Origin of the sequence: Methylobacterium sp. Leaf112 (assembly GCF_001423295.1) — a bacterium.
GTDB lineage: Bacteria > Pseudomonadota > Alphaproteobacteria > Rhizobiales > Beijerinckiaceae > Methylobacterium.
In genome coordinates this window covers 57,672-173,014 of the sequence record NZ_LMNG01000033.1, presented here as the reverse complement: position 1 = coordinate 173,014, position 115,343 = coordinate 57,672, and the positions used below count along the sequence as shown (strand labels likewise).

Genomic DNA, 115,343 nt, shown 5'->3' with positions numbered 1-115,343 from the left:
CGGTCTCGATGGGCTCTCGGCGCGTGCCCTGCAGAAGTATTTCTACCATCGCTATGGCACCACCCTAAAAGCGCTGATGATTGAGGCGGCCATCGATCCGCACGATTTTCTCGATTTCGCTCACGACATCGACCATTCGAGCATCAGCCTCGACCCGGCCCTGGGGACCGCCATCGCCGAGTTGCCCGGCCGCAAGCTCATCCTCACCAATGGATCGCGTCGGCACGCCGAGAGCGTGGCGCGAAAACTCGGAATTCTCGACCATTTCGAAGACGTGTTCGATATCGCCGACGCGGATTTCGTGCCCAAACCCGAACGCTCAACCTATGAGCGTTTTCTCCTCCGCCACGGGGTCGATCCGCGCCGTTCGGTTCTGTTCGAGGACATCGCCCGCAATCTCGTAGTGCCGCATGAGATCGGCATGGCGACCGTGTTGGTCGTGCCCCGAACCCTCGATCCGTTCCGGGAGGCGTTCGAGCAGGAAGCGGTGCAGCAAGCGCATATCGACCACATCACGAGCGATCTCGCGGGCTTCCTCACGCACCGCGTCCTACCGGTGATCCGGTGAGCGGCCTGCAGGACGACCAGAGTCTGGAGGACACGCGGCAGGGTGACACACGGCAAGAGGATACACGGCAAGAGCCTTGGGCCGAACGTCATGCTCCGTCCCTGGACGACATCGAAGCGCTCGCTCATGCGGCGTTCGTAGATCTCCCGGCTGCGTTTCGTGCCCTTTGCCCGGGGATCGTCATCCATGTCGACGACTTTCCCGACGACGACACTCTGATCGAGATGGACTGCGCCAGCGAATTCGATCTGCTCGGCCTGTTCCGGGGCATCGGACTGGCGCAATCGGGCGACTTCACGACCGGCCAGATGCCAAACCAGATCTGGCTCTACCGTCGGCCCTTGCTCGATTATTGGGCCGAGCACGAGGAAACCCTCGGGCACCTCGTCACCCATGTCCTCGTCCACGAGATCGGGCACCATTTCGGCCTGTCGGACGTCGACATGGCCGGCATCGAGGCACGTTCCGACGGTTGAGCCCGGAGCGGTGGCCTACGAAACAGGCGTCGCGCCGGAGGCTCAGAGGGTCTCCGGGTGACCGATCTGGCTCGCCTTCGGGCGGCGGGTGCGGAACTGGCCGCGTGCCACGGCGACGAAGGCCAGGATCACGACCGTCAGGGTGGTGAGCCACCACATCACCGTCAGGCCGACACCGATACAGGTGATGGTGAATGCGGCGGCGAAGGCTGCCATGGCGCCGGGGACGAGGACGGGCGTCCCCCGTCCGCTGCGGCGGATCGCGGCCTGAAGCGCGAACGCCGCGGCGACTGCGCCGACGACGCCCAGTTCGTACCACAACTCGAACAGCAGCGTGGTGGGCGCATTGGCCGGGAGGAGATTAACGATCCTGCCCCGCAGCGCCGTCTCGAAACCGTGCCCCGTGACGAGGCGCAACGGCTCCGTGGTGACGATCTTCTGCCAGGTCTTGAGCGACAGGGCGCCGGGCGAAGCCGGGCCGAGCAGGGTCGAGGCGACGGGTCGAGCGAGGAACGGCAGCAGAGGCGCCCCCACCAAGAGGGCTGCCGCACCGAGGCTTGCGACGCGTACGCCGAGGAACGGCCGGAGACTGGTGAGGGCGAAGGCGGCGGCGCCCGCCGCCAAGGCTGTGAGTTGAAGCGCGTTCGGCGAAACCACCAGGGCCACGGCCACGAGGAGCGCGAGGCCTAGGGATTCGAGGTCGCGCCCGCGCGAGCGCAGCCACGCCACGGCCGGCCAGACCAGGAGCGCGAGAAGCGTCAATCCACGGTCCAGAGTTCCATCGATCTCCGTTGGCGTTCCTGGGAGACGATGCCCGAACAGGCCGAGCAGAATCGCCACGAGGGCGGCGGCCGCGGTGCCCACGGGCAGGAGGTAGAGGTTGGCCGAACGCATCCGCTCCGGCAGGGCGAGATAGCCCGCGAAGGTCAGAAGGATCGTCGCGATCAGGTTGAGCAACCGCTCGGCGGCAAGATCGAGGAACGGCGTCCACACCAGGGACAGAGCCGCCCACAGGATGACGAGGAGCCCGGCGAGGAAGGCCGGCATCCGCAGCAGGCGCCCAGCGGCTGGCCTCCACGGCCCGGATTTGCCGTCGATGGCGCTGGCCAGCACCAGCAGCACCACGGCGATGGGCGCCAGAATGACGGCCGCGCGGCGACCCATCTGCGTCGTCACCGGCACGAGGACGAACAGGCCGAAGAACCCGATGCGCCGCAGGAGCGCGGCGGCATCGAGGGCCGGATCGACAGAAGGGTGGGACGCACGCGCCATGATTGCGACTGTCGACTGTGAACCGGCGCCACGAGTTGACCCGCGCGCTACGGCGCCAGTCGTAGTGCACTCGTCCTGGTCGGGCTGTAGATGCCGTGCAACACCTGTGCCCTGGCGGACACGGTTCAGGCCGTGACCGAGACGGACGGTCGATAGATCAGACGCCGCCCGAAGTCGCACAGAACCCGCCATCCCGCCCACGCGGCGAGGAACCCGAGGAGCCCGGCCACCAAGCCATCGGCGGTCGTCGGGATCGCGGGGCGATAGTCCTCGTAGGTCGCCCGCGCGAGATGGAGGTCGGGGTCGCGGATCAGGGCCGCAAGTCGGCCGAGAGGACCACCGGCGGTGTCGAGGGCGGCGCGGCGTGCCGCTAGGGTGGCGAGCCGGTCGAGATCCGCGCGCGCGGCTGCCCCACGTCGAGAAACAAGAGCATCGGAATCGCCGCGCAGCCGCGCAATGGCACTGTCACGGGTATGTCCCGTCGCCTGTGCATCGGCTTCGAACCCGGCGACCACGCGGCGCAACTCCTCGACGGTCCCAGCCAACCGCTGGCCATACTGCTGAGCGAACTCAGGTCCCTGCGCCCCAACGATGCCCGCAAGCACGCCCAGTGCGAGGCCCAAGGTGCGGAGGACACGAAACACGGGCACCTCCCACACGGGTTCGACGCTCGGACAAGCCGCGGGGCGGCCCCGGTGTTCCCTGCCCTCGATCAAGGCTCGACGTCGGCTTCGTCCGGAGGAGGCCACGGAAGCGGTCACGTTTACGCCCGAACGATCTTGCGGGATGCCGCCGCAGGCTGCTTGACAGCCCGGGCGGCCGAACATACACCCCCGACACCGCAGCGGAGACGAGGCGGGACGCCATGCGGGCGTAGCTCAGTTGGTTAGAGTGCCGGCCTGTCACGCCGGAGGTCGCGGGTTCGAGTCCCGTCGCCCGCGCCATTTACAAGTCTACCATTCCGAAAGTTCGATCTCGCGCGACGCGAAACGTGTCTTGTGCGGATCGCTTTCCACGCCACGCGGGCGTAGCTCAGTTGGTTAGAGTGCCGGCCTGTCACGCCGGAGGTCGCGGGTTCGAGTCCCGTCGCCCGCGCCATTTTTATTCCCCGACAATCTGCATTGTGTTGCAAGGTGTTGCAGGGACTTCGGGTCCCCAAGGTCCCGCCTGCCCGCGGCGGCGACGTTGCGCCGGCTCGCTTTCGCTTGTGGGAATCCTAAGCTCATCGAACGCAACCGGCCGGACGATGCTCGTGTCGTCGGCCCAGGCTTGCGGAGGGTGAACGATGCCGGGGTTTTTCTTCCTCTACTTCACAGCCTGCATGACCAACGCGCCGGACACTTGCGAAGCGCGGCGGCTCGCCCTCGACGTCGCCGACGCGCGTGCCTGCCAGCACGTGGCACAGCCGCAGCTGGCGCGCTGGGTCGGGACGCATCCGGACTATCGCATCACCGGATGGCGCTGCGGTGCGCCGTTACGCGATCCGGGTACGCGGATCTGAGCCGGGGCGTGCCCAGCATGCCACGGTGACGAGCGAACGGATCGGCGTGGGACCGATGCCGCGTTTTCGCCGCATGGGGCCGCAAGGGGCATGGAACCGGGAAAAGCATGGAGCCGATCCCGCCCGAGCCCATGAGCCGATGCCCAAGTTATCCTCACGCGCCTTCGCTTACGTCGTGGCCGCATCCGTCGCGGTGACTTTGGCCGGTTGCAGCGCACCCACCCTCCTCGGTCCCGATACGCCGACCAGCGTCGTGATCCTCGATGAGCAGGCAGCGGCCGCCGCCATCTCACGCTACCGGGCACAGCACGGTCTCGGGCCGGTGGTGATCGACACCAGCCTGATCCGGGCCGCGTCGTATCAGGCGGCTTCCAATGCGAAGGCCGGCCGTCTCAGCCACGAGATCGGCGGCACCTTCGATGCACGCATGGCGGAGGCGGGCTTCGGCCGCGCCTACGCGGCGGAGAATCTCAGTGCAGGCTCGAACACCTTCGACGAGGTGCTGGCGCGCTGGAAGTCTTCGCCGGAGCACAACAAGAACATGCTGATGCCGCAACTGAAGCGCGTCGGCATCGCCCGCGTCGATGCGCCGGGCACTCGCTACAAGCGCTTCTGGGCCCTGGTCCTCGCCGGCGGCTGAGTGCCGTCAGCTCTCGCCGGTGTCGGCCTCGGCCAGGCCGTCCTGCAGGGTTCGAATGATGGTTCGCATCTCGGGGATCATCGCGATCGCCTTCGCGATCCGTTGCGCCTCGTCACGGGTCATCGCGCCGGTTGCCGTGCGCGAAGCCTCATCGTCCGAGAAATAGGTCCACGCGACGGCCACGCCGGCGGCATCCTCGACGCAGAAGCTTTCCGCTTTCTCGACGACGAGCCAAGGGGTGGGAAATCCGCGTGGCTCGGTCATGTCAGGCGATCCGATGTCGTCCCGCGAGACGGGACAGGGCCTGGTGGGCGGTGACGGGCTCGAACCGCCGACCCTCTCCGTGTAAAGGAGACGCTCTACCAACTGAGCTAACCGCCCAGGCGCGCCGTGTCGTACCGAAGCGGCCGTCGGCACGCAACCCGTAGCCTCACGAGGATGGGAAGCCGCACGAAGAAAGAGGCCCCAGAGTTTCCTCCGGGGCCTCTTCGCCTGTCAGCGGTTCAGTGCGCGATGACCGTGGCGGTCTCGTCCTCACCGATCACCGGGCGGACCGGCGGGGCCGGCTCCTCCCACTCGATGGGTTCGGGTACCCGCACCAGGGCATGCTTGAGAACCTGATCCATCCGCGAGACCGGGATGATCTCCATCCCGTTCTTAACGCTATCGGGCACCTCGGCGATGTCCTTGGCGTTCTCCTCGGGGATCAGCACCGTCTTGATGCCTCCACGAAGAGCCGCGAGCAGCTTCTCTTTCAGACCGCCGATGGGCAACACCCGGCCACGGAGTGTCACTTCTCCGGTCATCGCCACATCCTTCTTCACGGGGATGCCCGTGAGGGTGGAGATGATGGCGGTGGCCATGCCGATGCCGGCGGACGGGCCATCCTTCGGGGTCGCTCCCTCGGGAACGTGGACGTGGATGTCCCGACGCTCGAACAGCGGCGGCTCGATGCCGAAATCGACGGCCCGCGAGCGGACGTAACTCGCCGCAGCGGAAATCGACTCCTTCATCACGTCGCGCAGGTTGCCCGTCACGGTCATCTTGCCCTTGCCGGGCATCATGACGCCTTCGATGGTCAGCAACTCACCACCGACCTCGGTCCACGCGAGGCCCGTGACCACACCAACCTGATCCTCCTCATCGATCTCGCCGTAGCGGAACTTCGGAGCACCGAGGAACACCGGCAGGTTCTCCTCGGTAACGGCGACCGCCTTCACCTTCGTGATGAGAATCTCCTTCACCGCCTTGCGGATGAGGTTGGAGATCTCGCGCTCCAGGTTACGGACGCCCGCTTCCCGCGTGTAGCGGCGGATGAGCATCAGAAGCGCGGCATCGTCGATCTGCCATTCCTTGGAATCGAGGCCGTGCTTCTTGACCGCGCCCGGGATCAGGTGCTTCCGCGCGATCTCGAGCTTCTCCTCCTCTGTGTAGCCGGCGATGCGGATCACCTCCATGCGGTCCATGAGGGGCGCGGGAATGTTCAGCGTGTTGGCGGTTGTGACGAACATCACGTTCGACAGGTCGTAATCGACCTCGAGGTAGTGGTCGTTGAAGGTCGAGTTCTGTTCGGGGTCCAGGACCTCGAGCAGGGCGGCCGAGGGATCGCCCCGGAAATCCATGCCCATCTTGTCGATCTCATCGAGGAGGATGAGCGGGTTCGAGGTCTTGGCCTTGCGCATGGACTGCACGATCTTGCCGGGCATCGAACCGATATAGGTCCGGCGGTGACCGCGGATCTCGGCCTCGTCGCGCACGCCGCCGAGCGACATACGAACGAACTCACGGCCCGTCGCCTTGGCGATGGACTTGCCAAGCGAAGTCTTGCCGACGCCGGGGGGACCGACGAGGCACAGAATCGGTCCGGTGAGCTTGTTGGCCCGCTGCTGCACGGCCAGATACTCGACGATGCGCTCTTTGACCTTGTCGAGGCCAAAATGATCCTCGTCGAGCATCACCTGCGCGCCGAGCAGATCCTTCTTCATCTTCGAGCGCTTGCCCCACGGGATGCCGAGCATCCAGTCGAGGTAGTTGCGCACGACGGTGGCTTCCGCCGACATGGGCGACATCTGACGCAGCTTCTTCAGCTCCGCCACCGCCTTGTCGCGGGCCTCCTTGGTGAATTTGGTCTTCTCGATCTTGTCTTCGAGTTCGGCTAGCTCGTCCTTGCCGTCCTCGGAATCGCCCAACTCCTTCTGGATCGCTTTCATCTGCTCGTTGAGGTAGTACTCGCGCTGAGTCTTCTCCATCTGCCGCTTCACGCGGGTCCGGATGCGCTTCTCCACCTGCAACACGGAGATCTCGCTCTCCATCAGCGACAGCACCCGCTCCAGGCGCTGCGCGACCGTGGGAATCTCTAGGATCGCCTGCTTGTCGGCAATCTTCACCGCCAGGTGGGAGCCGACTGTGTCGGCGAGCTTCGAGGGCTCGTCGATCTGTGTGACGGCGGAGACGACCTCGGGCGAGATCTTCTTGTTGAGCTTCACGTAGTTCTCGAACTCGGCGATGACCGAGCGGGCGAGCGCCTCCGCCTCGACACTGTCACCGAGCTCATCGGTGAGAGTCTCGGCCTCGGCCTCATAATAAGAGTCCGACTTGTTGAAATGGGTGATCTTGGCGCGACCAGCCCCCTCGACCAGCACCTTCACGGTACCATCGGGCAGCTTCAAGAGTTGGAGCACGCTGGCGAGCGTTCCGATCTTGTAGATCGCGTCGGTCGCCGGATCGTCGTCGCTGGCGTTGATCTGGGTCGCGAGAAGAATGTGGCGATCCGTCCGCACGGCCTCCTCAAGGGCGCGGATCGACTTCTCGCGACCGACGAAGAGCGGGACGATCATATGCGGAAACACGACAATGTCGCGAAGCGGCAGGACGGCATAAGAGCCCGTCGAGCCCGGGACCACAGGCTGGCGCGATTTCGGTTGAGTCATGTCGGACTTCCTCATGAGGGACGCCGGGCAGTCGCTCCTCCGGGGAGCAAGCAACCTGCCAGGGGCCGACCGGGCCGCGAAGGGGTCGGAAGTGTTATCGGAGAAGCGGCTGGCGGCGGGACACCGCACCTCGAAAGGCGAGCGTGCGGCCATCGCGCGTCTGAATTCAGATGGAAGCGGGGGCGGATGTTTTCAAGCATCCGCCCCGAGGCCGGCCATCAGGACGCGAGCCGGACAGGGTCAGGCAGCGCTCAGGCGCTGACGCTGGCCGGGGCTTCCTTGTTGCGGTCCCCATGGATGTAGAGAGGACGCGACTTGCCCTCGACGACCTCGGGGCCGATCACCACCTGCTCGACGGATTCGAGACCCGGCAGATCGTACATGGTCTCGAGGAGAATGGTCTCGAGGATCGAGCGCAGGCCACGTGCACCGGTCTTCCGCTCGATGGCCTTGCGGGCAACCATGGACAGGGCCTCGTCCTGGAACGTCAGGTCGACGTTCTCCATCTCGAACAGGCGCTGGTACTGCTTGACCAGAGCGTTCTTAGGCTCCTGAAGAATCCGCTTGAGGGCGGTCTCGTCGAGATCTTCCAAGGTCGCCAGCACAGGCAGGCGGCCGACGAACTCGGGGATGAGGCCGAACTTCAGCAGATCCTCGGGCTCGACGTTGCGGAAGATCTCGCCCGTGCGACGATCGTCGGGAGCTTGAACCGTGGCGCCGAAGCCGATTGAGGTCCCCTTGCCGCGCGCCGAGATGATCCGCTCGAGGCCTGCGAAGGCGCCACCGCAGATGAACAGGATGTTCGTGGTGTCGACCTGCAGGAACTCCTGCTGCGGATGCTTGCGGCCGCCCTGCGGAGGCACGGAGGCGACGGTGCCTTCCATGATCTTCAGGAGCGCCTGCTGCACGCCCTCGCCGGAGACGTCGCGGGTGATCGACGGATTGTCGGACTTGCGCGAGATCTTATCGATCTCGTCGATGTAGACGATGCCGCGCTGCGCCCGCTCGACGTTGTAGTCGGAGGCCTGGAGCAATTTGAGAATGATGTTCTCGACGTCCTCGCCGACGTAGCCCGCCTCCGTCAGGGTGGTCGCGTCCGCCATGGTGAACGGCACGTCGAGAATGCGGGCGAGCGTCTGAGCGAGCAGCGTCTTGCCCGAGCCCGTCGGCCCGATCAGCATGATGTTGGATTTGGCCAGCTCGACGTCGTTGTGCTTCGACGCGTGGGCGAGGCGCTTGTAGTGGTTGTGGACCGCGACGGAGAGAACCTTCTTCGCAAAATCCTGACCGATGACATAGTCATCGAGGACGCGGCGGATTTCCTTCGGCGTGGGGACGCCGTCGCGCGATTTCACCAGGGAGGATTTGGATTCCTCACGGATGATGTCCATGCACAGTTCGACACACTCGTCGCAGATGAACACCGTCGGGCCCGCGATCAACTTGCGGACCTCGTGCTGGCTCTTGCCGCAAAACGAGCAGTACAGCGTGCTCTTCGAGTCGTTGCCGCCAGTCTTGCTCATATCGGTCTCCGTTCGCGGGCATGGCGCCGGTCCGGGGCGCACACGCATCCTTCGAATTTAATGGCATCGGCCTAAAGAAACAGTCACCTGCGCGCATCTGCCGGTTTCGGATCAGACTGACGATGCAAGCACGCGGCCGCGGCCGGATCAAGGCAGAGACGACGCTCCGCCTCGAAACGACGCGGCCGGACCCCGGAATGGGGTCCGGCACCTACGGGCGGGATCAGGCGGCAGCCGGTTCCGGACGCTTCTGGATCACCTCGTCGATGAGGCCGAACTCCTTGGCGGCGTCGGCCGTCATGAAATTGTCGCGCTCGAGCGCCTGGACGATGGTGTCGTAGTCCCGTCCCGTGTGCTTCACGTAGATCTCGTTGAGGCGCTTCTTCAGGGCCTCGATCTCGCGGGCATGGATCAGGATGTCGGTGGCCTGACCCTGGAAGCCGCCCGACGGCTGGTGCACCATGATGCGAGCGTTCGGCAGGGCAAAGCGATGCCCGGGCTCGCCGGCGGTGAGCAGAAGCGAACCCATCGACGCGGCCTGGCCGACGCAAAGGGTCGTCACCGGGCAACGGATGAACTGCATGGTGTCGTAGATCGACAGACCCGAGGTCACCACGCCGCCGGGCGAGTTGATGTAGAAGGAGATCTCCTTCTTCGGGTTCTCGGCTTCGAGGAAGAGCAACTGCGCCACGATGAGCGAGGCGCCGTAATCCTCCACCGGGCCGGTAAGGAAGATGATCCGCTCGCGCAACAGGCGCGAATAGATGTCGAAGGCACGCTCGCCGCGGCTCGACTGCTCGACCACCATGGGCACGAGCGCGGAGTTATAATAGTCGACCGGATCTCTCATCATCACGTGCCCCAGGCTTCGAGGGGTCCGGCCGCGCCGCGAATCGGGCGCGGGCCGGACATTTCAGCGAACTCCGACGACGGTGAACGTCGCCTCTACTCTCGGCCCGCCGCCCACGAAGGGAGCACCGGGCTCAGTCGGCCTTGGCGACGGCAGGCAGGGCCTCGTCGCCGGTCGAAACAGTCTCGTCCTTATCGGACGCGGTCTTGGAGGCCCCGTCGGACGCCTCGGATTCGTCCTCGTCGGCGAACAACGCCTCCTTGGAGACGGGCTCTTCGACGAGCTTCACCTGCGCGAGCACGTGGTCGACGACCTTCTCTTCGAAGATCGGCGCACGCAGTTCCGCGAGCGCCTGGGCATTCTTACGGTAGAAGTCCCAGACCTGCTGCTCCTGACCCGGGAACTGCCGGACCCGGGCGATCAGGGCCTGATTGACCTCGTCGTCACTGACCTTGATATCGGCGGTCTCACCGACCTGCGCAAGCACCAAGCCGAGACGCACGCGACGCTCAGCGATTTTGCGGTACTCGGCGGTGGCCTTCTCCTCCGTGGTCCCCTCGTCCTCGAAGGTCTTCTCGCGGGTCTTCAGGTCCTGCTCGACCTGGGCCCACACGGCGGCGAACTCCTGGTGGACGAGGCTGGGCGGCAGCTCGAACGCATACTTGGTGTCCAGGGCGTCGAGGAGTTCCTTCTTGAGCTTGCGCCGGGACTGCGCCTCGAAGTCGCCGCCGATGGCGGTGGACACGGCCTCCTTCAGCTTATCGAGGGACTCCATGCCGAAGCCCTTGGCGAGTTCGTCGTCGATCTTGGTCTCGCCCGGCGCCTGGACGGCGGTGACGGTGACGTCGAACTCGGCCTCCTTGCCGGCCAATGCCTCGGCACCGTAGCCCTCGGGGAAGGTCGACTTCACCACGCGGCTCTCACCGGCCTTGGCGCCGACGAGCTGCTCTTCGAAGCCGGGGATGAACTGGCCCGACCCGAGTTCGAGGTCGACGCCCTCACCCTTGCCGCCCTCGAACTCGACGCCGTCGATGCGGCCGACGAAATCGATGGTGACGCGGTCGCCGGTCTCGGCGGCGGCACCCTCGTCGCGCGCCGTGAAGCTGCGGTTGGACGACGCCATGCGGGTGATGGCTTCGTCGACCTCGGTGTCGGAGGGCTTGGCCACGAGCTTGGTCAGGCTGACGTCGGAGAGATCGGCGAGCTCGAAGGTCGGGAGCACTTCCAGGGCGACGTTGAACTGCAGGTCGGCCTTGGCGTCGAGGGCGCGCTCGACAACGGACTGCTCGCCGGGGAACTCAACCTTGGGCTCGAGGGCGAGCTTGAGGTTGTTGTCCTGGACGATCTTCTGGTTGGCCTCGTTGACGGCGTTCTGCAGCACGTCGGCCATCACCGATCGGCCGTAGAGTTTGCGCAGGTGGGCCACCGGCACCTTGCCGGGGCGGAAGCCCTTGATCTGGGCCTTGTCCTTGAGGGTCGACAGCTCGCTGTTCAGGCGCTCCTCGAGCTCATGCGCGGCAAGGGATACCTGAAACTCGCGCTTCAGCCCCTGGGAGAGTGTCTCGGTCACCTGCATGGTCGTCTTTCCGCTGTCGTGCGTATGTTGGCGCAAATTTCGTTCGCTCCCCGCCACCCGTCGGGGCCGGGGAAGGTCGGCGCCAGGATATCACGCGAAAACCAGAGGCCGAATCGCGACGAACGGCCCGGCCGGCCATTCGCGGTGAGCCAATCCGTTCCGACGGCGATGGACTGGTGCGGGCGGAGGGGCTCGAACCCCCACGTCTTGCGACACTGGTACCTAAAACCAGCGCGTCTACCAGTTCCGCCACGCCCGCAAGCGACGACCTCCGGCGCGTAATCCCACCGCCAGAGCGCGGTCCTATAGCACGGGCGCAACGGGCCGCAGCAAAAAAAGTCGGGGTGTGCGATTTCCGCGTGGAAGGCTCCGTCGGCGGCGATCGGCACACCGGTTGGCGGGTCTTGGCCCTGAGTCTACAAGCAGCGCGGATCCGTTCGACGGACCGCTTCCGTCCTCCGCCAGAGGTGTCATGCCGCATCGTCGCTCGTCGCGTATCGGGTTGGTCTCCGACCCGGCCGTCTCACGCCGGACCCTGCTCGGTGGCGTCGCGGCTTTCGCCCTCGGATCGACGGAAGCCGTCGCGCAGGCGCCGGCGCGCCCGGCTGTGCCGGCAAAATCCGCCCCCGAGGTCAAGCCCGATGCCAAACCGGAAACCCCAGTCCGCACTTTGAGCGCCGTGCCCGGTACGACGCGGCTGAAGCCCGAGCCGGCCGTCGCGACCCCGGTGTGGTCCTTCGACAGCGCGGCCGTTCCCCCGGTGGTTCGGGTGAAGCTCGGCGAGACCGTGCGCTTGCGGGTCGAGAACAAGACCGACAGGCCGCTCTCCCTGCATTGGCACGGTGTGCGCAACCAGAATCCCATGGACGGCGTCGGCGGCCTGACCCAGGCTCCGATCCCGCCGGGCGGCGATTTCACCTACACCTTCGTGCCTCCCGACGCCGGCAGTTTCCTGATTCGGCCCCTCGTGGTGGGCGGATCGAGCGAGCCATCGGGCCGAGGGCTCGCCGGCATGCTGGTGGTCGAGGAGGTCGTGCCGCCCCCCGTCGACCACGACTTCACGGTCCTGATGCAGGATTGGCGTCTTTCCGACAACGGAACGCTGTTGCCCTTCGGCCAGACCGCATTCGCGGCGAGTTCGGGACGGCTGGGCAATCTCGTCACGGTCAACGGGAAGCCGGTGCCCGACGCCATCACGGTCCGCCCGGGTAGCCGGGTCCGCCTGCGCCTCGCCAACGCGTGCAATGCGCGCGGCACCCGCATCCGCTTCGACAACCTCAAGGTCTACGTTGCGGCCGTGGACGGCCAACCGACCGACACCTTCGAGCCGCTGCGCGCCACCCTCCCGTTCCCGCCCGGCACGCGCTACGACCTCATGCTCGACATGCCGGCGGAGGCCGGCGCCTCGGGCAGCATCACCGCGCTGGTTGGGAACGGCCTGGCGCTCGCCACCCTCACGACGAGTGGCGAACCGGTCACGGGCAAGCGTGGGGCGATCGGGCCCATCGGCGAGAACAAGCTCCTGCCGGCGGAGGTAAGACTCCAGAACGCGTTACGCCGGGACGTGGTGCTGACGGGCGGCGCCCGCATCGACAAGGACAAGCCCGCGACCGAACCGGCCTACACGGGTGATGCGGGGAAGGTCTGGGCGGTCAACGGTGCGTGGGGCAATGCCGGCGTGGCGCCCCTGTTCACGGTGAAGCGCGGCCAGGTGGTGGTTCTGGCCCTGCGCAACGACACCGCCTTTCCCCAGGCGCTCCATCTGCACGGCCATTCCTTCCGCCTGCTCCACCCCCTCGACGATGGCTGGGAGCCCTATTGGCTCGACACCTTCCAGCTTTTGGAAGGCCGTACCGCCCGCATCGCATTCAAGGCCGACAATCCCGGCCGCTGGATGATCGGCGCGACGGTGCTGGAGCGGTTCGACACCGGGCTGTGGGGCTGGTTCGAGGTGACCTGAACCGTTCGGTCAGGCTTCGATCAGCCCCCGCAGCACTGCCGGGATCAACTCCGGCATATCCTCGGCGATGAGGCCGGGGCCGTGGCGGCGGCCGGCATCGCCGTGCATCCAGACGGCTGCGGCCGCCGCCTCGAACGGATCCATGCCCTGCGCCAGCAGTCCCGCGATGAGGCCGGACAGCACGTCGCCCGAACCGGCCGTACCGAGATAGGGCGTGCCGTGGTCGTTGATGGCCGCCCGGCCATCCGGCGCGGCGATCACCGTGTCCGCCCCCTTGAGAACCACGACCGCCCCGGCCACCGCCGCCGCCCGACGGGCGCGCTCCAGCTTCGACAGATCCTCGGCCACCGCGTCCGTCCCCTCGAACAGCCGGGCGAACTCGCCGTCATGCGGGGTCAGCACCGCCTGCGCGTCGCCGTCGGCGATGTGGGCGGCGAGGAGCCGGGCCTGCGCCTTGAAGCTCGTCAGCGCGTCGGCATCGAGCACGAGGCGACGCCCAGCGGCGGCGGCCACGGCGACGAGGTCGCGCGTGGCCTCGCCGATCCCGAGACCGGGCCCCGCCAGAACGACGTTCAGGCGCTCGTCCACGAGGAGGTCATCGAGATCGTCCGCGCTCTCGTACGGGCGCATCATGATGGCGGTGAGATGGGCGGCGTTCTCCGCGAGCGCGGCCGGTGGCGAAGCCAAGGTGACGAGGCCGGCGCCGATCCGCAGCGCCCCGCGCGCGGCGAGCCGCGCCGCGCCGGTGCGGTGCGCCGGACCGGACAGGACCAGGGCGTGCCCCCGCGTGTACTTGTGGCTCGACGCGTCCAGGCGGGGGAACGTCGATCCCCACAGAGCGGGGCCGTTCCGCCAGAGCGGAGCCTCGCTTGCGAATCCGGCCGCCAGATCGTCCGGGCCGGTACCGATCCCGGCGACGTGCAGGGCTCCGCAATGGGCGCGCCCCGGCTGAAGAAGATGCCCCGGCTTGAGCGCTACGAAGGTCACGGTCTCGACGGCGCGCACGGCGACGCCGCGCACCGCCCCGGTGTCGCCGTCGATGCCGCTCGGGACGTCGACGGCGATCACCGGTACGGCCGCTCGCGCCAGGCGCTGCACGAACGCGGCGGCCTCCCCACCGAGGTCGCGCGACAAGCCGGCGCCGAACAGGGCATCAACGACGAGGGCGTAGGCCGCGAAATCTTCGACACCGGCGAGCGTCATGACCGCCCCCGTCCATCCGGCCGCTGCGCCGGCGGCATCGCCCGCGAGGTCGGCCACGGGTACGAGTACGGCGAGTTCGACGCGGACTCCACCCTCCGCGAGATGCCGGGCCGCGACGAACCCATCACCGCCGTTGTTGCCCGGTCCGCACAGGACGAGCACGCGTCCGCCCTCCGGGAGATGGGCGCGCACCCGCGCCGCGACGGCGCCACCGGCTTGCTCCATCAAGGTGGAACCCGGCGTTCCGCCGAGAATCGCGGCGGCATCGACCCGGCGCATCGCCTCGACGGTGAGCAGGCGCGTCGTGTCCATCGGGAGTCCCCAAGAGTTCGCGAAAAGGAGGTGGAGGAAGACGAGTCGGTCGGCGAAGCTTCGGCTGGGAATCTGCCCGCATCCCGCCCAGCCGTGCCCTCGATCGTACCAAAGTGCGGCGAAGGCCCGAACGATATGCAGGACATGCACATTCGTTGTGCAAATTTCCGCATGCCATCGTCAAAACGGCGTGGCGGCGATCCGGTGGCGATGATACCAAAGTGGTTCAGAGCAGCATCGAGGTCAGGCCCGCCCGGCATGAAGAAGATCGAAGCGATCATCAAGCCTTTCAAACTCGACGAGGTGAAGGAAGCCCTTCAGGAGGTCGGCCTGCAGGGCATCACCGTGATCGAGGCGAAGGGTTTCGGCCGCCAGAAGGGCCATACCGAGCTCTATCGCGGTGCCGAGTACGTGGTCGATTTCCTGCCGAAGGTGAAACTCGAGATCGTTCTGTCGGATGCCCTGGTGGAAGGCGCCGTCGAGGCGATCCGCAAGTCGGCCCAGACCGGCCGCATCGGCGATGGCAAGATCTTCGTCTCGACCATCGAGGAAGCGATCCGCATCCGCACCGGCGAGACCGGCACCGACGCGATCTGAAGTCCGTCCCCTGACGTCCAGCGAAACCGTACGACAAGAAGGTGTCATCGCCTTCCGGTCCCGGCGCATCGATTGCGCGGACCCGGGCATGATGACGGAATCGTCGACCAGTTGCACGGCGATGGCGTTTTCTTCTCGCCGCCTGGGTCCACCCCGCGCGAAAACCCTATAAACCCGAGCCAACCGCGGGCCGCCCTTTGGCGGCCGGCGGCAAAACCACGGCTGAATGCCGCGACACGAAGGAGACCCCCGAGGATGGCCAAGACTGCAGCCGAAGTCCTGAAAGAGATCAAGGACAACGACGTCAAGTACGTGGACTTCCGGTTCACCGACCCGCGCGGCAAGTGGCAGCACGTGACGTTCGACGTCTCCCTCGTGGACGACGAGATTTTCACCGACGGGACCATGTTCGACGGCTCGTCCATCGCCGGCTGGAAGGCCATCAACGAGTCGGACATGTTGCTGATGCCCGACCCGGCGACCGCCTGCATGGACCCGTTCTTCTCGGCCTCCACCATGTCCATCGTCTGCGACGTGCTCGAGCCCTCGACCGGTGCGCCCTACAGCCGTGACCCGCGCAGCACGGCGAAGCTCGCCGAGGCCTACCTGAAGTCCACGGGCATCGGCGACACCATCTATGTCGGCCCCGAGGCCGAATTCTTCGTGTTCGATGACGTGAAGTTCGCCTCCGAGCCGTACCAGACCGGCTTCAAGCTCGATTCCACCGAGCTGCCGATCAACGGCTTCACCGACTACGAAGGCGGCAACCTCGGCCACCGCATTCCGATGAAGGGCGGCTACTTCCCGGTGCCGCCGCAGGATTCGGCGCAGGACATGCGCGGCGAGATGCTGGCCGCCATGCAGTCCATGGGCGTGAAGGTGGAAAAGCACCACCACGAGGTGGCGAGCGCCCAGCACGAGCTCGGCATGAAGTTCGACACGCTCACCCTGCTCGCCGACCACATGCAGATCTACAAGTACTGCATCCACAACGTCGCCCAAAGCTACGGCAAGACGGCGACCTTCATGCCGAAGCCCGTCTACGGCGACAACGGCTCGGGCATGCACGTGCACCAGTCGATCTGGAAGGACGGCAAGCCGCTCTTCGCCGGCGACAAGTACGCCGACCTCAGCCAGGAATGCCTGTGGTTCATCGGGGGCACGATCAAGCACGCCAAGGCCCTCAACGCCTTCACCAACCCGTCGACCAACTCCTACAAGCGCCTGGTGCCGGGCTACGAGGCTCCCGTGCTGCTGGCCTACTCGGCCCGCAACCGCTCGGCCTCCTGCCGCATCCCGTGGACGACGAACCCGAAGGCCAAGCGCGTCGAGGTCCGTTTCCCAGACCCGATGGCCAACCCCTACCTCGCCTTCTCGGCCCTGCTCATGGCCGGCCTCGACGGCATCCTCAACAAGATCGATCCGGGCCCGGCCATGGACAAGGATCTCTACGACCTGCCGCCGCGCGAGCTGAAGAAGATCCCCACCGTCTGCGGCAGCCTGCGTGAAGCCCTGCAGAACCTCGACCGCGACCGCGCCTTCCTCAAGATGGGCAACGTCTTCACGGACGATCAGATCGACTCGTTCATCGAGCTCAAGATGACGGAAGTGATGCGCTACGAGATGACCCCCCATCCCGTCGAGTTCACCATGTACTACTCGCTCTGAAACGAGCCGACCGAGCATAATGCCCGGCCTTCGGACGACCGTCACGCCGGAGCCTCGAAGGAGGTTCCGGCGTTTCGCGTCGGAGGCGCCACGGAGACCTGACCCGGACAGGCCGCGTTCGGTCCAATCTGACATGTCCGCCCGGTTGCGTAGACGATCCGTGGTCGAGTGCGGGCTCTCCGTCACCGCTCATCGTCTCGACGTGTCCGATCTGATAGGGCGGGTGCCCATGGTCCGCACGATCCTCTTTCGCCTTCACTGGGCTCTCGGCCTCACCGCCGGCCTCGTCCTCGTCGTCCTCGGTGTCACGGGGGCGTTGATGAGCTACGAGGAGGCGATCGGCGAATGGGCCGACCGCGACCGGGCCTCCATGCCGGTTCAGGATGCAGTCCGCCTCGGTCCGGAGGCCATGGTTGCACGGCTGCAGGCGCAGCGACCGGGCGCGAGGGTGAGTACCCTCACCCTTTCGGGCGACCCGGAACGCACACCACGGGCCCGATTCAGCACGGACGCCAAGACCGGCGCGCGGCCGCCCTCGGCCTACCTCGATCCCTACGACGGACGCGACCTCGGCCCGCCGCGCCTCGAATCCGCCTTCGCGACGATCCGCGACCTGCATCGCTGGCTCCTCGTGCCGGGCGACGGCAAAGGCTGGGGCCGCAGCGTCACGGGCGCCAGCACCATCGCCTTGCTGGTGTTTCTCGCAACGGGCCTCTACCTGCGCTGGCCGCAGATCCATTCCTGGCGGGTCTGGCTGAGGCCCCGCCTCGCACGTCCGGGCCGCGCGCGCTGGTGGTCGCTCCACACCATCGCGGGAACCTGGCTCCTGCCGGCCTATGCCCTGATCGCACTCTCGGGCCTGTGGTGGTCCTACGACGGGTACCGGACGGTCGCCACCTGGGCGCTGACCGGCGAGGCTCCGCGCACGCGGCCTAGCCGCATGCCCGGCCGCAGCGGACCGGCGGAACCGCTTGCCCTCGACCGGACCTGGGCGGCGTTCCAGGCCGGGGAAGGCGCCGGTGCCACCCTCGCCATCGTCACCCTTCCGGCCGCCGACGCCACCGCGATCCGCATCCGCTACCTCACCCGCGACGCCCCCGATTCGAGAGCGCGCAACGACATCACGTTCGATGCGGCCACCGGCGCGCAAGCCTCGGTGAGCCGCGACGCCGACAAGCCCCTCGGCCAGCGCATGGCCGACAACATGCTGGAGGTCCATCGCGGACGCTTCTTCGGCGGGATCGTCGCGTTCGTGTTCTTCGCGGCCTCGCTGCTGATGCCGGTCCTGGCGGTGAGTGGCCTCGTCCTCTACGCGCTGCGCCGACGCAGCGCTCGCCGGCGCGCGACATCCGCTAGTCCCGGTCTCGAAACCGCTCGACCTTTGAAGGTTTGACAGAAGGGGCTGGCGGCGCGCTCCCCCGCGCGTAGATTGAGCGGAACGGGCCGCAGATGCCCACCGCCTGGGAGACCGTCCGCCATGCCCGTCATCTTCTCCGCCCCGACCGTCACCGCCTACAGGTGCGGCCGTACGCTGCTCCTTGGCGCCGTTGCGAGCCTTGCTCTCACGAGCCTCGCGGCGACCGGCGTCCGGGCGGAGGGCGACGCCCGCATCATCGGCCTATGGAAGCTCGTCTCCTACGAGGTCGAGGTGCGCTCCAACGGCGAGAAGGACCCGGTGATGGGGGCGCACCCCACGGGCTACGCCTATTTCACGCCCAAGGGCCGGGTGTTCTTCAACCTCACGGGCGAGGATCGCAAGCCGGCCAAGGACCCCGAGGGCAAGGCGCGCCTCCTCGACACCATCGTGGCTTACACGGGCAAGTTCACCACCACCGGCGACCAGTGGACGACCCGCATCGACACAGCCTGGAATCCCGACTGGATCGGCACCGATCAGACCCGCACGTTCAAGCTCGACGGCAAGCGGCTCACAGTGCTCACCCCGTGGCGGATCATGCCGAACTGGGCCAAGCAGGGCGAGACCCGCAGCATCGTCACCTTCGAGCGCGCCACCGACGGCTGACCTGGACCAACCCAACACCGGAGCACGCCATGACCCTCGTGATACCCGTGATCCTCGGCTCCGTCCGCACCGAACGCCAGGGCCTGCGCGCCGCGCGGTTCCTGGTGGCGCAACTGGAGGCGCGCGGCGTCGAGGCGCCCCTGGTCGATCCGGCCGAGTTGCAACTGCCGCTCCTCGACAAGATGTACAAGGAATACCCCAAAGGTTCGGCGCCGCCGGCCCTGGAGGAACTGGCGACGCTCTATCGCCGCTCGGATGCCTTCGTGGTGGTCTCGGCCGAGTACAATCACTCGATCCCACCGGCTTTGTCGAACACCCTCGACCATTTCCTCGAGGAGTATTCCTGGCGGCCTTCGGCGATCTGCTGCTACTCGGCCGGGCAGTACGGCGGCGTGCGGGCGGCGATGCAGTTGCGGGCGATGATGGGTGAACTCGGTGCGTCGAGCATCCCGTCGCTCCTGCCGATCCCGCGCATCGGCAAGGCCCTCGACGCGGAGGGCAATCCGCAGGAGGCGTGGCTGACCCGGGCGGCTTCGCGCTTCCTCGACGAATTGGTCTGGTACGCCGAAGCGCTGCAGGCCAAGCGAGCGGGCGGTACGCCGTATTGAGATCGCGGTCTGGCGCGGGGCTTGCCCTCCTCCGGCACCCGCTTTCGCCAACGGACGAACCCCATGAACGATGTCAGACCGCTCCTTTCCAGCCTCGTGAAGGCGGCCCTGATGGGGGACGACCGCGCCAGTCTCCTGTGGCGCGAAGAGGCGCGCCAGAGCCACGCCCGTATCCTCGCCGACCCGTCCGCCGTCGCAAACCTCAAGATCGACGGAATGTGGACCCTGGCCGTGGGTGATGCGGAGGCGCCGGAGTTTCGGGAGGCGGAGGGTCAAGTCGAGTTCGGATTGCCGGCCCTATGCCCGTTCACCCTCAGGGAAATCGCCGCCCCCGATCTCGACATCGACGCGGCGGTGGAGCGCATCCGCGGATCGGCCGCCACGGGCTGATTCCCTGCGGCCGACGAAACCGTGTTGAGGGGCGCGACCGTGCCGTTGCCCGAATGCGGAGTCGGGCCCATGTTACGGGCACAGGCCGTGATCCCGCGCCGGGATCGGCCGAGACCTTATAGTGTCGGGCCCTTCGCCCGCGCCGCGAGCCCGAGCCTTTGGCCAAACGCATCAATCCGAATCCAGCACGTCCCGCCCTCCCCTCCCGCGAAGAGATTCTCGGCTTCATCGCCTCGGCGACGGAAAAGGTCGGCAAACGCGAGATCGCGGCGGCTTTCAACATCAAGGGCGCCGACCGCATCGGCCTCAAGCGCATCCTCAAGGAAATCGAGGAGGACGGGGCCATCGAGCGTGGCAAGGGCGGCCTGACGGAGGCCGGACGCCTGCCGGCGGTGGTGCTCGCCGACATCAAGTCCCGCGATCGCGACGGCGATTTCCTGGCGATTCCGGTCGAGTGGGATCAAGCCAAGGGCCCACCTCCGAAAATCACCGTGATCGCGCCACGCCCCGGCCGGAAGCCAGGGCTCGCAGCACCGGGCGTCAACGACCGGGTGCTCCTGCGCGTCGAGCCCACCGAGGGCGAGACCGGGCGCTATTCCGGCCGGGTCATCAAGGTCGTCGGTAAGAACAAGGCCGAGATCATAGGGGTCTACCGCGCTGGCAAGGATGGTGGCCGCATCATCCCGGTGGAGAAGCGGGCGCAGGGCCGCGAGATCGCGATCCCGGCGGGCGAAGAAGGCGAGGCCCGAGACGGCGACCTCGTCAGCGTCAGCCTGCAGCGCGAGACCCAGTTCGGCCTGCCCCAGGGCCGGGTGAAGGAGCGCCTCGGCTCGCTCGGCTCCGAGAAGGCCGTGAGCCTCATCGCGCTCCACCTACACCACATTCCCCACGTCTTCGCCGCAGCGACCCTCGCCGAAGCCGATGCGGTGGAAGCCGTAGGGCTCGACGGACGCGAGGATTGGCGCGCCGAGCCGTTGCTGACCATCGACCCGCCGGACGCCAAGGACCACGACGACGCCGTGATGGCGATCCCGGATCCCGATCCGGCCAACACAGGCGGTTTCGTGATCACCGTCGCCATCGCGGATGTGGCGACCTATGTGCGCCCCGGTTCGGCCCTCGATCGCGAGGCCCTGATGCGGGGCAACTCGGTCTACTTCCCCGACCGGGTGGTGCCGATGCTGCCCGAGCGCATTTCCAACGATCTGTGTTCCCTGCGGCAGAACGAGGACCGCCCGGCGCTCGCCGTCCGCATGGTCGTCACGGCCGATGGCACGAAGCGCCGCCACAGCTTCCATCGTGTGATGATGCGCTCGCGGGCGAAGCTCTCCTACGCCCAGGCGCAGGCGGCCATCGACGGGTTCACGGACGAGACCACTGCGCCGCTGGTCGAGCCTGTGCTGCGTCCGCTCTATGCGGCCTACGAAGCCCTGAAGGCGGCACGCGACGCGCGCGGGCCGCTGGCCCTCGACTTGCCCGAGCGCAAGGTGCTGCTCACGGCCGAGGGCGCCGTGGATCGCGTCGTGGTGCCGGCGCGTCTCGACGCGCACCGGCTCATCGAGGAGTTCATGATCCAGGCGAACGTCGCCGCCGCCGAGACCCTGGAGCAGGCCAAGCAACCCCTGATCTACCGGGTCCACGACGAGCCGGCCCTGGAGAAGATGCGCGCTTTGGGCGAAGTGCTCGCCTCCATCGGCATCAAGATCCCCCAGGAAGCCAAACTCCGCCCCGCCCTATTCAATCGCATCCTCAGCTCAGTGGCCGAGACCGAACATGCGATCTTCATCAACGAGGTGGTGCTTCGGTCCCAGGCCCAGGCGGTCTACGCCGCGCAGAACCTCGGGCATTTCGGCCTCAACCTGCGCCGCTACGCCCACTTCACCTCGCCGATCCGGCGCTACGCCGACCTCATCGTCCACCGCGCCCTGATCGCGGCCTGCCGCCTCGGGCGCGACGGGTTGTCTTCCGAGGTCACCGTGGGGATGCTCGATGGGATCGGCGAGCAGATTTCGGCCGCCGAGCGCCGTGCCATGGCGGCCGAGCGCGAGACCATCGACCGGCTCATCGCCCACCACCTCGCCGACCGCGTCGGCGCGACCTTCACCGGACAGATCTCGGGTGTCACGCGCTCGGGGCTGTTCATCAAGCTGGACGAGACCGGGGCCGACGGCTTCGTGCCGATCTCGACCATCGGCGCCGACTTCTATCGGCACGACGAGGCCCGGCACGCCCTCGTGGGTGAGCGCTCGGGTGAGACCCATCGTCTCGGCGACCGCGTCGAGGTGCGCCTTGTGGAGGCGGCCGCCGTGGCGGGTGCTCTGCGGTTCGAGTTGCTCTCGGAAGGCCAGGCCAGGCCGGAGCGGTCATCGCCCGGGGGCAAGCCTCGGACCGCCCGCAAGTCCGGGGCACCGGGGCGTCCCCCCGGCATCCGCAACACCGGGTCGCGTCACCGCGGGTCGCGCCGCTAGGTTGGTTGGGGTAAATTGGGGGGACCCGAGGCACAGGATGGAATCCGCATGACCGCGCGCGTCGAGACCCTCCCTGGCGAACGCAAGGGCCTCGTGAGATCGATGGGGCGCGGCTTTGTCGGCCGCTGCCCCCATTGTGGGGAGGGCCGAATCTTCGGGCGCTTCCTCAAGGTTCAGCCGGAATGCGACACGTGCGGCCTTGCTCTGCACAGCCATCGGGCCGACGACCTGCCGCCCTACGTCGTCATCTTCATCATCGGCCACATCGTCGGGTACTTCATCCTCGAACTCGAGACGAATTACGACGTGCCACTGTGGTTTCAGCTAACCTTCTGGCCGTTCATCACCTTGGCCTCGGCGCTGGCGTTGCTCCAGCCGGTGAAGGGAGCCGTCGTCGGCCTGCAATACGCCCTTGGCATGGGGGGGTTCGCCACGCTACCCGTGGGGCCGAGCGTGGCCGTTTCGGCGCCGAAGGAGCTTCAGCGTGGACCCAGCGACACTCGCGAGCACGGCCTCGGACGAACCTGACGCCCCGAGGTCGGGGATTGCGAAGAAAGCCGCCCTGCGGCCCCGCAACGCTGCCACCCTCATCATCCTCGATCGCTCGAAGAAGACGCCGAAGGTCCTGATGGGCCGGCGCCACGCGTCGTTGGCGTTCATGCCCGGAAAGTTCGTGTTCCCCGGGGGGCGCATCGAGCCGGGTGACCGGCACATGCCCGTCGCCGGGGCGCTCTCGGCCCGTGCCAGCGACGCTCTGGCTGCACAGGTGCCGCGTGCCTCGCATGGCCTCGGCCGCGCCTTGGCACTCGCGGCCATCCGGGAGACCTACGAAGAAACCGGCCTGATGCTCGGCACTCGCGAGTACGGGCCACCGGATTCGGCACCCGAAGGGGTTTGGCAGTTGTTCCGGGAGGCCGGGATCATGCCCGACCTCGAAGCCCTGCACCTCGTGGCCCGCGCCATCACCCCACCGAACCGGCCCCGCCGGTTCGACACCCGCTTCTTCGCCGTTGACCGCAGGGCTGTGGCGGGCGAGGCACCCGGCGTCGTGACGGCGGATTCAGAACTGGTGGAAATCGTATGGGTCACGTTCGCGGAAGCCCGTGCCCTCGATCTGCCGCGTATCACGAGCCTCGTGCTCGCCGATGTCGAAGCGCAGGTCGCAGGCAATCTCGCCCCGTACCTGCCGATACCCTTTTATTATGAGCGTCGGGGTAAGGGACAGCGAGAGGTGCTTTAACGCCACCCTTCCCCACCCCTCGACGCCGATTCCGGAACTGAGTCCCGATCCAGCCCGTTGAAAAGTGGATATCTTCTCGGGAGTCGCTTCATGCTAAAAGGTGGTTTGCTTTGGTTGATCGGCATTCCGTTGCCGATCATTCTGATCATCTACTTCTTCACCGGCTGGTTGCACTAAAGATTTCGCACCGGGAAAAAATAAGAAGGCCCCGCTTCACCGGCGGGGCCTTTTCTCATTCGGCCGCGTCGAGCCGTGGCCGCTCGATCTCGGCGCGCTCACGCTTCACCAACTCGGCGGTGAGGAACGCCACTTCCAGGGCCTGCTCCGCGTTGAGCCGCGGGTCGCAATAGGTGTGGTAGCGGTCTTGCAGGTCGTCGGCCGTCAGCGCCCGGGCGCCGCCCGTGCACTCCGTGACATCCTTGCCGGTCATCTCCAGGTGAATACCGCCCGCGATGGTCCCCTCGGCGCGATGGATGCCGAAGAAGCTCTCGATCTCCTGCATCACCCGCTCGAACGGACGGGTCTTGTACCCGCCGGCCGAGATGGTGTTTCCGTGCATGGGATCGCACACCCACACGACCTTTCGGCCCTCGCGCTCCACCGCCCGGATCAGCCCCGGCAGGTGATCGCCGACCTTGTCCGCGCCGAAGCGGCAGATCAGGGTCAGGCGACCGCCCTCGTTGCCCGGGTTCAATTGGTCGATGAGTCCGATCAGACCCTCGGCCGTCATCGACGGACCGCACTTCAGGCCGATGGGGTTCTTGATGCCGCGGGCGTACTCGATGTGCGCGTGGTCGGCCTGACGGGTCCGATCGCCGATCCACAGCATGTGGCCCGACGTGGCGTACCAGTCGCCGCTCGTGGAATCGACGCGGGTCAGCGCCTCCTCGTAGCCAAGCAGCAGGGCCTCGTGACTGGTGTAAAAGTCCGTGGTGCGAACCTCCTGGTGCGTCTCGGGATTGATTCCGATGGCGCGCATGAAGTCGAGGGTCTCGGTCATCCGCTCGGCGCAATCGGCGTAGCGCGCGGATTGCGGCGAATCCTTCACGAAGCCCAGCATCCAGCGGTGCGAGTTCTCCAAGTTGGCGTAGCCGCCAGTGGCGAAGGCGCGCAGCAGGTTGAGCGTCGCCGCCGACTGGCGGTACGCCTCCAACTGCCGGCGCGGATCGGGAATGCGCGCCTCCTCGGTGAAGGTGAGGCCGTTGACGATGTCGCCGCGGTAGCTCGGCAGGCTGACACCGCCCAGGGTCTCGGTCGGCGACGAGCGCGGCTTGGCGAACTGCCCGGCGATGCGCCCGACCTTCACCACGGGCGATCCGCCCGCGAAAGTCAGGACGAGGGCCATCTGCAGGAACACGCGGAAGAAGTCGCGGATATTGTCGGCTGAATGCTCGTCGAAGCTCTCGGCGCAATCGCCACCCTGGAGAAGGAAGGCCTCGCCCGTGGAGACGCGCGCCAGGGCCGACTTCAGCTTGCGCGCCTCACCGGCAAAAACGAGGGGCGGGAAGCTCGCGAGTTGGGTCTCGACCGTCTCGAGAGCCGCCGCGTCCGGATAGGCCGGTACCTGCTGGATCGGCAGGTTGCGCCAAGATTTCGGCGTCCAACCAGTCTTCGATGTCCAACGCTCACCCATGATCGTCTCCCGCCACCCCTTGGCCGGCTTTCACGCGCAACACGATGCTGCGTGGAAAGCGCGGCTTATAGAGAGGTTTTTCGCAGGAGGCGAGTTAGCCCGGGAACCGGTCTGCCCTGCTTGAGGATCAGGCGACGTCGCCGTCCTCGATAGCGATTCCGTGCTCCGAGAGGATCCAGAAGATCGCCTCGAGATCCTCTGACGTCACGTCGCGCGGTGGCAAAGCCTCCTCGAGATCCTCGTAGGTCAGGCGGCGCATGCGTTGCGCCTCCGCTTTGGCCAGAAGCGTATCCACCGCCTTGCGCATGTCCGGCGGCAGGGCATCGTGGCTCGGCAGGCGATAGTCGTCGACCGGATGCAATGCCTCCGCCAGCATCCGGTCGATGATCACCTGACGGCGATCGTGCGCGTCGTCGTGCTGTTCCATGGGGGTTGTTATGGGTAGGCCAAGCGGTGCGTCGAGGGGTAAGGGTTAGGCCGGATGCGTGAGCGCCTCAAGACGCGGCAGCGCGCGCGACCCGCACTGGGATCGCCTTGGCCGCCGGGGTCTTCGCCTGTTCGTCGTGGTGCCAGAGCGGAATCAGCGGGTTCAGCTCCGGGTAATAACCACCACAATTGCCCGGCGGAATATCGTACTGGATCACCCGCAGACCCTTCACCGATCGCTCGAAGCCGTCATCGGACGGCGTCGACAGATCGACGGTCTCGCCATCCTTCACACCGATCCGGGCCATGTCTCCGGCATTCATGAACAGGATCGCGCGCGTGCCCTTCACGCCGCGAAAGCGGTCGTCGTAGCCGTAGATCGTGGTGTTGAACTGGTCGTTCGAGCGAAGCGTCATCAGATCGAGGATGTCGGGGCCGCGGGCCGGCATGTCCGGGTTCTCGTCGAGGCCCTCCGGCACGATGAAGTTGGCCTTGCCCGTCTCCGTCTCCCACTTGCGCTCGCGGGCCGGGATCGGCTTGTGCAAGCCACCCGGATCGAACATCCGTCCGTTCAGGTCGTGGAACACCGTCGGATAGGTCGTCTCGATGGCATCGCGGATCTTGGCGTAGTCGCCGACCCAGGCATCCCAGGTCACCTTGGGATTGGAAGCCAGCGTCGCCTTGGCGAGTTCGGCGACGATCCACGGCTCGGAACGGACATGCGCGCTGACGGGCTTCGTCACGCCGCGCGAACCATGGAAACACGAGGTCGAATCCTCCATGGACACGGCCTGCGGGCCGGAGGCCTGCGCATCGATCTCGATGCGGCCGAGGCAGGGTAGGATGTAGGCGACCTTGCCGTTGACGAGGTGGGAGCGGTTGAGCTTCGTCGAGATCTGGACGGTCAGGCGCATGCGCCGCCACGCCTCCTCCATCCGGACCGTATCCGGGATGGCGCGGACGAAATTGCCACCGAGGCTCAGAAACGCCTTCACCGACCCGTCGACGATGCCTTCGCAGGCCTCGACGGTGTTGAGACCCTTCTCGCGCGGCGGCTCGAAACCGTATTGGGTGGCGAGGGCGTCGAGGGGGGCGAGTTCGGGCTTCTCGGTGATGCCCACCGTGCGCTGTCCCTGGACGTTGGAATGACCGCGTACCGGACAGAGGCCAGCGCCGGGGCGTCCGACATTGCCACGAAGCAGCATGAGGTTGACGAGCATCTGCACCGCCTCGGTGCCCTTGCGGTGCTGGGTGAGGCCCATGCCGTAGACGCCAAGGACGGCGCGCGCCCGGCCGTAGGCCGCGGCCGCCGCCTCGATGGCGTCTCGCGTCAGACCGGAATGCGCTTCCAGGGTCCCCCAATCCTTGCGCTCGCAATAGGCCTTGAACGCATCGTACCCATGGGTGTGCTCCTCGATGAACGCCACGTCGAGGATTCGCGGGCGACCCACGACCCTGGCTTCGTCGTCGGCGGCGAACAGGGCCTTGCACATGCCGGTGATGGCGGCGATGTCACCGCCGGCCTTGACCTGATGGTACTGCGTCGAGATCTGCGTCTCGCTGCGGGTCACCATCTCGACGGGCGATTGCGGGTTGGTGAACCGCTCCAGTCCGCGCTCGCGCAACGGGTTGAAGGTGACGATCGGCACCCGGCGCTTGCGCGCATCCTGCAGGGGGTGAAGCATCCGGGGCGCGTTTGAGCCGACGTTCTGACCGAAAAACAGGATCAGGTCGGTGCTCTCGAAATCCTCCAGCACCGTGGTGCCGACGGCCGAACCGATGGAGGCCTTGAGGCCCACCGAAGTCGGCTCGTGGCACATGTTGGACGAGTCAGGCAGGTTGTTGTTGCCGTACATCCGCGCGAACAGCGCGTACATGTACGAGGTTTCCAGGGATGCCCGGCCGGAGGCGTAGCAGACCACGGATTTCGGATCCAAGGCGCGCAACTCCCGCCCGATCTCGGCGAAGGCCTCGGCCCATTCGACCGGAACGTAGCGGTCGCTCACGGGATCGTAGCGCAAGGGATGGGTGAGACGGCCCTTCTCCTCCAGCGCGTAGTCGGTCCATCCCAGGAGTTCCGTGACCGTGTGCGCGGCGAAGAAATCCGGTCCGACGCGCTTCGTGGTCTGCTCCCAGGCGGTCGCTTTGGCGCCGTTCTCGCAATACTCGAAGGCGGCTGGCTTCTTCGGCTTCGACCAAGCACAGGACGTGCACATGAACCCGTCGGGCTTGTTCTGCTTCAGGAGCAAAGCCGCGCCAGATACGGGAATCTCCTCGCGCAGCAGGATCTCCGCCAGCGACGACGCAGAGCCCCAGCCGCCCGCCGGACCGGTATAGGGTTCGATCTTCGGGTCGGCCATCTTGTCGGTCATGGGATATCCGGTTCGCGCGGTCGCCCTGGGGAGGCGCCCCTCGAAAGTGCTATCGGGAACCGGCCCCGGACCCGACCTGTTCCCAGCTGCGACGTCAGGTGCGCGCCGACCCCGCTAACCGACCGCTTCCGGATGCTTGGTGACCACGGGCGAGCGCATGGTGACGAGTTCCTCGCCGGCGGTCGGGTGGACCGCGATGGTACGATCGAAATCAGCCTTGGTGGCGCCCATGGTGACCGCGATGCCCACCGCCTGAATGATCTCGCCGGCATCGTGCCCTAGGATGTGGACGCCGACCACCCGGTCGCTGGCGCAATCGACGATCACTTTCATCAGGACCTTCTCATCGCGGCCCGACAGCGTCGCCTTCATCGGGCGAAAGCTCGACCGGTAGACGTCGATCTTTCCGTAGCGCTCCCGCGCCGTGCTCTCGTTGTGGCCGACGACGCCGATTTCCGGCGTCGAGAACACGGCCGTGGGGATGAGGTCGTGATCGACGGCCCACGATTTGTCCCCGAACACCGTGTCGGCGAAGGCGTGGCCTTCGCGAATGGCGATGGGGGTCAGCGCCGCGCGGTCGGTCACGTCGCCGACTGCGTAGATCGAAGGCACGCAGGTCTGGGAGAACGCGTCGACGGGGATCGCCCCGGCCTCGTCGAGGGTGATCCCGACGGATTCCAACCCAAGGCCTTCTACCTTCGGGCGCCGGCCCGTGGCGTAGAGAACCTGATCCACCTCGAGCGTCGTGCAGTCGCTCAGGGTCACGCCGAGGCCGCCAGCGACGCGCTCCAGGCGCTCGACGCTGATGCCGAGGCGCAAGTCCATGCGCTTGGCGTAAGCCTCGTCGAGGGCGTCGCGGATCTCGTCGTCGAAGCCGCGCAGGAGCCGGTCGCCGCGATGAGCCAGGGTGGTCTTCGAGCCGAGCGCCGCGAACACGCCGGCGAACTCCACCGCGATGTAGCCGCCACCGACAACGAGGATGCGTTCCGGCAGGCTTTCCAGCTCGAAGACCTCGTTGGAGGTGATGGCGAGCTCGCAGCCCGGCACCTCCGGGACTTTCACCGGATGCGCGCCCACGGCGACGAGGATGACCTTCGCCCGCACCCGCCGCCCGGAGGCAAGGCGCACCGTGTGGGCATTCTCGATCACCGCACGCTCATGCACGATCTCGACGCCGGCCTTGCCCAGATTGGTACCGTAGATGCCCTCCAGCCGCAGGACCTCGGCGTCGCGCCGCCGTTTCATCACGCTCCAGTCGAAGCGCGGCTCGGGCACGGTCCAGCCAAAGCCGGCGGCATCCTCGAACTCGTCGCGGAACCGGCTGGCATAGACCATGAGCTTCTTCGGGACGCAGCCCCGGATCACGCAGGTGCCACCGACCCGGTATTCCTCAGCGAGTTGGACCCGCGCGCCGTAGCCGGATGCGATGCGGGCGGCTCGCACACCGCCGGAGCCGCCGCCGATGACGAACAGATCGACGTCGAATTCCTGAGTCATGGATGCGGGTTCCGGCAATGGCAGCATTGTGCGCCCTCCATCGCCCGAACCTCGCCCGGCTTCAACCGTGACAGTCTGGCCGCGGCCCAACAAAAAAGCCGCCTCCCCTCGCGGGGAAGCGGCCCGATGGCCGGCGCTATGCGGCGATCAGCTTACTTGATCTTGGTTTCCTTGAAGTCGACATGCTTACGCACGACGGGGTCGTACTTCTTCATGGAGAGCTTCTCGGTCTGCGTGCGAGAATTCTTCTTCGTGACGTAGAAGTAGCCCGTGTCGGCGGTCGAGATCAGCTTAACTTTGACGGTGACGGCCTTGGCCATGGCGCGGCGCTCCTGTGATGGCGGCATTCCGCATCAGCGAAACGCAAAAGGGCCGGCCCGAGCCGGCTGAATACCGGCGCGTGATTGCCCCATCGGACCGGGTTCGTCAAGGCCGGGGATAGCCTTGCAGGCGCCAAGCCACGAGTCCCGCATAGGCGAGGAACAGGACGCAGAGGCTGTAGGCGAAGCCCTGGGGTGGCACGAGGTCCATGCCGCCGCCGATGATCGGGGGGCCGACCATGAGGCCGACATTGTAGAGGAGCACGAAAGCCGCGTTGGCCCCGGCGAGTTCCGGCCCGCGCACGCTGGCGCCGAGCTGAGCCAGCCCCACGGTGTAGAGCGTGCCGGCCAAGCCGCCCCAGACGAAGAGGAGCACGAGGAGCGCCGGAAAGGACGCCGAGGCGACGGGAATCAGGATCGAGCCGACGGCTCCGCACAGGGCCGAGGCCAGGAGGACGATGCGCCGGTCGATGCGGTCGGCGAGCCAGCCGAACGGGATCTGGAACACGACGTTGCCGAGGGCCAGGACCGAGACGAGACCGGCCGCCGTCTGGGCGTCGTAGCCGAGACGGAGGCCGTAAAGCGGCAGGATCGCGAAGCCCCCGGTCTCGACGGCACCGTAGACCAGGGCGGCCCCGGTCGCTGCCGGCGCGAGGCGCAGATACGCCAGGATCGAACGACTGCCGCCGTGCCCGATCTCCGGCGAGAGGCCGCGCGCCAGCAGCAGCGGGACCATGGCGACGAGGAACAGGCACGACCCGGCGAGGTAGGGCGCGTAACCTTCGGTGCCGAGGAGGGCGAGCAGGGTCGGGCCGACGGCGAAGCCAAGGGCCAGCACGGTGGCGTAGATGCCCATCACCAACCCGCGCCGGGCCGGCGGGGCGGCCTCGCTGATCCAGAACTCGGACAGGACGAACAGGACGCCGAGGGTGGCCGAGAACACGAACCGCAGGGGAAACCACCAGGCGATGTCCTGGAACAGCTTGAAGCCCGTGAGCATGAGAGCGCCGAGCCCCAACGACAGGACCAGCAAACGGACCACGCCGATGCGCGCGGCTACGCGCGGCACGAACGGAACCGTGAGGATACTGGCGAGGCCGGCCACGGCAGTGTTGATGCCGATCAGAGTGCTCGACGCACCCATCCGTGCCATCTCGATGGACAGGAGCGGGATGGTGAGGCTGAGGCCGATGCCGACGACGGCGACACAGACGATGGCGGCGGTGATGGAGGCGAAACGGGCGCGATCGTCGGGCTGCGACGGGTCCTGAACGAGCATGATCGGCGAAATCGGTCCTGGGCGGGCCGCGCCGCGGCCTCGGGACCGCTTTCTCTACGCCGAGGTGGACGAGCGCAACCGCCAGAGCCGCGTCAGCGCGCCGCCGCCGTCACGGGCTTGTCGTCGGTCTTGGGAACCTGCCGCTCGATTCTCTGGCCGTCGCGCAGGTCGGCGGGTGGGCTGAGGACGATCTGCTCACCACCCTCCAGCCCCCGGTCGATCTCCAGGACCGTGCCGAGATCGCGCTGGACATGGACGTTGCGCCAGCGCGCCTGCCCGTCGTCGCCCGCGATCGCCACTTGGGTGCCGCGCTGATTGAAAACCATGGCCTCCGCCGGGATCACCGCGACGGATTGCGTGCGCGGCACCTTGAAGGTCACGGAGACATAAAGGCCCGCGCGAAGCGTCAGATCGGCGTTCGGGACGTCGACCTGCGTGGTCAGGGTGCGCGACGACAACAGAAGGGCGACGGAGCTGCGCTCGACCTTGCCCGAGAACACGCGGTTGGGCATCTGCGGCACGCGGACGGCGGCATCCAATCCCTCGCGGATGCCCCCCGCCGCACTCTGGGGCACGTTGACGGAGACGCGCAGGACGTCGTCGCGGTCCATGGCAAGAAGGGCCGTGCCGGTGCCGTCGGCGTGGACGAGGTCGCCGACATCGACGCCCCGTGTGGTGATCACCCCGTCGAAGGGCGCGACGATATCCTTGAAACCCGTCAGCGCCTTCAGGCGGTCGACCGTGGCGGTCTGCGCCTTGATGTTGGCCTCGGCCACCTTCACGCCGGCCTGGGCCGAGGCGAGGGTCGCGGTCTGGCTCAGTACGCTCGCCTGGGAATTGTCGGCGTTCTGTTTCGAGGCCCAGCCCTGGCCGGCGAGGGTCGAGGTTCGGGAATTGGTGACGTTGGCGAGGCCGACGTTGGCCTTGGCCTGATCGACCATGGCGCGGGCCTGGAGGAGTTGCGCCTCGAGCTGCCCGACCTGCGCCTCGGCCTGCGCGAGTTGCTGGTCGAGGTCGGGTGCGGCGATTCGCAGGAGGATGTCGCCCTTGCGCACGCGGGAGCCGATGTCGACGCGGCGCTCGGCGATGTACCCGGTGGCGCGGGCGTAGAGCGCCGCCCGCGCGAAGGCATCGGTCTGGCCCGGCAGGGTGATCTCCATGGGCTTGTCGGCCCGATCCACCGTGGCCGTGCGCAGGCGCGGCACGTGGGTGTCGATCCTGCGCTGGGTTTCCGTGGCGGCGGCGCGCTGCTGCCACTGGCCGTAGCCGCCCCAGGCCAGGAGCCCGGCGATCCCGAGGCCGACGAGGACGAACGGGCCGGCGCGGGGCGGCGGCGGCACGTCGGACGGGTCGCGGGGGCTGTGGGTCACGCGTAATCCTCCAGGGGCCGAACCTCGCCCCGGCGCAGGAGCGCGTAGAGGAACGGCACGAACAGCAGCGTCGAGGGGGTACCGACGGCGATGCCCCCCATCACGGCGCGGGCGAGGGCAGCGTTCTGCTCACCGCCCTCCCCCGTGCCGAGCGCCATGGGGATGAGGCCGAGGAACATGGCGCCCGCCGTCATCAGCACCGGGCGCAGACGGGTCTCGCCGGCGATGAGCGCGGCCTCCACCGCGCTGCATCCCGTGGCTTCCCGGTGTTCCTTCGCGAAGGTGACGAGGAGGATCGAGTTGGCCGACGCGATGCCGACGGACATGATCGCTCCGAACAGCGAGGGAATCGAGATCGTCGTCCCGGTGATGAACAAGCTGGCGACGATACCACAGAAGGCGAGCGGCAGGGCCGCCAGCACCACGAAGGGGTCGCCCCAGCTCTGGAAGTTCACGGCCATCAGCAGGTAGACGGCCACCAGCGCGATGGCGAGGCCTACCTGGAGCCGCGTGAAGGCCGATTGCATGCTCTCGATCTGGCCCCGGACGGTGATCTTGTCCGGCGCCGGCAGGCCCTTCTGTTCGTCCGCCACGATGGCGCGGATCTCCTTCGCCACGGACCCGAGATCCGAATCCTGAACCGCCGCGTAGACGTTGAAGGTCGGCTGAGTGTTGACGTGGTTGATGACCGTCTGGGTGCCCTCGCGCCGCATGGTCGAGACGCTGGAGAGCAGCGTCAGTACGCCGGGCGCCTCCGGACCGCCCTGAACGAGGAGCGGTGTGTTCTCGAGGGCGGTGAGGGAGTCGTTGCGGAATTCGGGGGTTTGGACCCAGAGCTGATAGGGAATGCCGGTCTTCGGATCGGTCCAGAAGTTCGGCGTCACCTGGAAAGAGCCCGATAGGGAGACGTTGAGCCCCTGCGCGATCTGCTGCTGGGTCAGGCCGAGCTCCGAGGCGAGCTTGCGATCGACGTCGACGAAGAATTGCGGCGTACCGACGATCTGATGGAGATGGACGTCGACGGCTCCGCGCGTTGCCCTGAGCCGACGGACGATGTTCTGTGCGACCTCTAGATCCTTCGCGGTGTTGCGGCCGGAAACCTGGATGTCGATCTGCGCCAGGGTGCCGAAGTTGAGAATCTGGGTGATTATGTCCGAAGGTTGGAAGTAGAACACTACGTCGGGAAAGCGCTCGCGCAGCACCTCGCGCAATTGCTTCGTATAATCGGCGACGGATCCGTGATCTTCCTTGAGATTGATCAACATCTGACCGTCGTTGTAGGCGACGAACGAACCATCCGAGAAAGCGAAGTTGTAGTTATTCGACGGCAGGCCGATGTTGTCGAGGATCTGATCGATCTCACCCTCGGGAATCACTTCCCGGACCACGCGCGCGACGTCGGCGAACACCTGCTCCGCCGTTTCGATCCGCATGCCCGGGCGGGTGCGCAAATGTAGGGTCATCTGGCTCGACGCCACCTGCGGGAAGTAGTCCTGGCCGACGAAGGTGAACAGGCCCGCCGAGCCCGCGAGCACGCAGGCGACCACCGCGAGAGTCGCGACGCGCCGGGCCAGCACGACGTGCAAGAGGCCGACATATCCGCGGTGGAAGCGGGTGAAACGCGCCTCGAACCCGTGGCCGATCCAGCCGGCGAGCCGCAGGAAAGGACGGCCGAGCCAAGCGAGGGCGCGAGCGATGCGGCCCCGGCGCGGAGGCGCGCCGCCGCCGTGGCGCTCGGCGTATTCGCGCGCCACCAGGACATCGATGAGCACCGGCACCAGGGTGCGCGACAGGACGTAGGAGGTCAGCATCGCGAACACGACCGCCAGCGCCTGGGGCGTGAACAGGTACTTGGGCGTGTCGGTCAGCGCGAAGACCGACACGAAGGCGGCGCAGATCGACAGCGTCGAGATCAAGGCCGGCTTGGCGATGCCGGCCGCACCCTCGACCACGGATTTCCGGAACGGCTCACCCTCCTCGAACAGCCGATAGGTGTTCTCGATGGCCACCGTCGCGTCGTCGACGAGGATGCCGACTGCCAGCGCCAAGCCGCCGAGCGTCATCACGTTGATGGTCTCGCCGAGTGCGGCGAGGATGGCGAGCGACGTGAGGATCGAGAGGGGAATCGAGATCAGCACCACGATGGTGGAGCGCCAGGAGCCGAGGAACAGCAGGATGGTGAGGCCCGTCAGCGCCGCGGCGATCACCGCCTCGTGGATCACCCCCTCGATGGCGGCCGAGACGAAGACCGACTGGTCGAACAGGGGCTTGAGGGTCATGCCCTCGGGGGCGGCGGCGCGGATATCGGGGAGCGCCTTCTTGACGTTGTTGACGACGTCGAGGGTCGAGGCGGTTCCGTTCTTGAAAATCCGCATCAGCACCGAATGCACACCGTCGGCGCGCACGATATTGACCTGCGGCGGACCGCCGTCGCGGACGTGAGCCACGTCGCGCACCAGGATCGGCTGGCCACCCACCACACGGATGGGGATCTGGTTCAAGGCGTCGATGGCGTCGGGCGAGGCATTGAGCTGAATCGGGTATTGTTGCTCGCCGATCTTGGCAAGGCCCGAGGGCACCGTGAGGTTCTGAGCGGTGACGGCGTTGGTGACGTCGAGTGCCGTGAGCCCGAGCGCCTGGAGCGCGTGAAGGTCCAGATCGACCATGATCTGGCGCGGCGTGCCGCCGAAGGGCGACGGAAGGGTCGAGCCCGGCACCTGGGTCAGGCGTTGGCGGATGCGGTATTGGGCGTAGTCGTAGACCTTGGTCAGGCTCTCGCGGTCGGAGGCGAGGGAGAGCTGGATGACCGGTACGGAGGAGGCCGAGAATCGCAGGACGATGGGCGGCTGAACCCCGGGCGGCATGGTCGCGCGGATGGAATTCATCGCCGAGACGGTCTGGGCGATGGCGAGATCGATGCTCACGGCCCCGTCGAAATAGATCTTCTGAATCGCCGTACCCTGTAGGGTGGTCGATTCCATACGGGCGATGTTGTTGACGTTGTTGGAGAGCGAGAACTCGGCGTAGGTGGTGATGCGCCGTTCCATCTCGGAGGTGGAGAGCCCGTTATAGGTCCACACCACCACGACCACCGGAATATCCACGGTGGGAAGCACGTCCTTCGGCGCCACCACCACAGCCGCCGCCCCGCCGAGCATCATCAGCACGGCGAGCACGTAGATCGTGATCCGGAACTTCAGCGCGTATTGAACGAGACCCATGCCGTCTCCACGAACGAGCGCTCAGCCGTGGTCGCACAGGCTGCCAGCCGGGACCCATGGATACTGGATGCAGGGGATTTGTTTCGGGATGAATGCTGACCGGCGCGACACAGGCGCCCGATCGGGCGCCCGTACGCTAGATACGGATCGGGTGGGGTGTCCTCAACAGCAACGAAAGCCGTTCCGGTTCCCCACTCCGAAGCGGGCATTCTCGCGGTTCCGAAAGAATTCCCGCTCGCTCATCGGCTCCTGATCCGCATGCGTCCTGCGGATGTGGCTGGCATAGGCCTCGTAATCGCCCTGCCCGACCATGAGGCGGGCGCCGTCGCAGACGCATTTCGAAAAGGTCTTGAGACGGTCCCGCAACTCCATCGACGACAGCGCCATGGTGCCTACTCCGCTGCGACGGCGGCGGGGCCGCCGCTCTCCAGGGCTGTCCAGCGATCGGCGCGATAGGCCTTCACGCAAGCCTTGATGCCGAAGACGCCGATGGCCACCACCAGCCCGACGAACATCACCGCGAGGGCCGCGTCGATGCGGTCGTTGAAGACGATCTTGTGCATGTCGGCCATGTTCTTGGCCGGAGCCAGCACCTTGCCCTCGGCGATCGCCGCCGAGAAGCGGTCGGCATGCGATAGGAAGCCGATCTTGGGGTCCGCCGAGAAGATCTTCTGCCAGCCGGCGGTGAGGGTGCAGATGCACAGCCACACGGTGGGGATGATCGTGACGAAGGCGTAGCGCTCGCGCTTCATTTTGAAGATCACCACGGTGGCGAGCGTCAGGGCCACGGCGGCCAGCATCTGGTTCGAGATGCCGAACAGCGGCCACAGGGTGTAGATGCCGCCGAGCGGATCGGTGACGCCCTGGTAGAGGAAGTAGCCCCAGGCGCCGACGCACAGCGCGGTGGCCAGGATGCTGGGCGCCCAGGCCGTGGTGTCCTTGAACGTCGGTGAGATCAGCCCGAGGAGATCCTGCAGCATGAAGCGGCCGGCCCGGGTGCCCGCGTCCACGGCGGTCAGGATGAACAAGGCTTCGAACAGGATGGCGAAATGGTACCAGAACGCCATCATGGCCTTGCCGCCGATGGCGGAGGAGATGATGTGCGCCATGCCGACCGCGAGGGTCGGCGCACCGCCGGCGCGGGAGATGATCGAGTGCTCGCCGACGTCGACGGCAGTCTGGGCGATCTGTTCGGCGGTGATCGCAAAGGCCGGGTCGAGTTTCGTCACCGCGGCGGCGGCGCTCTCTGGCGTCGTGCCGACGAGGCCGGCGGGCGAGTTCATGGTGAAGTAGATACCCGGCTCGATGACGCTGGCCGAGACCAGGGCCATGACGGCCACGAAGCTCTCCATGAGCATGCCGCCGTAGCCGATGAAGCGTGCGTCGGATTCCCGTTCGATGAGCTTGGGGGTGGTGCCCGACGAGATCAGGGCGTGGAAGCCCGACACCGCGCCGCACGCGATGGTGATGAAGAGGAACGGGAACAGCGTGCCGGCCCAGACCGGACCGGACCCGTCGACAAACTTGGTGACCGCGGGCATCTTCATGTGCGGGGCGACGTAGACGATGCCGAGCGCCAAGCCGACGATGGTACCGATCTTGAGGAAGGTCGAGAGGTAGTCGCGCGGGGCAAGGAGCAGCCAGACCGGAAGGATCGAAGCGACGAAGCCGTAGCCGATGAGCATCCAGGTGAGCTGGGTACCGGTGAAGGTGAAGAACGGGCCCCAATACGGATCGGCCGCGACGTTGCCGCCGTACACGATGGCGAGCATCAGCAACACGAAGCCGAGGATCGAGACCTCGCCGACCTTCCCGGGGCGGATGTAGCGGGCATAGAGGCCCATCATCATGGCGATCGGGATCGTCGCCGCGACGGTGAAGGTGCCCCATGGGCTCTCGGCCAGAGCTTTCACGACGATCATCGCCAGCACGGCGAGGAGGATCACCATGATCATGAAGGTGCCGAACAGGGCGATGACGCCCGGAATGGTGCCGAGTTCGGCGCGGATCAGTTCACCGAGCGAGCGGCCGTCGCGGCGCATCGAGATGAACAGGATCATGAAGTCCTGCACGGCGCCGGCGAGAACCACACCCGCGAGGATCCAGAGCAGGCCAGGCAGGTACCCCATCTGCGCGGCGAGCACGGGGCCGACCAGGGGCCCGGCGCCCGCGATGGCGGCGAAATGGTGCCCGAACAGCACGTTGCGGTTCGTGGGGACGTAATCGAGACCGTCGTTGTGCACGTGGGCGGGCGTCTGGCGCGTATCGTCCAGGCGCATGACCTTGCTGGAAATGAAGAGCGAGTAGTAGCGGTACGCGATCAGGTAGGTGCAGACCGCCGCCACGACGATCCAGAGAGCGTTGACCGTCTCGCCCCGGGTCGTGGCAACGATGGCGAGGGCGGCCGCGCCCAACGCTCCGACGAGGGCCCATGGCCCGTGCTTGGTGATCGCACTCATCGACGTCTCGCTCCTGCGACCTGTCCTTGCTGGCAGATCGTCAAGCCCCCTTGTTACGCAATTCGACGGCGAGGGCCAGACATCTCGCGCGATCCGCAAACATCATTTGCAGAGTGTCACCAGCCCGCCCACGGCCGGCAGATCAATCGACCACGATCACCCGGTTCGGCAGGAGGTCAGGTCCGCCGCCGCGCTCCGGCAGTTCGGCCGCGAGAATCGCCCCGACATCCGCCACGGCGGCGATGAGGCCAGCCTCCATCTCACCCCGGCGCAGGGCTCCGAGCAGCGTACCGATGGAAGCGTTCCAGGCGGCGGACGGAACACGAGCGGCGATCCCGGAATCGGCCACGATCTCGGCATGCCCCTCGGCGCAGGCGAGAAAGATGAGCACCCCGGTGCGCTCCGGCGTCCGTGCCAGGCCCCGCGAACAGAATTCCCGCCGCGCCGCCTCATGCGCCCGGGCCCGACGGATCGCGCGCGGCACGAGAACCATCCGCAGGCGTGGGTGCAGACTGGCCGCCAGGGCCGCGAGAACGACGACGGCCTGCCCGAGGGCGATGGAGACGGCGCTCCACGGCGTCAGCAGGATCAGCGGCCAGGGCACGAGGAGGCCGCAGACCAAGGCGAAAGCCAAGGGCGCCGACCGGTAGGATCCCGCGCGGGCCGCGACCAGGACGACGATCTCGCCCGATGTCGCGGCTTCCGCACGGCTGACGGCTTCGGCGATCCGCGTTCGTGCCGCGCAGTCCAGGATCGGCTTACCAGTCACCCGAGGCTCCTCCGCCACCCGACGAACCGCCCCCACCCGAAAATCCGCCACCATCGCCGAAGCCGCCCGAAACGCCGCCGCTCCACCCGCCGGAGGACGGGCCGGGAAGAATGACGAAACCGCCGCCGCGCCGCCCGCGATTCATCCGGTAGGCGAGAAACAGGATCACCAGGAAGATGACGATGAAGAGGATGACTTGGCCGGGGTCGGCCTCGTCGCGGCGGATCTCGGCCTTGCGATGCCATGTCTCGGCATCTCCGGACAGGATCGACAGCATGGCATCGGCGCCGGCGTTCAGACCACCGACGTAATCCCCATCCTTGAAGCGCGGGGCGATCGCCGTAGTGATGATCACCTTCGACAGGGCATCCGTCAGGGCTCCCTCGAGACCGTATCCGACCTCGATACGAACCTTGCGGTCCTTGGGTGCCACGATAAGCAAAGCGCCGTTGTCGGTCTTCTTCTGGCCGAGGGCCCAATACCGGAACAGGCGGTTGGCGTAATCCTCCACCGTCAGGCCCTGGAGGTCCGGCACCGTGGCGACCACGACCTGATCGGAGGTCTTGTCCTCGTAGGACTTGAGCTTCGATTCGAGGCCGGCGCGATCCTCCGGTTTCAGGATACCGGCCGCGTCGACGACCCGTCCGGTCAGTGCGGGAAAGGACGGATCGGCCGCGAGCGCCAGCCCCGCCTGGAACACGAGGGCGAGCCCGAGAAGGACGGCACGCAATCCTCGCCCCGGGATCACAGGCATGAACGTCTAAAACTTCACGTTCGGCGGACGCTCGGAATTCGGCGTCGCCGTGAAGGTCTCCATCGGCTTGGCCTCGGGATAGAACCACGCCGCGATCCAGCGTCCGGGAATCGTCCGGACCTCGGTGTTGTAAACCTGCACCGCGCCGATATAGTCGCGGCGCGCCACGGCGATCCGGTTCTCGGTGCCCTCGAGCTGCGACTGCAGGGCAAGGAAGTTCTGGTTCGATTTGATGTCGGGATAGCGTTCCACCGTCACCAGCAGGCGTCCGAGGGCACCCGAAAGCTGGTTCTGGGCATCCTGGAATTCCTTGAACTTCTGCGGATCGGTCACCGTCGAGGCGTCGACCTTGACGCTGGAAGCCTTGGCCCGCGCCTCGGTGACGCCGACGAGCACGTCCTTTTCCTGCTGGGCGTAGCCCTTCACCGTCTCAACGAGATTAGGGATCAGGTCGGCCCGGCGCTGGTACTGGTTCTGCACCTCGCTCCACGACGATTTGGCACTCTCCTCAAGGGTCGGCACCCGGTTGATGGCGCCGCATCCCGCGAGGGCGGTCGCGAGCGCCAAGGCGACGAAAGCCGTGCGGATCCGACCGAAGACGGAGGGTCCGGCCGAAAGGGCGGCGCCAGGCTGCATGAACGAGACTCCCGGGGGCAACGACGTGCGGAACCGCACTGCCCTGCGACAGATAGGCATGACCTTAGGCACGGGAAGGGCCCGGCCCGACATATGCCACGGGAAACGCGTGCCGGAGGCCTCGGTACGACCTCGAAAATACCTCCTCCGGACCTCCGCGCCGCCGCCGTCGCGCTGTTGACAAGGCAGGGAGGTTCGGTGCGCTGTGCCGGGCATGGACGGTACTGCACTCGCCCCGCAAGAGAAGCCGAGGGTCTCCATCACCTACTGCACGCAGTGCCAGTGGCTCCTGCGTGCAGCCTGGATGGCCCAGGAACTGCTCTCCACCTTCCGGGACGATCTCGGGGAGGTCGCCCTGATTCCCGGAACCGGAGGCGTATTCGTCATCGCCTGCGGCCCCGACACCATCTGGGACCGAACGCTGGATGGCGGCTTTCCGGACGTGAAGGCCCTGAAGCAACGGGTGCGGGACCGGGTCAGTCCGGCGCGCGATCTCGGTCACGTCGATCGCCCATGAGGGAGCCCGAGCCGCATTCCGGCGATGGCACGTACGTGCCCGGTGGCTTCCCACCCGAGCGGACGCGGTTCGGACGATTCCGGCGGCGCTCGAAGCGTCTCGGCCGGCTCATTCCCGATCTCTGGCGCCGGGACGTCTCGACACAGGTCTATCTCATCGCCCTCGTCGTCGCGCTGATCGGGCCGGGCCTCTTGTTCACCGCGATCCTGCTCGTTCGCTACGCCGGAACCGAGCGGGCACGCTTCGAACAGGATGCCCGCGAGAACGTCCGGAGCATCGCCCTATCGGTGGACCGGGATACGGCCGGCCTCGTTTCCGTGCTCCAGACCCTCGCGACCTCGCCACGCCTGAGGGATTCGGAGTTCGCGAATTTCGACACGCAGGCGCGCCTCGTCCGCGACGCCGTCGGTCTCGACCTCCTCCTGCGCCGGCCCGACGGGCAGCAACTCGTCAACACGGCGGTTCCCATTGGCGCACCGATGCCGAAGGGGAGCCTGCCATTCGACCGGGAGATCACGGCGGGCGGGCAACGGGCCGTCGTGTCCGGGCTGCTGCACGGAGCGACTCCGCGGGCGGCCACCTACGCCATTGCGGTTCCGGTGATGCTCGACACCGAAGTCGCCTACATCCTCAGCTTCACCGCACCCGTGGGACGTCTGCAGGCCCTTACCGCCCGCGAGAGCATCGTCGGCTGGACCACGGGCATCTCCGACCGGGACGGGATCGTGCTCACCCGCATTCCCGATGCGGACGCCATCGTCGGTCAGCCACGCCTGGCGACCCTGCGGCAGAAGCAGACTGGTACCCCGGGGGTCTGGGAGGGCAAGGACCGGGCGATGCGGCCCGTCACCGTCGTCGAGGCCCGCGCCCGGCTCACCGGATGGACGGTGGGCGCCGTCATCCCGCAATCCCTCGTCGAGGCACGCCTGCACGGCTGGATCTGGGCGTTCTGCGGCTTCGGGCTCCTCGTCCTGGCGACCTCGTCGGTCCTGGCCGTGAGCCTGTGGTCTCGGGTGGCGCGCCCCCTGCGGCGCCTGGCGGCGACGGGGCCGGCCCTGGCGCGCGGCGAGGCGATCCCGCGCATCACCTCGCCGATCAACGAGATCCGCAGCCTCGGCGAGGTCCTCGCCGAGGCCTCCGAGCGCCTGCGGACCCGCATTACCGAACGTGACCGGGCCCTGGCCGAGACCGAACGCGGCTTGAGCGCCTTGCGGGAAAGCGAGGCGCGGTTCCGGCACATGGCCGATTCGGCGCCGGCCCTGATCTGGATGACCGACGCGTCGGCCGAGATCAGCTTCACCAACATGCATTTCGAGCATCTGTTCGGTGCGGCGGCCCACACCCTCGCGGGCGACGGCTGGCACCGGATCGTCCATGCCGACGACCTGCCCGGATTCTCGGCCCTGTTCCGAGAGGCGTTCGAGGCTCGCCAGCCGTTCCGCGGCGAGGTCCGCGTCATTGACCGCACGGGACGCATCCGCTGGCTCCGCTGCGAGGGCGTGCCGCGCCAGGACGATACCGGGACGTTCCTCGGCTACACCGGATGCAATGTCGACATCACCGACGCCAAGCGCGCCGAGGAGCATCTCCTGCTCCTGATCCACGAACTCAATCACCGGGTGAAGAACACCCTCGCCACCGTGCAATCCATCGCCGGCCAGTCCCTGCGCCGGCTCGAGGGTGAGGACGCGGCCGCCGCCCGTGCCGCGTTCGAGGCACGCCTCCTCGCCCTGGCGCGGGTTCACGACGTGCTCACCCGCGAGAGTTGGGAAGGGGCCGAACTCGCCACGGTGGTGGCCGACGCCATCGCACCGCTCGATGCGTACGGGCCGAATGGCGATCCGCAATCTTCCCGCTTCCGCGTCACCGGACCACCCCTGCGCCTACCGCCGCGCTTCGCCCTCTCCATCGCCATGGCGCTTCACGAACTCGGGACCAACGCGGTCAAGTACGGGGCACTGTCCCGCGAAGGCGGCCGTGTCGCGATCGCCTGGTCGGCGATCCGGGATCCGGAGCTGCGCCTTCACCTCCGTTGGAGCGAGAGCGGCGGTCCGCCCGTCGTGCCGCCGACCCGGACGGGATTCGGCTCCCGCCTGATCGAGCGCAGCCTCGCCCGTGATCTCGCCGGAGAGGTCAAGCTTCACTACGCCTCGGACGGCGTGGTCTGCACCATCGAGGCACCGGTGCCATCCCCGACGCTCATGGAGCGCAAGGCCGGACTTGTTCTTCCGGCCGTCGACATCCCCTTGCCCGGCCCTGTCGGAACGGACGCGGGCGGCATCGCAGCACGGGCGTGACCCCGAGGGTCGATCACATTCCTGCGGTTCTTGTACCGCTCCGAAGCGACGCCGTGATGCCATTGCATCGCAAAGGCTTGGGGAAATGGTTTATCGGTATTTACCTCGCCCTATCGCAATTCGATTTGCACCGCACAATGGTGGCGATACACAACCTGCCAATACGTTCTGAGCGCTGCATCGCAAGATTAAGCACAACTCAAGGATAGCTGCCGAACTCGAATGCAAGTCGATTGATGTCCATGCCTTCAGCGTTTCTTAACTGGGGGACACTAATTTTTAGGCACCACCAACAGGACGCCCACAATGCTCGGTTTTCCCCTCGCCAGGTCCACGAAGACCCGAGCCGCGTCCGAAGAGCCCGTGGCCGCGATGCCGGCCTCGGACGATGCCCGTCTGGTACGCGCGGTCGAGCGCCTGATGACGACGCAGGACCGCGATGCCATCGATCTCCCTGACGGTCTTCTGAAGACCGCCTTGGGCCAGGTCCGGGTCGATGCCGATCGAGCCACGCTCCGTGCCCTCGGCAGCACGGCCCGCCTGGCACGGGAGGCGTCCGAAGCCGCCACCAACACGGGGTGGATGACCTACGACGTCGGCGAAGTGGCCCGCGCGACCCAGACCATCGCGGGTGCGACGGAGGAACTCGCCGCCTCCATCGCCGAGGTCGCCCAGACCTCCGACACCGTGGTCAGGGTCGCCGACGACGCGCTGTCCGCCATGCAGACCTGCATCACCGACGGCAGCCAAGCCCGCAACGCGATGCAGGAGATCGAGGGTCGGACCGTCCAGATCGCCGACCGCGTCGTGGTGCTGGAACGCGCCATTGCCCAGATCGAGGTGATGGCCACCGCCATCGCGGCGATTTCGAGCCAGACGAACCTGCTCGCCCTCAACGCGACCATCGAGGCGGCACGGGCCGGGGAAGCCGGTCGCGGATTCTCGGTCGTCGCCGCCGAGGTCAAGTCGCTGTCGGCCCAGACCGCAAAATCCACGGGCGAGATCCGCTCCCTGCTCAACACCCTCACGGTCGAGATGGGCTCCATCGCCCAGGCGGTGAGCGAGAGCCGCGTCGCCGTCGCGACGGGCCGCAACATTGTCGATGGTCTCGAGACACGGGTTTCGCAGGCCAACGAACGGATCGGTGAAGCGAGCGACCTCAACCGAGCCATCGCACACATGCTTGGACAGCAGCGTCAGGCCACGGCCGAAATCTCCAGCAGCGTCCAGAACATCGCCGGCAAGGCCTCGAAGACCCACGAGGAAATCGAGCTGATCACCAATCGCCTGGTGAAGGCCGAAGCCCTTGGGCAGACGGCTCTGGCATCGAGCGGTCATGAGCCGTCCACCTATGCACTTGTACGCCTCCCGGCGGATATCGGAGCCTGGAAGCGTAAACTGGCCCGAGTCTTGGTGGGACTCGCCGAACCCGACCGCGGACTCGCAAAGCTGCCGTGGAACAATGGAGCGAGCCTCGGCGCGCTCCTGCGGACCGGTCCCCTCGGCGCTCACCCCGCTCTATCGGACCTTCTCAAGTCCGAAGCCAAAGCCCTGGAGGAGGCTGAACGGATGATCGCAGCCCTCGCGACGCAGAATTGGGACGTGGGGACGCCGGCGTATCGGGGTGCGACGGATGCGATGAAGGCGATGCTCGCCACCACCCGGACCATGCTCGGAGAAACCGAGACCGCGTAAAACTGTTTCCGTCTGATTGACGCGGCGGGGATTCTCGCCGAGCGGAGTGATGGTTAGGGTTTGGGTCATGTCTCATGGAGGCGAACCCAGCTCACATCGTCGATCATCTATGTTTTGCGGAACTGGGTCGGCGTGCTCGAACCAGCGACGACCCGCGCGCGGCACGGCATTACCAGGCGATCTGGCTTCTGGCGCAGAGCAAGCCGTTGGCGGAGGTCGCGGCCACGACCGGCTTCGTGCAGCGTTGGCTGGAACAGTTGGCCAAACGCTACAATCAGTTCGGTCCTGATGCGCTGGGCGACCGGCGCCGCCGCAAGGGAACGGCCCCCGACTTCTGCCCCCTGATCTTCTGGACAAGCTGTCGCGTACGCCTCGCTGGGCCTCCGCCCGATGGTGGGCCCTGGAGTAAGCCCACGATCGCAGCGTGGATGACAGCTGAACTCGGGTTGGTCTCGGTCTACCCGCAGCGTGCCTGGGAGGCGCTGCAGGCGATCGGCTGCTCGATCCAGGCACCACGGGCGAGGAACCCGGCCGCAGCCGGCCCCGAGACACAGACCACCTTCAAAAAACTCGCCGCCACCCTCGCCGAGGAAGAGGCACGCCACCCCGGCCGGCCGGTCGCGCTTTTCTGCACGGACGAGCACCGCGTCGACCTGAAGCCGATCACGCGCCGGGTCTGGCCGCCGCGCGGACGACGGCCGATCGAACCCGGCCGTCACCGCTACGAATGGCTCTACGTCACCGCCTTCGCAGCGCCCGCCAGCGGCGAGCGCCACTGGTACGTCGGCAACGGCGTCTCCAAGCCGCTCTCGGGGCCTTCTGGCGCTGTTCGCCCTTGAGGTCGGGGCGGGCGAGCGACGCACCGTTATCCCACGTCTCGACGGGGCCGGCTGGCACACGGAGCCCGGTCTGCGCGCGACCAGATGCCTACGCCTGATCGACCTGCCGCCCTAAGCGCCCGAACGCCAGCCCGCCGAGCATCTCTGGAGGCTCGTCGACGAACCCATCGCCATTGATGACGAGCCCGGTCGTCGCCAGCATCCTGAAAGGACCGCGGGCCGTAGCTGTCAGATTGCGTTCCTCGCCTGATATCCGTTCCAGCGCGCACGCGCCGACAGGTTGATCACACCTGCTGCGCGCGCTCCGTTCCAACACCAAGACCGCGGCTGGCACCGGTTCCGCGTGGCAATCGAGGGCGATCCACTCAACCTCCGATACCATCCTGGCTTCATCCTTCCGCAGGACTGTGCGGCGTTGGCGGCGCAATCTCGCACGATCCGAAGCGCTCACGAGCCCGTCGGAATTCTTCCGGTCGAAACGGAGGGCGGGTGTGCTTCGATGGCGCGGATCCTGCTCGCTCCTTACCCCACGGCCGGGACGGTCACGAAACTCACCACCGCGCCCGTGATCGCCGCGTTCAGGGCCCGATACGGCGAGATCCGCACCACGTGGCGGCGGTTGCCGTCACGGATCGTGGGCTGCTCGATCTCGCGCTCGATCTCCTTGCCGTCGGTCAGGACGCGGGTGAGGTCCTCCGCAAGGTCAGGGTAGGCCGGACGTACGGCGAAGTCGGTCAGGGGCCGGCCGCGGTCGCTGTCCTGGATCGGGATGAACCGTGCCACCGCCGGCGTGAAGGTGCGGATGATGAGGTCGCGGTCGAGGAACACGATGGCGAGGCCGCTGGCGTCGAACAGGTTGCGGAGATCGCTGTTCGCCCGGTCCAGGACGTCGATCTTACCGCTCAATTCGTGGTTGACCGTCTGCAGTTCCTCGTTGAGCGATTGCAGCTCTTCCTTGGAGGCCTCCAGTTCCTCGTTGGTCGATTGCAGCTCCTCGTTGACCGAAACCAGCTCCTCGTTCGACGACTTCAGCTCCTCGAGGGCGGTCTCGTATTCCTCGATCAGCGTCTGCAGGCGCTCGCGGGTGTCGCGCAACTCATGTTCGAGTTGCAGCGCGTCCGAGCCGGGCTTCGGCCGCGCGTCGCGTTGCTCGGCGTCGCTCCGGCTCAAGGACGGCCCTTGATCGTGGAACAGCACGACGAGGAGCGGATCGGCACCCTCGCGCAGGGGTAGCGGCTCGACGGTGATCGAGACGACCTGGATACGCCCTTCCTCGCCCTCGACGGCGATATCCGAGCGGAAGGCGGGGCCGTGCGACTCGATCGCCTCGCGCAGGGCCGAGCGCAGATCGAGACGCAGGCCCCGGCGCGCCAGGGTCAGGAGCTGGCGGCTGGGCAGCCCGGCGGGCGCCTCCAGATACTTTCCGGTGCGGGTGGAGTAGTGGACCACGTCGCCTTCGCGGTCGACGACGACGTGGGCCGGGGCGAAACGCTCGACGACGTGGCTCTCGACCGCCTGCCGCACGGACGCGCCGGATTCCGGATTGAAGGGAGGCGGGCGCACGGCTTGGCCGGAGCGCCGCGCGAACGGGGCGAGTTGCGTGCCGTTGATCGCGAGCGGCAGCGCGGCGCCGGACCGCTCGGTGTCGCGTGCCTGGAAAATGCGGTGCTTCTTGTCGATCGGCGTGAAGAGGTCGCCGAACTGGCTGACGTTCTCGGCCGTGCCGAGGAAAAGGTGCCCGCGCGGGCGCAGAGCGTAGTGGAAGATCGGGATCACCTGCGCCTGCACGACCGGGCCGAAATAGATCAGCAAATTGCGGCACGAGACGAGATCGATACGTGAGAACGGTGGATCGCGGATCACGCTGTGGGGCGAGAAGACGCACAATTCGCGCACCGCCTTGACCACGACGTAGGAACCGCCCTCGGCCGAGAAGAACCGACGACGGCGTTCGGGCGAGACGGTGTCGAGAAGCGCCTCCGGGTAGCGTCCGGATCGGGCGACGGCCAGGGCCGGATCGTCGATGTCGGTGGCGAAGATCTGTACGCGCGGCACGGCGCGCAGGCCGTCCATGTGCTCGCGCATCAACATGGCGATGGAGTAGACCTCCTCGCCCGTGGCGCATCCGGGCACCCAAACCCGGATCGTGTCGCCTGCTCCGCGCCCCTCGAACAGGCGGGGCAACACCCGCAGCTTCAGGGCCTCGAACGCGTCGCCGTCGCGGAAGAAATTAGTGACGTTGATGAGCAGGTCGCGGAACAGCGCGGTGACTTCGGTCCCGTCCGCACGCAGACGCTCGACGTAGTTCTCGATCCGGTGGAGGCGGGCCACCTGCATCCGGCGCTGGACCCGCCGGGCAAAGGTCTTCGGCTTGTAACCCGAAAAGTCGTGTCCGACTTGATCGCGCAGCAAAGCGTGGATCTCGGACATGGCCGCCTCGGCGGCCGCCGTCTCCAACCCCTCGATCACACCGAAGCTGCGGGCGTATTCGGCGAGTTGGGCGCCGATGGCGTCGGCCGGCAACTCGAAATCGACGAGCCCGGTGGCGATGGCGCTGGCAGGCATGTCCGGATGACGCGGCACCGTGCCGTCCGATCCTTGCGCGAAGGTCAAACCGCCACGCTCCTTGATCGCCTTGATGCCGAGGGTCCCGTCCGTGCCACCGCCGGAGAGGACCACGCCGACGGCGTATTCGCCGTAGGCCCGTGCCAAGTCGCTGAAGAACAGGTCGATCGGGTTGCGCTCGCGCTGAACCGGGTCGTGCTCGCGCAGTCTGAGACGGCCATCGGCGATGCCGAGCAGCATCCTGGCCGGAAGCACATAGATGCGCCCCGGCTCCACCGGCATCCCGTCCTCCGCCACGATCACCGGGAGTTTGGTGAAGCGGCCAAGCACCTCATGCAGCAAGCTTTCTCTGTCCGGGCTGACATGGGTGACGACCACGTAGGCAAGGTCGCCGTCGAGGCCGAGGCCGGAGAACAGCGTCTCCAGCGCCTCGATTCCACCGGCCGAAGCGCCGATGCCGACCACAGGGAAGCGCGCGGGCCCGATCATCGCGCGTCTCCGACGGGGGGCACGTGCTCGCCGGGCACCCTCGACCGGGGCGCCATCATGACGCCCGCGACCGGGCAAGGATCTCCCGCGACCGTTCCGTGGTTTCACGCGCCGCACGGATCACTTCGGCGATCTCGCCCGACAACTGGCGCGCCCGTGCCAGTTGCCCGGGCCGGGCCGACTTGCGCAGGCTGTTCAAACGCTCCGCGAAGGGTACTTCCATCAGGGGAATGCCGGCGGCATCGGCGATGACGAAGGCGTAGGGCAGTGGACTGAGCCCCTTGCGCGCGAATTCCGCCGCCATGTCGGGGATCGAAGCACAGACTTCGAGGTAAGCGGTGTCGAGGTCGGCCAGGGCGAGGCCGTCATCGTCGGGGTCGAGGCCGGCCGGCGTACGCAGGTGGAAGTGGAACTGTGGCAAGAGCGGGCTCGCGATGGTCTGAGCCGCACGGGCGGCGTTACGGCAAAAGAACGCTAACACAGGTGATGGCTCGATGACCTTACCTGGATCAGGTGCGGCGCAGTGTCCGCGTTCCGCACATGGATGGAAGTCGGAAACGGAGGACCGGACCGTGGATCACCCTCTGATCGCCAAATTGGAGCAGTTCAGTCGTCTGTCCGACGAAGATCGGCGGACACTCGAGATCCTCACCGAGGGCCCGGTTCGCCGCTTCGCCTCGCGTGCGGACATCGTCCGCGAAGGTGAGGCTCCGCGGGCAGTGCGCCTCATCCTGTCCGGGTGGGCCTGCCGCTACAAGCAACTCCCCAACGGACGTCGCCAGATCGTGGCGCTTTTTTTGCCCGGCGACCTATGCGACCACAACGTCTTCGTGCTGTCCGAGATGGATCACTCCATCGGAACATTGAGCCCCGTCGCGCTCGTCGAGATCCCGCCGCCCGCGTTCGAGGAGATGATGACGGTCCGTCCACGGGTCACGCGGGCGCTGTGGTGGGAATCCCTCGTGAACGCGGCGACGCAACGCGAGTGGATCCTCAACCTCGGCGGGCGGGACGCGGTGGAGCGCCTCGCCCACCTGTTCTGCGAGCTGTTCTATCGCCTGCGCGGGATCGGCCACATGCAGGACGGAGGCTGCGATCTACCATTGACGCAGACGGATCTCGCCGAGGTCGCCGGCCTCACACCCGTCCACGTCAACCGGACCCTGCAGTCCCTGCGTCGGCAAGGGCTGCTCGAACTGAGGGGGCGCCGCCTGACCATCCCGGACCTGCCGGCCCTGGAACGCGTCGCGTCCTTCAACCCGAACTACCTGCATCTCGACCGGGTCGGCGCGCGGTTCGATGCCTGAATGGGCGGCCGGGTGATCGAGCGCGCGCGGCTTTCGCGTCGGTGAGTGGGTTTCCCGTTTCCGTCCGCAACGCGGGGACGGCATCCGACCTCGCTTCAGGCCCGGCGCTTATGGTTCGCCAATTGTGCGGCAACCGGAAACGGCGTCGGTGCCGCCGCCAGGATCGGCTTCCACGTGGCACCCCATTCTTCGAGCGGAACGGGAGCGGAGCGGTGGACCAGATCGAGGAAGGCCAGGCCGACCTCCGCCGTCGCACGCTTCACCAGCGGGTTCAGCGGTCCACCGTTCCTCAACGATCGGTCGGTGAACACGCTGTGCGAGCCGCCCTGGAACACCACGAGGGCCTTCTGCTGCGTCGGGATCGCCGCATAGACGTCGAGGCGGTCCTGGACGGGGGAGTAGCGACCGGGAATGCGGATCGTGTCTTCCGTCGTGGTCACGTGGAGCGTGGGAACGTCGACGGAGGCAAGGACTGCCGCGAGGTCGGTCTCGCCGTAGAAGGGCGGGGCCGAGATGACGATGCTGGCCGAGAAGCGCGGGTCGCGGAAGCCGAGGAGCTTTCCATCGCGCATCACCTGGGCGCCCGTGAGGATCAGCGTGGTGTTGGCCCCGTAGGAATGCCCCGCCGCGACGATGCGCTTCCGGTCGATGGCGGCGTGGAAGGGATTGCCGCGCTGGAGCAACTGGTCGAGGCCAAAGCTCACGTCGTGCGTCCGCTCGATGGCCTCGCGTTCGTCGGCCGCGCTGTCGAGGCGGTCGAGGAGCAGGATCGGGTTGCCCTGCCACAAGGTCTGGTCGCTTCCGACGTGCTGGATGTGAAGGCTCGCCGTGCCCTGCGCAGACCATGCTTCGCCGAGGTAACTGTAGCCCGTCCGCGAGCCACCGAGGCCATGGGAGAACACGATGAGCGGCACCGGCCCCTTTCGGGCCGAGGCGCCCGGCCAGTACAGCCGCGCCGGTACCGCGCGGCCGCGTGCGGGATCGACCCATTCGAAATCGACGAACCGGGTCACGTCCGATGCCGGCGCCGACGCGGCTGGAAGCCCCGAGAGCAGCCCTCCCGCACCGGCACCGAGCAGCATGGCGCCGACGCGACGGCGCGTCAGGCCCCCGTTGCCCGTGCGTGGGCCCACGGGACCGGCCGGCGATACGGGAGCGACATCGTCGGCGTGGGTCACGTTAGCCTCGGGCCTGTAACGAGCTTGGCCTCTTCCGAAACCCTCGCGGCGGCGGAATGGTGGGACCGGATCCGCGGAAGGGATTCGGTCAACTTCACGGCCAAGGTGAACGCCGAAGGCGACGCGGTCTACAGCCGCCGGTGCCGGGCGGTGTGCTCCCGCACCGGCTGTGTCGGAAACGGGTGACAGGCCGGCGAGCGCAACCCAGGCGCGACCGGCAAACCGTCTGTCCGAGCCGGTCCGCCAGCCCCGGAACTCCACGGTGCACAGGGCCGATGCCGGAGGCGCTTTCGTCAAGGCGTCCTAAGCGTTTGATACGCAGGTACCAGATTTCCTTGAGGCGATTCGGAACTTGCCCGGGTGCGGTCCGTTGGACGCCCGCTGCCACCCTGGCGGCGGGGAGCGAAGCGGACCCGTGACGTCTGGCGTCGACAGACATGAACTCCGGCAGATCATCGCCGGCCTCAGCGAGGGCGTGATCCTGGTCGAGCCAGATCAGTCGATCACCTACGCCAACGAGGCCGCGTTGGCGATGCACGGCGCCGACGCCCTGGAAGAACTCGGCGCCACCGTGGACGCCTACCGCGAGCGCTTCTCCCTCCGCTATCGCAACAACCGTGCACCCGAGCACTACCCGATGGAGCGCGTCGTTTCGGGCGAGACGTTCCACGATGTCGTGGTCGACGTGAAGCGGACCGACCGTCCGGACGTCGCCTTCGTGCACTCCCTGCGAAGCCTCGTGGCCACGGACCGGGAGGGACGTCCGAGCTGCCTCGCCCTGATCCTCAAGGACGTGTCCGATCAGTTCGAGGCGGAGGAACGATTCGAGAAAACTTTCAATGCCAATCCGGCGCCCGCGGTGATCACCCGGCTGTCGGATCTGCGCCACGTCAAGGTGAACGCCGGGTTCCTCGAAATGACCGGGCACACCCGCGACGCCGTGATCGGCCGCAACGTCTACGAGGTCGACGTGCTGGCCGGTGCCCGCAGCCGCGACCTCGCCATTGCCCGGCTCAACGCGGGCGGCACCATTCCGCAGATGGAAGCGTGCCTGACCCTGCCCGATGGCGGGACCCGCTTCGTCATCGTCGCCGGGCAGCCCATCGAGATGGGTGACGAGCCCTGCATGCTGTTCACCTTCGCGGACCTCGAGTTGCGCAAGAAAGCCGAGACCGCCCTGCGGCAGAGCGAGGAGCGTTTCGCCAAGGCATTCCAGCTCACGCCCGTTCCGACCATGCTGTGCCGGGCCGATGGCTTCTCCATCACGGGCGTCAACGAAGCCTTCAGCCGGGTGTTCGGCTACGGACAGGACAAGGTCACCGGCCGCACCCCCGAGGAGATCGGCCTCTGGGTCAACGAAGCCGCCCGCGTCCGATTCGAGGCGGCACTGACCCGAACCGGTTACGTGCTCGGGCTGGAGACCTGCCTGAGCTCCCAGGAGCCCAGCGAACTCGACTGCATGATCTCGGCGGAGCGGGTGACCATCGCCGACGAGGCTTTCGTGCTCATCGTCCTGCAGGACATCACGGAGCGCAAACGCTCCGAGCGCGATCTGTTCACCGCCATCGAGGCGGTGATGGCCGACACGTCGTGGTTCAGCCGCGGACTCATCGAAAAGCTCGCGAACCTGCGCCAGCCGGGTGAGCGGACTGGGGACGATCCGACCCTCACCCTCACGGTCCGAGAGCGACAGATGCTCGGCCTCGTCTGCTCCGGACTGAGCGACGACGCCATCGCCAAGCGCCTGAACCTCTCGCGCAACACGGTCCGCAACCACACCGCCGCGCTCTACCGCAAGCTCGGTCTTCACAAGCGCTCGGAGGTAATCGTGTGGGGGCGCGACAACGGATTTCCGAACCCCACCGCCCCGTAACAAAAAGCCAAGATACCAGTACATCCGTATTATTGCGCCAAGTCCACGAAGGTCCATCTGACCATCGTGACCAGTGCATCGCCCTTGGGGACGGACATGACCGATACGCGCAAGCCGACCTCTGAGAAGGAGAAGAATTCCGTCGCCAAGGCGTCCATCAAGGAGGCCATCGGCAAGCTGACCGGTGATGTGAAGGTCGAAGCCGAGGGCAAGGCCGAAAAGATTTCCTCCGAGTCCGAAGGGACGCCCGAGGGAAAGTCCGGCTCGGCGCGCTCGTCGTAGCCCGAACCGCCAGAAGCGAATGCTTCCAACGCAACAACAACCAACAGGATGAACATCATGGTCGATACGGACCGCGTGACGGGTGCTGCCCGGGAACTCGCCGGAAAGGCTCAGGGCACCATCGGTGATCTCATCGGGTCTAAGAGCGACTCCGTCGAAGGCCGCTTCCGCGAAGCGCAGGGTAGCGCCGAGAATCTCTACGACCAGGCGAAGGATAGCGTCGGGCATGCAGCCGACCAGACGCAGGCTTACGCCGAGCACGCCTACGAGAATTCCGGCCACTACCTTCGCGAAGGCCGGCGTGCCGTGGCCCACCGAGTCGAGGAAAGCCCACTCGTCGCGCTCCTGATCGCCGGCGCCGTCGGCTACGGCCTCGCCCTTCTGATCCATTCCCGTCGCTGATATCCGGCGCCGCCGCGTGGGACGCCCTCGGCAAGACGCGGGGCATCCCGGGCGATCAGGCGAAGACGCAGACCGACGACGACCATAAGCAGGACGATGGCGCCGTGGCCGACCGCTACGACGCGCGTCGCGCCTGATCCCTTCGGCCTCGGTTCCCCGGGGCCGGACCCTCCGCCGGTTGGGATCGACCGGTCCGTTCACCCCCCTCGCAGCACAGGAGTTTTTTCGATGAGCAGCACCACCGACAAGATCAAGGGCCTGGCCAACGAGGCCGTCGGCAACGTCAAGCAGGCCGCTGGCAACGTCACCGGCAACGACAAGCTCGTCGCGGAAGGCAAGGCCCAGGAACTGAAGGGCGAAGCTCAGAAGACCGTCGGCGACGTCAAGGACGGCGCCCAGAACCTCACCGACAAGGTCAAGAGCAAGATTTGATCGTGCGCCTCGCGGGACGGCATCGCGCCGTCCCGCCCTTACGATTTGCCCATTGAAGTTACCTGTCCCGATAGGAGCCGACCATGAACAGCGACCAGTTCCGAGGCGCCACGCGCCATCTCAAGGGTCGGGCGCAATCGACCCTCGGCGGCATCACGGGTGATCCCGCGCGTCAGGTGCGCGGCGCCGTCGATCAGGTCGCCGGAGGTGCGCAATACGCCTACGGACAGGCCCGCGACCGTGCGGAGGATTGGATCGAGGACGGCAGCCACCTCGCTCACGAGGCACGCCGCCGCGGCGAGCGCCTTCTCGACGACGGCAGCCGCTACGCCCGCGAGACCCGTCGCCGGGGTGAGGCTTACGGGCGAAAGGCGGTCGGTTACGCCGACGCCAATCGCGGCGCAACGGTGCTGGCCCTGGCCGCGTTGGCCTTCGCCGCCGGTTGGCTGCTGCGCCCGTCTCGCTGATCCAGTCCTCCATCCTAGTCCAAGGTCTCGTCGTCGCCCGCCCCTTTCGGGCCCGACGTGCCACCGAGACGATCCCGTTCAGACGAAAAGGACACCACCATGAGCAAGGGCTACCCCTCGATGACCGCCCTTCTGGGTCTGCTGGCTGTCGCCGGCTACCAGAACCGTGACAAGATCGCCGAGCTGCTGAAGAGCGGCAGCGCCGGTGCCGCGCACGGCACCGTTCCGCACGTTCCACAGGGCAGCGGGTCGAGCAACCTCGGGAATCTCGGCAGCCTGCTCGGCGGAGTCGGTACGGCCGGCGTCGGTGGCCTCATCGCCAGCGGCTTGAGCGAACTCGTCGACCATTTCACCAAGGGCGGCCATGGCGAGACTGCGAAGTCCTGGATTAACCAGGGCCAGAACCGCGACATCCCGGAAGCGGACCTCGAGAAAGCCATCGGCGCCGAGACCCTCGATGGGCTGCAGAAGCAGACCGGGCTGAGCCGGGCCGACATTCTCTCGCGCCTGTCGCGCGACCTGCCCTCGGCCATCGACCGCTACGCCCAGGACGGCCGCCAGCCGGCCTGACGTCCCGCAGGGCGCGTGAAGGGCCGGCGCAGAAGCGTGCCGGCCCTTCACGCGGGACGGTCACGCCGACGCGACGGACCTGCCTCTCAACCCGTGCCTTCGATGAGGTTGCGGATTCGGGCGGCCAGTGCTTCGAGGGCGAACGGCTTGACCATGACTTGCATGCCGGGTGCCAAGTGGCCGTGGTTGAGGGCCGCATTCTCGGCGTAGCCGGTGATGAAGAGAACTTTCAGGCCAGGCCGCGAGAGTTGCGCCGCTTCCGCCATCTGCCGGCCGTTCATGCCACCGGGTAAGCCGACATCGCTGACCAGAAGGTCGATGCGCACATCCGATTGCAGCACCTGCAGCCCGGAAGCGCCGTCGGCCGCCTCGATGGCCGCGTAGCCGAGATCCTCCAACACTTCTGTGACGAGCATCCGGACGGTCGGTTCGTCGTCGACCACCAGCACCGTCTCGCCCGCCCGCGCCCGTGCCGCCTCGGACAGGTCCGGGACCACCTCCACCCCTTCCGCCTCCCCGAGATGACGGGGCAGGTACAGGCACACCATGGTGCCCTCGCCGGGCTCGGAATAGATCCTCACCTGCCCGCCCGATTGCTTGGCGAATCCGTAGATCATGCTGAGCCCCAAGCCGGTGCCCTCCCCCATGGGCTTGGTGGTAAAGAACGGGTCGAAGGCCTTCGCGACCACGTCCGGCGTCATGCCGGTGCCGTTGTCCGAGACGCAGAGGGAGATGTACTGGCCCGGCTCCAGGTCCCGCTCGCGGGCGCTGCGCGAGTCGAGCCAGCGGTTGCCGGTCTCGATGACGATGCGCCCGCCGTCCGGCATCGCATCGCGCGCGTTGATGCACAGGTTGAGGAGCGCGTTCTCCAGTTGGCTCGGATCGACATGGGTCGACCACAGTCCTGCCGCCCCCACGACCTCGACGGAGACCGCCGGCCCGACGGTGCGGCGCACCAGCTCCTCCATGCCCTCCACCAGACGGTTCGCATCGATGGGCTTCGGGGCCAGGGTCTGACGACGCGAGAACGCCAGAAGACGATGGGTCAGGGCGGCGGCGCGGCGGGCCGCGCCCTGTGCGGCGGCGATGTAGCGCTCGATATCGCCGACCCGGCCCTGGAGCAGTCGGGTCTGCATCAGCTCCAACGAACCGACGATGCCCGCGAGCATGTTGTTGAAGTCGTGGGCGAGGCCCCCGGTCAATTGCCCGACGGCCTCCATCTTCTGGGACTGGCGCAGGGCCTCCTCGGTCCGCATCAGCTCGGCCGTCCGCTCGACGACGCGCTGCTCCAAGTTCTCGTTGAGGCGGCGGAGCTGCTCGGTGACGCGCTCGCGCTCGGCCTCGACGGCGCGTCGCTCCTCGACGTCGATCAGGACGCCCGGAAACCGCAACGGCGTGCCGTCCGGAGCATGCTCGACACGCCCGTTCGCCTCCAGCCAGTAGTAGAGCCCGTCCGCACGCTTGGTGCGGTATTGGTGCGCGTAGGGCCCGCCTTGCGCCAACGCCGTGCCAATCGCCGCCGTCAGGGCGTCTCGGTCGTCCGGGTGCACGGTCTCGATGACCTGGGCGAGGCTCAGGCCTTCGCGTCCCACGGTGGGATCGAGGCCGAAACTGCGGGCGAAGGCCTCGTCCACGCTGAAGCGGTCGGCGGCGAGATCCCAAACCCAGGTCCCGATGATCGCACCGGCGGCCAACGCCAGTTGCACGCGCTCGACGTTCTCGCGGGCCACGGCCTCGCTGGCGCGCAGGGCGTCCTCGGCCGCGCGCCGTGCCGAGATGTCCCGGAACAGCACGGAGACCTGGCGCCGGCTCGGCGGTTCGATCCGGGCGGCGGAAACCTCGATGTGGCGCCCGGCGGCCGGAAAGGCGCGCTCGAACCGGATCGATTCGCCCGTCCGCAGGACGCCTCCGTAGAGGTCGAGCCAGCCATCCGCTTCGGCGGCCGCAAGATCGCGCAGGGTACGGCCGACGATGTTCGGGATGCCCGTATGGCGCTCGTAGCCAGGGTTCGCCTCGACGTGGACGTAGTCGCTCGCAGGTCCGTGCGGCCCGTCGAAGAACTCGATGATGCAGAAGCCGTCGTCGATGGCCTCGAACAGCGCGCGGTACCGTGCCTCGCTCGTAGCCAGCGCATCGCGGGCATAGCGCTGTTCGGTGATGTCGCGCGCCACGCCGGAGAAGCGGACCGGACGGCCGGTGCCGTCGCGCTCGATCTCGCCCCGGCGGGCGATCCAGCGGAGTTCCCCCGTATCGGGTCGCCGGATCCGGTACTCGACGTCACGGATCAGGTCCCCGCGCCGGCGGCTCTCCGCCGTCGAGACGAGGTGTGAATCCTGAGGGATGATCAGAACCTCGAACGCCGCCGCCGGATAGGTCGCCCGCTCGGGCAAGCCGTAGAGGCGGCAGAATTCCGGCGTGGTGTAGAGGATGGCGTCGTCGATCCCGACGGAGAACACCCCGATGCCGCCGGCTTCCTGCGCCCGGCGCAGACGCGTCTCGGTCTCTTCGAGGGCGGTGCCGATCCGGTGCTCCTCGGTGCGGTCGCTCAGGACCTTCACGAGGCCGATGAGGTCGCCACCGGGATCGCGCAGTGGCGTCGTCTCCCCGGACGCCCAGAACCGGGACCCGTCCGCCCGCAGATACCAGCGCTCGCTGTCGGCACGGCTCTGGTCATGGGCGCGGCGCCGCTCGGCTGCGGGGTGGCCGGACAGGACATCCTCCGGCGTGAACAGCCGTTCGATCGCTTGGCCCCGGATCGTCTCGCGGGTCCAGCCGAAGATGCGCTCGGCGCCCGTATTCCAGTCGGTGACGCGTCCGTCCGGGTCCATGCCGATGATGGCGATGCGGGTGGTACTGTCGAGGATCGCTCGCGCGTGCCCCTCGGCCTCTCCCGGCCCAGGCGGGGAGATCCCGGACTCCGGCACGGTCGTTGGGACTTTGGCCCAGGGCACCTGCCCGTGCACCTGAGCACGCAACCGCGCGGCTTCCTCCGCGAGGGCGTCGGCACGCTGCAGGAGTTCGGCAGCCTCCGGACCCGTCATACGGACGAGCTCGAAGGGGCGCAGCGGATGACTTGAGCAGCGAGCGCTTCGGACGGGCACGGCCAAATCTTGCACCCCGCGTCGATGCGGCCGGCCGTGGGACGGGAATACGGTGGCAAGCGAATATCGGAGAGCGGGCGTCGTTCCATAGGCGTCTCTTGCCGCAAAACAGGCCTGCGCTCCAGACGGCGACGCCCTCGGTCGGCCGCAAAAAGCCGCCGCGACAGGTTCGAGGCCGCCTGACCGTCAGCGGCGACCGGAAGTGGCCTACGAAGATTCACGGAATCTTCGCCCGCAGGGCACACGCGAAAATGGATATAGGGGCAATACGCTCGGATTGTTCTACGGTCGAGATCACATCGCTGTACGCCAGCATGGATTCATGCGTTGCGGGCTTCCGCGTAGAGACGCTCGCAGCGGTCGAGCCAGAGATTCTGGGTAAAGTTTTGTCGCACGCGCGCATGCGCGATTCGGCGAGGGATCGCGAGAGCCTCCGCGATGGCACCGGCCAAGGTGGCCTCCAGGGCGTCCTCGTCGCCGGACGGGGCGAAGGCCCCCGCCTCGCCGATGACTTCGCGGGCCGCACCCCGATCGATGCTGGCGACGGGAAGCCCGCACGCCATGGCCTCGATGGTGACGAGGCCGAACGGCTCGTCCCAGCACGGCGTGAACAGAAATACGGAGGCCTTTCCGATTTCCCGTGCCAGGGATGGACCGTCGAGGTGCCCGCCATAGCGGATCGCGCCGCCGAGTAGGGGCAAGACCACGCCTTCCCAGTACGCGGTGTCTTCCGTCGAGCCGAACAGGGTCAGGGCGATGCCGGCGCGCCGTGCGGCTCGGATCGCCAGATGCGTGCCCTTGAAGGGGGTGATCCGGCCGCACCAGACCGCGCTACCATCGCCGTGGTCGCGATACGGCCAGGCCGACGGATCGACGCCGTTGTGCAGCACCGAGACCTCCGGTGGGCTTCCTTGCGGAAACCACGCATGCATCTGGCCGTGCGACGTGGCGGTGATGCGGTGCACGGGCGAGATGCTGTTCTGCACGAACCAGCGCAGGGCGTCGTAGGGCGGAACGTGCAGCGATGTGACCGTCGGCACGGCCCGCGTCCGCCGCTGTTCCAGGGGCAGGCGGCTCAGGCTGTTGTTGTGCAGGACATCGAAGCCACCGGCGGCGATGCGGTCGCAGGCTGCCGCATAGCCGGCGTCGAGATGGGCGATGAGCGCCGGATTGCCGGTGTGCTCCTCGCCCGGGAACGACTTTTCCTGATGCTCGGGCAGCACCGGATCGATCGCGAAACGCCCGTCGCTGTCCCCCGAGGCGAACAGCACGACGTCGTGGCCGCGCGCCCGGAGCCCCTCGGCGAGGTGCCAGCTATGGGCCTCCATGCCCCCCCGGAACGGCGGCGCGATGGGCTGGCGCACATGCGCCAGGAGGGCGATCCTCATGCGGCCGCGGGCTCCGTACCTGCGGGTTGCCCGGCCGCGATTCGCGCATCGAGGATGCGGATGACCGAGGCGGTGTTGGTATAGGGCTGGTGGCCATGCTGGCCCGTGAGTGCGCGATCGTCGGCATCCGGTTCGCGCAGGATGCGGATCGGCTGGCCGGGCGTATCGTCGATCAGGCCCATGAGGCGGAAGGCGTAGAGCCAGTGGCCCATGGTGCGGTAGCCCCACTTGGCCTCGAACAGCTCGGCGTTGCGCACCACACTGGCGATGTGGTGAATCGGCGGCATATGGTGCGGATGGTACTGGTGATAGACCAGCGCACCCTTCAACCACGCAATGGCGATGCCGCGTTCATCCAGGGTCTTTCCGAAATCCGTGTCCTCGCCGCCGTAGCCGGAGTAGCGCTCGTCGAAGCCGCCGAGCCGCAAGAAAGTCGCGCGCAGCATTGCGAAATTCAGCGACCAGAAGCAGCGGTAGTCGCCGCAGACCTCGATGCCCTCGGCCGGTGGTCCGCGCCGGTCCGAGTGCTTCTCGGCGACGGCCGCGAAGGCCTCGTAGGTCCAGTCGCCCAGGGTGGCACCGGCCGGGAGATAGAGCACCTCGCCCATGAGCAGGCCGTCGAATTCTTCGAGATGACGGGTGTAATCCGCGACAAGGGACGGCGCCGGGATGCAATCGACGTCGAGGAACACGATCACCCCGCCCGACGCCGTCGCCACGGCGCGGTTGCGCGCGGCCGCCAGGGGCAGCGGATCGCCGGCCATCACGATCTGGCTGATCGGGAACGGCGTCTCCGGCAAATCGTAGGGCTGCTCCTGCATGCATGCGACGATGAGTTCGTCCGGCATTCGGGTCTGGCGCATCAGGCCCCGCACCACGTTGGCGAGATGCTCCGGCCGCCCCTTGGCCAGCGTCACGACAGAAACGGTCGACATATTTTGCGGGTCCGAGCTGGAGTTGAGCATACGATCACACGCCGGGCGCGCCGGCCCAGAGGTCGTCGGTGAGGCTCTCGAGCCAGCCCGCGGCGCGGGTTGCGGCGTCCGGCGCATGGAGCGGGCGCAGGGTTTCGCCGTCGAGGCGGCGGGCGCGGTCGAGGAGGTCGCGCCAGCCCTGGAGGTCACCGGGCCAGTTCGGCGCCTGCACGGCTGCGCCGAGACGTACGAGGGCGTCGGCCTTGCGCGTCTGCTCGCCGAAGTAGCGCCATTCCGGCATCACCACGAGCCGTCCCCCCACCCGTGCGACCTCGTGGACCGTGTTGTCGCCGGCCGAAGCGATGACGATGTCGGCGGCCGCGAGGTAATCGGTGACGGATGGGACCCAGCCGAGCTCGCGCAGGTTGGCGAAATCGGTTTCGTGACCTTCGCGATGGGTCGGTCCGAGGGTCAGCCACAGGGCGTCCGGGACGGCCCGCGCGGCAACCGTCAGCGGCGCGTAGGGCGTACCACTGCCTCCGCCTCCCGTGACGGCGACGACGATCTCGCGGTCGGGGTCGAGCCGCAAGCGGGCGCGGGCGTCAGCGCGCGACGGCACCGGATCGACGCTGGTGCACAGACCGCCGCTGTAGAAGGTCTTGGCGCGCAGGTAGGCGGGGTAGTCGTCCTGTTCCAGGCGCGGGTCGAACGGCGCGAGCATGCCGACGCAGGCCTCGTAGGACCCGATATGGCCGATATCGGAGCGGTCGCCGTGCATGCGGATCTGCACGGCCGGCACGCTCGCGGCGCGGGCCAGCAGGGCGATCTCGGCCGAGACGTCGACCACGAACAGACCGACCTGCCGGTCGTCGAGGTGGTCGAGGATCGTCCGCATGGTCCGGCGGGTCTCGGCGACGCCGAGCGGCACGCAATGCATCACCTGCGGCGTCGGTTCGGCGAACAGGCGCGCCGTCGGCACGGCGGCGCCGATCATGTTGGGCAGGGCGATGATCTCGATGTCGCGAGAGAAGCCGTCGAACAGGCCGGGATCGGCAGTCAGCACCGAAACCGGCCGCGCGGCGGAGAATTCGGCCACCAGGGCGCGGGTGCGGTTGGCGTGGCCGCGCCCCTGATGGTGGACGAAGAAGGCGATGGGTTTCGGCATGGGCCTCGGGCGGGTCAGGAGAACAGGCAGGTGCCGGGCCGGCGGGCGGCGGCGATCTCGGCAGGCGACGGCGCGCGCAGACGGCGGATCGCGGGCGCGTCCGCATCCCAACCGATGAGCCCGGCGTCGCGGAACTGGCCGAGCCAGTACTCCATGCACCATGTCCCGTGCCGGGCGTGGAAGCGGGCGGCGTTGCGCAGGATGGAATCGAAGTGCGGCAGGGGCGGCACGTGGACGGGGTGATGCTGGTGATAGGCGCGCGCGCCGGCGATCCAGTCGGTCGGCACGCCGGACGCGGCCAGACGCACGGCGAAATCCGTCTCCTCGCCACCGTAGCCGACATAGCCCTCATCCATGCCGCCGATCTTCGCGTAGGCGCGGGCCGGAAGGGCGAAGGACAGGCCCCAGAGTTCCTTCGCCTCGGGTTCCCGGCGCAGGCCGCTGGCGGGAATGGAGGGTTTGGCCGGATGCACCCGCCCGACCCGGTCGAGGGCTGCGCAATCGAGGTGCGGACCGATGGCGCCTTCGGGAAGGTAGAGCACCTCGCCGAGCAAAAGCCCCTCCGCCTCGGCACCCGCATAGGCCGCGACCAGCCCCGGGCCCGGGATGCAGTCCACGTCGAGGAAGATCAGGCGCTCGCCCCGCGCCGCAGCGGCGGCCCTGTTGCGGGCGGCGGCGAGCGGCATCGGCTCCCCGGGCACGTGGAGGTGGCGGACGGGACAGCCGGCATCCGGCAGATCCAGCGCGGGCTCCGGCTGCATCCAGGCGATGACGAGTTCCAGGGGGGGCATCGTCTGCCCGGCGAGCCCGAGCATGAGGTTACGCAGGTGCGCGTCGCGGCCTCGCACCAGGGTGAGGACGCTGACGCCGGCCGCTCGATCAGATGGCATGCGCCGGACTTTTCCGGAAATGGGCGACGCCCTCGATGACGCCGCGCGCATGGGTGGCGCGGGCGACGTAGGAATGGGCGAGCGCCGCGTGGCTCGCGAGGTCGTCGGAGAAATTCGCCACGATGATCGCCTGCCGTCGGGCACGCAGCATCTCGACATCGTTGCCGGAATCGCCCGCCACGAACACATCGGCTTCAGCGAGACCGTAGAGGGCACGGACGCGATCGACGGCGGTCCCTTTCGAGGCCGCCGGCGGCAGGACGTCCAGGTAGCGGCCATGGCTGTGGATGATCGTGGCCGCGAGGCCGTCCGTGTCGAGCCGCGCCTGCACCTGCCGGGCGGTGGCGACGTCCCCGAAATAGCTGAGCTTGTGCGTCCGCTGCTCCAGGGGCCCCTGCGGCACGAGGCCCGCGACTTCGGCGAGCGCCGCGTGGACGCGCGCCCGGTCCCAGCCGCGGGACACCACATCCCGCCAAGTCCGGTCGGCCGTGTAGCTCACCCCGTTGGGGTCGAGGTGATAGATTTCCGACCCCACGGAGGTGATCATCACCTGGGGTCGCGGGCTCGCCTGCTGCTCCAGGATCGCCATGGCGCTGTGGAACGAGCGCCCGGTGGCGACACCGAAGGCCAGGCCTTCCTGCTCGCTGCGCCACTGACTGAAGGCCTTCAGGCCCGCCTCGCAACCGACCAGGGTGTTGTCGATATCGCAGATGAGCAGTTGGCGCGGATTGCTGAGGGGCGGCTCGGCGACGGAAAGGGCGCGCAACAGGGCGTGATAGCGCGCGGCGTGCCGGTCCCAATCGTAGGCGGCGGCCGCCCGCGCGCCACCGGCGACGAAACGCTCGCGCAGGCCCGGCTCGTCGAGGATCCGCAGGCAGGCCCGCGCGATCTCGGTGGGCGCGCGCGGATCGACCAAGAGCCCGTTGCCGCAGGTCTCGACGATATCGTTGGGACCGCCGCTGTCCGTCGCCACCAGGGGGAGCCCTGCGGCCGAAGCCTCCAGCAGGGTGAGGCCGAAAGGCTCGTTCAGGGCCGGATTGACGAAGACCCCGCCCCGGGTGCGGGCATAGGCGTAGATCGCCGGCACGTCCTCCGGGCGGTGGGTCTTCGGATAAGCCACCCGCCCGTAGAGATCGTAACGATCGATGAGTACGAGCAACTCGCGCATGGTCTCGGCCATGCCGCCGTCGAGGTCATCGAGGTTTTCGCGGGTTCCCGCGACGAGAATCAGGTTGGCGCGGGCCTGAAGTTCGGGGCTCTCTCCGTAGGCCGTGACCAGGGCGGCGAGGTTCTTGCGCGCCACCGGACGGGCGAGCGCCAGCAGTGCCGGCTTCCCGGGTTCGCGCAGGAACCGGTCGAGGGTGGCGTCCACCCGCGCGCAGGTCCGAGCCGACTGGAAGCGTGCGAGGTCGCTTCCCGGCGGCAGGACGCGAATGCGGCCGGCATCGTAGGCTGCGTAGGTCGCGTACTGGACCTCCGCTTCGTCGCGGGACGACGCGATGACGAGGGCCGCGCGCGCGAGACCCGTCTCTTCGGCCGCGATGCGGTGGTCGAGCGCCGGCGTGTCCGTCGCCGGGCATCCGAGCGCCCTCGCCTTCACACGCCCGAGGGAATGAGCCGTGAACACGAACGGAATGCCGAGTCGGTCCTCGACGTTCGCCGCGACGACGGCGGCATCGGCATAATGGGCGTGGATCACGTCGGGACGGGTCGGCTGCGCCAGGATCCAGGCGACCAGAGCGTCCGACAGGCTCTCCACCTCGGCGTGGAGCGCCTCCTTCGGCAGGTAGCCCGGCGACGCGCTCGCGAGTCGCACGATGGTCACCTTGCTCGACACGGGCTCCTCGGGCACGGCGTAGGCGTCGCCGAACGCGCTTCCGAACAGGCGGGTCGCGATCACGATCCGGGCGATCTCGGTGTCCTGCGCGCAGGCCTCGACCAGATCCAGTAGGTAGCGGATATGACCGCCCGTATCCGCCGTGAGCCCGTAAGCGACATCTTCGCCACGAAGACAACCCTGAAGCGCGATATGAAGAACGAACATCAAAGGCAAGGTGTCACAAGATGACGCGTGGGAAACTCGACGAAATTCATGTCTAAAGCCGAAATATCATCCGCGATCCGTGTCGCACAGGTTGCCCCCAACATCTTTCCGACGCCGCCCCTGCACCATGGGGGGACGGAGCGCGTCGTTCACGATCTGAGCGTAGCCCTACAGAACCTCGGCGTGGAGGTAACGCTGTTCGCGCCGTCCGACAGTGCGACAGATATACCAAGGGTCGGGGATTACCCCAGTCTCGCCGCCCTCGAAGCCCGCGAGGGCCAGGTCGCACCGGGGGTGCCCTCCGCTTTGGAAGCTCTGCAGATGGAAGCGCTTGCCCGCCGGCTCGACAGCTTCGACATCGTGCATTGCCACGGCGAATTCGCCCATGCGGCGATCCTCGGCGCGCGCCGATGCCGCAGCCTGACGACGGTGCATTGGCGGGTGGACGAGCGCGACCGGGCACTGTTCTTCGCCGGCTTCCCCGATCTGCCGGTGGCGGCGATCTCGGCGGCACAGGAAGCCGGCGTCCCGGCGGCGAACAGGGCCGGCATCGTCCACCACGGCATCGCCCGCGACCGCTACGCCCTGAATTCGAATCCGAAGGGCCACCTCGCCTTCGTCGGCCGGATGACCGATCAGAAGCGCCCCGATACGGCGATTCGCGTCGCACGTGCGGCGGGCCTGCCCATCCGTCTCGCCGGCACGGTCGATGTCGGCAACCCCGACTACTTCGACCGGGCCGTGCGTCCGCTCCTCGCCGACGACGCGGTCTATGTCGGTCCGGTGGACGACGCCGCCAAGGGTCGGCTGCTTGGCGATGCGCGGGCACTCCTGTTTCCCATCGACTGGCCCGAGCCCTTCGGCCTGGTGATGATCGAGGCCATGGCCTGCGGGACGCCGGTGATCGCCTGGAATCGTGGCTCCGTGCCGGAAATCATCGAGGACGGCATCACGGGTTTCATCGTCTCGTCCGAGGCCGAGGCAGTGGCGGCGCTCGCCCGCGTGGGAGACCTCGACCGGGCGCGCGTCCGGAAGCGCTTCGAGGCACGCTTCACATCCGAGCGCATGGCAGCCGATTACCTTTCGATCTACCGCCGGCTGCTCTCCGCGTGAGCGAAATCGTGCGCACGGCGCTGCTCGCCTGGGACTACCCGCCGGCCCCGAGCGGCCTCTCCACCGCCGCGCGGGAGATCGCCGAAAGCCTGGCGGCTCGGGATGTGGCCGTCACGGTGTTCACCCTCGACCGCATCGGCATGGGCGAGGCCGGCGGTGTCGCCGTGCGGGGCATCGGCCTCGTGCCGGGTTCGGCCCTGGCGCGCTTGCGCCTGTGGGGCTCGGCCGGACACCTCGCCGCGCCGCTGGCGTTTTACCGGGCGGTTCTGGATGCCCACGCACGGCAGCCCTTCGACTGCATCGAGGCCACGAATTGGTATGCGCCGGCCGCCTTCCTGACGCGGTCGGGATCGCCGCTGGTCACACGCAACTCGACCCCGGCCGCGTTCACGCGCGGTCCCGCGACGTCCCTCCGCGACCGCCTCGACGGCCGTACCGCCGACCGGCTGGAGCGCTGGCAGGCGCGCGGCAGCGACGGCCTGATCTCGAACACGGACGACCACGCGGCCCGGATCGCGAGCCTCTACGGCATCCCGCCCCGGCAGGCTCACGCCGTGATCGGCCTGAGCCTGCCGCCGGACATGCTCCAACGCGGCCGGACCGCACCCTACCCCGATGCCGTGGAGGCTCCGGTGCGGCTGCTGTTCGTCGGCCGGGCCGAGGCCCGGAAGGGCTTCGACCTTCTCCTCGATGCCGCCGCGCTGCTCGGGGCCGAGTGCGAGGCCGGCATCGTACCGCCCTTCGTCGTCGATCTCGTGGGCGTCTCCGAAGCCGACCTTCCGCAGGGCGTTTCGGCTTTGGCACGACGGCACTTGCGCCCCCTCGGTCGCATCGACGCGGCATCCCTCGCCGAATCCTACGGGCGAGCGCACCTCGTGTTGGCGCCCTCCCGCTACGAGAGCTTCGGCCTCGTCTATCAGGAGTCCCTCGCTTACGGCCGCCCGGTGGTGGCCTGCGCAGCCGATGCCAGCGCCCGCGCCTTCGTCGGGCGGCCGGGAGCCGGCCTGCTCGCACAGGAAGCGACCGGTGCGGCGCTGGCCGACGCCATCCGGCCGCTGCTTCGGGACCCGGACCTGCGCACAAAACTGCGCGCGCGGGCCCTGGCGGCGAGCGGGGCCTTCGACCGGGCGCGCCTCGGGAGCGAGACTTTGGCGCTCTACGAGCGCGCCATCGCGGCGGCGCGTCAGAGTCGATAGACCTGCAACAGGGCCGCCGCCTCCTCGACGCGTCCGCGGCCGGGGTCCAGGGCCTCGTACCGGATCGAGCGCGCCGCCACGTGGGCGCGCGACAGACGATGATCGATGGAGCCGTGAAGGGCGATGATGCTTCGGCGCCAGTCGCCGCCGAGATCCGGCCGCTCGTGCACGCGCCCCTGGAAGCGCACCGTCGCGTGGTTGAGGCGGTACTGCACGTCCGGGTACACGTCCGACAGCACGCCATCGACGACATTGCGCCGGGGCAGTCCGATGGACACGGCGGCGCCCTCCTTCGCAAGCGCGGCGAGCGCCGGAAGCAGCCCGGCGGTGGCGGGCGACAGCGCTTCGTCGGCGTCGAGCTGGAGCATCCAGGTCTGCCGCGCGAGGGCCTGGAGCGCGTTGCGCTGGGCCGCGAAATCACCCGCGAGGGGACGCGCCGCAACCCGTACCGCGCCGGGCGGAAATCCGGCCAGCGCGCTGGTTTCCGGCGGAGCCTCCGGCGCATCGACGAGCACAGCCACGTCCCGGGTCCAGGCCGCGTGCGGCGGCAGGCCACCCAGGACGGATTGCAGGTCGTCGGGTCGGCAGAGAACCCCGAGGGAAACCGGGGCCTTTGGCATCGCCGCGAGGTCGACGAGGCCGCCGCGGGCCGCACGCTCGGCATGCGGTCGCAGAAGCGCCGCGCGGTCGTCCTCGCTCAGGGCACGGATGCCCCGCGCGAGCCGGGTCGCGGCGGTGCGCAAGGTGTAGAGGTCGAGGCCGTAGGGCGCGTCCGGCGCGAGTCGGAACGTCTCACCGGCGAGATGCGCCGCGAGGTGGTCCCAGCATGCCGCTTCGTCGGCACCGCGCTCGAACAGTACACCGCAGGAGGCGCAGGCGACCGGAAACCTCCGCCGGACACCGTCCTCGTAGGCGATCGATCGGTCCGTCGGCTCCAGGGTATCGGCCAGGCAGACGAAACAGCGTCGCATGGTTCCGGTCGCTCCTGCCCCTGCCCGACTGTTCGGCGCGACGCTGCGTACACTGTCGGGGCGAACCCCGCATCTCTTATGACCCGGCTCGACTTTCAGGTCCGCAGGCGTCCCGTTCCATGCCGTCCATCCCGGATTTCAACGCCCCGAGCCTCGCCCTCGTGGGCAATGCCCCCGAGCTCGGCGACCGGGGGCAGGCCATCGACGCGTCGGCATCGATCGTGCGATTCAACAACGCACCCGGTTTCGGCGGCCCGGCGGGCACGCGCGTGACCCTCCTCGCCCTCGTCAATCGCGGCGGGCAGGCTCGGGCTTGGGTCGAGGAGGACGGCTTTACCGCACGCCCGGCTATCCGGCGAGCCGCGCGGTTCCTGCTGCCGTTTCCCGAACTCGCGCCCGACGAGGAAGGCGCGTCCGAACGCGTGTGCTGGACGGCGCCCCTTCGGGACCGCCTTACCGGCCGCCCCGTGCATACCCTGACCCGCGCGCTGCATGCGCGCGCTCACGCCGTGCTGGCGCCTCGAACCTCCGGGCCGCCGAACCCCAGCACGGGTCTGCTCGTCGCCCTTGCGATCCTGGACGCGCGCGCCCCGTCGCTGCCGCCCATCGATGTCTACGGATTCGGGTTCGCCGGGTGGCCGGGGCACCCGTGGGACGCCGAACGGCATTGGTTCGAAGAAGCCCAGGCGGACGGGCGCCTGCGACTCCATCCGCCTATCGCGTCCTGACGTCCGCTCCCTTTCACCCGGATCGCCCATGGCCACCCTCCTCACTGTCCTGAAGCATGGGGGCCGCTACGATGCGGTCTGGGTCGAGCGTCTCGCTGCCGGCGCCCGCCGGTTCGCACCGGCCTTCGACCGGATCGTCTGCCTGACCGATCGCACCATCGCCTGTCCGGGGGTCGAGATCGTGCCGCTGCGGCACGACTGGCCCACCTGGTGGTCGAAGATGGAGGCGTTCCGGCCGGGCCTTGCGACGGGTACCACGGTGCTGTGCGACCTCGACACGGTGTTCGCGGGCGATGCGTCTGCGCTGGCCGAACCGGGCTTTGCCACCATGGAGGACTACTTCCACAAGGGCAGGGTCTCCAGCGCCTTCGTGCGGTGGCACGCGGACGATCTCGCCTTCCTGTACGAGCGGTTCGCCACCGATCCGCAGCACTGGATGGCGCCGGGCTCGTGCGGCCCGGTGCCGAACGCCGTGCACGGGGATCAGGTCGTCATCGACCATTTCCTGCGCGCGGCCGAGCGGCCACCGCGATTCCTGCAGGCCTTGCATCCCGGCTTGCTCGACTTCTACCATCCGCCCAAGACCGCGTACGGGCCGCTGATCGTGTTCATCGGGGCGGCGAAGCCCGACACGGCGACGGGACCGGCGCATGCGCTCTGGATCTCGGGGACGCCGGAGGGCTGACGGACGGTCTACCGCCGCCCCTGCGCGAACTGCGCCGCGTAGAGCTTCCCGTAGGCGCCACCGGCCTCCAGAAGGGTCTCGTGCGGCCCCTGCTCGACGATGCCGGCCTCTCCCACGACGACGATGCGATCGGCCTGCCGGATGGTGGCGAGGCGGTGCGCGATGACCAGGGTGGTTCGGCCCCGGGCGAGGTCCGTGAGCGAGCGCTGGATCTCCTGTTCGGTCTCGGTGTCGAGGGCCGAAGTCGCCTCGTCCAGGATGAGGATCGGCGGGTTCTTCAAGAACACGCGGGCGATGGCGAGGCGCTGCTTCTGGCCGCCGGAAAGCTTGACCCCACGTTCGCCGATGAGGGTATCGAGCCCCTCGGGCAGGCCGGCGAGTAGCCCGTCGAGGCGAGCCCGGCTCGCGGCCGCGCGGATAGCCGCATCGTCGGCATCGAGGCGGCCGTAGGCGATGTTCTCGCGGATCGAACCGGCGAACAGGAACACGTCCTGCTGCACGATGCCGATCTGGCGGCGCAGGGAGGCGAGGGTCACGTCGCGGATGTCGAAGCCGTCGACCGTGATCCGCCCGGCGTCGACCTCATAGAAGCGCGGGATCAGGGAACACAGGGTGGTCTTGCCCGCGCCCGAGGGGCCGACGAACGCCACGGTCTCGCCCGCCCGGATGGCGAGGTCGAGGCCGGACAGGACCGGACGGTCCTCCGCGTAACCGAACCGGACGCCCTCGAAGCGGATGTCGCCGCGCAAGGGCGGCGCCGCGACGGCGCCCGGGCGGTCGACGATGTCGGGCGCGGTGGCGAGGAGCGCGGCGTAGCGCCGGAACCCCGCGATCCCCTTGGGGTAGGTCTCGACCACGGCGCCGATCTTCTCGAGGGGCCGGTAGAACACCCCGACCAGCAGGAGAAAGCCGACGAAGCCGCCGGGGGTGAGTTCGCCCCGCACCACGTAGGCGGCACCGCCGAGCAGCACCACGATCTGGACGAGGCGCATGCCGAGGTAGTTGATCGACAGGCTGGCGGCCATGATCCGGTAGGCTTCGAGCTTGGTGGACCGGTAGCGCGCGTTGTCGGAGGCGAAGAGACGCCGCTCGTGCGGCTCGTTGGCGAAGGCCTGGACCACGCGCATGCCGCCGACATTCTCCTCGATGCGGGCATTGAAGGCGCCGACGCGGCCGTACTGCGCCTGCCAGTTCCGGGTCATGCGTCCGCCGTAGCGCAGCGTCACGAAGGCGATCACGGGCAGGATCGCGGCCGTCATCAGGGCGAGCGGCGGGTGCACGAACAGCATCAGGGCGAAGGCGCCAAAGAGCGTCATCACCGCGATGAACAGGTCCTCGGGGCCGTGATGGGCGACCTCGCCGATCTCTTCCAGGTCCTTGGTCACGCGGGCGACGAGGTGGCCGGTCTTCTGGTTGTCGTAGAACCGGAACGAGAGCTTCTGCAGGTGGTCGAAGGCGCGGGCCCGCATCTCGGTCTCGATGTTGATGCCGAGCACGTGGCCCCAGTAGGTCACCACCACCATCAGGCCGGCATTGGCCAGGTAGACCAGCCCCAGGCCGAGGGCAGCGAGCAGGATGAGTTGCCAGTCCTGGCGCGGCAGCAGCACGTCGACGAAAGCTTTCACCGCCATGGGGAAGCCGAGCTCGAACAGGCCGGACAGGACGGCGCAGCCGAAATCCGCGAGGAAAAGGGTCCGGTGCGGCCGGTAATAGGCGAAAAAGGCCTTCAGCATCGGAAACCCGGTCAGGCGTTTGGAGAGTGAAGGGCGGAACAGGCCCTCCCGCAGATGGTCAGGCACGGAAGCCGGTGGCGCAGGCAACTGGTGCGCCGCCGTCGGCGGCCGCCGGCACGGGGGACACGGTTTGTCCCGGGGGCTCCTAACGCAGCCGGCGCCGCCGCACCAGACACGGGGGCTATCCCCGAGCGGGCATGGCGCAAGGGCCACGAAGGGTCGCAGATGCCTGTCCACCAGCCCGGCGAGGCCGGGTAACGCGGGGGCCACCCGGGCCGAGGCCCTGTGTTCGACGACGCGGCAGGCCCGTTTATAAATTTTCGCTAATCAATTCGGCGTGGGCGACCTGCGTCTACAATCGTTTACCGTTATTCTGACGGTACGATCATTTGATTTTTTCTCCGGCTTATTGACGACGGAACCTCCGATTGGTGCATCGTGCTGTCAAGCCCTTGCGTAGATTCCGCGATGCTATGATTCAATGCTTTCGAGAGGTCGACTATCTCGAACGTTACAAGTGGTTCGGCATCGCCGAGTGCTATGAGGCAGGTCGATTCGATAAAATAATCGCCAAGATTCGGAGAAACAATCAAGTTTATCCAAATCGTATTCATGTACGATTTTGTACATTAAAGAGTTGGTAGACTTTTTGGTACCAAGCGACGCTCTGGCGCGTTGCAATTGCTGAGTATAAATCGGATTGGAAAATTTTTCGCACATCATGGGTTCATTGCAGATCTCATCGGTGGATATCCCAACCGGTGCCGATGCCTAAGAACACGCATTTCTGAGGTCAGGGTCATGGGCGAGACTTCGATGATTGGCCGACATCCACGGTTGGTATTTCAACGTGGTGCACCGATCCGACGGCTACAGAACGGCGTCCGATCGACGCATGGGCGAGACCGAACACCGCAACAATCGTGCCCAGCGTAATGCGGTGCCCGGTAGTCGAGGGCCCGTCGAAACAGATTTGGAAAGACGGTTTGATCTAGAACAGCGAGGGACGGATGTTATCAGCGATGACGAACGTTTTCGCCCCCGAGGCTGCGGGCATCGTCGGAACTTGGAACACCGATGTCGCCGCGGGCCTCTCCCTGCTGGACGAGGGGGCCGCCGCCTTGCTTGCGGGGAATCCCGATATCGCGGGCAAGCCGATCCCCCTCGATGTCGCGTTCGCACGCATCCACCCCGACGACCGCGAGTGGGTGTTCGCATGGGTCCGCCATGTGCGTGAGATCGGCGGCCCCGTTGCGGCCGAGTTTCGTGTCCTGACCGCATCCGGTGAAATCCGGTGGATCCTGAACCGCGGGCATCTCCACCGCGACGCGACCGGTGTGATGCGTGGACATGGAACCTACATCGACACAACGGACGCCCACCGGGCCCTGGCGCCGCCCGATGTCGAGGCCGACACCGACCCGCTTCATCAGGCCGCCGACCATTGCATGCGCGCCCATGCGGCGATCCGGCGGAGCGGTGACACCCACTTGGCCCTCATGGTCGACATGCTCCTGCTGGAGATCGGATGCGTCCTGGCGCGGAGATCGAGGCCCTGACCCGTCAAGATGCGATGACTTCCGGAGGTTCGTTGCGAGACCATCGAACCCCCTCGAAAGCTCGCGTATTTCTTCGCTCTAGTCGCCGTTTGGCCTCAAGCCGAAGCGGCAGACCAGATCTCGTGCAGGCCACCGGTGTTGCGAAACCAGTAGACGCTCCGGCACGTGTCGAGGCCGAATTCTCCGAACGAGGTCGCGAGGTGCCGCACGATCCGAGAGGCTTCTCCCTCGCTCTCGATTTCGCAGGCCAGAACCTCCGGCATGCAACATTGGGCAGGATCGATTCGTCTGACAAAAATCGAATACGACATCAGCAAACTCCAGATCGCGTGTTTCGATTTATGAAGTTAGAACCCTTGAATACGCGTCCCCATCTCAACGTCTGGTGGAACAACATGTGCCCGTCAAAGCCATAGGATAGTTAATACGACCGTTAATTATTGCAGTTTAAGCGATATTTCTGCTCATCATGCTCGCATCGAGCATTTTATCCATTTATCTGCTTTGAATTCGCTGCCCTGAAGACTGATCGACAGCGATGGTTCGAATGGCACCCGGCAGCGGCTCGGCGATGGACCTATCCCCGAGCCGTTGGGGATGATTCTCCGATCAACCCGGCAGGCGTCCCTCCTTCATCCCGTAATCGAGGAAATGTTGGAGCGGATCGATATTGGCGGCCACCACGTCAGGGTTGTTTTCGAGATAGGCGTTGGTGTCGAAAGCCGGGCCGGGGTTGCGCCCCTCGCGCCAGCCGAACTCCTCGTAGTGAAGGAGGGGATTGAGGCCCGCCTCCGCCACGTCCGTGTAGGCGGTGAGATAGGCGCCCGGGTCGAACAGGGCGTTCGGAGCGCGCCCCTCGTCGGCGCCGTAGTTCAGGTAATGCCGGAAGGCGTAGTCCGACGGGGTGACGGTCAGGGGCGCAGCCGCGGCCGCCGCTGCGGCAACGTCGGGGTTCTGCGTGAGGTAGAATCCTGGATCGAAGGCCCCGGTATGGCCGCGGTCGTTCTCCCCCTCCTGAACGTTCCGGCCCTCGCCGCGCCCGTACTGGAAGTAATGCTCCAGGGCGTTGTCACCGTGCGCCGCCACATCCGGGTTAAGGGAGAGGTAGGCATCCGCCGAGAAATGCGCGCTGGGGCTGCGCCCTTCCCGCTCGCCGTACGTAACGTAGTGTTCGAGGGGGTTCAGGCCGGCAGCCGCGACATCCGTGTTCGTGCCGAGGTATTCGAGGGTCGAGAAGTAGGCGTTGGGGTCTCGCCCCTCCTGCCAGCCATACGTGGCGTAATGGGTGTCGGCGTCCATCTTCGCCGCCCAGACATCGAGGTTGTGCGACAGGTACCAGACGTCGTCCACCACTCCGTGCCCGTCGTTCTGCCGGATCGACCCGTCGGTGAAGGTCAAGGTCCCGATTCCATTCAGGTCGTGCTGGGTCCCGTCGGGGGCCGTGAGAACCAGGGTTTCCCCCTTCAGGTCGACCCGCGCCTCGCTGAAGGCGAAGCCGAACGCGAGATTCTGTGGCGGAACCGCGCTGCCAAGGGAGACGGAAAGCCCCGCCGAAGTGGACAAGCCTTTCGCATCCGAGACCGTGTAGGTGAAGACTTCGGTGTACTGCCCGCCGGCACCGAGGTTGCTCGAACCGATGGCCTGGTAGCTGTAGCTGCCATCGGCCGCCATGTGCAGCGTCCCGTGCTCGCCGAGGATCGTGGTCGTACCGTCCGCCGGGACCGCCACGGTGATGCCGCTGGCAAACCGCACGGCGGTGACGTGCAGGCTGTCACCCGCGTTGGGGTCGGTATCGTTGGCGAGCACGTTGCCGATCACCGCAGCCGCGTGGGTCGCGGTCGCGATCCCATCCGAAACCGGTGTGGGCGCGAGGTTGCCGCCGTCCGTCGCATTCCCGCCACCGCTTCCCACCGGTCCGGCGTCGCGCGGATCGATGGTGAGGCCGTAGGGGATCGAGGCCGGACCGCGGTTGCCCGCCGCATCAGTCGCGCTGGCCGTGAAGGCGTAGCTTCCCTCCGGCAACGGCGGCAGTTCGACGCTCCAGAGACCGTCGGTTCCCGCCACCACCGTGGCCGTCCGGGGTCCGCCCTGCGTCTCATAGGCGATGAACACGGTGCTGCCGGGCTCGGCGGCGCCGAGAAGCGTCGGCGTCGTATCGGCGGTGACGCCGTTGCCGACGAGTCCCGTATCCTCGGTGAAGCCCGTGACCACCGGAGCGGCGGGGCCGACGGTGTCGAGGGTCACGGCGTTGCCGGTGGCCCGGGCTTCGTTCCCAGCGGCGTCGGTGGCGAGCACGGCGCTCGTCACCGGCCCATTCAGGCCCGTCAGGTCGACGGCGTAGCGTCCATCGGCGGTGACCCGGGTGGTGAGCGCGTGCGTCCCGTCCGTGAACGTCACCAGGGCGACCGCTGCGGCATCGAGGCCGGACACGGTGTAGGCCGTGTCGATGGCCTCCCGGGCGTTGATCACCCCGTCCGCAGTCGGCTCGATGCTGAGGGCGACGGCCGGGCCGGTATCCGCCACCGTGTCGACGACGACGGTGAAGGGCTGGCCGGCCTGCAGTACATTGCCCGCCGCGTCACGCCCTGCGGCGACCACGCTGTAGTTCCCATCGGCCAGATTCGGCAGCGGCGCCGTGAAGCTGCCGTCGGCACCGACCGGCACCGTGACGGTGCGGGGGCCGGTCCCGTCGGTGTAGGTCACCGTGACCAGGGCACCGGGCGTACCGGTTCCCGTCACGGTCGGCGTCGGATCGCTGGTGATGCCGTCGCCGGGAACACCCGTGTCGGGCTGGAGGCCGACGACCACCGGGGCGACGACGGAGGGCGGAGCGTTCTGACCGGGCTCCGTGCCCGTGCCGGGAGGCACGATCGGGGGAGTCGTCGGATCTTGGGGATTGGGGTCTTGAGGATTCGGATTCTGTGGGTTGGGGTTCTGCGGGTTGGGGTTCTGGGGGTTTGTGCCGGTCTGACCGATGACGAGGCTGTTGCCGCTGCCCGATGCGGTGTTGCCGGCAGTATCGGAGACCGCGAAGGTGGAGGTGACGGTTCCGGTCAGTCCCGACAGGTCGGCTTGATAGGTGCCGTCCGCCCCGGCGTTGACCCGCACCGTATTCGACCCGTCGGTGAAGGTGACCAGGGCGGAGGAGCCGGCGTCGAGGCCCGCGACCGTGAATCCTACGGCCGCCGCCTGGGCCGGGGTCAGGCTACCGCCCGCTGGGCCGTTCACGCTGAGCGACACGGCCGGCACCGCATCCGCGATGGTGTCGATGGTCAGAGCCAGGGGCACGGACGTTCCGGAGGGAACGTTCGCGGCCGTGACCGCCGACGCCGTGAAGCTGTAGCTGCCATCGGTCAGGGTTGGGATCGCGAGGGTCCATTGACCGGTGCCGTCCACCGGACCGGTCACGGATTTCGGCACGCCGGCCTCGACGTAGACGACCGTGACGGTGCCACCCGGCGCGGCGGTCCCCGAGAGGATCGGGGTGGTGTCGCGCGTGATGCCGTCGCCGGGGATGCCGCTATCCACGTCATAGCCGGTGATGAAGGTCGGCGCCGGTGGCGGGGTGGCGCCGATCGCCACCGATCGCGACGTCGCCGACAGGGTGGCGCCGTTGCCGAACCCGTCCGCGATGTCCGAAGTGCCGGCGAGGCCGAGCGACAGGGTACCGGTGCCGGTCACGTCCAGCACCGACACCACATAGGTGCCGCCGGTGCCGCTGACGGAGACGATCCGCCCCGCCGCGGTCCCGGTGCTCGCGAGGACGAAGTCGTCCAGGGTCACGTCGAGGACCGTTTCCGGGAAGGTCACCGTGTAGGTGAACCCGGTGGCGCCGGTGTCCGTCGGCGTGGACGGAATGGCGGTCCCGATCGGAGCGACCGCGTCGACGACCACCGCGGTGCCGTCACGGGTGATCGAGTTCCCGGCGGCGTCCTGAATGGCCAGGACGGAGGAAACCGGACCGGCGAAGCTCGACAGGTCCACGGTGTAGGTCCCGTTGCGGACATCCATGACCGTCAGACCATGGGTGACGTCGCGGAACGTCACCGTTCCCATGGCGTCCGGGTCGAGGCCCGCCACGGTGAAGGCCACGGTTCCGGCCTCGGCGGCATCGATCCTCTGATCTCCGCCGGGATCCACGGACAGGGTCGCGACGGCACCACCATCGGCGGTGGTGTCGATGGTCAGGGGAAGCGGCGCCGACGTCCCGATGGGGGCGCCGTTCGCATCGGCGAGGCTCGCCACGAACGCGTGGGCGCCGTCCGACTGGGTCGGGAGCGTGACGCTCCAGGTGCCGTTCGCCGCGACCGTCGCCTGCACGGACGGTGATCCGGGCGACGCCGTATCGGTGATGGTGACGGTCCCGTTCGCCAAGCCAATACCCGACAGGGTGGGAGCCTGGTCGGACGTGACGCCATCGCCCTGCACGCCGGTGTCGACGGTGTAGCCGGTGATGACCGGCTGGACCGGAGCGACGCCGGTGACGAGGCGGGTGGCCGGTACCAGGGTGGCGAGGTTGCCGGCGAGATCGGCGATGTCGGAGTCGGATGCCAGGCCGAGGGTCAGCAGCCCGGTTCCCTGGATGCCCGCCACCGTGACCACGTAGCTTGCACCGGAGCCCGTCACCGACGTGATCTCGCCGGTGAGACCGGGGGGGCCGGACAGGGCGAAATCACCTGCCGTGACGTTCGCGACGGCCTCCGAGAAGGTCACCGCGTAGGTGAAGCTCGCCACCGTGACGCCGCCGGAAGGATCGCCCACGGCCGTGCCCTGCGGAGCCACCACGTCCACGGTCAGACCCGCCGGCAGGGCGAGATTTGCCCTAGTGGAATTGTCGGCGACATCGGCCAGAACCACCTCCGCCGTGATGGAACCGGACAGGGTCGAGAGATTGGCCGTGTAAGTCCCGTTGGCGGCGATCGGAACCGTGACGGTGGTCCGGCCGTCTGTAAACAGGATGCTTCCCGATGATCCGGTGTCGAGGCCCGTGAGTTCGAAGGTCACGGCACCGGCCTCGTTTGCGCCGAGGCGGGTATCGCCGGAGGCGAACTGCACGGCCACCAGGGGGACCACGTCCGCGTTCGTGTCGATGGTGAGGGCGAACGGCGCCGTGCTGGCGCTCGGCAGGCCGCTGGGACCCGTGGCCGACGCGGTCACCGTGTAGGCGCCGTCGACGAGGGTCGGCACCGTGACGCTCCAGACGCCGCCAGTGGCGATGGTCGGAATCGTCTGGACACCGCCCGGCCCGCTCACGGTGACCAGGACTGCGGCATTCGCCTCCGCCGTGCCGGTGAGGACCGGCGTGTTGTCGTAGGTGATCCCGTCCCCGGGCGTACCGGTGTCGGTGACCACGGCCGTTATGATGGGCGGGGCCGTCGGCGTGGTCTCGACCCGGATGGCGTTGCCCGCGACTGTCGCGGTGTTCGCCGCCGGATCGGTGACGATCAGGCTGGTGGCGACCGTTCCGTCGAAGCCGGACAGATCGACCATGAAGGTACCGTCGGCAGAGATCGGAACGTCCTTGACCAATGCGCCGAGGGCGAAGCGGACGATGGCCGTGCTGCCGACGTCGAGGCCGGCCACCGTGTAGGAGACCATGGTCGCCTCGGTCGCGTCGATCACGCCATCGGCGGTGGCGGACACGGCGAGGCTGACCGGCAAGCCCGCATCGGCGACGGTATCGATCACCAGGGGACGGCTGGCGGAGGTGCCGAGCACGTTGCCGAAGGCGTCCGTGAGGGTCGCCGTCAGCGCATAGGTGCCGTCGCCGAGGGACGGCAGCGGGACCGACCATTCGCCGCTGCCATTGGCCCGCACGGTCACGCTGGCCGGCACACCGGCCTGATCCGTATAGGTCAGCGTGATCGTGCCGTTGGCCAGAGCGGTGCCGCTGACGACGGGGTCCGCATCGTTGGTGATGAAATCTCCAGGGGCGCCGGAATCGGCCGTGATGGCGGCGATGACGGGTAGATCGCCCGGCTGGACCACCACGGGGACGTTGACGAGATGCAGACCGGCCTGGGCCACGATGGCGGCGTTGCCGGCGAGATCCGCGATGTTGGACGAGCCCGCGAGCCCGAGGGCGAGGGACCCTGTCCCGGTGACATTGCCGACCGTGACCACATATGTGCCGTTGATCTCCGTCGCGGAAACGATCGTACCGGCCGCCGTCCCGGAGCCCGTGAGGACGAAATCGGTACGGTCGAGGTTCGCCACCGCCTCCGGGAAGGTGACCGTGTAGGTGAGGCTCGTGGCGCCGGCGGGGGCGGCCGGGTCGGCCACGATGATGGCCGCCGGAGCCACGGCATCGATGGTGATGGGGTCGAGCGGCAGGGTCGCACGGTTGCCGACAAGGTCGACCACGGAGACGCTCGCCGTCACGGTCCCGCCGAGGCCGGACAGGTCGACGGGCGGGAGCGGTCCATTGGTGAGGACGACGGACACGGTTCCGCCCTGCCCCGTGAAGGTGAGCGTCGCGGTGGCATCGCTATCGATGCCCGAGACGGTTCCGACGAGGGCTGCGGCCTCCGAAGCATTGAGAAGGCGGTCGGCCGGCAGATTCAGGGTGACGCTGAGGGGTGTCGCATCCCCGTCGGCCAGGAGATCGATGGTCACGGGCAGGCCGACGGACGGGGCGCTGACGTTGCCGGCGGCGTCCTGTGCGGTCGCGGTCAGGCTCACGGTCCCGGCGCCGAGGGCCGTGGTCACCGGGATGCGCCAGTTGCCGCTGGTGTCGACCTCCGCCGTCAGGGTTTGTCCACCGACCACCACGGTGACGATGGACCCGGCTTCGCCGGTGCCGACGAGGATCGGGGTCTGATCGTTCGTCGCCGTCACCGCGACGGGCCCGGCGGAGGCGAAGCCCTGGATCGTCGGGACGGTCGGCAGCACCGTGTCGAAGATCGCGCCCGGCCCGACGAGAATTGCGGGTATGCCGTTCTGGACCGTATAGGTGAGGCTCGAGGTCACGAGGCCGTCGAGGGCCGACAGATCGAGGGTACCGCCTCCGTTGACGAGCGGGACCACGGCTTGCGTTCCGTCCGCGTCCGTGAAGGTCACCGACAGGACGGCGCCGGGGGGCAGACCGCCGAGGGTATAGGACAGGCCCGCCGCATCCGCTCGGTTGATGATGTTGCCGTCGAAATCGATGGCGAGGGTGAAGGGGAGAGCCGTCGGCGTGTCGATGGTGACGACCTTCGGCGCAGTGGGAAGGCTGACATTGCCCGCGAGATCCTGGGCCGTCGCCGTGAAGGCGTAGCCGCCATTGGCGAGGGCGGTCGGCACCGTGGCCGTCCAGTTACCGGCCCCATCGACGGTGGCCGCGAGGATCCCGGTCGCTCCGCCGGGCCCCTTGTAGGTCACCGTGACGGTGCTTCCCGCCTCCGTGGTGCCGGACAGGGTCGGGGTGGTGTCCACCGTGAGGAAACCGTTCGGAACCCCACCACCGTCGCTCACCAGACCCGTGATGACGGGCCTCGGCGGTGGCACGAGATCGAGGGACACCGGGACGACTGGGAAAAGTGTCGCGAGGTTGCCGGCGGTGTCCACGATGTTCGCGTTGGCGGACAGGGCGAGGCCGAGGGTTCCGGCACCCGAGAGGTTGCCGACCACGACGGTGTAGCCGCCGGCTCCGTTCGCTGTCGCCTGGGTGACGGTGCCGACGATGGATCCGGTCCCGACGACCTGGAAGTCGGTTGTGTCGAGCCCCGTGACGGTCTCGGGGAAGGTCACGTCGAACGAGACCGTTGCGGCCGCCCGAGCGCCGAGGACAGCCGTGCCGACGGGGGCGATGAGATCGATTGTCAGGGCCGGGCCCGTGAGGGGCGCGGTGTTGCCCACCGGATCGGTGAGCACGATCGACGAGGTGACCGGACCAAGGAGGCCGGAGAGGTTAACCAGGGCGCTGCCGTTCGACCCCAGGGTGGCGGTGACCGTATTTGCGTTCACATCCGTGAAGGTGACGGCGGCGATGGCGCCCGCATCGAGACCGCTCACCGCCACCGGCACGGCGGCGATCACGCCGGCACCGACAGGCAGGCCGCCGTTGACGCCGAGGGTGAAGGGTGTGCCGGCATCGGCGGTGAGATCGATGGTGAGATTGGCGAGCGCCGGGATGGCGACGTTGCCCGCGGCATCGGTGGCGCTGACGGAAACGGCATAGGATCCGTCCGTCAGGGCCGTGCCCGCCCCCGCCGCCAGCGGCAGGGCGAAAGCGCCGTCGATCACGGCTGCAGTCGTGGTGAGAACCGCGGTGCCGGCGCCGTTGGTGATGGTCACCGTCACGGTGGCGCCGGCGGCGAGACCGGCCGCAGTCCCTTCGAGAACCACGCCGGCAGCGAGTTCGGCCTGGGAGAGGACGCCGTTCCCGGCGATGGGCTGGACGGACAGGACCGGCGCGGTGCGATCGAGGGTGAGGATGGGGCCGACGGGCGCGGACACGCCCGGCAGGGCGTTGCCGGCGGCATCGACGATCCCGGCGGGGTTGAAGGTGAGGCCGAGTGTGCCTTCGGCGGTGGCGGCCGGAACCGTGACCGTGTAGGTGCGCCCGCCATCCGCCGTCACGACGGTGGGAACGAGGCCCCCGGGGGTCGTGGTGACGGCCGTACCCGTGAGACCGAGATTGGCCGCGGTCAGGCCGGTGACGGCCTCGGAGAAGGTCAGGGTGAAATCGATCACCGTGTCCTTGGTCAACGCGGCGTCCGGTGAGGTGACGCTCAAGAGGGTGGGCCTCACGAGATCGACGGTAACCGCCTGGCTCAGGGCGGCGGAGGTGGCGCCGTCGGTCCGCTGGACGAGGACGCTGACGTCGCCGGACGCCTGCAGGACCGGAATGATGCCCGAGAAGGTCGTGACGCCGTTCGCCGTCACGACCGTGGCACCCGTGAGCGGCGTCACGGTGCCGCCGAGACGGACGGCCAGGGTCTCGCCCGCGCCGAGCGGCCCCGCGAGGGTCCCGGTGACGGGGACGGTTCCGGCGGCCGCCTCAGCGATGTTGACCACGTTGTCGCCTGCCACCCGCACGGCGGTGACCGTCTGAACGGGCCCCGGCGCGACGAGGTTGTAGACGGAGCCGAGCACACCCGCGACCGGAATGCCGGTGCCGACCTGCAGGGTGCCGGTGGTGCCGCTCGCCAGGGCGAGATCCTGGCGGCCGTCGCCGTTGATGTCGAGGAGGGCGAGGGCGCCGAGGCCAGCCTGGGTCTCGAGGATGACCGGGGCGGAGAAGTTGCCGGCGCCGTCGCCGTAGACGACCCGCACATTGCCGTCCGCGCCGGCGTAGAGGATGTCCTGGCGACCGTCGCCGTTGGTGTCGCCGATGCGGATATCCGTGGCGGCCGCCCCGGCCTGAAGGGTCGTCTGGATCGTCCCGGCGGCGGAGCTGCCGCGAATCTCGAGGGTGCCGCCCGTGCCGGACGAGACGATCTCGGCCCGGCCGTCGCCATTGAGGTCGCCGGCCGCAAGGCCGCCGGCGCTGGCGCCGACGGTCAGGGTCGAGCGTGCGAACGTGCCGTTGGCCGCCTGGGTGAGAACCGCGATCTGGGTGCCGTTGTCCGCCAGGGCCGCGAGATCGATGCGACCGTCTCCATTGAAGTCGGCGGCCACGAAGGCATCGGGGCGGACCCCGAAGGATTGTGCCGTCCCGGCGCTGAAGGTTCCGGTGCCGTTGTTCGTCAGCACGGTGGCGGTGCCGCCCGCGAGACCCTTCACGACGAGGTCGGCGTAGCCATCGCCGTTGACGTCGGCGATCAAGGCGCCGTCCGCGTTCGCGGTCGCGCGGCTGGTGACCGTGAAGGTGCCGTCGGTGCCCTGCTTCAGGATCTGAACCGTGCCATTGCCGGCGGTGACGATATCGGCGAGGCCATCGCCCGTGATGTCGCCCGTCGCGATGGTGTTCTGCCCCGCCGCGATGGTCACGGTCTGGGTCGCACCGAGCGAACCGGTGCCGGTGCCCCGCGTCACCACCACGGTGTTGTTGACGAGGAAGGCCGCATCCCCGAGCCCGTCGCCGTTGAAGTCGGCCGTCGCAGTCTCACGCGCCGGACCGATGTTGACCGGGGCGAGAAGAGCGAAATCGGCGCCGCGCAGGCCGTTGCCGGCAAGGTCCGTCACGCCCGAGAGATTCGACGGATTGAGCGCGAGACCCAGGGTGCCGGCGCGCCGGTCGAGGCTGACGCCGTCGAGGCCGAGGCCGACGCTGACGATGTAGGTGTTGGGGCTCAGGGTCGGGAGGAGGGTGACGAGGTGGATGCCCGGCAGCGTTCCCGTCGCCTGGAAGAGGTTGGCCGTGAGGCCGAGCACAGGCTCCGAGAAGGTGACCTCGTAGCGCAGCACACCGACGAGATCGAGAAGACCCAGGGGATCGAGGGTATCGAGCTGGTTGACCGAGACGATGGTCGGTCCGGTGGTGTCGACGCGGACGGGAAGCGCCAACGACGTCGTCGTCGTGGTGATGCCGAGCAGGGTCGCGCTCTGGGTTGCACGCAGGTTGTGCGTGCCCTCCGACAAGTTGAGGCGCACGGACGAGAGTGAGGTGCCGAGGAGTCCCGCCGGAACGGTCGCGAGGATCTCGCCGGTCCCGGGGGTGCCGCTGTTGTCGCGATCGTCGAAGATCGTGATCGGACCACCAAGGAGATTGAGGCCGACGATGCCGACATCGACGCCGTTGCGCCGGGTGAGCCCATCGAGCGGAAGGCCCGTATCGCTCGTCGGGGCGAGGACAAGTGCGAGGGTGCCGGCCATCTGCATTTCCCGTTTCTGAGGCACGTTCCCGCATGCGCCGCGGAGGGACCTCCGGGCGGGGATGACGATGCCTGAATGAACTTGGTGCGCGTCTCGGCGGGCCTCGAAGCATCCACGGCCCGGTTGCATATATCAACCTACAGAAGAACAGTCCGGCCTCAAGCCCGATCCGGGCCTAAGCCATTATTTTTCCTGATTTTGCCGATCTGTACGCTACTCGTCCCAATTATTGTGAATGAACGGTAAAGATCGGATTTTAACTGCCGATCGTGTTCGGATTTTCCGGTTCACGGGTCGGCATTTTAGGAATGTCTTAACAGTCGCCCGTTCGTCATGGTTGTGCCCATCTCTGCTCTAGGCGAATTAGCACAACCGAATTCGCTCAAATTAACGATATAGAGGCGAATGCATTCGCCATACTCCCGCATCATCACCATCGAGAGGCGATCTGGCATGCGAGCGGATCAAACATCCGAGTTGAGGCGAGCGCTCCTGCGCTGCCGACGTGCCTTCCTCGGCGTCGCGGTCATGAGCGGTGTCGTCAATGTCCTGTACCTGACGGGGTCGTTCTTCATGCTGGAGGTCTACGACCGTGTGATCCCGGCCCGTTCCATTCCGACGCTCATCGGCCTCGGCGCCCTCGCCCTCGCCCTGTTCCTGTTCCAGGGGATTATCGAGCTCATCCGCGGACGGGTGCTCGCCCGGATCGGATGCTCCCTCGACGAGGCAGTCGCGCCCCGTGTGTTCGACGCGGTCGTGCGCTACCCGCTGAAGTCACCGACCGGTGGCGACGGGTTGCTGCCGCTGCGGGATCTCGACCAGATCCGCAATTTCCTCTCGGGCCTCGGACCGACGGCGTTCTTCGATCTGCCCTGGCTGCCGGTCTACCTCGCGATCTGCTTCCTGTTCCATCCGCTCATCGGGCTCGCGGCTTTCGCCGGTGCGGTGATCCTGGCGGTGCTGACCCTGCTGACGGACCGGCTCACCCGGCAGCCGCAGCGCGAGGCCACCCGGCACGGCGCACGCCGCAACGAACTCTCGGATGCGGGGCGCCACAATGCGGAGGTGCTGCACGCCATGGGCATGCAACGGAACCTCGCACGGATCTGGAGCGAGGAGAGCAGATCCTACCTCAGCCGACAGCGCCGCGTCTCGGACATCGCCGGGGCGCTGGGCACCGCCTCGAAGGTGTTTCGCATGATCCTGCAGTCCGGGGTCCTGGCGCTCGGCGCTTATCTGGTGATCCAGGGCCAGGCCACGGGCGGCATCATCATCGCATCGTCGATCCTCGTCTCCCGGGCCCTGGCCCCGGCGGAGATCGCCATCGCCCATTGGAAGGGATTCGTCGCCGCCCAACAGGGATGGGCCCGACTCAACGAGATCTTGACCCGGTTCGCCCCGGAGGCCGGCACCCTGGAGCTTCCCGCCCCGCGCGAGGCTTTGACCGTGGAGCAGGCCTGTCTCGTGCCGCCCGGCACCCAACGGGTGGTGGTTTCCGACATGAGCTTCGGACTGAAGGCCGGTCAGGGCGTCGGGATCATCGGCCCGAGCGCATCGGGCAAATCCACCCTCGCGCGTGCTCTGGTGGGTGTCTGGACCCCGGCCCGCGGTTCGATCCGCCTCGACAGCGCCACCCTAGACCAGTGGCACGCGGACAGCCTCGGCCGTCATATCGGCTACCTCCCGCAGAACGCCGAGCTCTTTGCCGGAACCATCGCGTCGAACATCGCCCGGCTGTCCCCCTCCCCCGATGCGGAGGCGGTGATCGCCGCCGCCCGCACGGCCGACGTGCACGATCTCATCCTGCGGATGCCGGAGGGCTACGAGACCCAGATCGGACCGAGCGGCGCGAACCTCTCTGCCGGCCAGCGCCAGCGGATCGGGCTGGCGCGCGCGCTCTACGGCAATCCGTTCCTCGTCGTCCTCGACGAACCCAATGCCAACCTCGACGAGCCGGGTGAGCTCGCTCTCACCCGCGCCATGCTCAGCGTGCGGCAGCGCGGCGGCATCGTCGTCGTCGTCGCCCACCGGCCGAGCGCCCTCGCGGCCGTCGATCTCCTCCTCGTCATGGAAGAGGGCCGGGCGCGAGCCTTCGGCCCCAAGGACGAGATCATGAAGCAGCTGATGCGCCCGACGGCCGTGCCGAGCGTCCGCGCATCGAAACGCCCCCCCGCGGTCCAGGCCGACCCCGCCCCGCAAGCGAACCTCAAGGCACGCGCATGACCTCCGCGATCCCCAATCCCACAATCCCCACTCCGGTGGTTCCGTCTCCCAGCGGGGCCGGTGCCCGGCCGTTCGACGCGGATCGATCCATCGGCGTCCACCTTCTCAGCGTTTCCGCTGTGATCTCCGTGCTGGTCTTCGGCGTCGGCGGATGGGCCACCTTCACCCCCATCCACGGAGCCGTCATGGCGTCGGGCCAACTCGTGGTCGAGAGCGACGTGAAGAAGGTCCAGCATCCGACCGGCGGCGTGGTCGGTACGATCCGAGTCCGCGACGGATCCCGGGTCACCGCCGGCGACATCCTCATCACCCTCGACGAGACCCAGATTCGGGCCAACCTCGACATCGTCCTCAAGGCCATGGACGAGCTGAGCGCCCGCCGGGCCCGGAACGAGGCCGAACGGGACGGGACCCCGTACATCCGGTTTCCCGACGAACTCGTCGCCCGCCGATCCGCGGACGCCGCCGTCGCCCAGCTCATCGACGGCGAGGTTCGCCTGTTCGAGACGCGGCGGTCGGGGCGCGAGGGCCAGAAGGCTCAGCTGGAGCAGCGGGTCCTCCAGATCCGGCAGGAGATCGGCGGCTTGACCGAACAGGCCGCCGCCAAGGCGCAGGAGATCACCCTCATCGGTGACGAACTCGTAGGCGTCCATGAGTTACGGGCGAAGAACCTCGTCGCCCTCTCGCGGGTGACGGCCCTGGAGCGGGATGCTGCCCGTCTCAAGGGCGAGCGCGGTCAGCTCATCGCCGCGCAGGCTCAGGCACGGGGCAAGATCTCCGAGACGGAGCTGCAGATCCTGCAGATCGATCAGGACATGCGCGGCGAAGTCGGCAAGGAACTCGCCGACATTCGCGGGCGCTGGTCCGAGCTGGCGGAGAAGCGCGTCGCGGCCCTGGACCAGCTCAAACGCACCGACCTGCGCGCGCCGCAGGACGGCGTGGTGCATCAGATGACAGTGCACACCGTCGGCGGCCTGGTGGTCCCGAGCGAACCCGCGATGCTGATCGTGCCCGATGCCGACAGCCTCGCCGTCGAGGTGCGGATCCAGCCGCAGGAGATCGACAACGTCCATCTCGATCAGGAGGCCGTGCTGCGGTTTCCCGCCTTCAACCAGCGGGTCACACCCGAGATCGACGGTCTCGTGACCCGCATCTCGGCGGATGTGAGCCAGGACGTGAAAACCGGGGTCAGCTACTACACCACCCGGATCCGCGTGCCCGAGGCACAGCGTGATCGCCTGGGCAAGGTGCGCCTCGTACCAGGCATGCCGGTGGAAGCCTACATCCAAACCGGCGAGCGCTCGGTCCTCTCGTATCTCCTCAAGCCGTTGGGGGATCAGGTCGCCAAGGCTTGGCGGGAACGCTGAACCGTGGCTTTCGTCCGGTCATGGTACTGAGGCGAGCCCGGGGGTTCGGCTCAGTACCGCGCCGCTTCGCCCCTCGGGCAACCGAGGGGCTCGCTGTCGGTTCGGAGAAACGGAGGGGGACTCGCAAGACGGGAGGGTGAAGCGGACCACGCTCGCCCCAGCGCACGCGTCCGTGACTTCGCGGCGGGCCGGACCGGCCTCAGTACGCTACCGTCCGGCTTCGATCTCGCAAATCACGCGGGCAAGCTCGGACAGGAGATAGCGTGCGCGCGGATCCCGGATCTTCTCGAACGAATCCCTGAAGATCTTATCCTCTGCATTGGCGCTCGAGCTCACGGGAGAAGCCAAAGCGCCCCGCTCGGCTGCGCTGTTCTCGGGCTTTCCATCGTAAAAGTAGCTGATATCGACACCCATCGTCTGAGCGATCTGGTGAAGCTTATCGGCCGCGATCCGGCTACGACCGCTTTCGTACTTCTGGACCTGCTGGAACGTCACGCCGAGCGCGTTACCGAGATTGGCTTGGCTCAGGCCAGCCGAACGCCGCAAGGATTTGATGCGGTGACCAATCTCACCTGCGGCAAACTCTTTGTTCGGCTCAGCCATAACGTCTTGCTCGATCTTGGTCTTTGTCACTGGCTTCACGAACGCCGTCCAGTTACCAGAAACCCATTCGTCACGTTCTCCAAGCCTCGCACATGCCTGGAACTCTGATCCGCGGCGAGCTGTAAGGGAGAAACAGCGAAGCGCCAATCCAACCCGGGTTTCACATTAAGGTGTTCGCCAGCAGATACCCGATCATAGGTTAAATTCACCGATCGAACTTTTTGCCGCAAACTCACCATTATTGTCTTTGCTACATCCTCGCTTCGGATAATGCAAGTTTTGCGTGTATGGAGACTTGGTCGACGCTGAATACCAAGCCCCCCGGCCATTCGATGTGCACGGACTTCGCCCGCCCAGGTATGACCGGCACTCCTACAGGCAAATAAGCCCGAAGGCCAGCATGCCACTCGGTCTGGAGTAAACTTCAAAATACTTAGGTAGCAAGCAATCCTCAAAATAAACTAGGTTCAGGATGACCTGATACTAAGATCAAGACAAACAAATTGAAATTTGGATCGGGAAACAGCCATGATTTGGAGGGTATGGCAAACGGCGCCAGCGGTTGAGTTTATTTTTTTGCGGTATTTCGAAAAGGTGTAAAATTATAATGGATTGGACGGAGCGGCCAATGCCCTGGACGGGCGCACAAGGCGCGTCGTTCTCACCCCTCCGTTGCAAATGCGCCGCCTGCCCGATGCAAGAGCCGTCGAACGTCCCGTGCTCCGCAGCAACATCCGCATCGGATTCGCGCCCTTTCGTGGCGTACGAGAAAGCTTGAAATAGTACATCTGGCGAATGCTACTGAGGCGACATGTATCGCCAGATGAATCGCTATCCACATCCCCGAACATTCTTCAACGGAAGGCTTGGATGTTGCCAGAGCCAACCAGCCGTGTTTCTGGTGCCCCTCCGGACCACGCGATGATCGAGATCGATCAGGCACTTAACCACGACCGCTCGGCCTGCCATCGGGGGTACGCGACGACCGCCCCGATGCTTGTAGCCTCACGATCTTAAGCACTTTCAAACCATAGTCGCAGATCAACTGAAAGGCGAGTTTCTCTTCCATAACTTCACACTAACATCGATCAGGTTCGATCGAAGCTAGAAGTTCGCACTCAGGCTGCGTCCTGGTTGCAAGACACGCAAGGCAGGAGCGCGATGTCCATGGTGCATCCCACCCACGAGCAGGAACGGTTGGACGCCCTGCATCGCCTGCGCATCCTCGGGTCCACGCCCGAGCCGCATCTCGACGCCGTGTGCCGCATCGCCTCCGACATGTTCGACGTGCCCATGGTCCTGGTGCTCCTCGTCGATGAGACGCGCGTCTGGTTCAAGGCCAAGTGGGGTGTCGACGGGGAGGGCATCGACCGAGAGGGTGCGTTCTGCGATCTGACGATCCAGAATCAAGCCGGTTCACCGCTGATCATTCACGATCTCACGGGAGATCCCCGATCCGCCGAAAGTCCGCTCGTGGCCGGGCCACCCAATGCCCGCTTCTATGCCGGCGTGCCGCTCGCCCTGGGTTCCGGGTTCAACCTCGGCACCTTCTGCATCATGGACTGTACGCCGAGGCCGGATTTCACCGAGCGACACGCGCGCCAACTCAGGGACCTGGCCCTCATCGTCGAAGCACACCTGCGCCTTCACGAGGCTCGGGTCGACGGTGAGGCGGACGCGGCCAGGCGCCTCAAGGCGGAGAGCGCCTTGCGGGATAGCGAGCAACGCTTCCGGCTCCTGGCCGAGACCACTACGGATGTGATCCTGTGGTCGGGGCTCGATACCACGCGTCTGTACGTCTCGCCCTCCATCCGGACGGTACTCGGTTACACGCCCGAGGAAATGCTGGGCACGAAACCCCTCGACTTCGTTCATCCCGACGATGCGGGGAACTTCAGCCGCGTCCTCGACGACCTCACCAGCGGCCGGGTGGAGCATGCCTCCACCTGCCAGCGCTACCGGCGCAAGGACGGGACGTGGGTGTTCATGGACGTGTCGCAGAGCCTCGCGCGCGATCCCATGACGGGCGCACCGGCCGGATACGTGACCTCCCTGCGCGACATCACCGAGCGCAAGGCCGATGAACGGCGCATCGCTTATCTCGCCCTGCACGATCCCCTGACGGACCTGCCTAACCGAACCCTGTTCTGGGAACGTCTGGCGGAGGAGACCCGTTACGCGGCGCAGCACGGCACCCGGGTCGCCGTCCTCACCTGCGACCTCGATCGGTTCAAGCTCGTGAACGACACCCTCGGTCATCCCGCCGGAGACCACCTGCTGCAGATCATCGCCGCGCGCCTCCTCGCCGTCGTGCGCGAAACCGACACGGTGGCCCGCCTCGGCGGCGATGAATTCGCCATCATCCTGGGCCGGATCGAGACGCGGAACGATGCAAGCATCCTCGCAAGGCGCATCATCGAGGCGATCAACCGCCCCATCGGCTTCAACGGCCACAGCATGAGCGTCGGGGCCAGCATCGGCATCGCCCTCGAAAGCGGGGGCGCCCTCGATGCCGTGGCGCTGTTCAAGCGCTCGGATATGGCCCTGTATCAGGCGAAAGCCGCCGGGCGGAACACCCACCGCTTCCACGATCCGGCGGCCGATCCGGCGTCGACGCATCCGGGTCCCCTCAAGGCGGAGATGCAGGGCGCGATGAAGCGGGGTGGCTTCCTGCTGAACTACCAGCCCATCATAGACCTGGCGACGGGTACCATCGCGGGGTTCGAGGCCCTGATGCGGTGGCGCCATCCCCGCAGGGGCGAACTGGCGCCGAGCGAGTTCATTCCGCTGGCCGAGGAGAGCGGCCTCATCATCTCCCTCGGCGCCTGGGTCCTGAAGGAAGCCTGCCGGGAGGCGGCCGCGTGGCCCGACCACGTGCGGGTCGCGGTCAACGTCTCGGCGCTGCAATTCCAGCAGATCAGCATGGAAGAGACGGTCCTGCACGCCCTCGCGGCCTCGGGCCTGCCACCGCACCGCCTCGAACTCGAGATCACCGAGACGATCCTGATGCAGAAGACCGAAACGGTGAGCCGGACCATGCGGCGCCTGCGCAAACTCGGGGTCCGCATCGCCCTCGACGATTTTGGAACCGGGTATTCGAGCCTGAGCTACCTGCACAACTTCAGTTTCGACACCATCAAGATCGACCGGTCTTTCGTCGTCGGCATGTCGAATCCACGGACCGTCGCCATCACGCGCGCGATCGTGGCGCTGGCGGTGGATCTCGGAGCACGGGTGACCGCCGAGGGCGTCGAGACGGAGGAGCAGTTGGCCTTCGTGCGGGCGGCGGGCTGCACCGATGTACAGGGTTTCCTGTTCCATCCGCCGCAACCGGCCAAGGATATCGCACGGTTGATCGAAGGCGGTCCGGTCCGGCTCGCCGCCTGATTGCGGTTGCGGGAGGCGTGCATCCGGTCGAACGCCCGGACCCCGCCTCTCGCTATCGAGTGCGCGATTTCAGCTTTCCTTGAAGCCGTACTCGGGCACACCGTCCTCGTTGTCGTAATATTTGTAGGGCAGGAACTTACCCGAGAGATTCATCTTCACCCGGTCGCCCTTGTTGTTCGGCTCACGCTCCATGGTCATGTTGAAGTCGATGGCCGACATGATGCCGTCGCCGAAATCCTCCTGGATCAGCTCCTTCCAGGTGGTACCGTAAACCATCACCAGTTCGTAGAAGCGGTAGATCAGGGGGTCGGTGGGGGGCATCTGCGGAATCGAGCCGCGATACGGTGCCTCGTTGAGCATCCGCTCCTCGGCCTGGGTGAGGCCGAACAGGGCCGCCGCCTTCGCCGCCTGTGCCTTCGGCAGCTTCATCTGCCCCATGCACGCGGCAGTGATCAGGATCGGCGAAATGCCACCGATCTCGGCCTGAATATGCTTCCAGGTCCAGCCCTTCTCGCGCTTGATGTCGAGGAGCTTCTCGGTGAGGTCTTCACGCTTCATACTCGTCTCCAGATTGTCGCGGTCGCAGCGCCGCGAGGGGCGGCATCCATGTGCGGACCAACCTGTCATCAAGGGTCATGCCACCGCGCCCACGGCCCGAACGGGGTGGAACGGGTCACCGGACCGACCCCTGGACTCTCCGGTCAGGCGACGGCGCCTGCGACGGGTGCCCGTGTCAATGCACTTCCGTCGCGCGCTTGACCTTCTGCTCGCGCTTGTAGGCCGTGATCGCCGAAGCGCAGGCGGGCGTGAGCTTCTTGATGTTCTCCCGGAAGCAGGCCTCCACCTCAGGACCACCCGGCGCGTGGTCGCCGCAATGCTCGAGGTAATCCCCCGTACAGGACCGCTTGAGAACTTCGCGGATCGCCGAGGGATCCGCTTGCGCGACGGTCGGAACCAGAAGGGGACCGAGAACGAGAAGTGTCTTCGTGAGGCGAGCCATGGGCGGAAACATCCTATGCGAGACGATGGCACCAATCCGCCGGCCGGCAACGATCGATGAGTGAAACGGGACTGGCGGCTGAAGGCCTGAAGTACCGGGGCGCGATAGAAGGTGCCGCCGGTCTCATCGGTGAGTTCGACGACTCAGGTCCGCGTCGCATTGCGGCTCGGCGGCGCCGTCCAGCGGCAGGCCCGGGCCAGCCGATCGGCCAGTTGCATCGCGTCGGCGAGGAGCGAGGTTTCGAGGGTCTGGGGGGCACGCCAAACCATCGCGTCGGCGGATCTGATTTGGAGACGATACACGGGACACACTCCTCGGAACGCCGAGAAGCACAGGCCTGCTCAGCGGTGGAGAAGCTTCTTCTAGGGATCGGTCGGGAACGCAGCAATCGATTGGCGTTGCCTCAACGTTCCATTCTGATCGCGATACATCCCAAACATGCGGTCCGCCTTCGCGGAGACGGATTAGCGGACCTCGACGAACCAGCGCTTGAAGCTCGCTTTCGGCGAAGCATCCCGGGCAGGACCTGCACCAGCGACCACGATGCACAGGCGGAACTCGCCCGGCGTCATCCCGAACGCCTCCAGGAAACTGCGATTGGCGTGGCTCGCACTGGTGAAGCCGGTGGTCCAGGCGACCTCCCGGAGTGAACGCACGTCGTCCCCACGGGACAGGGCCCGGCGCATCGGGTGGAGCCGGCGATGCCGCACCCGAGTCGCGAAGCCGCCGAGGGGCTCGAACATGCGGTAGTGCACGCTGCGCGACACACCCGTCCGCAACGCGATCAACTCGGCGATGAGATCGAGGCGAGCGAGGTTCGCTTCGATGGAGCCGGGCATCTGGCTGCGCTTTGCTGCATCAAAAAGCGGCATGCCGCTCACGTTTCCAGCACTGACTCCCAGGGTCGTGCCAAGCAGGGCGCCTAAGGTCGCGGTGGCGGTCGCCTCCGTCCGGTCTCCCGTGGTCGCACCAGTGCGCGCCAAAGATTGCAGAAGATCCCGAAACAGGGCGTTCCCGCTCGCTGACAGCACCAAGCCGTGGAGATTGATGAACGGCGACACCATTCCGCGCACATCCGCGGCAGCCCCCCGCGCCGCACGCGTCATGCGCAACACCGTCGCTCTGGAAGACGGCTTTCCCCTGATCCAGCCCGATGGCGTGTCGCGCCTCGACCCTGTCGATCCCCGCAACTCCGAACGCATCGACGTGTTCCGGGGGCCGCAATCGGCGCTGTTCGGCAACTATTCCACCGGCGGCGCCATCGCCCTGCGCACCCCGACGAGCCGCGAGATCGACGGCTACGAAGTCGGCACCGACCCCGGACAACCACCACGGTCTGGCGCGGCTCGGCTACGAGCAGGCCGGTGGCCCATTCAATGGGTTCGGAACGTTCGTCGAGGCCGTGGCCCAGGACGGGGCCTTCCTCGACAGCGCCGATCTGCTCACGACCCCCAGCGACATGATCCTCAACGCCAGCGTGCCTTACGCCGTCGATCTGCCCGGCCCGTATGCCAAGCGAGTCATCCTCTATCTCGCAGCCCGCAACCTCCTCGACCGCACCTACGCGGCCTCGGCCCAGAACCTCGCCAACAGCGTCGATCCCCGAACCTGCCTGCAGAACGCGGCCGCGGTGCTCGCCGCCACGCCCGGCTCGCTCCTCGCCGGTGCCCCACGCAACATCGGCAGTGGGATGAAGCTGGCGTTCTGAACGCGGTCGTCAGGACATCCCTCGGCATCGACGTGCCAGGTAGACCGACCGGTGAAATTCAGGGGCACGGTGGGGGCGCGCATCGTTGGATGGTTATCTGATCGAAACCACCGGCCGGTGAACGTCGCGTTCGGCCAATCAAGAGTTATCCACCGCTGGCGTCACCTGGGCGATGCATAAATGCATCGGCGACACCGAAAACCGAGCCGATGACGATGTAGGGAAACCTCCGCCTTGAGGCGGGCGAGAGCTTTTTTCCTGGGCGAATACGCTCGTTCCAGTCACGAAACCGCCGTACCGGTCCCGGGCATATCGAGCCGACTCGGTGCAGGCCGCCGCACCGGGATCCGCTCTGGTATCGCGCGGACGCACGTTGCGCCGGCAGAACCGGCGCCCCCGTCGCAGCCGCCATTCAGAGGCCGCGCATGGAGGAGGGCATAGGCCCGGACGAGGCATGATTTTGTATTTTGGATTTGGAATAGATCCAGAACATAGCGCTTGCAGCGCTCGGCAGCCATGGCCAATGAAAAGAGTGCGCCGATGCCTCAAGTAGAACTATTCCAATCCGGCGCAGGCGTTCATCGAGTTCCAGTGCGAGTCAGAAATCCCGTGGATAACGTTCCTGCGAAGTCTTGCGAGATGCGGATGCAACCGAGCGGTCAACGCTTGATTGTCCTGGTGTTGCTTTCGAGCGTCGCCATGAGCGGCCTGTCCGCCGGCGGGGCTTCTGCTCAGCCCGCTGCCCAGACCGTGACGCTCGATACCCTGTCCGTCGAGGGGGTTGGCCGCGGGCCGGCCGTCGCCGGAACCGATCCGGGGGGCGCCCTCGGAGCCGTGCCGGGTTACGTCGCCTCTCGCAGCGTGGTCGCCACGAAGACCGACACGCCGATCCTGGAGACGGCGCAATCGGTCTCGGTGATCGGGCGCAAGCAGATCGAGGACGCCAACGCGCTGACCATCAACCAAGCGCTGCGCTACACGCCCGGCGTCACCACGGAGCAACGCGGCGGAGCCGGCTCGACCCGCCTCGAACAGTTCCTCATTCGCGGCTTCAACGCTCCGGTCTTCCTCGACGGCATGGCGCTGCTCGGTGGGCGCGATGCCAACGCCAGTGTCGATCCCTACCGCTTGGAGCGCATCGACGTCATCAAGGGCCCGGCCTCGGTGCTCTACGGCCAGTCGGGTCCAGGCGGCATCGTCAACCTCGTCTCGAAGGTGCCGCGCTTCGTGGAGCACGGCGAGATCTTCGTGCAGGGCGGGGGATTCAACGAGGTCCGCGGCGGCGTCGATGTCGGCGGCCCGATCCATTCCGACGTGCCCGGTCTCGCCGACCAGTTCGCCTATCGCATCGTCGGCTTCGGCTGGAACGGCGACGGCCCCGTGGACACGACACGCGTCGAGCGTGTGCTGATCAACCCGAGCGTGACGTGGCGTCCGTCCTCCGACACCTCGCTGACCATCATCGGCAACTACCAGCGCGATCCGTTCTCGGGCTTCTACGGCGGCTTCCCGGCGGTCGGCACGGTGTTCCCGCGCAACTTCGGCAGCGGCGTCATCGGTCGCCTCCCCGTCAACTTCTATGACGGCGACCGCAACATCGAGCGCTCCGACCGCACCCAGGCCTCCATCGAGTACCTGTTCGACCACAGCGTGAACGAGAACCTCCGGTTCCACTCCGCCGGCCGGTACCTGCGCACGCAGGGCGACTACCGCAGCGTCTACAGCGCCTTCAGCCCACTCAACGGGCCCTTCGCGTCCGGCCCGCTGCTGCCGCGCGCGGTCATCGGCACACAGGTCGATGCCGAAGCCTACACCATGGACACCAACGCGGTGATGACCTTCGACACGGGCTTCATCGCCCATACGGCCTTGGTGGGCGTCGACCACCGTACCTTCAGCACCCGGACCCTCGGGACGCCGTTCCCGACGGCGCCGAGCCTCAACGCCCTCGCGCCGGACTACGCGATGAACATCGCGTTCCCGGCCTTCAACACCGCATCGCGTGTCGATGCGCAGCAGACCGGCGTCTACTTCCAGGACCAAGCGAAGTTCGACCGTCTCGTCCTCACGTTGGGCGGACGCTACGATGTCGCGAGCCAGACCGGTCCGACCCGATCCTTCAACCTCGCGGCGAACACCAGCACGCTGACGCTCCAGGATGCGCCGGCCGACGCCTTCACCGGCCGGGCGAGCCTGCTCTACCTGTTCGATTCCGGCGTGGCCCCGTACGTCTCCTACAGTCAGGCCTTCGAGCCCATCGTCGCAGGTCGCGTCTTCGACACCGCCTTCGGCAGCGTCGGGCGTATCCCCGACCCGCAACTGAGCGACCAGTACGAGGCCGGCATCAAGTATCAGCCCCCCGGGACCGACATCCTGCTCACCGCGGCGGCCTTCGACATCCGCCAGTCGAACCGGACCACAGCCGACACGACCCTCGGCCGTCCCACCGGCTTCGTGCTGCAGACCGGGCAGGTCGGCGTGCAGGGCTTCGAGTTCGAGGCACGGGCGAACCTCGCCGAAGGTCTCAGCCTCATCGGCGGCTTCTCGGTTCTCGACGCCGTCAACGTGCGTGACGACGGAAGGACCCTGAACGACCTAACCCAGCAGAACGTGGCCCTCGAAGGCCGCCGTCCCGTACTGGTGCCGGACAAGACCGCCTCGCTGCTGGCCACCTACCGCTTCCTCGACGGACCGATGCTCGGCCTCGAGATCGGTGGCGGCGTGCGCTACCTCGGACCGTCCTGGGGAGACGCCGCCAACACCTTCAAGGTGCCCGAGAGCGTGCTGGTGGATGCGACGGCCTCCTACGACCTGAAGTATCTCGATCCCTCGCTCCAGGGCTTCTCCATGCAGGTCAACGCCACCAACCTCCTCGACGAGCGCTACGTCAGTGGGTGTAACGGCTACACGAGCTGCTATTACGGCTTGCCGCGCACGGTCTACGCGACCCTGCGCTACCGCTGGTAAGGTTCAGGGAGCCGGACATGAAGAACGGCTTTCGCCAATCCATGGCCTGGCTGCACACCTGGGCCGGCCTCATCGTCGGCTGGGTGCTGTTGGCGGTCTTCGTGACCGGGACGGCGAGCTACTATCGGGCCGACCTCTCGCGCTGGATGCGGCCCGAGTTGCAGCATGTCTCGGCGGCCACCGATCCGGCCGCTTTGGCGAAGGCCGCCGAGATCGGCGTCGCCTACATGACCGAGCACGCGCCGAACGCCCGGATCTGGTTCATCGGCCTGCCCCGGGCCGAGAGCCCCGTCCTCGATCTGTTCTGGCGCACGAAGCCCGGCACGCCACCGGGCCATGCCGTCCTCGACCCGGTGACCGGTGCCCCGGCCCTCATGCGGGACACCAAGGGCGGCGATTTCCTCTACCGATTCCACTTCGAACTGCACATGCCGCCCCTCTGGGGCCGCTGGATCGTCGGCATCTGCGCGATGATCATGCTGGTGGCCATCGTGTCCGGCATCGTCACCCATCGGCGGATCTTCGCGGATTTCTTCACCCTGCGGCGGGACAAGTCGGCCCAGCGCGGCTGGCTCGACGCCCACAACGTCACCGGCGTGCTCGCCCTGCCGTTCCACCTGATGATCACCTACACGGGAATCGTCACCCTCGCGCTGATGTACATGCCGTGGGGCGTGACCACCGCGTATCGGGGCGACAATCAGACGTTCTACGCCGAGAGCGGACAGATCACGGCGCAACGCCCAGCCGCCGGGCGCCCCGGACAGCTCGCACCCGTCGGACCAATGGTGACCCGGGCGACGGCACTCGTCTCCGAGCCCCTCGAACGCCTCTCCGTCATCAACCCGAAGGACGCCAACGCCACCGTGGTGGCGGTGTTCGAGGAGCCGCACGGCCTGTCGCACGCGCATCCGCAGGTCGCCTTCGACGGCACGACGGGGGCCGTCGTGGAGGTCCTGCAGGGTGGTCTCAAGCCAGCAGCCGAGACCTTCACCACCATGGTCGGCCTGCACGAGGCGCATTTCGCCGGCACGGCCCTGCGTATCCTGTTCTTCGTCTGCGGCCTCATGGGCAGCGCCATGGTGGCGACGGGTCTGATCCTGTGGTCGGTGGCGCGCCTGCCGAAGCCCGGCACGCAGCCGTTCCTCGGCTTGCGTCTCGTCCAGGCCCTCAACATCGGCACCGTCGCGGGCCTGCCGGGGGGCATCGCCGCCTACTTCCTCGCCAACCGTCTCCTGCCCGTCGGGTTGGTCGGCCGGGCCGATTGGGAGGTCTACGCCTTCTTCTGCACCTGGGCGCTCGCCATCCTGCTTCCCCTCGCCCGGCCGCAGCGCAGGGCTTGGGTCGAGGCGATGGCGGTGCTGGCGATGCTCACCCTCGCGGTGCCGGTGATCGACGTCGCCACCATGCCCGCGCACCCTCTCCGCACGGGGACGGGCGATGCCGCGCTCTTCCTGTGGTTCGACGGCGTTCTGCTGGCGCTCGCCGCCCTGTTCGCCCTCTGCGCCCGCAAGGTCGGACGTTACCAGGGGCCGGGTGCGAACCGGCGCACCGCCACCGTGCAGGCGCCCCGCGCAACGATCGCACCCGCCGGACACCAAGCCGCCGAGCGTCACGCTGCCATGACCTGATCCGCGTCAGGACCTGATCCGCGTTAGGCCGTGGTCAAGCTCGGTGCCCGCCGCGCCGCGGTCTCGCGCAAGGAGCGGTCGGCGTAGGTGCCCTTCAGGGCCGCACGGCCGCCATGGTCGAACAGGTCGAGCATCAGCGCGCTGTGAATGAAGGCGAGGTGGCTGAACGCCTGCGGGAAGTTCCCGAGGAACGTCCCGTCCTCCGCCACCTCCTCGGCGTAGAGCCCGACATCGTTCTGAAGGGCGCGCAGGGCCTCGAAGCGGGTCCGGGCCTCGCCGTCGCGCCCGAGCCAAAGCAGGGCGTCGACGAGCCAGAACGCGCAGATCACGAACGTGCCCTCATGCCCCGGCAGCCCGTCGTCGGTCTTGTAACGGTACACCAGATGATCGTGCCCGAGGCGGGCGATGATTTCGTCGACGGTGCGGGCGAACACCGCCTCGTCCACGGGAAAACCCACCATGGGGGCGATGAGGAGCGCGGCATCGACATCGTCGCTGCCGATGAACTGCGGATAGTAACCCGCCGCGTGAACCGCCTTTCCGTTGACGCAGGCGACGATCCGGTCGCGCTCACGACACCAGTCCGGCCGCTCGCCGAAAAGACGGATCGCCCGGTCGAGGGCGACCCAGTTCATGATCGCGGCATGGAGGTAGCGTTGCTCCGGCTTGCGCGGCTCCCACAGGCCGGCATCGGGCTCGTTCCAATACGCGGCCGAGAAGTCGGCGAGTTTCGCGCCGTGCGCCCGCATCGACCCGCTCAGGGTGCCGCCGAGGCGCTCGTAGAGATAGATGAGATCGAGCACCTGACCGTAGGCGTCGCTCTGGTGCTGCTCGGCCGCCTCGTTGCCATGGCGCACGGGCGCACTGCCGCGCCAGCCCTCGAAATGCGTGATGGTGCGCTCGGTGAGATCCGCCTCGCCGGCGATGCTATAGAGCGGCGCGAGGGCGCCGGTGTTGCGGTCGGCCAGATCGGCCACGAAGCCGAAGAACGCCTCCGCCTCTCCGATCATGCCGAACTTCTTCAGGACGTAGAACGACAGGCACGCGTCGCGGATCCAGCAGAAGCGGTAATCCCAGTTGCGAATGCCGCCGATCTCTTCCGGCAGCGAGGTCGTGGCCGCCGCCACGATGGCGCCGGTGGGCTCGTAGGTCAGGGCCTTGAGGACCAGGGCGGAGCGGATGAGTTCATCGGCGAGCGGCCCACGATAGGCCGCGTCCTCCGTCCACAGCGACCAGGCCCGACGTGTCACCTGCAGCAGGTCGCGCAGCTTCGGCAGGGCAGCCGGGGTTGCATGGAGATAGAGCGCGAAGCCGACATCTTGGCCGCCCTCCACGGTGAAGCGGGCCACCGCGATGCCGTCCTCGACGGTGAACGCCGCATCGGACACGAGATGGGGGTGATCCGGGGCAGTCACCTGGCCGTCCGTAATCATCAGATCCGCGAAACTCTCCGCGAATCCGTCGAGGGGGCGGTAGAGCGCCACCATCGGGACGGCGCCGGACACACCGGTGACGAGGCGCACGAGGCGGGGGCGGTCCACGCCGGCCTGCCTCGGAACCATGAAGTCGTGCACGGTGACGAGGCCGCTCGGGGTGGTGAACGTCGTTTCCAGGATGTTGGTGCGGCTCACGTACTGCCGCGCCGTCTCGAATCGCTCCGCTGGCTGAAGGGTGAAGTATCCGCCGCGCGTCCGGTCGAGGAGCCGCGAAAAGGTCGGGTCCGCGTCGAAGCGTTCGAGGCAGGCCCAGTCGATACCGCCATCGCGGGCGACGAGGGCACAGCCCTCGCAGTTTCCGATGAGGGCATAGGCCTCGATGGGCTGGTAGGGCCGGTCGCCGAACGCTGTCATGGGGATCCTGTGCGGGGCACTGCTCGGCGGCCGCCCGCTCTGTGGAAATGTGGGATGCGGAACACCGGTTCAGTCAGGCGGTGAGACGGAACGCCGGTTCGAGCAGCCCGCGTGCACCGATGCCGACGAGGAGCGTCCGGCCGTGCTCCGGGTCTGCGGCACGCTCCGCCTCGTCCAGGCCCTCGTAGGCCGAGGTCACCAAAAGCTGGTCGAGGTCGCGCCCGGCGAAGGTCGGGCAGGTCGGCTGGCGCGGCGGCACCGGAACGGTGCGGATGCGGTCTCCCGCCGGGTTATAGGCGTCGAGGCAGGCAGCACCGAAGCGCGCCGTCCAGATCACCCCGTCCGCGTCCACCGCCGCCCCGTCGATGCCACCCGTGCCGTCGCCGTGGTGGTAATGGGTGTCCGGCTCCCCCACCGGAATACCGGTGGCGGGATCGACGGCGACGCGCCGAAGCACGCCCTCCATTGTATCGACGAAGTATCCGACCTGGCCATCGGGCGAGAACGCGATGCCGTTCGGGATCGTGATCCCGGAATACAACCGCGTCACCCTGGTGCCGGCGACGTGATAGATCGCGCCGCGCCCTCGCTCGGCGTCGCGTCCCATGGTGCCGATCCAGAGGGCACCGCTCGGGTGCACGCGGCCGTCATTGGCACGGGTGGACGGATCGTCGTCCTCCAGGGCGCAGTGACGCGTCAGACGGCCATCTAAGAGCGTGCGGACATAGAGACCGTCCTCACCCGCCAGGAGGTGGCGCGCTCCGTCGATGGCGGCGATGTGGCTAGCCATGAACGGCAGGTCGTGGACGCGTACGGGCCCGGCCCCCTCCCAAAGGGGCATTTCGAACAGGCGTCGGTCCAGGATATCGACCCACCAGGCCGTATCCGTTGCCGGGTCGTAGCTCGGCCCCTCGCCGAGATGGCACCGGGGGGCGTCGAGAACACGGATCGTCGGTTCGGTCGTCACCCGCATCTCCCGCTGTGATCGGCGGTCGATGACGCCCGCATGGGGGCAAAAGTTCCTTTCGGATCAACGCCAAAGGCCGATCGGTTGTGCTTATCCGCGCACGTTTGAGGCGCGCGGAAAATCCTTCCCCCCCGCGCATCGACCTATCCCCCCTGCAGAACCGGCGACCCCCTGCGTGGCCAGACAGCACGCCTGACAGATCCAGCGGTTCGTGAAGTTCAATGGGCGGGCACCATGATTTCGTAAGGACTTCGTCAAGACTTGGACATTATTGCCGGTCACATGCACGGCCGGCCGCCGCAACGATCCACCGGATCGAACGGGCCGATATCGAACGCTCCCTTCCCCGTCGTTTTCCACACCCTGCATCGGGGCCGGCCCCGTGCCGGCTCGGCGGCCATCATAGGATCTGAACCGTGAGCTTCACCGTCCACGCGCGGATTTCGCTGCGCGCGCTCTCCTACCAGCACGGTTCGATCGTCAGTGCCCTCGAGCAGGGGCTGTCCCTCCTCACCGCCGGCATGTCGGATGTCCGCATCGTCGATGCGAGTGGGCGGAGCCACAACCCGACGGCTCTCTACGCCGCGCTGTTCGGCCCCCGCTGCGCCGCTGCCGTCTCGACCGTCGAGGCCGAACCGTTGGTCCTGCCCCTGGCCGCCTGAAACCGGGCGTTTCCGTCACGGTCGACGACGGGGCCGACCTCGTGGAAGGATGCGGGCGGTCCGGTCTCCGTCGCGCGCGACACCGGCCCGGGGAAGCGATTTCGGCCCGGAGGTCTCGTGACGGAGGACGTCCATCCCTACGATCTCGCCATCATCGGCGGCGGGGTGAATGGCTGCGGTATCGCGCGGGACGCAGCGGGGCGCGGCGCGCGCGTCGTTCTCTTCGAGCAGGGCGATCTCGCGGGCGCCACCTCGTCGGCCTCGACGAAACTCATCCACGGCGGCTTGCGCTACCTCGAACAGGGTGCTTTCCGGCTCGTCCGCGAGGCGCTGATCGAGCGCGAGATTCTGTGGGGCATGGCCCCGCACATCATTCGCCCCTTGCGGTTCGTCCTGCCGCAGACGGCAGAGCAGCGCCCGGCCTGGCTCCTGCGCCTCGGGCTCTTCCTGTACGACCATCTCGGCAGCCGCCGTGACCTGCCCCCGACCCGCGCCTTCGACCTCGCCCGCGATCCCGCCGGATCGCCCCTGCGGGCCGGACCGTCGCGGGCATTCGAGTATTCCGATTGCTGGGTCGACGATGCCCGGCTCGTCGTTCTGAATGCCCTGGATGCCGCCGAGCGCGGTGCCGCGATCCACACCCGCACGAAAGTGATGCGGGCGCGCCGGACGAACGGTCTCTGGGAGATCGAGACGGGGGCGGCCGGAGGAAACGCCGTCGTGCGTGCCCGGGTGCTCGTCAACGCCGCCGGCCCCTGGGTCGCGGACGTGCTGTCGGGGATCGTCGGCCGCAACACGCGGGCCGCCATCCGCCTCGTCCAGGGCAGCCATATCGTGGTACCGGCCCTGTTCACCCATGACCGCGCCTACCTGTTCCAGAACGGCGATGGGCGCATCGTCTTCGCGATACCCTACGAGGGGGATTTCACCCTCATCGGCACCACCGACCGCGACTATGCCGACGACCCGGCCCAGGTCGCGGCGGGCCCCGAGGAGATCGCCTATCTCTGCGATGCGGCGAGCCGGTGGTTTCGCGCACCCGTACGACCGGAGCACGTGGTCCGGAGCTTCTCGGGGGTGCGCCCGCTCCACGACGATGGGGCCGGCGCGGCCCAGGCGGCCACGCGCGACTACAGGCTCGACCTCGATGCACCGGATGGCGAAGCGCCACTGCTGTCGGTGTTCGGCGGAAAGATCACCACCTATCGGCGCCTCGCCGAGCACGCCCTCGACCGGTTGAAAGTCCACCTTCCCGCTGCCCCGGCCTGGACAGCAGGAAGCACGCTTCCGGGCGGTGATTTCTCACGCGACGGGATGCCGGCCCTGGTCGCAAGGCTTCGGGGCGCGGCGCCATGGCTCGCCCCGGGGCATGCAGCGCGGCTGGCAGGGGCCTATGGGACCCGCGCGAGGGAAATTCTCGGGACCGCCACCGCTCCAGCCGGCCTCGGCGAAGTCTTCGGCGCCGACCTGACGCGGGCCGAAGTCGACTACCTCGTGCGGGTCGAATGGGCGCGCACCGCCGAGGACATCCTCTGGCGACGCTCGAAGCTCGGATTGCGCGTCCGGCCGTCCGAGGTTGCCACCCTCGACGCCTATCTCCACCGTGTCGCCAGCGCGGCCTGACGCCGATCGGAGGCTCGCCCATGCCCACTTTCGTCCTCGCCATCGACCAGGGCACCACCTCGACGCGGGCGATGCTGTTCCGGCCCGACCTTTCAGTGGCCGGGATCGCACAGGCCGAGATCGCCCAATCCTATCCGGCCCCGGGCTGGGTCGAACACGATCCAGAGGGCATCTGGGCGAGCGTGCTCACCACCGTCCGGGCGGTGCTGGCCCGCGCCGGGGTGACGGCGGCGTCCGTCGCCGCCCTCGGAATCACCAACCAGCGCGAGACGACGCTGATCTGGGATCGCGCCACCGGTGCGCCGATCCATCCGGCCCTCGTCTGGCAGGACCGGCGCACGGCCGATGCTTGCGCGCGCCTGAAGGCCGAGGGGCACGAGCCCCTCGTCACCGCCCGCAGCGGCCTGATCCTCGACCCCTACTTTTCGGCCACCAAGATCGCCTGGCTCCTCGACACGGTGCCGGGCGCCCGCGCCAGCGCCGAGCGCGGCGAACTGGCCTTCGGTACGGTGGATTCCTGGTTGCTGTGGCGCCTCACCGGCGGCCTTCACGCCACCGACGCCACGAACGCCGCCCGAACCGCCCTGTTCGACATCCATCGCGGGACCTGGGACGACGATCTCTTGGGCCTGTTCGGCATTCCCCGCGCCCTGCTGCCGGAGGTGCGCGACTGCGCCGGGGATTTCGGCAGCACGCGGGCCGACCTGTTCGGCGCCGCGATCCCCATCCGGGGGGTCGCGGGGGATCAGCAGGCGGCGACCATTGGGCAAGCCTGCTTCACTCCCGGCATGGTCAAGGCCACCTACGGCACCGGGTGCTTCGCCCTTCTCAACACCGGCGCGGAGCCCCGCGCCTCCACCAACCGCCTCCTCACCACCATCGCCTATCAGTTCGCCGGTCGGCGCACCTACGCCCTCGAAGGCTCGATCTTCGTGGCCGGCGCCGCGATCCAGTGGCTGCGCGACGGGCTGGGTGTGATCCGTGACGCGGCCGAGAGCGGCCCCCTCGCCGCAAGGGCCGACCCGGCCTCCGAGATCTATCTCGTGCCGGCCTTCGTCGGCCTCGGCGCACCGCATTGGGAGCCCGACGTGCGCGGCGCCCTGTTCGGCCTCGTCCGCGACACGGGCCCGAAGGACCTCGCACGCGCCGCCCTCGAGAGCGTCTGCTACCAGACCCACGATCTCCTCGCGGCCATGCGGGCCGACTGGCCGCACGCGGAAACCGGAACAGTCCTGCGTATCGATGGCGGAATGGCCGCCTCGGACTGGACCATGCAGCGCCTCGCGGACCTCCTCGGCCTACCCGTCGACCGGCCGGTGGTGCGCGAGACCACTGCGCTGGGGGCCGCCTACCTCGCCGGATGGCACGCCGGACTGTATCCGGAACCCGACGACTTCGCGGGCCTCTGGCACCTGGACCGCCGCTTCACTCCCGCCATGCCGGACGCCGACCGTTCGGTGCGCCTCGATGGCTGGCATCGGGCCGTGCGGGCCCTGCGCGGCATGCGGGCGCCCCTGGAGGCGGTCGAAGGCCCCCTGCCCTGAAGGATCTCCGTCGAACACCCCGACGCACGCCGACCGCGACGTCGTGACAGATGGCTCGCCGGAACTGGCGACGGGCCCCGTAGCTCCGTTCGCGCCCGGCACCCGGGCGATCGCCGTGATGCGCAACGCAATCCGCGACGGTCAGGCGGTGGCGCCGTAGACCTTGTCGGCGCGGGCTTCGAAAGCATCCGTGAACTTGCGAAAAGCCCGGTCGAACATCGTGCCCATGAGGAGGCCGAGGGTCCGGCTCTTGAATTCATAGGTGATGAAGAAGTCGACGTTGCACCCACGCCCGTCCGCCTCCTTGAACAACCAGCGGTTCTCGAGGTGGCGGAACGGGCCGTCGATGTATTCGGCAATGATCTTCAGGTTCGCCGGATCGAGGGTCACCCGGGTTGTGAAGCGCTCGCGGATCGCCTTGTAGCCGACCCCCATCTCGGCCACGAGAATCTCGGTGCCGTTCTCACCCGACTGCCGACGCAGGACGCGTAAGGATTCGCACAGCGGCAGGAACTCGGGGTAGCGCTCCACATCGGCGACGAGGTCGTACATCGCGCGCGGGCTGTGCCGCACGAGGCGGTCGATACGAAAAGACGGCATGCGGGGCTTCTACAGCATCGGTCCGGAGGGTGGGAACCGGTTTTCCGGCCGATGCGTCAAGCGTGCACCATCTCCGGCGCGAAGCGGGCAAGCCGCGCAGCCTTCAAACGAGCGAAGTCTTCGCCGGCATGATGGGAGGAGCGGGTCAGGGGTGTCGCCGAGACGAGGAGGAAGCCCTTGGCATAGGCCGTGGTCTCCAAGCCCTTGAACTCGTCGGGCGGCACGAAACGGACCACCTCATGATGCTTCTTCGTCGGCTGGAGGTACTGACCGATGGTGAGGAAGTCGACGTCGGCCGAGCGCAGATCGTCCATGAGTTGAACCACCTCGTTCCGCTCTTCGCCAAGACCGACCATGATGCCGGACTTGGTGAAGATCGTCGGGTCAAGCTCCTTCACCCGCTGCAGCAGGCGCACAGAATGGAAGTAGCGGGCTCCGGGGCGGACGGTGAGGTATTTGCCCGGCACCGTCTCCATGTTGTGGTTGAACACGTCGGGCCGCGCCGCGACCACGACCTCCAGGGCGCCGTCCTTGCGCAGGAAATCGGGTGTCAGGATCTCGATGGTGGTGGAGGGGCTCATCCGCCGGATCGCCCGGATCGTGCGGGCGAAATGCTCGGCGCCGCCATCGGCGAGGTCATCCCGGTCGACCGAGGTGACGACGACGTGGTGAAGCCCGAGCTTGGCCACGGAATCCGCGAGCTTCTCGGGCTCGTCGGCGTCGAGACCCTTCGGCAGGCCGGTGCGAACGTTGCAGAACGAACAGGCCCGCGTGCAGGTGTCGCCCATGATCATGAAGGTGGCGTGGCGCTTCTCCCAGCACTCGCCGATGTTGGGGCAGCCGGCTTCCTCGCACACGGTGACGAGGCCGTGCTCGTGGACGATGCGGCTCGTCTCGGCCCAGCCGGGGGAACCGGGGGCCCGGACGCGAATCCAGTCCGGCTTGCGCTGGATCGGCTTGTCGGGCCGGTGCGCCTTTTCCGGGTGCCGGGGGCGCTGATCGTTGCGCAGGAGATCGAGAACGACGGCCATCTCACACCAACAGGGTGCGCCCGCGACGGCGGGTGCCACAGGCCAGACTTAAGGGGTCGCCGGGTCGATCGCAAACCGAGCCCGGGGGGTTCGCAAACGCCCGGGCCGATCTGTCAGTCGCGCTTGGCTGCACAATCCGTGCGCATATCGCCGTCGATCGGGGGAACCGACCACGGGCGAACCCGTTACAGACCGCGTTTCCGCGGCGATGAGCGCTGCGAGCTGCCCCAGAAGGTTAACCCCATGGCCCTGAAGACCATTTTCGCCGCTGCCCTCGTGGCGGCGCTGCCGACGCTTGCCTCCGCCCAGGAGACGGTGAAGCCGGCCGTGCCCGTCGCGACCACCGGCGGCATGACCATGGCCGACAAGGCCAGCGTGAAGGTGACCTACGTGACCGCGCAGCCCGCCGACGTGATGTCGTCCAAGCTCATCGGCCTCAACGTCTACAACAACGCCAACGAGACGGTCGGTGAGATCGAGGACCTGGTGATCGTCGACGGCAAGACCGTGAGCGCGGTGATCCTCGGCGTCGGCGGCTTCCTCGGCATGGGCGAGCGTTACGTCTCGGTCAGCCCGTCGAGCATCACCCTGGCGAAGAAGGACAACACCCTTCGCGCCCTCATCGACACCGACAAGGACACGCTCAAGTCCGCCCCGGCCTTCGAGTATTCGAAGAAGAAGTAAGTCTCTCGGCGCCTCAAGCGCCGTCGTTCGACCGTTCAAGGCCGTCCATGCCTGCGCATGGACGGCCTTTCGTTTTGCCGAATCAGGAGTGGATCACTTTGCCGTAAGCGTCGAGCACGCTCTCGTGCATCATTTCCGATAAGGTCGGGTGCGGGAAGACCGTGTGCATCAGATCTTCTTCCGTGGTCTCGAGATTCATCGCGACGACGTAGCCCTGGATGAGCTCGGTGACTTCGGCACCGACCATGTGGGCGCCGAGCAACTGGCCGGTCTTCGCGTCGAACACCGTCTTCACCAGACCGTCCGGCTCGCCCAGCGCAATGGCCTTGCCGTTGCCCGCGAACGGGAAGCGGCCGACCTTGACGGCGAATCCTAGCTCCTTGGCCTTGGCCTCCGTGAGGCCAACGGAGGCGATCTGCGGCTGGCAATAGGTACAACCGGGGATCTTCGCCTTGTCCATGGCATGGGTCGGCAGGCCCTTGATGGTCTCGACGCAGAGCACGCCCTCGTGCTCTGCCTTGTGGGCGAGCATCGGCGGCCCGGCGACGTCGCCGATGGCGTAGAGGCCGGGCACGTTGGTCTGGCCCAAGCCATCCGTGACCACGATCCCACGATCGATACCGACGCCGAGTGCTTCCAGGCCGAGCCCCTCGATGTTGCCGACGACGCCCACCGCCGAGATGAGCTTCTCGGCCGTGAGCTGCTGGCTCTTGCCGTCACCGGTCTCGATGGTGGCGGTGACCGCGTCAGCGGATTTCTCCACCTTCGTCACCTTGGCACCCGTGAGGATCTTGATGCCCTGTTTCTCGAAGCGCTTGCGGGCGAGGCCGGCGATCTCGGCATCCTCCACGGGGAGGATCTGCGGCAGCAGTTCGATCACCGTCACCTCGGCGCCCATGGTGCGGTAGAACGAGGCGAACTCGATGCCGATGGCGCCCGAGCCCATGACGAGAAGCGACTTCGGCATCGCCTCCGGCACCATGGCCTCGTAGTAGGTCCAGATCTGGTGTCTGTCCGGCTCGATGCCCGGGATCGCACGGGGCCGCGCTCCGGTCGCGACGATGATGTGCTTGGCCGAATACGAACCGGCGGCGAGCGCCCCCTTCGGGGCTGGGGCGCGGGCGGTCTCCTTCACCGTCACCTTGCCGGGCGCGTTGCCCTTGGCCGCCGCCGCGATGGTGGCCTCGCCCCAGATCACGTCGACCTTGTTCTTCTTCAGCAGCATGCCGACGCCGCCGTTGAGGCGCGTCGAGACCGCGCGCGAGCGCTTGACGATGGCGGCCGTATCGAACCCGACCTTCTCCGCCGACAGGCCGTAATCGGAGGCGTGCTGCATGTAATGGTAGATCTCGGCCGAACGCAGCAGGGCCTTGGTCGGGATGCAGCCCCAGTTCAGGCAGATGCCGCCGAGGTGCTCGCGGTCGATCACCGCCGTCTTAAACCCGAGTTGCGCCGCCCGGATCGCAGCGACGTAGCCGCCGGGTCCGGCGCCGATGACGAGGATGTCGTAGGTGTCGGCCATTGTGCGCTCCTACGCCCCTCCCCTCTGCGGGAATGGGCCGGGGTTGGTTCAGGTGAGGCGGACTTAGCTCAGACCAGCATGCCCATCGGGCTCTCGATCAGGCTCTTGAACGCCGAGATCAGCTCCGCCCCCAAGGCACCGTCGAGCACCCGGTGGTCGCAGGACAGTGTCGCGGTCATCACCTGCGCCACGGCCGGCTGGCCGTCCTTCACCACGATGCGCTTCTCGCCCGCACCCACGGCGAGGATCGAGGATTGCGGCGGGTTGATCACCGCCGTGAAGTGCTTGATGCCGAACATGCCGAGATTGGACACCGAGGTGACGCCGCCCTGGTACTCCTCGGGCTTGAGCTTCTTGGCCCGCGCGCGGCCCGCGAAATCCTTCATCTCGTTGGAGATGGTGGAGAGCGTCTTCTGGTCGGCCTTACGAATCACCGGCGTGAACAAACCGCCGTCGATGGCGACCGCCACGCCGACCTCGGCGTTGTCGAACCGCAGGATGCGGTCCTCGGCCCAGACGGCGTTGGCGGCCGGCACGCGCATGAGCGCGAGGCCCATGGCCTTGATGACGAAGTCGTTGACAGAGAGCTTGAACAGCGGCTTGCCGTCCTTGCCCTGGCCGGCGCTCCTGTTGAGCTGCTCGCGCAGGGCCATCAGGGCGTCGAGCTCGCAATCCACCGTGAGGTAGAAGTGCGGAGCCACCTGCGTCGCCTCGGTGAGGCGCTTGGCGATGGTCTTGCGCATGCCGTCCAGCGGCACTTCTTCGTAGGTGCCCTTGGCGTAGAAGCCGCGCACCTGATCGACGGACAGGCCGGCCGGGCTCGCGGCCTTGGCGGGCGCGGGCGCCGCCTTCGGCGGCTCAGCGGGAGCCGGCGCTTCGGTGAGGGCCGGAGCCTTGGTTTGCGCGGGGCCGGCGGCCTTGGCGGCGCGGACATCGCGCTCGATCACGCGGCCGCGCGGGCCGGAGCCCGTCACGGCGGCGAGGTCGATGCCCTCCTGCTTGGCGATGCGGCGGGCGAGCGGCGAAGCGAAGACGCGGGCCCCCTCCCCCTGGGTGGCGGCGGGCTGAGCGCCGTCCGGTGCCTCGTTCACCCGCGCATAGGACATCTGGCCGCCGCCGGGCGTCGCGTTCTCGCCGACGGGGTCCTTCGATGCCTCGGCTTTCGGCGCCTCGGCCTTCGGTGCCCCGCCGGCCTGGACGCTCGACGGGTCCTCTCCCTCACTCGCGATGATGGCGATGAGGTCGTTGACCGGCACGTCGGCCGTGCCCTCGGGCACCAGAATCCTGGCAAGAATCCCCTCGTCGATGGCCTCGACCTCCATGGTCGCCTTGTCGGTCTCGATCTCGGCGAGGACATCGCCGGATTTCACTGCGTCGCCCTCCTTCTTCAGCCATTTCGCGAGGTTGCCCTTCTCCATCGTCGGCGACAGGGCGGGCATCAGGACGTTGATCGGCATGGCATCAGGTCTCGAGCGAGGGGGGCGGCGGGGCGGCCGGATCGTCGAAGGGAAACAGGCTGTCGAGGGGGAACGGGACGGCGTCGAACGGCGGGAGGCCCACGGTCTCGCCGCGCTCGACCGTTCCGAGAAGAAGCCATTGCCGACCGGTGAGCGCGAAGGCTTCGAGCACCCCGTCGCCGGGATCGAGGAGCCAGAGATAGCCGACACCGGCCTCCGCGTAGATGCGGCGCTTGGGGCCGCGATCGAGGCGCGCGGTGGCGGGCGAAAGGATCTCGCAGACCCAGTCCGGCGGGGTCTCGATATAGGCGGTCTCCGGCTCGGCGGAGAGGCGTTCGCGGCGCCATCCTGCCAGATCCGGCACCACGACGTGGGACCCCAGGTGAAGCTCCGGCTCGACCATGAAGATCCAGCCGCCCGGCCCCCCACGTCCGCGACCGAAGGGGTGGCCGAGTTCGGCCGCCAAGCCCGCCGCCGCCATGGCATGCCGCGGGCGCGGCCTTGGATGCGTCTCAAGGGTGCCGTCGACGATCTCGGCCACGAGATGATCCGGCACGGCTTCGAGATCGGCGTAGGTGGCCCGGCGGAACGCGGCCTCGGCCATGCTGAATCCCCCCGCTAGTTCAGATCGCCGGGATCGAGACCCTCGGCCTCCCACCCGGCGCGGATACGCTCGAAGGCTTCCTCGTCCGACATCTCGGTCTCCAGGGCGTAGGTCCGCGCCGCCTGCCGGGCGAGATCGATGAGCAGGCGGCCCCAAGTCGCCGGATCGTCGAACGAGCGGCGCAGGGCCACGCTGACCGCGCCGTCCACGACGGCGGCACGCAGGACCTCGATGCCGCCATTCTCGATGGCATCCGGAGGGGCGGAGAGTTCCACGAAGGTCTTCGTCATGTCCTGTCCGAACGAAAGCGTTGGCCCACCTCACCCCGGGGGACGCATCCAGCTACCCTAAGCAGGTTTCGCAAAAGTGGTCACCGGTTTTGCGTCGAAAACCTGCGACAGATCAAGGAGCTAAGCTGGGTGAAGCGTTGGCTTGCCAACGCGAACCTGCTTAGCGGTAGCAGACCGCTTTCACCGCCTCGATCACCTCGGCGACGTTGGGCAGGGCGAGTTTTTCGAGGTTGGCCGCGTACGGCATCGGCACGTCCTTGCCGGTGACGCGCAGGACCGGGGCGTCGAGGTAGTCGAAGGCGTCGACCATGAGCCGCGCGACGATCTCGGCGCCGATGCCGGATTGCGGAAAACCTTCCTCCACGGTGACGCAGCGGCCGGTCTTCTTCACCGATTCCACCACCGTCTCGGTGTCCATGGGCCGAAGGGTGCGCAGGTCGATGACCTCCGCCTCGATGCCCTGTTCGGCGAGCGCCTGCGCCGCCTTGAGGGCGTAGGTCATGCCAATGGAGAACGACACGATGGTGACGTCCGTGCCGGGGCGGTGGATGCGCGCCTTGCCGATGGGCAGGACGAAATCGTCGAGCTTCGGCACCGGGAAGCTCTGGCCGTAGAGGATCTCGTTCTCGAGGAAGATGATCGGGTTCGGGTCGCGGATCGCCGCCTTGAGCAGGCCCTTGGCGTCGGACGCCGTGTAGGGCGCGATGACTTTGAGGCCGGGCACGTTGGAGTACCACGCAGAGTAATCGTGGCTGTGCTGGGCGCCGACGCGGGCGGCAGCACCGTTGGGGCCGCGGAACACGATGGGACAGCCGAGCTGTCCGCCGGACATATAGAGGGTCTTGGCCGCCGAATTGATAATGTGGTCGATGGCCTGCATGGCGAAGTTGAAGGTCATGAACTCGACGATGGGACGCAGACCCGTGAACGCAGCGCCGACGCCGATGCCGGCGAAGCCGTGCTCGGTGATCGGGGTATCGACGACCCGACGCGCGCCGAATTCCTGCAGCAGCCCTTGCGTGATCTTGTAGGCGCCCTGGTACTCGGCGACCTCCTCGCCCATGACGAAGACGGAATCGTCGCCGCGCATCTCTTCCGCCATGGCGTCGCGCAGGGCCTCGCGGACGGTCATGGTGACCATCTCGGTGCCCTCGGGGAACTCGGCCATCACCGGGGCGGGCGCCTTGTTGGTGATGGTGGCGGGGGCCGCCGGCGCCCTCTGAGCGTCGTCGCCGCTCTTCGCCGTCGCGGCGGGGGCATCCGCCTGCCCTTCCGCCTGCATCGTCGGCGTCGGTGCCCCCTGGGCCGGGGTGTTGGCGGCGGGCTTCGGCGCGGAAGCGGCCGAGACGTCTTCGCCCTCGGCGGTGATGATCGCGATGGGCGTGTTGACCTTCACGCCCTCGCTGCCCTCCGCGACGAGTATCTTGGCGAGCACGCCCTCGTCGATGGCCTCGACCTCCATGGTCGCCTTATCGGTCTCGATCTCGGCGAGCACGTCGCCGGATTTCACCGGATCGCCCTCCTTCTTCAGCCACTTCGCCAGCTTGCCCTCCTCCATGGTCGGAGACAGGGCGGGCATCAGGATGTCGGTCGCCATGAAAGACTCGTCGATCGAGAAGGAGGGGCGCGGTCCGGGGACTCGCGGGTCAGGCGCGCGCTTCCAGCAAAATATCCGTCCACAGCTCGGCGGGATCGGGCTCGGGATCGTGGGTGGCGAACTCGGCCGCGTCGTTGACCGTCTCGCGCACCTTCGCGTCGGTGGCCTTCAGATCCGCTTCGGGCACGCCGTGCGCCTCGATCAGGCGCTTGCGCACCATCTCGATGGGGTCGTGCTCGTCGCGCATCTTCGAAACCTCGTCCTTGGTCCGGTATTTCGCCGGATCCGACATGGAATGGCCGCGATAGCGGTAGGTCTGCATCTCCAGGATGTAGGGACCCTCGCCCGAGCGGGCGTGCTCGATGGCCCGCGCGGCCGCCTCGCGGACGGTGCGCACATCCATCCCGTCGACCTGTTCGCCCGGAATGCCGAACGAGATGCCGCGCTTCGAGAAGTCCGTCTGCGCCGAGGCGCGGGCGACGGAGGTACCCATGGCGTAGCGATTGTTCTCGATGACGTAGACCACGGGCAGCTTCCACAGCTGCGCCATGTTGAAGCTCTCGTAGACCTGCCCCTGGTTGGCCGCGCCATCACCCATGTAGGTCAGGCTGACCTGGCCGTTCTTCCTGTAGGCGTCCGCGAAGGCGAGGCCCGTGCCGAGGGACACCTGCGCGCCGACGATGCCATGCCCGCCGAAGAACTGTTTTTCGCGACTGAACATGTGCATCGACCCGCCTTTTCCGCGGGAATAGCCTCCGCGACGGCCGGTGAGTTCCGCCATCACGCCCTTCGGGTCCATGCCGCAGGCGAGCATGTGACCGTGGTCGCGGTAGCCGGTGATGACCTGATCGCCGTCGATGGAGGCCATCTGCATGCCGATGACGACGGCCTCCTGGCCGATATAGAGGTGACAGAACCCGCCGATGAGGCCCATGCCGTAGAGCTGTCCCGCCTTCTCCTCGAAGCGACGGATGAGCAGCATCTCGTGATAGGCGTGGAGGTCTTCGTCGCGGGTGAATTGCGGCGTGTTCGGCGCCGGCGCGTGGCTGCCGGCCTCCGACGGCGTCGGATCGGATTTGGGCTGGCCCGCCTCGGTTGCGGAATCCATCGGCTCTCTCCCCGGGGACCGTCTGTTCTCCCGGAGGTTCTAGGACACGTGTTTTCGGAAAGCGAGATCGGCCGCCCGACAGATCGGAACGGTTGTCAGGTGCGCTCCATCGCCGCCTGGCGAAGCGGCGGAACAGGGCTACGGATTGATGACCACCACATCGTTGGCGTGGACCCGGCCGAGGACGACGCGTGCCCGCTCCTCGAGGAGGTCGCGGTCGATCTGCTCGCTGCGCAGCAGGGTGACGCGGTGCTCCCACTCGGCCCGATCGGCCTTCACGGCGGCGAGTTCCTGATTGAGGCCGTAGGCCTGGATCTTCAGGGCGCGCTTCGCTTCGAGGCCGCGATTGCCGCCCTCGGCCTGATGCACGAAATAGCCGACGACGAGCCCCGAGACGGCGTACAACGCCAGGGGCATCAGCACGGAACGGACGCGACGACGGATCACCATGGTCAGACCATCGCGCCGCAGGGTTAAGAAAGTCTTTTCGCGAGGCATGGGCGGGGACACGGCGCGATGATGCGCTTCGATCTCGTCGATCTCGGCCTGTTCCGCCACGTGGTCGAGGCCGGCTCCATCACCCACGGGGCGGCACGGGCCAACCTCGCGCTGGCGGCCGCCTCGGCCCGCATCCGCGCCATGGAAGTGTCGCTCGGCGCCGCCCTCCTCACACGCGGCCGGCAAGGCGTGACCACGACGCCCGCCGGGCGCACGCTCCTGGCCCACGCGCGCGATCTCCTCGATGGGATAGACCGGATGCAGGGCGAGCTCGCGGGCTTCTCCGGCGGCACCGTCGGTCAGATCCGGGTCCTGTCGAACACCAACGCCCTGACCGAGTTCCTGCCCGAGGTACTGAGCGCCTTCCTCGCCCGCCAGACCGGGGTCAGCGTCGACATCGAGGAGCGGACGTCGGACGAGATCGTCGGCCTCGTGGCGGAGGGCGGCGCCGACCTCGGCATCGTGGCCGGCACCGTCGACACCGGCGCCCTCGAAACCTACCCGTTCCGGCAGGACCGTTTCGTCGTCGTGGCGGGCGGCGGCCATGCCTTGCGCGACCACCCGGCCGTGGCGTTCGCCGACGTGCTGGAGCACGACCTCGTCGGCCTCGACCGGACGAGCGCCCTCACTCGCTTTCTCGCCGACAAGGCGGCGCGGACGGGGCGGCCCATGCGGTTGCGGGTCCAGTTGCGCAGCTTCGATGCCGTGTGCCGCCTCGTCGAGTGCGGCGTCGGCCTCG

General features: G+C 67.4%; 91 protein-coding genes, 4 tRNA genes and 1 pseudogene (2 of these 96 cut by a window edge). 44 read left to right on the top strand and 52 right to left on the bottom strand.

Features of this window, described 5'->3' with window-relative positions; translation table 11 throughout:
- Together ASF52_RS20205 and ASF52_RS20200 are read left to right on the top strand one after the other, a co-directional pair.
- A protein-coding gene (locus ASF52_RS20205) for a pyrimidine 5'-nucleotidase (protein WP_056176061.1) crosses the window boundary here: on the top strand, positions 1-568 show its 3' portion. It extends 161 nt beyond the left edge of the window; 568 of the gene's 729 nt are visible here — the last part of the coding sequence; its start codon lies off the left edge, out of view; the stop codon is at positions 566-568.
- 23 nt (positions 569-591) lie between these two features.
- Positions 592-1,044, top strand: a complete 453-nt coding sequence (locus ASF52_RS20200; protein ID WP_056176228.1) for a metallopeptidase family protein — start codon at positions 592-594, stop codon at positions 1,042-1,044.
- A gap of 42 nt (positions 1,045-1,086) precedes the next feature.
- Here ASF52_RS20200 and ASF52_RS20195 read toward each other — a convergent pair whose 3' ends face one another.
- Positions 1,087-2,316, bottom strand: a complete 1,230-nt coding sequence (locus tag ASF52_RS20195) for a hypothetical protein (protein WP_056176058.1) — start codon at positions 2,314-2,316, stop codon at positions 1,087-1,089.
- Between the two features lie 125 nt (positions 2,317-2,441).
- Positions 2,442-2,960: a DUF2937 family protein gene (locus ASF52_RS20190; RefSeq protein WP_056176225.1), complete on the bottom strand. Its 519-nt coding sequence runs from the start codon at positions 2,958-2,960 to the stop codon at positions 2,442-2,444.
- A gap of 223 nt (positions 2,961-3,183) precedes the next feature.
- On the opposite strand from ASF52_RS20190, the gene ASF52_RS20185 reads away from it, so the two are divergent.
- From ASF52_RS20185 to ASF52_RS20170, 4 genes are all read left to right on the top strand, one after another.
- Positions 3,184-3,260: transfer RNA gene (locus ASF52_RS20185), tRNA-Asp, on the top strand.
- A 77-nt stretch (positions 3,261-3,337) separates the two neighbouring features.
- Positions 3,338-3,414 (top strand) — tRNA-Asp (locus ASF52_RS20180).
- A 187-nt stretch (positions 3,415-3,601) separates the two neighbouring features.
- Positions 3,602-3,817, top strand: a complete 216-nt coding sequence (locus ASF52_RS20175; RefSeq protein WP_056176055.1) for a hypothetical protein — start codon at positions 3,602-3,604, stop codon at positions 3,815-3,817.
- A 139-nt stretch (positions 3,818-3,956) separates the two neighbouring features.
- Positions 3,957-4,457 carry a CAP domain-containing protein gene (locus ASF52_RS20170; protein WP_056176052.1) on the top strand — a complete coding sequence of 167 codons (501 nt, stop codon included), beginning with the start codon at positions 3,957-3,959 and terminating at the stop codon, positions 4,455-4,457.
- 6 nt (positions 4,458-4,463) lie between these two features.
- Here ASF52_RS20170 and ASF52_RS20165 read toward each other — a convergent pair whose 3' ends face one another.
- The 7 genes from ASF52_RS20165 to ASF52_RS20135 form a co-directional block, all read right to left on the bottom strand.
- Complete coding sequence (locus ASF52_RS20165; protein ID WP_056176049.1) at positions 4,464-4,721, bottom strand: hypothetical protein; 258 nt, start codon at positions 4,719-4,721, stop codon at positions 4,464-4,466.
- Between the two features lie 41 nt (positions 4,722-4,762).
- Positions 4,763-4,838, bottom strand: a tRNA-Val gene (locus ASF52_RS20160).
- A gap of 122 nt (positions 4,839-4,960) precedes the next feature.
- Positions 4,961-7,387: an endopeptidase La gene (lon, locus tag ASF52_RS20155; protein ID WP_056176047.1), complete on the bottom strand. Its 2,427-nt coding sequence runs from the start codon at positions 7,385-7,387 to the stop codon at positions 4,961-4,963.
- Between the two features lie 251 nt (positions 7,388-7,638).
- Complete coding sequence (gene clpX, locus ASF52_RS20150) at positions 7,639-8,910, bottom strand: ATP-dependent Clp protease ATP-binding subunit ClpX (protein ID WP_056176043.1); 1,272 nt, start codon at positions 8,908-8,910, stop codon at positions 7,639-7,641.
- Between the two features lie 223 nt (positions 8,911-9,133).
- Positions 9,134-9,760: an ATP-dependent Clp protease proteolytic subunit gene (locus ASF52_RS20145; RefSeq protein WP_026176059.1), complete on the bottom strand. Its 627-nt coding sequence runs from the start codon at positions 9,758-9,760 to the stop codon at positions 9,134-9,136.
- A 133-nt stretch (positions 9,761-9,893) separates the two neighbouring features.
- A complete protein-coding gene (gene tig, locus ASF52_RS20140) occupies positions 9,894-11,336 on the bottom strand; it encodes a trigger factor (RefSeq protein WP_056176040.1) in 1,443 nt (480 codons plus the stop codon).
- A gap of 174 nt (positions 11,337-11,510) precedes the next feature.
- Positions 11,511-11,595, bottom strand: a tRNA-Leu gene (locus ASF52_RS20135).
- A gap of 213 nt (positions 11,596-11,808) precedes the next feature.
- Here ASF52_RS20135 and ASF52_RS20130 point away from each other — a divergent pair.
- Entirely contained in the window at positions 11,809-13,296 is a 1,488-nt protein-coding gene (locus ASF52_RS20130; protein WP_056176038.1) for a multicopper oxidase family protein, read from the top strand.
- A 9-nt stretch (positions 13,297-13,305) separates the two neighbouring features.
- Here ASF52_RS20130 and ASF52_RS20125 read toward each other — a convergent pair whose 3' ends face one another.
- The gene (locus ASF52_RS20125) at positions 13,306-14,811 is read right to left on the bottom strand and encodes a bifunctional ADP-dependent NAD(P)H-hydrate dehydratase/NAD(P)H-hydrate epimerase (protein WP_056176035.1); all 1,506 of its coding nucleotides are present in this window, start codon (positions 14,809-14,811) and stop codon (positions 13,306-13,308) included.
- Between the two features lie 258 nt (positions 14,812-15,069).
- Here ASF52_RS20125 and ASF52_RS20120 point away from each other — a divergent pair, with 258 nt between their 5' ends.
- The 9 genes from ASF52_RS20120 (at position 15,070) to ASF52_RS20080 (ending at position 23,805) form a co-directional block, all read left to right on the top strand.
- Complete coding sequence (locus ASF52_RS20120; protein WP_003600526.1) at positions 15,070-15,408, top strand: P-II family nitrogen regulator; 339 nt, start codon at positions 15,070-15,072, stop codon at positions 15,406-15,408.
- Positions 15,409-15,663: 255 nt separating this feature from the next.
- Positions 15,664-17,076, top strand: coding sequence for a type I glutamate--ammonia ligase (glnA, locus tag ASF52_RS20115; RefSeq protein ID WP_056176032.1), 1,413 nt, complete (start codon positions 15,664-15,666; stop codon positions 17,074-17,076).
- 229 nt (positions 17,077-17,305) lie between these two features.
- Complete coding sequence (locus ASF52_RS20110; protein ID WP_056176029.1) at positions 17,306-18,469, top strand: PepSY-associated TM helix domain-containing protein; 1,164 nt, start codon at positions 17,306-17,308, stop codon at positions 18,467-18,469.
- Between the two features lie 84 nt (positions 18,470-18,553).
- Positions 18,554-19,099 carry a lipocalin-like domain-containing protein gene (locus ASF52_RS20105; protein ID WP_082515412.1) on the top strand — a complete coding sequence of 182 codons (546 nt, stop codon included), beginning with the start codon at positions 18,554-18,556 and terminating at the stop codon, positions 19,097-19,099.
- Positions 19,100-19,128: 29 nt separating this feature from the next.
- Entirely contained in the window at positions 19,129-19,707 is a 579-nt protein-coding gene (locus ASF52_RS20100) for an NADPH-dependent FMN reductase (protein WP_056176026.1), read from the top strand.
- Positions 19,708-19,770: 63 nt separating this feature from the next.
- Positions 19,771-20,097: a hypothetical protein gene (locus ASF52_RS20095; protein WP_056176023.1), complete on the top strand. Its 327-nt coding sequence runs from the start codon at positions 19,771-19,773 to the stop codon at positions 20,095-20,097.
- Positions 20,098-20,255: 158 nt separating this feature from the next.
- Positions 20,256-22,565, top strand: a complete 2,310-nt coding sequence (gene rnr / locus ASF52_RS20090) for a ribonuclease R (protein WP_056176019.1) — start codon at positions 20,256-20,258, stop codon at positions 22,563-22,565.
- 48 nt (positions 22,566-22,613) lie between these two features.
- Complete coding sequence (locus tag ASF52_RS20085) at positions 22,614-23,093, top strand: DUF983 domain-containing protein (RefSeq protein ID WP_056176015.1); 480 nt, start codon at positions 22,614-22,616, stop codon at positions 23,091-23,093.
- On the top strand, positions 23,050-23,805 hold the full coding sequence (locus tag ASF52_RS20080) for an NUDIX hydrolase (protein ID WP_056176012.1): 756 nt from the start codon (positions 23,050-23,052) through the stop codon (positions 23,803-23,805). The genes ASF52_RS20085 and ASF52_RS20080 overlap by 44 nt, the downstream gene beginning before the upstream one ends.
- Before the next feature lie 232 nt (positions 23,806-24,037).
- Here ASF52_RS20080 and ASF52_RS20075 read toward each other — a convergent pair whose 3' ends face one another.
- The 13 genes from ASF52_RS20075 to ASF52_RS20015 all read right to left on the bottom strand — a co-directional run bounded on the left by ASF52_RS20075 (position 24,038) and on the right by ASF52_RS20015 (position 40,541).
- Positions 24,038-25,438: a class II 3-deoxy-7-phosphoheptulonate synthase gene (locus tag ASF52_RS20075; protein ID WP_056176009.1), complete on the bottom strand. Its 1,401-nt coding sequence runs from the start codon at positions 25,436-25,438 to the stop codon at positions 24,038-24,040.
- A 127-nt stretch (positions 25,439-25,565) separates the two neighbouring features.
- Positions 25,566-25,865, bottom strand: coding sequence for an RNA polymerase sigma factor region1.1 domain-containing protein (locus tag ASF52_RS20070; RefSeq protein WP_056176006.1), 300 nt, complete (start codon positions 25,863-25,865; stop codon positions 25,566-25,568).
- Positions 25,866-25,932: 67 nt separating this feature from the next.
- Positions 25,933-28,224, bottom strand: coding sequence for an FdhF/YdeP family oxidoreductase (locus ASF52_RS20065; protein WP_056176219.1), 2,292 nt, complete (start codon positions 28,222-28,224; stop codon positions 25,933-25,935).
- A gap of 126 nt (positions 28,225-28,350) precedes the next feature.
- Entirely contained in the window at positions 28,351-29,733 is a 1,383-nt protein-coding gene (gor, locus tag ASF52_RS20060) for a glutathione-disulfide reductase (RefSeq protein WP_056176003.1), read from the bottom strand.
- A gap of 152 nt (positions 29,734-29,885) precedes the next feature.
- Complete coding sequence (rpmG, locus tag ASF52_RS20055) at positions 29,886-30,053, bottom strand: 50S ribosomal protein L33 (protein WP_018044575.1); 168 nt, start codon at positions 30,051-30,053, stop codon at positions 29,886-29,888.
- 106 nt (positions 30,054-30,159) lie between these two features.
- Positions 30,160-31,332, bottom strand: coding sequence for an MFS transporter (locus tag ASF52_RS20050; protein ID WP_056176000.1), 1,173 nt, complete (start codon positions 31,330-31,332; stop codon positions 30,160-30,162).
- A 92-nt stretch (positions 31,333-31,424) separates the two neighbouring features.
- Entirely contained in the window at positions 31,425-32,702 is a 1,278-nt protein-coding gene (locus ASF52_RS20045; protein WP_056175997.1) for an efflux RND transporter periplasmic adaptor subunit, read from the bottom strand.
- Positions 32,699-35,923 carry an efflux RND transporter permease subunit gene (locus ASF52_RS20040; RefSeq protein ID WP_056175994.1) on the bottom strand — a complete coding sequence of 1,075 codons (3,225 nt, stop codon included), beginning with the start codon at positions 35,921-35,923 and terminating at the stop codon, positions 32,699-32,701. Before ASF52_RS20040 ends, ASF52_RS20045 begins: the two co-directional genes overlap by 4 nt.
- A 162-nt stretch (positions 35,924-36,085) precedes the next feature.
- The gene (locus ASF52_RS20035; protein WP_056097260.1) at positions 36,086-36,310 is read right to left on the bottom strand and encodes a YbdD/YjiX family protein; all 225 of its coding nucleotides are present in this window, start codon (positions 36,308-36,310) and stop codon (positions 36,086-36,088) included.
- 5 nt (positions 36,311-36,315) lie between these two features.
- Positions 36,316-38,382, bottom strand: a complete 2,067-nt coding sequence (locus tag ASF52_RS20030) for a carbon starvation CstA family protein (RefSeq protein ID WP_056175991.1) — start codon at positions 38,380-38,382, stop codon at positions 36,316-36,318.
- A 142-nt stretch (positions 38,383-38,524) separates the two neighbouring features.
- The gene (locus ASF52_RS20025) at positions 38,525-39,151 is read right to left on the bottom strand and encodes a TPM domain-containing protein (protein ID WP_056175988.1); all 627 of its coding nucleotides are present in this window, start codon (positions 39,149-39,151) and stop codon (positions 38,525-38,527) included.
- Positions 39,141-39,905: a TPM domain-containing protein gene (locus ASF52_RS20020; protein ID WP_056175985.1), complete on the bottom strand. Its 765-nt coding sequence runs from the start codon at positions 39,903-39,905 to the stop codon at positions 39,141-39,143. The genes ASF52_RS20025 and ASF52_RS20020 overlap by 11 nt, the downstream gene beginning before the upstream one ends.
- 6 nt (positions 39,906-39,911) lie before the next feature.
- A complete protein-coding gene (locus tag ASF52_RS20015) occupies positions 39,912-40,541 on the bottom strand; it encodes a LemA family protein (protein WP_056175982.1) in 630 nt (209 codons plus the stop codon).
- A 214-nt stretch (positions 40,542-40,755) separates the two neighbouring features.
- On the opposite strand from ASF52_RS20015, the gene ASF52_RS20010 reads away from it, so the two are divergent.
- From ASF52_RS20010 to ASF52_RS22760, 4 genes are all read left to right on the top strand, one after another.
- Positions 40,756-41,058 (top strand): SelT/SelW/SelH family protein, encoded by a 303-nt coding sequence (locus tag ASF52_RS20010; protein WP_056175979.1) that lies wholly within the window; start codon positions 40,756-40,758, stop codon positions 41,056-41,058.
- Positions 41,055-43,355, top strand: a complete 2,301-nt coding sequence (locus ASF52_RS20005) for a sensor histidine kinase (RefSeq protein WP_082515411.1) — start codon at positions 41,055-41,057, stop codon at positions 43,353-43,355. Before ASF52_RS20010 ends, ASF52_RS20005 begins: the two co-directional genes overlap by 4 nt.
- A gap of 306 nt (positions 43,356-43,661) precedes the next feature.
- Positions 43,662-45,050, top strand: coding sequence for a methyl-accepting chemotaxis protein (locus tag ASF52_RS20000; RefSeq protein WP_056175976.1), 1,389 nt, complete (start codon positions 43,662-43,664; stop codon positions 45,048-45,050).
- A 74-nt stretch (positions 45,051-45,124) separates the two neighbouring features.
- Entirely contained in the window at positions 45,125-45,889 is a 765-nt protein-coding gene (locus ASF52_RS22760; RefSeq protein WP_156630246.1) for a helix-turn-helix domain-containing protein, read from the top strand.
- Between the two features lie 88 nt (positions 45,890-45,977).
- Here the strand turns inward: ASF52_RS22760 and ASF52_RS23070 are convergent, their stop codons facing one another.
- The 3 genes from ASF52_RS23070 to ASF52_RS23020 all read right to left on the bottom strand — a co-directional run bounded on the left by ASF52_RS23070 (position 45,978) and on the right by ASF52_RS23020 (position 49,364).
- Positions 45,978-46,271 (bottom strand): hypothetical protein, encoded by a 294-nt coding sequence (locus tag ASF52_RS23070; protein WP_056175970.1) that lies wholly within the window; start codon positions 46,269-46,271, stop codon positions 45,978-45,980.
- Between the two features lie 140 nt (positions 46,272-46,411).
- Positions 46,412-48,943 carry a CheR family methyltransferase gene (locus ASF52_RS19985; protein ID WP_056175967.1) on the bottom strand — a complete coding sequence of 844 codons (2,532 nt, stop codon included), beginning with the start codon at positions 48,941-48,943 and terminating at the stop codon, positions 46,412-46,414.
- 55 nt (positions 48,944-48,998) lie between these two features.
- On the bottom strand, positions 48,999-49,364 hold the full coding sequence (locus ASF52_RS23020) for a DUF6894 family protein (RefSeq protein ID WP_200918890.1): 366 nt from the start codon (positions 49,362-49,364) through the stop codon (positions 48,999-49,001).
- 151 nt (positions 49,365-49,515) lie between these two features.
- Here ASF52_RS23020 and ASF52_RS19975 point away from each other — a divergent pair, with 151 nt between their 5' ends.
- Positions 49,516-50,250, top strand: coding sequence for a Crp/Fnr family transcriptional regulator (locus tag ASF52_RS19975; protein WP_056175964.1), 735 nt, complete (start codon positions 49,516-49,518; stop codon positions 50,248-50,250).
- Between the two features lie 95 nt (positions 50,251-50,345).
- On the opposite strand, the gene ASF52_RS19970 is transcribed toward ASF52_RS19975, so the two are convergent.
- Positions 50,346-51,428: an alpha/beta hydrolase family protein gene (locus tag ASF52_RS19970; RefSeq protein ID WP_244473880.1), complete on the bottom strand. Its 1,083-nt coding sequence runs from the start codon at positions 51,426-51,428 to the stop codon at positions 50,346-50,348.
- Positions 51,429-51,843: 415 nt separating this feature from the next.
- Between ASF52_RS19970 and ASF52_RS19965 the strand changes: the two genes are divergently transcribed.
- From ASF52_RS19965 to ASF52_RS19940, 6 genes are all read left to right on the top strand, one after another.
- Positions 51,844-53,301, top strand: a complete 1,458-nt coding sequence (locus tag ASF52_RS19965; protein ID WP_056175961.1) for a helix-turn-helix transcriptional regulator — start codon at positions 51,844-51,846, stop codon at positions 53,299-53,301.
- 96 nt (positions 53,302-53,397) lie between these two features.
- A complete protein-coding gene (locus ASF52_RS19960) occupies positions 53,398-53,583 on the top strand; it encodes a hypothetical protein (protein WP_082502587.1) in 186 nt (61 codons plus the stop codon).
- Positions 53,584-53,640: 57 nt separating this feature from the next.
- Positions 53,641-53,985: a CsbD family protein gene (locus ASF52_RS19955; RefSeq protein WP_056176209.1), complete on the top strand. Its 345-nt coding sequence runs from the start codon at positions 53,641-53,643 to the stop codon at positions 53,983-53,985.
- Positions 53,986-54,213: 228 nt separating this feature from the next.
- Positions 54,214-54,417: a CsbD family protein gene (locus tag ASF52_RS19950; RefSeq protein ID WP_056175955.1), complete on the top strand. Its 204-nt coding sequence runs from the start codon at positions 54,214-54,216 to the stop codon at positions 54,415-54,417.
- Between the two features lie 83 nt (positions 54,418-54,500).
- Positions 54,501-54,884, top strand: a complete 384-nt coding sequence (locus tag ASF52_RS19945) for a CsbD family protein (protein WP_056175953.1) — start codon at positions 54,501-54,503, stop codon at positions 54,882-54,884.
- 99 nt (positions 54,885-54,983) lie between these two features.
- Positions 54,984-55,454, top strand: coding sequence for a YidB family protein (locus ASF52_RS19940; protein ID WP_056175951.1), 471 nt, complete (start codon positions 54,984-54,986; stop codon positions 55,452-55,454).
- An 86-nt stretch (positions 55,455-55,540) separates the two neighbouring features.
- Here ASF52_RS19940 and ASF52_RS19935 read toward each other — a convergent pair whose 3' ends face one another.
- From ASF52_RS19935 to ASF52_RS19910, 6 genes are all read right to left on the bottom strand, one after another.
- A complete protein-coding gene (locus ASF52_RS19935) occupies positions 55,541-58,495 on the bottom strand; it encodes a PAS domain-containing hybrid sensor histidine kinase/response regulator (RefSeq protein ID WP_082515409.1) in 2,955 nt (984 codons plus the stop codon).
- A gap of 380 nt (positions 58,496-58,875) precedes the next feature.
- Complete coding sequence (locus ASF52_RS19930) at positions 58,876-59,943, bottom strand: glycosyltransferase (protein WP_056175949.1); 1,068 nt, start codon at positions 59,941-59,943, stop codon at positions 58,876-58,878.
- On the bottom strand, positions 59,940-60,878 hold the full coding sequence (locus ASF52_RS19925) for a galactosyltransferase-related protein (RefSeq protein WP_056175946.1): 939 nt from the start codon (positions 60,876-60,878) through the stop codon (positions 59,940-59,942). Before ASF52_RS19925 ends, ASF52_RS19930 begins: the two co-directional genes overlap by 4 nt.
- Before the next feature lie 34 nt (positions 60,879-60,912).
- Complete coding sequence (locus ASF52_RS19920) at positions 60,913-62,022, bottom strand: glycosyltransferase (RefSeq protein WP_056175943.1); 1,110 nt, start codon at positions 62,020-62,022, stop codon at positions 60,913-60,915.
- Between the two features lie 14 nt (positions 62,023-62,036).
- Positions 62,037-62,912 carry a glycosyltransferase family 2 protein gene (locus tag ASF52_RS19915; protein WP_056175938.1) on the bottom strand — a complete coding sequence of 292 codons (876 nt, stop codon included), beginning with the start codon at positions 62,910-62,912 and terminating at the stop codon, positions 62,037-62,039.
- On the bottom strand, positions 62,902-64,956 hold the full coding sequence (locus ASF52_RS19910) for an HAD-IIB family hydrolase (RefSeq protein ID WP_056175935.1): 2,055 nt from the start codon (positions 64,954-64,956) through the stop codon (positions 62,902-62,904). The genes ASF52_RS19915 and ASF52_RS19910 overlap by 11 nt, the downstream gene beginning before the upstream one ends.
- A 48-nt stretch (positions 64,957-65,004) precedes the next feature.
- Between ASF52_RS19910 and ASF52_RS19905 the strand changes: the two genes are divergently transcribed.
- On the top strand, positions 65,005-66,069 hold the full coding sequence (locus ASF52_RS19905) for a glycosyltransferase family 4 protein (protein WP_056175932.1): 1,065 nt from the start codon (positions 65,005-65,007) through the stop codon (positions 66,067-66,069).
- 8 nt (positions 66,070-66,077) lie between these two features.
- Entirely contained in the window at positions 66,078-67,265 is a 1,188-nt protein-coding gene (locus ASF52_RS19900) for a glycosyltransferase family 4 protein (RefSeq protein ID WP_056176205.1), read from the top strand.
- On the opposite strand, the gene ASF52_RS19895 is transcribed toward ASF52_RS19900, so the two are convergent.
- Positions 67,253-68,236 carry a hypothetical protein gene (locus ASF52_RS19895; protein ID WP_056175928.1) on the bottom strand — a complete coding sequence of 328 codons (984 nt, stop codon included), beginning with the start codon at positions 68,234-68,236 and terminating at the stop codon, positions 67,253-67,255. The genes ASF52_RS19900 and ASF52_RS19895 overlap by 13 nt on opposite strands.
- A 119-nt stretch (positions 68,237-68,355) precedes the next feature.
- On the opposite strand from ASF52_RS19895, the gene ASF52_RS19890 reads away from it, so the two are divergent.
- On the top strand, positions 68,356-68,964 hold the full coding sequence (locus ASF52_RS19890) for a hypothetical protein (RefSeq protein WP_056175924.1): 609 nt from the start codon (positions 68,356-68,358) through the stop codon (positions 68,962-68,964).
- 28 nt (positions 68,965-68,992) lie between these two features.
- Entirely contained in the window at positions 68,993-69,649 is a 657-nt protein-coding gene (locus ASF52_RS19885; protein WP_056175921.1) for a hypothetical protein, read from the top strand.
- Between the two features lie 8 nt (positions 69,650-69,657).
- Here the strand turns inward: ASF52_RS19885 and ASF52_RS19880 are convergent, their stop codons facing one another.
- The gene (locus ASF52_RS19880) at positions 69,658-71,382 is read right to left on the bottom strand and encodes an ABC transporter ATP-binding protein (RefSeq protein WP_056175918.1); all 1,725 of its coding nucleotides are present in this window, start codon (positions 71,380-71,382) and stop codon (positions 69,658-69,660) included.
- 1,022 nt (positions 71,383-72,404) lie between these two features.
- Between ASF52_RS19880 and ASF52_RS19875 the strand changes: the two genes are divergently transcribed.
- Positions 72,405-72,941, top strand: a complete 537-nt coding sequence (locus ASF52_RS19875) for a PAS domain-containing protein (protein WP_244472953.1) — start codon at positions 72,405-72,407, stop codon at positions 72,939-72,941.
- A 609-nt stretch (positions 72,942-73,550) separates the two neighbouring features.
- On the opposite strand, the gene ASF52_RS19870 is transcribed toward ASF52_RS19875, so the two are convergent.
- Positions 73,551-83,681, bottom strand: a complete 10,131-nt coding sequence (locus ASF52_RS19870; RefSeq protein ID WP_162241040.1) for a beta strand repeat-containing protein — start codon at positions 83,679-83,681, stop codon at positions 73,551-73,553.
- Between the two features lie 453 nt (positions 83,682-84,134).
- Here ASF52_RS19870 and ASF52_RS19865 point away from each other — a divergent pair, with 453 nt between their 5' ends.
- Entirely contained in the window at positions 84,135-85,904 is a 1,770-nt protein-coding gene (locus tag ASF52_RS19865; protein ID WP_056176202.1) for a type I secretion system permease/ATPase, read from the top strand.
- Entirely contained in the window at positions 85,901-87,271 is a 1,371-nt protein-coding gene (locus ASF52_RS19860) for an HlyD family type I secretion periplasmic adaptor subunit (RefSeq protein ID WP_082515407.1), read from the top strand. Before ASF52_RS19865 ends, ASF52_RS19860 begins: the two co-directional genes overlap by 4 nt.
- Before the next feature lie 207 nt (positions 87,272-87,478).
- Here ASF52_RS19860 and ASF52_RS19855 read toward each other — a convergent pair whose 3' ends face one another.
- Positions 87,479-87,913: a helix-turn-helix domain-containing protein gene (locus ASF52_RS19855; RefSeq protein WP_156368916.1), complete on the bottom strand. Its 435-nt coding sequence runs from the start codon at positions 87,911-87,913 to the stop codon at positions 87,479-87,481.
- Between the two features lie 1,128 nt (positions 87,914-89,041).
- On the opposite strand from ASF52_RS19855, the gene ASF52_RS19850 reads away from it, so the two are divergent.
- Positions 89,042-91,261, top strand: a complete 2,220-nt coding sequence (locus ASF52_RS19850) for a sensor domain-containing phosphodiesterase (RefSeq protein ID WP_056175905.1) — start codon at positions 89,042-89,044, stop codon at positions 91,259-91,261.
- Between the two features lie 69 nt (positions 91,262-91,330).
- On the opposite strand, the gene cynS is transcribed toward ASF52_RS19850, so the two are convergent.
- The 4 genes from cynS to ASF52_RS23370 form a co-directional block, all read right to left on the bottom strand.
- The gene (cynS, locus tag ASF52_RS19845; protein WP_056175899.1) at positions 91,331-91,819 is read right to left on the bottom strand and encodes a cyanase; all 489 of its coding nucleotides are present in this window, start codon (positions 91,817-91,819) and stop codon (positions 91,331-91,333) included.
- A gap of 175 nt (positions 91,820-91,994) precedes the next feature.
- Positions 91,995-92,261 carry a hypothetical protein gene (locus ASF52_RS19840; protein WP_056175897.1) on the bottom strand — a complete coding sequence of 89 codons (267 nt, stop codon included), beginning with the start codon at positions 92,259-92,261 and terminating at the stop codon, positions 91,995-91,997.
- Between the two features lie 143 nt (positions 92,262-92,404).
- Entirely contained in the window at positions 92,405-92,530 is a 126-nt protein-coding gene (locus ASF52_RS23565; RefSeq protein WP_274533806.1) for a hypothetical protein, read from the bottom strand.
- Between the two features lie 195 nt (positions 92,531-92,725).
- The gene (locus ASF52_RS23370) at positions 92,726-93,325 is read right to left on the bottom strand and encodes a helix-turn-helix domain-containing protein (protein ID WP_244473879.1); all 600 of its coding nucleotides are present in this window, start codon (positions 93,323-93,325) and stop codon (positions 92,726-92,728) included.
- A 25-nt stretch (positions 93,326-93,350) separates the two neighbouring features.
- On the opposite strand from ASF52_RS23370, the pseudogene ASF52_RS23365 reads away from it, so the two are divergent.
- The 4 genes and pseudogenes from ASF52_RS23365 to ASF52_RS19820 form a co-directional block, all read left to right on the top strand.
- Positions 93,351-93,584 (top strand): annotated as a pseudogene (locus ASF52_RS23365) (TonB-dependent receptor plug domain-containing protein); the annotation flags it as partial.
- Positions 93,585-93,663: 79 nt separating this feature from the next.
- A complete protein-coding gene (locus ASF52_RS23360) occupies positions 93,664-93,969 on the top strand; it encodes a TonB-dependent receptor (RefSeq protein ID WP_056175891.1) in 306 nt (101 codons plus the stop codon).
- Between the two features lie 699 nt (positions 93,970-94,668).
- Complete coding sequence (locus ASF52_RS19825; protein WP_443136706.1) at positions 94,669-96,936, top strand: TonB-dependent siderophore receptor; 2,268 nt, start codon at positions 94,669-94,671, stop codon at positions 96,934-96,936.
- Between the two features lie 17 nt (positions 96,937-96,953).
- Positions 96,954-98,567 (top strand): PepSY-associated TM helix domain-containing protein, encoded by a 1,614-nt coding sequence (locus ASF52_RS19820; protein ID WP_056175887.1) that lies wholly within the window; start codon positions 96,954-96,956, stop codon positions 98,565-98,567.
- Positions 98,568-98,590: 23 nt separating this feature from the next.
- Here the strand turns inward: ASF52_RS19820 and ASF52_RS19815 are convergent, their stop codons facing one another.
- Positions 98,591-100,417, bottom strand: a complete 1,827-nt coding sequence (locus ASF52_RS19815; RefSeq protein WP_056175884.1) for a glycoside hydrolase family 15 protein — start codon at positions 100,415-100,417, stop codon at positions 98,591-98,593.
- 73 nt (positions 100,418-100,490) lie between these two features.
- Complete coding sequence (locus ASF52_RS19810) at positions 100,491-101,384, bottom strand: SMP-30/gluconolactonase/LRE family protein (protein WP_244473878.1); 894 nt, start codon at positions 101,382-101,384, stop codon at positions 100,491-100,493.
- A gap of 416 nt (positions 101,385-101,800) precedes the next feature.
- Between ASF52_RS19810 and ASF52_RS19805 the strand changes: the two genes are divergently transcribed.
- The 3 genes from ASF52_RS19805 to glpK all read left to right on the top strand — a co-directional run bounded on the left by ASF52_RS19805 (position 101,801) and on the right by glpK (position 105,213).
- The gene (locus ASF52_RS19805) at positions 101,801-102,046 is read left to right on the top strand and encodes a hypothetical protein (RefSeq protein ID WP_056175878.1); all 246 of its coding nucleotides are present in this window, start codon (positions 101,801-101,803) and stop codon (positions 102,044-102,046) included.
- A gap of 117 nt (positions 102,047-102,163) precedes the next feature.
- Positions 102,164-103,669: a glycerol-3-phosphate dehydrogenase gene (locus ASF52_RS19800; protein WP_056175875.1), complete on the top strand. Its 1,506-nt coding sequence runs from the start codon at positions 102,164-102,166 to the stop codon at positions 103,667-103,669.
- 20 nt (positions 103,670-103,689) lie between these two features.
- Positions 103,690-105,213, top strand: a complete 1,524-nt coding sequence (glpK, locus tag ASF52_RS19795) for a glycerol kinase GlpK (RefSeq protein ID WP_056175871.1) — start codon at positions 103,690-103,692, stop codon at positions 105,211-105,213.
- A gap of 141 nt (positions 105,214-105,354) precedes the next feature.
- On the opposite strand, the gene ASF52_RS19790 is transcribed toward glpK, so the two are convergent.
- Complete coding sequence (locus ASF52_RS19790; RefSeq protein WP_056175869.1) at positions 105,355-105,813, bottom strand: type II toxin-antitoxin system RatA family toxin; 459 nt, start codon at positions 105,811-105,813, stop codon at positions 105,355-105,357.
- A gap of 56 nt (positions 105,814-105,869) precedes the next feature.
- Entirely contained in the window at positions 105,870-106,844 is a 975-nt protein-coding gene (gene lipA, locus ASF52_RS19785; protein WP_056175866.1) for a lipoyl synthase, read from the bottom strand.
- A 243-nt stretch (positions 106,845-107,087) separates the two neighbouring features.
- On the opposite strand from lipA, the gene ASF52_RS19780 reads away from it, so the two are divergent.
- On the top strand, positions 107,088-107,528 hold the full coding sequence (locus ASF52_RS19780) for a PRC-barrel domain-containing protein (RefSeq protein WP_056175863.1): 441 nt from the start codon (positions 107,088-107,090) through the stop codon (positions 107,526-107,528).
- 82 nt (positions 107,529-107,610) lie between these two features.
- Here the strand turns inward: ASF52_RS19780 and lpdA are convergent, their stop codons facing one another.
- From lpdA to ASF52_RS19745, 7 genes are all read right to left on the bottom strand, one after another.
- The gene (gene lpdA / locus ASF52_RS19775; protein WP_056175860.1) at positions 107,611-109,050 is read right to left on the bottom strand and encodes a dihydrolipoyl dehydrogenase; all 1,440 of its coding nucleotides are present in this window, start codon (positions 109,048-109,050) and stop codon (positions 107,611-107,613) included.
- A 68-nt stretch (positions 109,051-109,118) separates the two neighbouring features.
- Positions 109,119-110,507: a pyruvate dehydrogenase complex dihydrolipoamide acetyltransferase gene (locus ASF52_RS19770; RefSeq protein ID WP_056175858.1), complete on the bottom strand. Its 1,389-nt coding sequence runs from the start codon at positions 110,505-110,507 to the stop codon at positions 109,119-109,121.
- A gap of 4 nt (positions 110,508-110,511) precedes the next feature.
- Entirely contained in the window at positions 110,512-111,111 is a 600-nt protein-coding gene (locus tag ASF52_RS19765) for a Uma2 family endonuclease (protein WP_056175855.1), read from the bottom strand.
- Positions 111,112-111,125: 14 nt separating this feature from the next.
- Positions 111,126-111,401, bottom strand: coding sequence for a DUF5076 domain-containing protein (locus ASF52_RS19760; RefSeq protein WP_056175852.1), 276 nt, complete (start codon positions 111,399-111,401; stop codon positions 111,126-111,128).
- A 160-nt stretch (positions 111,402-111,561) separates the two neighbouring features.
- Positions 111,562-112,998 (bottom strand): pyruvate dehydrogenase complex E1 component subunit beta, encoded by a 1,437-nt coding sequence (locus ASF52_RS19755; protein ID WP_056175849.1) that lies wholly within the window; start codon positions 112,996-112,998, stop codon positions 111,562-111,564.
- A gap of 49 nt (positions 112,999-113,047) precedes the next feature.
- Complete coding sequence (pdhA, locus tag ASF52_RS19750) at positions 113,048-114,106, bottom strand: pyruvate dehydrogenase (acetyl-transferring) E1 component subunit alpha (RefSeq protein ID WP_056175846.1); 1,059 nt, start codon at positions 114,104-114,106, stop codon at positions 113,048-113,050.
- Positions 114,107-114,244: 138 nt separating this feature from the next.
- On the bottom strand, positions 114,245-114,556 hold the full coding sequence (locus ASF52_RS19745; protein WP_056176197.1) for an FtsB family cell division protein: 312 nt from the start codon (positions 114,554-114,556) through the stop codon (positions 114,245-114,247).
- A 66-nt stretch (positions 114,557-114,622) separates the two neighbouring features.
- On the opposite strand from ASF52_RS19745, the gene ASF52_RS19740 reads away from it, so the two are divergent.
- On the top strand, positions 114,623-115,343 hold the 5' portion of the coding sequence (locus tag ASF52_RS19740; RefSeq protein WP_200937411.1) for a LysR family transcriptional regulator. Its footprint extends 176 nt past the window's final position; only the first 721 of its 897 coding nucleotides appear in the window; the start codon lies at positions 114,623-114,625; the stop codon falls past the right edge of the window.

Bases quoted from the DNA above. Each gene is read 5' to 3' on its own strand.
- ASF52_RS19765 (WP_056175855.1), bottom strand. From the start codon at position 111,111: ATGGCCGAGGCCGCGTTCCGCCGGGCCACCTACGCCGATCTCGAAGCC.
- ASF52_RS19770 (WP_056175858.1), bottom strand. From the start codon at position 110,507: ATGCCGATCAACGTCCTGATGCCCGCCCTGTCGCCGACGATGGAGAAG.
- ASF52_RS20005 (WP_082515411.1), top strand. From the start codon at position 41,055: ATGAGGGAGCCCGAGCCGCATTCCGGCGATGGCACGTACGTGCCCGGT.
- ASF52_RS19915 (WP_056175938.1), bottom strand. From the start codon at position 62,912: ATGCCATCTGATCGAGCGGCCGGCGTCAGCGTCCTCACCCTGGTGCGA.
- ASF52_RS19925 (WP_056175946.1), bottom strand. From the start codon at position 60,878: ATGTCGACCGTTTCTGTCGTGACGCTGGCCAAGGGGCGGCCGGAGCAT.
- ASF52_RS20095 (WP_056176023.1), top strand. From the start codon at position 19,771: ATGAACGATGTCAGACCGCTCCTTTCCAGCCTCGTGAAGGCGGCCCTG.
- ASF52_RS20020 (WP_056175985.1), bottom strand. From the start codon at position 39,905: ATGCCTGTGATCCCGGGGCGAGGATTGCGTGCCGTCCTTCTCGGGCTC.
- ASF52_RS20085 (WP_056176015.1), top strand. From the start codon at position 22,614: ATGACCGCGCGCGTCGAGACCCTCCCTGGCGAACGCAAGGGCCTCGTG.
- ASF52_RS19960 (WP_082502587.1), top strand. From the start codon at position 53,398: ATGACCGATACGCGCAAGCCGACCTCTGAGAAGGAGAAGAATTCCGTC.
- ASF52_RS19880 (WP_056175918.1), bottom strand. From the start codon at position 71,382: ATGCTGAAGGCCTTTTTCGCCTATTACCGGCCGCACCGGACCCTTTTC.
- ASF52_RS19840 (WP_056175897.1), bottom strand. From the start codon at position 92,261: ATGGCTCGCCTCACGAAGACACTTCTCGTTCTCGGTCCCCTTCTGGTT.
- lpdA (WP_056175860.1), bottom strand. From the start codon at position 109,050: ATGGCCGACACCTACGACATCCTCGTCATCGGCGCCGGACCCGGCGGC.
- ASF52_RS23070 (WP_056175970.1), bottom strand. From the start codon at position 46,271: ATGGTATCGGAGGTTGAGTGGATCGCCCTCGATTGCCACGCGGAACCG.
- ASF52_RS20000 (WP_056175976.1), top strand. From the start codon at position 43,662: ATGCTCGGTTTTCCCCTCGCCAGGTCCACGAAGACCCGAGCCGCGTCC.
- clpX (WP_056176043.1), bottom strand. From the start codon at position 8,910: ATGAGCAAGACTGGCGGCAACGACTCGAAGAGCACGCTGTACTGCTCG.
- ASF52_RS20125 (WP_056176035.1), bottom strand. From the start codon at position 14,811: ATGGACACGACGCGCCTGCTCACCGTCGAGGCGATGCGCCGGGTCGAT.
- ASF52_RS19825 (WP_443136706.1), top strand. From the start codon at position 94,669: ATGAGCGGCCTGTCCGCCGGCGGGGCTTCTGCTCAGCCCGCTGCCCAG.
- ASF52_RS20100 (WP_056176026.1), top strand. From the start codon at position 19,129: ATGACCCTCGTGATACCCGTGATCCTCGGCTCCGTCCGCACCGAACGC.
- ASF52_RS22760 (WP_156630246.1), top strand. From the start codon at position 45,125: ATGGAGGCGAACCCAGCTCACATCGTCGATCATCTATGTTTTGCGGAA.
- ASF52_RS19985 (WP_056175967.1), bottom strand. From the start codon at position 48,943: ATGATCGGGCCCGCGCGCTTCCCTGTGGTCGGCATCGGCGCTTCGGCC.
- ASF52_RS19820 (WP_056175887.1), top strand. From the start codon at position 96,954: ATGAAGAACGGCTTTCGCCAATCCATGGCCTGGCTGCACACCTGGGCC.
- ASF52_RS19780 (WP_056175863.1), top strand. From the start codon at position 107,088: ATGGCCCTGAAGACCATTTTCGCCGCTGCCCTCGTGGCGGCGCTGCCG.
- lon (WP_056176047.1), bottom strand. From the start codon at position 7,387: ATGACTCAACCGAAATCGCGCCAGCCTGTGGTCCCGGGCTCGACGGGC.
- ASF52_RS19890 (WP_056175924.1), top strand. From the start codon at position 68,356: ATGCCGTCCATCCCGGATTTCAACGCCCCGAGCCTCGCCCTCGTGGGC.
- ASF52_RS19755 (WP_056175849.1), bottom strand. From the start codon at position 112,998: ATGGCGACCGACATCCTGATGCCCGCCCTGTCTCCGACCATGGAGGAG.
- ASF52_RS19895 (WP_056175928.1), bottom strand. From the start codon at position 68,236: ATGCGACGCTGTTTCGTCTGCCTGGCCGATACCCTGGAGCCGACGGAC.
- ASF52_RS19885 (WP_056175921.1), top strand. From the start codon at position 68,993: ATGGCCACCCTCCTCACTGTCCTGAAGCATGGGGGCCGCTACGATGCG.
- ASF52_RS20175 (WP_056176055.1), top strand. From the start codon at position 3,602: ATGCCGGGGTTTTTCTTCCTCTACTTCACAGCCTGCATGACCAACGCG.
- ASF52_RS20195 (WP_056176058.1), bottom strand. From the start codon at position 2,316: ATGGCGCGTGCGTCCCACCCTTCTGTCGATCCGGCCCTCGATGCCGCC.
- tig (WP_056176040.1), bottom strand. From the start codon at position 11,336: ATGCAGGTGACCGAGACACTCTCCCAGGGGCTGAAGCGCGAGTTTCAG.
- ASF52_RS20030 (WP_056175991.1), bottom strand. From the start codon at position 38,382: ATGAGTGCGATCACCAAGCACGGGCCATGGGCCCTCGTCGGAGCGTTG.
- ASF52_RS20170 (WP_056176052.1), top strand. From the start codon at position 3,957: ATGCCCAAGTTATCCTCACGCGCCTTCGCTTACGTCGTGGCCGCATCC.
- ASF52_RS19860 (WP_082515407.1), top strand. From the start codon at position 85,901: ATGACCTCCGCGATCCCCAATCCCACAATCCCCACTCCGGTGGTTCCG.
- ASF52_RS19935 (WP_082515409.1), bottom strand. From the start codon at position 58,495: ATGACGGGTCCGGAGGCTGCCGAACTCCTGCAGCGTGCCGACGCCCTC.
- ASF52_RS20130 (WP_056176038.1), top strand. From the start codon at position 11,809: ATGCCGCATCGTCGCTCGTCGCGTATCGGGTTGGTCTCCGACCCGGCC.
- rpmG (WP_018044575.1), bottom strand. From the start codon at position 30,053: ATGGCCAAGGCCGTCACCGTCAAAGTTAAGCTGATCTCGACCGCCGAC.
- ASF52_RS20145 (WP_026176059.1), bottom strand. From the start codon at position 9,760: ATGAGAGATCCGGTCGACTATTATAACTCCGCGCTCGTGCCCATGGTG.
- ASF52_RS19870 (WP_162241040.1), bottom strand. From the start codon at position 83,681: ATGGCCGGCACCCTCGCACTTGTCCTCGCCCCGACGAGCGATACGGGC.
- ASF52_RS20035 (WP_056097260.1), bottom strand. From the start codon at position 36,310: ATGGCGCTGTCGTCGATGGAGTTGCGGGACCGTCTCAAGACCTTTTCG.
- ASF52_RS20050 (WP_056176000.1), bottom strand. From the start codon at position 31,332: ATGCTCGTTCAGGACCCGTCGCAGCCCGACGATCGCGCCCGTTTCGCC.
- ASF52_RS19905 (WP_056175932.1), top strand. From the start codon at position 65,005: ATGTCTAAAGCCGAAATATCATCCGCGATCCGTGTCGCACAGGTTGCC.
- ASF52_RS23565 (WP_274533806.1), bottom strand. From the start codon at position 92,530: ATGGTTTGGCGTGCCCCCCAGACCCTCGAAACCTCGCTCCTCGCCGAC.
- ASF52_RS19865 (WP_056176202.1), top strand. From the start codon at position 84,135: ATGCGAGCGGATCAAACATCCGAGTTGAGGCGAGCGCTCCTGCGCTGC.
- ASF52_RS19910 (WP_056175935.1), bottom strand. From the start codon at position 64,956: ATGTTCGTTCTTCATATCGCGCTTCAGGGTTGTCTTCGTGGCGAAGAT.
- ASF52_RS20165 (WP_056176049.1), bottom strand. From the start codon at position 4,721: ATGACCGAGCCACGCGGATTTCCCACCCCTTGGCTCGTCGTCGAGAAA.
- ASF52_RS20070 (WP_056176006.1), bottom strand. From the start codon at position 25,865: ATGGAACAGCACGACGACGCGCACGATCGCCGTCAGGTGATCATCGAC.
- ASF52_RS19815 (WP_056175884.1), bottom strand. From the start codon at position 100,417: ATGACAGCGTTCGGCGACCGGCCCTACCAGCCCATCGAGGCCTATGCC.
- ASF52_RS20040 (WP_056175994.1), bottom strand. From the start codon at position 35,923: ATGGGTCTCGTTCAATACGCGCTGAAGTTCCGGATCACGATCTACGTG.
- lipA (WP_056175866.1), bottom strand. From the start codon at position 106,844: ATGGCCGTCGTTCTCGATCTCCTGCGCAACGATCAGCGCCCCCGGCAC.
- ASF52_RS19875 (WP_244472953.1), top strand. From the start codon at position 72,405: ATGACGAACGTTTTCGCCCCCGAGGCTGCGGGCATCGTCGGAACTTGG.
- ASF52_RS20105 (WP_082515412.1), top strand. From the start codon at position 18,554: ATGCCCGTCATCTTCTCCGCCCCGACCGTCACCGCCTACAGGTGCGGC.
- ASF52_RS19945 (WP_056175953.1), top strand. From the start codon at position 54,501: ATGAACAGCGACCAGTTCCGAGGCGCCACGCGCCATCTCAAGGGTCGG.
- ASF52_RS19745 (WP_056176197.1), bottom strand. From the start codon at position 114,556: ATGGTGATCCGTCGTCGCGTCCGTTCCGTGCTGATGCCCCTGGCGTTG.
- gor (WP_056176003.1), bottom strand. From the start codon at position 29,733: ATGACTCAGGAATTCGACGTCGATCTGTTCGTCATCGGCGGCGGCTCC.
- ASF52_RS20120 (WP_003600526.1), top strand. From the start codon at position 15,070: ATGAAGAAGATCGAAGCGATCATCAAGCCTTTCAAACTCGACGAGGTG.
- ASF52_RS19955 (WP_056176209.1), top strand. From the start codon at position 53,641: ATGGTCGATACGGACCGCGTGACGGGTGCTGCCCGGGAACTCGCCGGA.
- ASF52_RS19940 (WP_056175951.1), top strand. From the start codon at position 54,984: ATGAGCAAGGGCTACCCCTCGATGACCGCCCTTCTGGGTCTGCTGGCT.
- ASF52_RS20015 (WP_056175982.1), bottom strand. From the start codon at position 40,541: ATGCAGCCTGGCGCCGCCCTTTCGGCCGGACCCTCCGTCTTCGGTCGG.
- pdhA (WP_056175846.1), bottom strand. From the start codon at position 114,106: ATGGATTCCGCAACCGAGGCGGGCCAGCCCAAATCCGATCCGACGCCG.
- ASF52_RS20075 (WP_056176009.1), bottom strand. From the start codon at position 25,438: ATGGGTGAGCGTTGGACATCGAAGACTGGTTGGACGCCGAAATCTTGG.
- ASF52_RS19930 (WP_056175949.1), bottom strand. From the start codon at position 59,943: ATGAGGATCGCCCTCCTGGCGCATGTGCGCCAGCCCATCGCGCCGCCG.
- ASF52_RS20110 (WP_056176029.1), top strand. From the start codon at position 17,306: ATGGTCCGCACGATCCTCTTTCGCCTTCACTGGGCTCTCGGCCTCACC.
- ASF52_RS19790 (WP_056175869.1), bottom strand. From the start codon at position 105,813: ATGCCGTCTTTTCGTATCGACCGCCTCGTGCGGCACAGCCCGCGCGCG.
- glnA (WP_056176032.1), top strand. From the start codon at position 15,664: ATGGCCAAGACTGCAGCCGAAGTCCTGAAAGAGATCAAGGACAACGAC.
- ASF52_RS23370 (WP_244473879.1), bottom strand. From the start codon at position 93,325: ATGGTGTCGCCGTTCATCAATCTCCACGGCTTGGTGCTGTCAGCGAGC.
- ASF52_RS19850 (WP_056175905.1), top strand. From the start codon at position 89,042: ATGGTGCATCCCACCCACGAGCAGGAACGGTTGGACGCCCTGCATCGC.
- cynS (WP_056175899.1), bottom strand. From the start codon at position 91,819: ATGAAGCGTGAAGACCTCACCGAGAAGCTCCTCGACATCAAGCGCGAG.
- ASF52_RS19950 (WP_056175955.1), top strand. From the start codon at position 54,214: ATGAGCAGCACCACCGACAAGATCAAGGGCCTGGCCAACGAGGCCGTC.
- ASF52_RS20010 (WP_056175979.1), top strand. From the start codon at position 40,756: ATGGACGGTACTGCACTCGCCCCGCAAGAGAAGCCGAGGGTCTCCATC.
- ASF52_RS20065 (WP_056176219.1), bottom strand. From the start codon at position 28,224: ATGGCCGACCCGAAGATCGAACCCTATACCGGTCCGGCGGGCGGCTGG.
- ASF52_RS19760 (WP_056175852.1), bottom strand. From the start codon at position 111,401: ATGACGAAGACCTTCGTGGAACTCTCCGCCCCTCCGGATGCCATCGAG.
- ASF52_RS19920 (WP_056175943.1), bottom strand. From the start codon at position 62,022: ATGCCGAAACCCATCGCCTTCTTCGTCCACCATCAGGGGCGCGGCCAC.
- glpK (WP_056175871.1), top strand. From the start codon at position 103,690: ATGCCCACTTTCGTCCTCGCCATCGACCAGGGCACCACCTCGACGCGG.